Annotated in this window: 79 protein-coding genes and 2 pseudogenes; 36 read left to right on the top strand and 45 right to left on the bottom strand. The window is 68.3% G+C overall.

Annotation, left to right across the window (positions count from 1 at the left end; all coding sequences use genetic code 11):
- From ACJ8AT_RS18045 to ACJ8AT_RS18025, 5 genes and pseudogenes are all read right to left on the bottom strand, one after another.
- Positions 1-248: pseudogene (locus ACJ8AT_RS18045) on the bottom strand (hypothetical protein); the annotation flags it as partial.
- Positions 249-304: 56 nt separating this feature from the next.
- Positions 305-754 carry a hypothetical protein gene (locus ACJ8AT_RS18040; RefSeq protein WP_407738997.1) on the bottom strand — a complete coding sequence of 150 codons (450 nt, stop codon included), beginning with the start codon at positions 752-754 and terminating at the stop codon, positions 305-307.
- Between the two features lie 85 nt (positions 755-839).
- On the bottom strand, positions 840-1907 hold the full coding sequence (locus tag ACJ8AT_RS18035) for a HupE/UreJ family protein (RefSeq protein ID WP_407738996.1): 1068 nt from the start codon (positions 1905-1907) through the stop codon (positions 840-842).
- A 36-nt stretch (positions 1908-1943) separates the two neighbouring features.
- On the bottom strand, positions 1944-2501 hold the full coding sequence (locus tag ACJ8AT_RS18030) for a hypothetical protein (RefSeq protein WP_407738995.1): 558 nt from the start codon (positions 2499-2501) through the stop codon (positions 1944-1946).
- A complete protein-coding gene (locus tag ACJ8AT_RS18025) occupies positions 2498-2659 on the bottom strand; it encodes a lmo0937 family membrane protein (protein WP_407738994.1) in 162 nt (53 codons plus the stop codon). Before ACJ8AT_RS18025 ends, ACJ8AT_RS18030 begins: the two co-directional genes overlap by 4 nt.
- A gap of 297 nt (positions 2660-2956) precedes the next feature.
- On the opposite strand from ACJ8AT_RS18025, the gene ACJ8AT_RS18020 reads away from it, so the two are divergent.
- From ACJ8AT_RS18020 to ACJ8AT_RS17985, 8 genes are all read left to right on the top strand, one after another.
- The gene (locus ACJ8AT_RS18020; RefSeq protein WP_407738993.1) at positions 2957-3694 is read left to right on the top strand and encodes a lytic transglycosylase domain-containing protein; all 738 of its coding nucleotides are present in this window, start codon (positions 2957-2959) and stop codon (positions 3692-3694) included.
- A gap of 233 nt (positions 3695-3927) precedes the next feature.
- Positions 3928-4248 carry an STAS domain-containing protein gene (locus tag ACJ8AT_RS18015; RefSeq protein WP_407738992.1) on the top strand — a complete coding sequence of 107 codons (321 nt, stop codon included), beginning with the start codon at positions 3928-3930 and terminating at the stop codon, positions 4246-4248.
- A 94-nt stretch (positions 4249-4342) separates the two neighbouring features.
- Positions 4343-5323, top strand: coding sequence for an AAA family ATPase (locus tag ACJ8AT_RS18010; RefSeq protein ID WP_407738991.1), 981 nt, complete (start codon positions 4343-4345; stop codon positions 5321-5323).
- Entirely contained in the window at positions 5320-6291 is a 972-nt protein-coding gene (locus tag ACJ8AT_RS18005; RefSeq protein ID WP_407738990.1) for a DUF58 domain-containing protein, read from the top strand. The genes ACJ8AT_RS18010 and ACJ8AT_RS18005 overlap by 4 nt, the downstream gene beginning before the upstream one ends.
- Positions 6288-8282 (top strand): DUF3488 and DUF4129 domain-containing transglutaminase family protein, encoded by a 1995-nt coding sequence (locus tag ACJ8AT_RS18000; protein ID WP_407738989.1) that lies wholly within the window; start codon positions 6288-6290, stop codon positions 8280-8282. The genes ACJ8AT_RS18005 and ACJ8AT_RS18000 overlap by 4 nt, the downstream gene beginning before the upstream one ends.
- Before the next feature lie 373 nt (positions 8283-8655).
- Positions 8656-9546, top strand: coding sequence for an RNA polymerase factor sigma-32 (locus ACJ8AT_RS17995; protein WP_407738988.1), 891 nt, complete (start codon positions 8656-8658; stop codon positions 9544-9546).
- A gap of 120 nt (positions 9547-9666) precedes the next feature.
- A complete protein-coding gene (locus ACJ8AT_RS17990; RefSeq protein WP_407738987.1) occupies positions 9667-11436 on the top strand; it encodes a HEAT repeat domain-containing protein in 1770 nt (589 codons plus the stop codon).
- A 4-nt stretch (positions 11437-11440) separates the two neighbouring features.
- Positions 11441-12760 carry an HD-GYP domain-containing protein gene (locus tag ACJ8AT_RS17985; protein WP_407738986.1) on the top strand — a complete coding sequence of 440 codons (1320 nt, stop codon included), beginning with the start codon at positions 11441-11443 and terminating at the stop codon, positions 12758-12760.
- Between the two features lie 36 nt (positions 12761-12796).
- On the opposite strand, the gene ACJ8AT_RS17980 is transcribed toward ACJ8AT_RS17985, so the two are convergent.
- Together ACJ8AT_RS17980 and ACJ8AT_RS17975 are read right to left on the bottom strand one after the other, a co-directional pair.
- Positions 12797-13513, bottom strand: coding sequence for a hypothetical protein (locus ACJ8AT_RS17980; protein ID WP_407738985.1), 717 nt, complete (start codon positions 13511-13513; stop codon positions 12797-12799).
- An 85-nt stretch (positions 13514-13598) separates the two neighbouring features.
- On the bottom strand, positions 13599-14393 hold the full coding sequence (locus ACJ8AT_RS17975) for a type 1 glutamine amidotransferase domain-containing protein (RefSeq protein ID WP_407738984.1): 795 nt from the start codon (positions 14391-14393) through the stop codon (positions 13599-13601).
- Between the two features lie 84 nt (positions 14394-14477).
- Between ACJ8AT_RS17975 and ACJ8AT_RS17970 the strand changes: the two genes are divergently transcribed.
- Complete coding sequence (locus ACJ8AT_RS17970) at positions 14478-15635, top strand: hypothetical protein (protein WP_407738983.1); 1158 nt, start codon at positions 14478-14480, stop codon at positions 15633-15635.
- 9 nt (positions 15636-15644) lie between these two features.
- Here the strand turns inward: ACJ8AT_RS17970 and ACJ8AT_RS17965 are convergent, their stop codons facing one another.
- The 9 genes from ACJ8AT_RS17965 to ACJ8AT_RS17925 all read right to left on the bottom strand — a co-directional run bounded on the left by ACJ8AT_RS17965 (position 15645) and on the right by ACJ8AT_RS17925 (position 28204).
- Entirely contained in the window at positions 15645-17942 is a 2298-nt protein-coding gene (locus ACJ8AT_RS17965) for a hypothetical protein (RefSeq protein ID WP_407738982.1), read from the bottom strand.
- Positions 17943-18119: 177 nt separating this feature from the next.
- Positions 18120-19058, bottom strand: a complete 939-nt coding sequence (locus tag ACJ8AT_RS17960; RefSeq protein ID WP_407738981.1) for an RluA family pseudouridine synthase — start codon at positions 19056-19058, stop codon at positions 18120-18122.
- Complete coding sequence (locus ACJ8AT_RS17955) at positions 19052-19315, bottom strand: hypothetical protein (protein ID WP_407738980.1); 264 nt, start codon at positions 19313-19315, stop codon at positions 19052-19054. Before ACJ8AT_RS17955 ends, ACJ8AT_RS17960 begins: the two co-directional genes overlap by 7 nt.
- Positions 19316-19393: 78 nt before the next feature.
- Complete coding sequence (locus tag ACJ8AT_RS17950) at positions 19394-20869, bottom strand: helix-turn-helix domain-containing protein (RefSeq protein WP_407738979.1); 1476 nt, start codon at positions 20867-20869, stop codon at positions 19394-19396.
- A complete protein-coding gene (locus tag ACJ8AT_RS17945; protein ID WP_407738978.1) occupies positions 20866-21885 on the bottom strand; it encodes a P-loop NTPase in 1020 nt (339 codons plus the stop codon). The genes ACJ8AT_RS17950 and ACJ8AT_RS17945 overlap by 4 nt, the downstream gene beginning before the upstream one ends.
- A 40-nt stretch (positions 21886-21925) precedes the next feature.
- Positions 21926-23605: a hypothetical protein gene (locus ACJ8AT_RS17940; RefSeq protein ID WP_407738977.1), complete on the bottom strand. Its 1680-nt coding sequence runs from the start codon at positions 23603-23605 to the stop codon at positions 21926-21928.
- A gap of 153 nt (positions 23606-23758) precedes the next feature.
- Positions 23759-24352 carry an HNH endonuclease gene (locus ACJ8AT_RS17935; protein ID WP_407738976.1) on the bottom strand — a complete coding sequence of 198 codons (594 nt, stop codon included), beginning with the start codon at positions 24350-24352 and terminating at the stop codon, positions 23759-23761.
- A complete protein-coding gene (selA, locus tag ACJ8AT_RS17930) occupies positions 24349-25749 on the bottom strand; it encodes an L-seryl-tRNA(Sec) selenium transferase (protein WP_407738975.1) in 1401 nt (466 codons plus the stop codon). Before selA ends, ACJ8AT_RS17935 begins: the two co-directional genes overlap by 4 nt.
- Positions 25750-25795: 46 nt before the next feature.
- Positions 25796-28204, bottom strand: a complete 2409-nt coding sequence (locus ACJ8AT_RS17925; protein ID WP_407738974.1) for a transglycosylase SLT domain-containing protein — start codon at positions 28202-28204, stop codon at positions 25796-25798.
- Positions 28205-28312: 108 nt separating this feature from the next.
- Between ACJ8AT_RS17925 and ACJ8AT_RS17920 the strand changes: the two genes are divergently transcribed.
- The 5 genes from ACJ8AT_RS17920 to ACJ8AT_RS17900 all read left to right on the top strand — a co-directional run bounded on the left by ACJ8AT_RS17920 (position 28313) and on the right by ACJ8AT_RS17900 (position 35538).
- Positions 28313-30550: an ATP-binding protein gene (locus tag ACJ8AT_RS17920; protein WP_407738973.1), complete on the top strand. Its 2238-nt coding sequence runs from the start codon at positions 28313-28315 to the stop codon at positions 30548-30550.
- A 106-nt stretch (positions 30551-30656) separates the two neighbouring features.
- Positions 30657-31694 carry a chemotaxis protein CheB gene (locus ACJ8AT_RS17915; RefSeq protein ID WP_407738972.1) on the top strand — a complete coding sequence of 346 codons (1038 nt, stop codon included), beginning with the start codon at positions 30657-30659 and terminating at the stop codon, positions 31692-31694.
- 79 nt (positions 31695-31773) lie between these two features.
- Positions 31774-32826: a chemotaxis protein CheB gene (locus tag ACJ8AT_RS17910; RefSeq protein ID WP_407738971.1), complete on the top strand. Its 1053-nt coding sequence runs from the start codon at positions 31774-31776 to the stop codon at positions 32824-32826.
- Positions 32827-32989: 163 nt separating this feature from the next.
- Positions 32990-34033: a chemotaxis protein CheB gene (locus tag ACJ8AT_RS17905; RefSeq protein ID WP_407738970.1), complete on the top strand. Its 1044-nt coding sequence runs from the start codon at positions 32990-32992 to the stop codon at positions 34031-34033.
- A 170-nt stretch (positions 34034-34203) separates the two neighbouring features.
- A complete protein-coding gene (locus ACJ8AT_RS17900; RefSeq protein WP_407738969.1) occupies positions 34204-35538 on the top strand; it encodes a serine/threonine protein kinase in 1335 nt (444 codons plus the stop codon).
- Positions 35539-35560: 22 nt separating this feature from the next.
- Here ACJ8AT_RS17900 and ACJ8AT_RS17895 read toward each other — a convergent pair whose 3' ends face one another.
- Both ACJ8AT_RS17895 and ACJ8AT_RS17890 read right to left on the bottom strand, forming a co-directional pair.
- A complete protein-coding gene (locus ACJ8AT_RS17895; protein ID WP_407738968.1) occupies positions 35561-38704 on the bottom strand; it encodes a protein kinase domain-containing protein in 3144 nt (1047 codons plus the stop codon).
- Positions 38705-38827: 123 nt separating this feature from the next.
- The gene (locus tag ACJ8AT_RS17890; protein WP_407738967.1) at positions 38828-40798 is read right to left on the bottom strand and encodes an ABC-F family ATP-binding cassette domain-containing protein; all 1971 of its coding nucleotides are present in this window, start codon (positions 40796-40798) and stop codon (positions 38828-38830) included.
- Between the two features lie 188 nt (positions 40799-40986).
- Between ACJ8AT_RS17890 and ACJ8AT_RS17885 the strand changes: the two genes are divergently transcribed.
- The 6 genes from ACJ8AT_RS17885 (at position 40987) to ACJ8AT_RS17860 (ending at position 47888) form a co-directional block, all read left to right on the top strand.
- On the top strand, positions 40987-42666 hold the full coding sequence (locus tag ACJ8AT_RS17885) for a serine/threonine protein kinase (protein WP_407738966.1): 1680 nt from the start codon (positions 40987-40989) through the stop codon (positions 42664-42666).
- A gap of 168 nt (positions 42667-42834) precedes the next feature.
- On the top strand, positions 42835-43902 hold the full coding sequence (locus tag ACJ8AT_RS17880; protein WP_407738965.1) for a putative zinc-binding metallopeptidase: 1068 nt from the start codon (positions 42835-42837) through the stop codon (positions 43900-43902).
- A gap of 78 nt (positions 43903-43980) precedes the next feature.
- Complete coding sequence (locus ACJ8AT_RS17875; RefSeq protein WP_407738964.1) at positions 43981-45045, top strand: ATP-grasp domain-containing protein; 1065 nt, start codon at positions 43981-43983, stop codon at positions 45043-45045.
- A 174-nt stretch (positions 45046-45219) separates the two neighbouring features.
- Positions 45220-45711 carry a GAF domain-containing protein gene (locus ACJ8AT_RS17870; RefSeq protein ID WP_407738963.1) on the top strand — a complete coding sequence of 164 codons (492 nt, stop codon included), beginning with the start codon at positions 45220-45222 and terminating at the stop codon, positions 45709-45711.
- A gap of 68 nt (positions 45712-45779) precedes the next feature.
- On the top strand, positions 45780-46346 hold the full coding sequence (locus tag ACJ8AT_RS17865) for a TMEM165/GDT1 family protein (RefSeq protein WP_407738962.1): 567 nt from the start codon (positions 45780-45782) through the stop codon (positions 46344-46346).
- 57 nt (positions 46347-46403) lie between these two features.
- A complete protein-coding gene (locus ACJ8AT_RS17860) occupies positions 46404-47888 on the top strand; it encodes a hypothetical protein (RefSeq protein WP_407738961.1) in 1485 nt (494 codons plus the stop codon).
- On the opposite strand, the gene ACJ8AT_RS17855 is transcribed toward ACJ8AT_RS17860, so the two are convergent.
- From ACJ8AT_RS17855 to ACJ8AT_RS17825, 7 genes are all read right to left on the bottom strand, one after another.
- The gene (locus tag ACJ8AT_RS17855) at positions 47860-54174 is read right to left on the bottom strand and encodes a CHAT domain-containing protein (protein ID WP_407738960.1); all 6315 of its coding nucleotides are present in this window, start codon (positions 54172-54174) and stop codon (positions 47860-47862) included. The genes ACJ8AT_RS17860 and ACJ8AT_RS17855 overlap by 29 nt on opposite strands.
- A gap of 629 nt (positions 54175-54803) precedes the next feature.
- Positions 54804-55709: a pseudouridine-5'-phosphate glycosidase gene (locus ACJ8AT_RS17850; protein WP_407738959.1), complete on the bottom strand. Its 906-nt coding sequence runs from the start codon at positions 55707-55709 to the stop codon at positions 54804-54806.
- 166 nt (positions 55710-55875) lie between these two features.
- Positions 55876-56922, bottom strand: coding sequence for an ABC transporter substrate-binding protein (locus tag ACJ8AT_RS17845; protein ID WP_407738958.1), 1047 nt, complete (start codon positions 56920-56922; stop codon positions 55876-55878).
- Positions 56919-58016, bottom strand: coding sequence for a hypothetical protein (locus ACJ8AT_RS17840; RefSeq protein ID WP_407738957.1), 1098 nt, complete (start codon positions 58014-58016; stop codon positions 56919-56921). The genes ACJ8AT_RS17845 and ACJ8AT_RS17840 overlap by 4 nt, the downstream gene beginning before the upstream one ends.
- Positions 58013-60112 (bottom strand): MFS transporter, encoded by a 2100-nt coding sequence (locus tag ACJ8AT_RS17835; RefSeq protein WP_407738956.1) that lies wholly within the window; start codon positions 60110-60112, stop codon positions 58013-58015. The genes ACJ8AT_RS17840 and ACJ8AT_RS17835 overlap by 4 nt, the downstream gene beginning before the upstream one ends.
- Complete coding sequence (locus ACJ8AT_RS17830) at positions 60109-60888, bottom strand: PDC sensor domain-containing protein (protein WP_407738955.1); 780 nt, start codon at positions 60886-60888, stop codon at positions 60109-60111. Before ACJ8AT_RS17830 ends, ACJ8AT_RS17835 begins: the two co-directional genes overlap by 4 nt.
- 17 nt (positions 60889-60905) lie before the next feature.
- Complete coding sequence (locus ACJ8AT_RS17825) at positions 60906-62216, bottom strand: OprO/OprP family phosphate-selective porin (protein ID WP_407738954.1); 1311 nt, start codon at positions 62214-62216, stop codon at positions 60906-60908.
- A gap of 148 nt (positions 62217-62364) precedes the next feature.
- Between ACJ8AT_RS17825 and ACJ8AT_RS17820 the strand changes: the two genes are divergently transcribed.
- The 4 genes from ACJ8AT_RS17820 (at position 62365) to ACJ8AT_RS17805 (ending at position 71403) form a co-directional block, all read left to right on the top strand.
- Entirely contained in the window at positions 62365-64761 is a 2397-nt protein-coding gene (locus ACJ8AT_RS17820; protein ID WP_407738953.1) for an MFS transporter, read from the top strand.
- Positions 64754-65953, top strand: a complete 1200-nt coding sequence (locus ACJ8AT_RS17815) for an ABC transporter substrate-binding protein (RefSeq protein WP_407738952.1) — start codon at positions 64754-64756, stop codon at positions 65951-65953. The genes ACJ8AT_RS17820 and ACJ8AT_RS17815 overlap by 8 nt, the downstream gene beginning before the upstream one ends.
- Positions 65954-65967: 14 nt before the next feature.
- A complete protein-coding gene (locus tag ACJ8AT_RS17810) occupies positions 65968-70692 on the top strand; it encodes a CHAT domain-containing protein (protein WP_407738951.1) in 4725 nt (1574 codons plus the stop codon).
- 216 nt (positions 70693-70908) lie between these two features.
- Positions 70909-71403, top strand: a complete 495-nt coding sequence (locus ACJ8AT_RS17805; RefSeq protein WP_407738950.1) for a glycoside hydrolase family 19 protein — start codon at positions 70909-70911, stop codon at positions 71401-71403.
- Between the two features lie 56 nt (positions 71404-71459).
- On the opposite strand, the gene ACJ8AT_RS17800 is transcribed toward ACJ8AT_RS17805, so the two are convergent.
- Positions 71460-72068: an HNH endonuclease gene (locus ACJ8AT_RS17800; RefSeq protein WP_407738949.1), complete on the bottom strand. Its 609-nt coding sequence runs from the start codon at positions 72066-72068 to the stop codon at positions 71460-71462.
- 280 nt (positions 72069-72348) lie between these two features.
- Here ACJ8AT_RS17800 and ACJ8AT_RS17795 point away from each other — a divergent pair, with 280 nt between their 5' ends.
- Positions 72349-73350 carry a lipase family protein gene (locus tag ACJ8AT_RS17795; RefSeq protein WP_407738948.1) on the top strand — a complete coding sequence of 334 codons (1002 nt, stop codon included), beginning with the start codon at positions 72349-72351 and terminating at the stop codon, positions 73348-73350.
- Positions 73351-73400: 50 nt separating this feature from the next.
- Here ACJ8AT_RS17795 and ACJ8AT_RS17790 read toward each other — a convergent pair whose 3' ends face one another.
- A complete protein-coding gene (locus ACJ8AT_RS17790; protein WP_407738947.1) occupies positions 73401-73847 on the bottom strand; it encodes a hypothetical protein in 447 nt (148 codons plus the stop codon).
- Between the two features lie 109 nt (positions 73848-73956).
- Positions 73957-74268, bottom strand: a complete 312-nt coding sequence (locus tag ACJ8AT_RS17785) for a hypothetical protein (RefSeq protein WP_407738946.1) — start codon at positions 74266-74268, stop codon at positions 73957-73959.
- A gap of 333 nt (positions 74269-74601) precedes the next feature.
- Here ACJ8AT_RS17785 and ACJ8AT_RS17780 point away from each other — a divergent pair, with 333 nt between their 5' ends.
- Positions 74602-76230 carry a hypothetical protein gene (locus ACJ8AT_RS17780; protein ID WP_407738945.1) on the top strand — a complete coding sequence of 543 codons (1629 nt, stop codon included), beginning with the start codon at positions 74602-74604 and terminating at the stop codon, positions 76228-76230.
- A gap of 75 nt (positions 76231-76305) precedes the next feature.
- On the opposite strand, the gene ACJ8AT_RS17775 is transcribed toward ACJ8AT_RS17780, so the two are convergent.
- Both ACJ8AT_RS17775 and ACJ8AT_RS17770 read right to left on the bottom strand, forming a co-directional pair.
- Positions 76306-76677 (bottom strand): hypothetical protein, encoded by a 372-nt coding sequence (locus ACJ8AT_RS17775; protein WP_407738944.1) that lies wholly within the window; start codon positions 76675-76677, stop codon positions 76306-76308.
- Positions 76678-76694: 17 nt separating this feature from the next.
- Positions 76695-77876: a patatin-like phospholipase family protein gene (locus tag ACJ8AT_RS17770; protein WP_407738943.1), complete on the bottom strand. Its 1182-nt coding sequence runs from the start codon at positions 77874-77876 to the stop codon at positions 76695-76697.
- Between the two features lie 240 nt (positions 77877-78116).
- Between ACJ8AT_RS17770 and phbB the strand changes: the two genes are divergently transcribed.
- The 3 genes from phbB to ACJ8AT_RS17755 all read left to right on the top strand — a co-directional run bounded on the left by phbB (position 78117) and on the right by ACJ8AT_RS17755 (position 81613).
- Positions 78117-78830 (top strand): acetoacetyl-CoA reductase, encoded by a 714-nt coding sequence (gene phbB / locus ACJ8AT_RS17765; protein WP_407738942.1) that lies wholly within the window; start codon positions 78117-78119, stop codon positions 78828-78830.
- Between the two features lie 48 nt (positions 78831-78878).
- Complete coding sequence (locus ACJ8AT_RS17760; protein WP_407738941.1) at positions 78879-80642, top strand: PHA/PHB synthase family protein; 1764 nt, start codon at positions 78879-78881, stop codon at positions 80640-80642.
- 86 nt (positions 80643-80728) lie between these two features.
- On the top strand, positions 80729-81613 hold the full coding sequence (locus tag ACJ8AT_RS17755) for a hypothetical protein (protein ID WP_407738940.1): 885 nt from the start codon (positions 80729-80731) through the stop codon (positions 81611-81613).
- 51 nt (positions 81614-81664) lie between these two features.
- Here ACJ8AT_RS17755 and ACJ8AT_RS17750 read toward each other — a convergent pair whose 3' ends face one another.
- Both ACJ8AT_RS17750 and ACJ8AT_RS17745 read right to left on the bottom strand, forming a co-directional pair.
- Positions 81665-82204: an RNA polymerase sigma factor gene (locus tag ACJ8AT_RS17750; protein WP_407738939.1), complete on the bottom strand. Its 540-nt coding sequence runs from the start codon at positions 82202-82204 to the stop codon at positions 81665-81667.
- 224 nt (positions 82205-82428) lie between these two features.
- On the bottom strand, positions 82429-82998 hold the full coding sequence (locus ACJ8AT_RS17745) for a hypothetical protein (protein WP_407738938.1): 570 nt from the start codon (positions 82996-82998) through the stop codon (positions 82429-82431).
- A 202-nt stretch (positions 82999-83200) separates the two neighbouring features.
- On the opposite strand from ACJ8AT_RS17745, the gene ACJ8AT_RS17740 reads away from it, so the two are divergent.
- The 4 genes from ACJ8AT_RS17740 (at position 83201) to ACJ8AT_RS17725 (ending at position 89253) form a co-directional block, all read left to right on the top strand.
- Complete coding sequence (locus ACJ8AT_RS17740; protein WP_407738937.1) at positions 83201-84511, top strand: SET domain-containing histone-lysine N-methyltransferase; 1311 nt, start codon at positions 83201-83203, stop codon at positions 84509-84511.
- A 21-nt stretch (positions 84512-84532) separates the two neighbouring features.
- Positions 84533-85483: an NmrA/HSCARG family protein gene (locus ACJ8AT_RS17735; RefSeq protein ID WP_407738936.1), complete on the top strand. Its 951-nt coding sequence runs from the start codon at positions 84533-84535 to the stop codon at positions 85481-85483.
- 53 nt (positions 85484-85536) lie between these two features.
- A complete protein-coding gene (locus tag ACJ8AT_RS17730) occupies positions 85537-87489 on the top strand; it encodes a protein-arginine deiminase family protein (protein ID WP_407738935.1) in 1953 nt (650 codons plus the stop codon).
- Positions 87490-87591: 102 nt separating this feature from the next.
- Positions 87592-89253, top strand: coding sequence for a di-heme-cytochrome C peroxidase (locus ACJ8AT_RS17725; protein WP_407738934.1), 1662 nt, complete (start codon positions 87592-87594; stop codon positions 89251-89253).
- A 35-nt stretch (positions 89254-89288) separates the two neighbouring features.
- Here the strand turns inward: ACJ8AT_RS17725 and ACJ8AT_RS17720 are convergent, their stop codons facing one another.
- Genes ACJ8AT_RS17720 through ACJ8AT_RS17710 form a run of 3 tightly spaced genes read right to left on the bottom strand, consistent with a single transcriptional unit; the run spans position 89289 to position 92788 of the window.
- On the bottom strand, positions 89289-90989 hold the full coding sequence (locus tag ACJ8AT_RS17720; RefSeq protein ID WP_407738933.1) for a sigma-54-dependent Fis family transcriptional regulator: 1701 nt from the start codon (positions 90987-90989) through the stop codon (positions 89289-89291).
- Between the two features lie 12 nt (positions 90990-91001).
- Positions 91002-92177: a DUF2314 domain-containing protein gene (locus ACJ8AT_RS17715; RefSeq protein ID WP_407738932.1), complete on the bottom strand. Its 1176-nt coding sequence runs from the start codon at positions 92175-92177 to the stop codon at positions 91002-91004.
- Complete coding sequence (locus ACJ8AT_RS17710) at positions 92174-92788, bottom strand: deoxynucleoside kinase (RefSeq protein ID WP_407738931.1); 615 nt, start codon at positions 92786-92788, stop codon at positions 92174-92176. Before ACJ8AT_RS17710 ends, ACJ8AT_RS17715 begins: the two co-directional genes overlap by 4 nt.
- 195 nt (positions 92789-92983) lie before the next feature.
- On the opposite strand from ACJ8AT_RS17710, the gene ACJ8AT_RS17705 reads away from it, so the two are divergent.
- Genes ACJ8AT_RS17705 through ACJ8AT_RS17695 form a run of 3 tightly spaced genes read left to right on the top strand, consistent with a single transcriptional unit; the run spans position 92984 to position 95874 of the window.
- Positions 92984-93778 carry a lysophospholipid acyltransferase family protein gene (locus ACJ8AT_RS17705; RefSeq protein ID WP_407738930.1) on the top strand — a complete coding sequence of 265 codons (795 nt, stop codon included), beginning with the start codon at positions 92984-92986 and terminating at the stop codon, positions 93776-93778.
- Positions 93779-93786: 8 nt separating this feature from the next.
- On the top strand, positions 93787-95169 hold the full coding sequence (locus ACJ8AT_RS17700) for a tetratricopeptide repeat protein (protein ID WP_407738929.1): 1383 nt from the start codon (positions 93787-93789) through the stop codon (positions 95167-95169).
- Between the two features lie 36 nt (positions 95170-95205).
- Positions 95206-95874 carry a hypothetical protein gene (locus ACJ8AT_RS17695; RefSeq protein WP_407738928.1) on the top strand — a complete coding sequence of 223 codons (669 nt, stop codon included), beginning with the start codon at positions 95206-95208 and terminating at the stop codon, positions 95872-95874.
- An 80-nt stretch (positions 95875-95954) separates the two neighbouring features.
- On the opposite strand, the gene rplQ is transcribed toward ACJ8AT_RS17695, so the two are convergent.
- From rplQ to ACJ8AT_RS17645, 10 genes and pseudogenes are all read right to left on the bottom strand, one after another.
- Positions 95955-96362 (bottom strand): 50S ribosomal protein L17, encoded by a 408-nt coding sequence (rplQ, locus tag ACJ8AT_RS17690; protein WP_407738927.1) that lies wholly within the window; start codon positions 96360-96362, stop codon positions 95955-95957.
- A gap of 174 nt (positions 96363-96536) precedes the next feature.
- Positions 96537-97583 (bottom strand): DNA-directed RNA polymerase subunit alpha, encoded by a 1047-nt coding sequence (locus ACJ8AT_RS17685; RefSeq protein ID WP_407738926.1) that lies wholly within the window; start codon positions 97581-97583, stop codon positions 96537-96539.
- Between the two features lie 183 nt (positions 97584-97766).
- Complete coding sequence (gene rpsD, locus ACJ8AT_RS17680; RefSeq protein WP_407738925.1) at positions 97767-98393, bottom strand: 30S ribosomal protein S4; 627 nt, start codon at positions 98391-98393, stop codon at positions 97767-97769.
- A 59-nt stretch (positions 98394-98452) separates the two neighbouring features.
- Positions 98453-98899, bottom strand: a complete 447-nt coding sequence (gene rpsK / locus ACJ8AT_RS17675; RefSeq protein ID WP_407738924.1) for a 30S ribosomal protein S11 — start codon at positions 98897-98899, stop codon at positions 98453-98455.
- Positions 98900-98972: 73 nt separating this feature from the next.
- On the bottom strand, positions 98973-99359 hold the full coding sequence (gene rpsM, locus ACJ8AT_RS17670; protein WP_407738923.1) for a 30S ribosomal protein S13: 387 nt from the start codon (positions 99357-99359) through the stop codon (positions 98973-98975).
- Between the two features lie 47 nt (positions 99360-99406).
- Positions 99407-99523, bottom strand: coding sequence for a 50S ribosomal protein L36 (gene rpmJ / locus ACJ8AT_RS17665; RefSeq protein ID WP_002614755.1), 117 nt, complete (start codon positions 99521-99523; stop codon positions 99407-99409).
- A gap of 71 nt (positions 99524-99594) precedes the next feature.
- The gene (infA, locus tag ACJ8AT_RS17660; RefSeq protein WP_002614803.1) at positions 99595-99813 is read right to left on the bottom strand and encodes a translation initiation factor IF-1; all 219 of its coding nucleotides are present in this window, start codon (positions 99811-99813) and stop codon (positions 99595-99597) included.
- 148 nt (positions 99814-99961) lie between these two features.
- Positions 99962-100720, bottom strand: a complete 759-nt coding sequence (gene map / locus ACJ8AT_RS17655; RefSeq protein WP_407738922.1) for a type I methionyl aminopeptidase — start codon at positions 100718-100720, stop codon at positions 99962-99964.
- 90 nt (positions 100721-100810) lie between these two features.
- Positions 100811-101458, bottom strand: coding sequence for an adenylate kinase (locus ACJ8AT_RS17650; RefSeq protein WP_407738921.1), 648 nt, complete (start codon positions 101456-101458; stop codon positions 100811-100813).
- A gap of 149 nt (positions 101459-101607) precedes the next feature.
- Positions 101608-101809 (bottom strand): annotated as a pseudogene (locus tag ACJ8AT_RS17645) (preprotein translocase subunit SecY); the annotation flags it as partial.

The raw sequence follows: 101809 nt of genomic DNA, 5'->3' as shown, positions 1-101809 counted from the left end.
TTCCTCACCGTGGTGTTGAGCTCGGCCTTCTCCTGATCCTGCTGGGCCTGGAACTCCTGGTAGGCCCCATCCTCCTCGTTCATCTCCTGCTCGAGCGCCGCCAGCTCATCACGCCGCGCCACCAGCGCCTCCTCGGCACGGTAGACACGGTCCATGGTGCGCGGGCAATTGGGCTTGCCCGGCAGCCGGTCTCGCGCCAGGTCTCCCAGCTGAAAGATGAGATCGTCGTAGCTCTCTGCCTTCGCCATGGGCGCATTTCTACGCCCAAGGCGCGTGGCCTGTCAGCAGGAGCGCGTGCGCCGGCCTAGGAATCCGCCGGCGCCGCGGCCGCCGAGTCCCCCAACCCCACCGCCGGCTGGGCCCCTTCGGCCAGCGAGAGCAGCTCCCGGGAGCGGTCCTGCTCCTCGGTGCGGTTGAGCTCGCAGACCCAGGCCGAGGAGAGATCCGCGTGCTGGCGAGCCATCTCCGCGGTGAGCTCGTAGCGCGAGGCGGCGGTGCGAGCGAACGCCCCCTCCCTGCGCAGCTCCAAGGCCAGATCCGAGCCGACCTCGATGTCCTCGGGAGGCACGGGCAGCGGGCCCCGGCCCAGTGCCGCCAGGCGGGCCAGCAGCCGAGAGGCATGGGCTCGGCAGAACGCCGCCAACACCATCAGGCGCGCACGCGCACGCGGATCCGCGATGCGCTCCGCCAGCGCCGTCATGCGCCGAGCCGATACCACCTCGGCCTCCCAGGCAGCGGCCAGCGCGGCCGCCAAGCGAGTATGCCTCGCTCCCATCTCCGACCCCCTTCTCCCTACCTTTGAGTCTTCCGCCGCAAGTTAGGGATGGGGGTTCGGGGATTCAACCGAGGCGCTGCACCAACCACCCCACGCCAGCACAAAGGATGACGGTGGAGAGCACTCGGACCGTCCACAGGTTGACCGTGGGACGGCGCTGGATCAGCCGCACGACAGGCAGCAGGGCCAGGACGAGGGTGGCCTGCCCCAGCTCCACGCCGAGGTTGAAGCCGAACAGTCCGGACGCCACCTGCTCTCCCAGGCCGTAGGCGCTCAGCGCGCTGGCGAAGCCGAAGCCGTGCACCAGCCCGAAGAGGAAGGTGAGGACCGCGCGGTGGCGGTGCTCGCGGCGCACCAGGTTCTCGAGCGCCACATAGATGATGGAGACGGCGATGGCGGCCTCCACCCAGCGAGCGCGCTGTGCGTCCAGGAGGATGAAGCCCAGCGCGGTGGCCCCGAGCGTGAGCGAGTGCGCGAGCGTGAACGAGGTCACCATCCACAGCACCTGCCGGAGCCGGCCTCCCACCAGGAGCAGCGCGATCAGGAACGCCAGGTGATCGATCCCCTCGAAGATGTGCTTCATCCCCAGCTGGATCCACCCGCCGAGCCCCGGGGCGAAGCTCCTCGGGCTCGAGGGGCTCCGCTCGGGGATCTCCAGGCTGGGATGGAGGGCGTCCGCGAAGAGCTGGCCTCCCTCCCCCCCGTAGGTGCCGAGCACCACCCGGTAGTTGGCCGGCAACAGCGAGAGCACCGTGTACGTCTGCCGCAGCGATCCCTGCGGACATATAAAGGTGGCGGTCAGCTCCACGTACGACTCGCGCAGCCGGGCGGCGTGCTCCTGGCGCGTGCAGGGGGCGCCCCCGGCCGTGAGCGGCAGCGCGTCCCACAGCCCCACCTCCAGAGCGGCGCGCCGCGCCTCCAGATCCGCCTGCGACACGGAGCCATCCCCGTCCGCGTCCGCGGGCAGGATCAGACTCAGCGTGCTCGCCGTCATGGTCAGCAGCGCGCGAACCTCGGCGCGGCCCGGCTGGGGGCGGTGCACCTGCGCATAGATGATGTCCGCGTCGTGCGCGCGGGCCACCCCCGCCGCCAGCAGCAGGGCGAGTGACGCCGCGAGTCGAGCCTTCCGCATGCGCCCGACAGCCTGCTCCGTGCGCCCAGGCCGCGTCTACTCCTGGATGAACTCCAGGTGGATCTGCTGCCGGCCGCTCAGGCCCCCGTGGTGGGCCCCGCAGCGCGGGCAGAAGAACGGGCCATCCCAGTCCCAGAGCGCCTTCACCTCATCGGCGCAGCACACCAGGTGGATGGGGCGCAGATCCTCGGGCTCGTCGGGCATGTTCTCCGGCAGCGCGTCCGGCGCCACCGCCACGAAGGTGGGCCGCGGGTTCTGCGCCAGCGTGCGCGAGACGTGCGAGAGCTGCTCGTAGCGCACGTGGTTGGCCAGGCCCCTCGCGAGCGACTCCAGATAGGCCACGTGATCGCGCACCAGCCACTCGTCCGCCTCGGCCTGATGGCCGCAGTAGAAGCACGTCCAGCAGGGCACCGGCTCGTAGCCCTCGTGAGGATTCTCGAAGGGGAACAACGTCAGCAGCCTGCGGTGCAGCACTCGCGCGTCGAAACGGCTTGGCCGCGTCTTGAAGATGCGCAGGCAACTGGGGCACTGCCGGCGCACGAAGCCGGAGGCATCCCGAGGCAGCTCCACCTCCAGACTTTGCGGCGTGCTCATGCCGATAACCGCCGCCGCCGCCCGTGCTGAGCCACCGCCACCGTCAGGCTCACCATCGAGAAGAGCAACAGCAGGTAAACCCAGTGCCCTTCCGTGGAACCGCTGATCATTCCCAGCGACCACAGCACGAAGAGGATGATGCTCATCGTCCAGAACACGCCGCCCGCCTCCTGGCCACCCACGCCCGTCGGATGTCGGCCAAGCTATGGAGCCCCTCCCGCCGCTGCAAGGCCTGGCGAGGGGCACACCAGAGCTTTCAACAGCCCTGTTGTGGGTAAACCCCTTCCACTCTCGGGCATTTCTACCGCCCTGCCCTGCCCTCGCCCGGCTCACCTCGGGCTCTCTCAGTCCCTGGATCTTAATGACAGAGAGACAGCCAGCGGCGGCTGGCACGGCAGGTGCTTGGACAAGCCGCAGGTGTCGCTGGGCGCGAAGTGGGCGCAGGGGGATGGGATATGCGGCGGTGGATGGTGGCGGTGGCGGCGGTGGGGTTGTTGACGGGGGCGGCGGTCCCCAGCTTCCCGTTCCAGCTCCCGGATGGTTCCGTGGTGGAGTCTCCCGAGGTGGCGGATCTGCGCGCGCAGCTGGCCGAGCGTGACGCGCTGCTCAAGGACGCGCAGGCCCGGCTGCAGGAGTACCAGGACGAGGCGAACTACCAGGAGGCGCTGCGCCTGGGGGTGGTGGAGGCGGTGAAGGCCTCGGGCCTGCCGGCGCGGCAGCAGCGGCGCGTGGCGGTGGCGATTGTCCGCGAGGCCCAGCGCAACAACGTGGACCCGCTGCTGGTGATCGCGCTCATCCGCTGCGAGAGCTCGTTCAACGCCTACGCGACATCCGGGGTGGGCGCCATGGGGCTGATGCAGGTGATGCCGGACACTGGCAGCTACCTGGCGGACAAGGCGGGCTACCGGCTGGGGCGCTCCACCAACCTCTTCGACGCGGAGACCAACATCGAGCTGGGCACCGCCTACCTGGCCAACCTGATCGAGCGCTTCGGCTCGCTCGAGCACGCGCTGGTGGCCTACAACGCGGGGCCGGGCATGGCGAAGAAGATCCTCTCCCAGCGGGAGATCCGTAAGAAGTTCATGCAGGGCTATCCCGCCAAGGTGGTACGCGAGTTCCGCAAGCTGAAGGAGAAGCAGGAGCGCGAGCTGACCCTGCGTGCTCAGCAGCAAACGGAAGGCACTCGCGGCTGACCGCTGCGCGACACCCACTTCGATGGGTGGCCGACAGTCCGTGCGGTTTTTTCAGGAGGGGGGCTGCAAAACCACCGGCTTTGCGCGAATTGTTCCCGCCGTGCAGGGCCAACCCCCAGGAAATTCCTGGGGTTTTTACGGTCCTGAGTGGCTTGGGAAATGCAAGGCCCGAGCCCGTGTCCGTCTTCTGGCGGCACACAGACTGAATCGGCATCGATAGGGAGAACACAACCATGGCGGCGCTGCAGATCCATCAGGAAGAGCTCGCGGGGCGCATCACCCTCCGGCTCGAGGGTACGTTGGACTGGCGGACAGCGGTGCACCTGCGTCACTCGCTGGAGGCCCTGGGCTCTCGGGAGGTGCTGCTGGACTTCACCCACCTGCGCGAGTTCAAGGACACGGCGGTGGTGGTGTTGACGAAGGATCTGCCGGCGCACCACAAGGTGCAGTTCCGAGGGCTGGCGCGGCACCATGAGCGGATGTTCCGCTATTTCGGGGTGAGCACAGGCTCCTCGCCGCGCGCGTATTACACCCCCGAGGAAGTGTTGGCCTGAAGTCTCCTCGTCCGGGCAGCGAGCGGGCTTGAAGGCCCCGTTGCCCGGCAAGGCGTCCCGCCAAGGGGACGCCTCGGGTAGACTATGCGGACAGATGAACCAACCTGCCCGCGCTCTCGTCCCCGCACCCACTGTTGCCTCCGCGCGCTCGGTTCTGGAGCGGATCGCCGCACACCTGTCGCGCGTGGTGCAGGGCAAGGAGGCTCAAGCCCGCCTCACCGTCACCAGCCTGATCGCTGGCGGCCACCTGCTGCTGGAGGATGTGCCGGGCGTCGGAAAGACGACGCTGGCCGAGGCGCTGGCGCGCTCGTGTGGGCTGAGCTTCGCGCGCATCCAGTTCACCGCGGACCTGATGCCGGCCGACATCCTCGGCGCGCAGGTGTTCCACGTGGCGAGCGCCACGTTCACCTTCCGGCAGGGCCCCATCTTCCGGCAGCTCGTGCTGGCCGATGAGCTCAACCGCGCCCCGCCTCGCACCCAGTCCGCGCTGCTGGAGGGCATGGCGCAGGGGCAGGTGTCGCTGGACGGGAACACTTATCCGCTGCCGGCGCCCTTCTCGGTGGTGGCCACGCAGAACCCGCTGGATCTCACCGGCACGTATCCCCTGCCGGACTCGCAGCTCGATCGCTTCCTCATGCGGCTGTCGCTGGGGCACCCGTCGCCCGAGGTGGAGGCGCGGCTGCTCATCACTCGCGGCAAGACGCCTCCGGTGGACGAGCTGGAGCCGGTGACGGGGCCCGAGGAGCTGCTCGGCCTGCGCTCGCTCGCCGCAGGGCTGCGGATGGAGGAGGCCGTGGCGGAGTACATCGTCCGGCTGGCGAAGGCGACGCGCGAGCACGGGGACATCGAGCGCGGCGCCTCCACGCGCGCGGTGCTGGCGGTGGGCTCGGCGGCCCGGGCCCATGCGCTGTGGGAAGGGCGCGACTTCGTGACGCCGGGAGATGTGCGGGCGGTGCTGGTGCCGTGCCTGGCGCACCGGCTGCTGCTGCGCAGCAACGTGCAGGGGGCCGCGGCCCGGGAGGAGGCCTCGCACCTGCTCGAGGAGATCTCCCGGAAGGTCGTGGCGCCGCGGTGAGAGCCCGGCTCGCCGCCTTCTGGGCGCGGCTGCGCGTCCTGCTGCGTCCTCCGCGCACCTTGAAGGTGACGCGCACGGGACGCACGTACCTGGTGGTGACGTTCGGCGTGGGCCTGGGCGCGCTCAACACGGGCAACAACCTGCTCTATCTGGTGCTGGGCCTGCTGCTGGCCATGGTGGTGGTGTCCGGGGTGCTCTCCGAGCGCTGCCTGCGCCGCCTGAGCGTGCGCCGCGTGGGCACCGAGTCCGCCTTTGCCGGCGAGCCCTTCGCGTACCGCTGGGCGCTCGTCCGCCGCCAAGGCCACGCCTTCGCCCTCACCCTCTCCGAGGTGGAGGTGCCGCTGCAGGGCGAGGGGCGCGTGGGCTACCTGCGCGCGGGGGCAGAGCACATCGTCCGAGCGGACCTCACCGCGCCCAAGCGCGGCCCGATGAAGCTGAGCGGTGTCCGGGTCACCACCACGTGGCCGTTGGGCCTGTTCGCCAAGACGCGCGTCTTCTACGTGGACGGCACGCTCCTGGTCTACCCGCGGCGCGGCTATGCGTGCCAGCTCCCGGACCAGGCGCGGCTGGGGCCCATCGGAGACGCGAGCACTCCGCGCCGCAATGACGGCACGGGGGACGTGGCCGGACTGCGCGAGCTGGGCCCCACCGAGGATGCCCGCCGCGTGCACTGGCGCAAGAGCGCCGCCGTCGGGAAGCTGATCAAGGTGGAGCGCGAGCGCGAGGAGCGCCGCACCTATGTCCTCACCGTGGAGGCGGGCCTCGCGGGCGATGCGCTGGATCGGCGCTGCGAGGAGGTGGCCGCCCTCTCCCACGAGCTGCTCGAGGCGGGCAACGAGGTGGGCCTGGAGACGCCCGGTGAGCGCCTGCGCCCCGCGTCGGGCAGCGCCCAGGAGCGGCGCATCCTCCGCGCCCTGGCCTGGGTGGGCTTCGAGCAGCTGCGCCAGGACGAGGAGGCAGCGGCATGAGCGCGCCCTCTCGCTTGCGGCTGGTGCTGAGAGATCTGGGCGCCGCGGCGGCCTTTGGCTCCATGGCGGTGTCCGGCCAGTTCCCGATGTGGACGGTCGCGGTGTTCTGTGTGGCGCTGGTGTTCGCGCTGCTCGGCTGGCGCGTGTTCGCCAGGCGCCCCACCCTCACCTCGGTGCTGCTGCTGGGATTGGCCGGCCTGCTGGGCCTCTCCGCGTACACGGGGCAGTTGGATCCCGTCGTCGCCGCGTGCGCCTTCGCGGGCCTGCTCTCCGCCCACCGGCTGCTGTCGGAGCCGAGCGCGCGCACGGATGGGCAGGTGCAGCTGGCCAGCCTGCTGATGGTGGCCGGCGGCGCGGCGCTGTCCGGCGAGCTGGTCTTCGTGGTGTTCCTGCTGGCCTTCTGCGTCTGCGCCAGCCTCTCCATGGGGCTGGCCGTGGTGGAGGCCGCCGTCCCCGAGGGCGAGCCGCTGCCCGTGCGCTCGGTGCTGCGTCCGCTCTCGGTAGGGCTGCTCTTCGCGGTGTGCGGCGCCGTGGCCTTCTTCCTCCTCTTCCCGCGCCTCAACTGGAACATGGCCGCGCGGCGGGCCGCTCCGGGCCTGGGAGCCACCACGGGCCTCTCGGACACGGTGCGCCTGGGCGGCGCCGGGACGCTCAAGAGCAACCCCCGCGTGGTGCTGCGAGCCCACATCACCCCGGATCCCGCCTTGGAGCAGCTCGGGGCGTATTGGGTCGCCCGCACCTATGACACCTTCGATGGGCAGGAGTGGACGAGCGTCGTCGGCCTCAAGCGCTTGCGCAACCGGGTGACGCTGCGGCCCGGCGGCGAGAGCTCGCTGCACCAGCGAATCGAGCTGCTGCCCGCGTACGGCGCTCAGACGCTGGTGGCGCTGGAGACGCCCACGCGCCTGGGCAACGCGGTGGTGCACTCGGCCGCGGGCAGCCGGCGCACCTCGCTGGTGGAGCTGGGCGGCGGAGAGGTCCGCTTCGTGGACTCCGGCCTGGCCTACTCCTACGAGGCCACCAGCATGCCTCCCGAGGAGGACTCCTCCACCAAGCTGACCGAGGCCGAGCACGGCCAGCTCCTCGCGCTGCCGGACCGGCTGGATCCGCGCGTGGCGGAGCTGGCCCGCCAGGTGATCGGCGGGGAGAAGGAGCCGCTGGCCGCCGCGCAGAAGCTCTCGGCGTGGCTGCAGCGCGAGTACACGTACACGCTGGAGCTGGGAGGAGACGTGGAGGATCCGCTCGCGGACTTCCTCTTCGTGCGCAAGGCGGGCCACTGCGAGCACTTCGCCACGGCGCTCACCGTCATGCTGCGCACCCAGGGCTTCTCCGCGCGGCTGGCCTCGGGCTTCTTCGGCGGCGAGCGCTCGGGCGAGGACTACATCCTCCGCGCGGGAGACGCCCACGCCTGGACGCACGTGCTGGTGCCCGGCCGCGGCTTCATCACCGTGGACGCGACGCCCCCCAGCAACCGGGCCAGCCAGTCCATGGCCGCGCTCCAGTTCCTCACCGGCCTGTACGAGGCCCTGGAGGCCCGCTGGCGCTCCTCCGTCGTCGACTTCTCCTTGAAGGATCAGATGGATGTGGCCCAGCGCCTCATCCGTCCACCGAGCAGCCCGAGCCACTCCACGGCGCGCCTGCCGCCAATGCGAGTCTGGGGCCTGGCCCTGCTCGCGGGCCTGCTCACCTACGCCACGTGGCGCATCCTCTCCGCACGCCTGTCCGCGCCCCGGCCGCACTCGGCCACGCAGCTGGTGGACACGGTGGAGCGCTTGCTGCGCGAGGCCGGCGTCCGCTCCCGGGAGGGCGAGACGCTGGAGGAGCTCACCGCGCGGCTCGCCCGTGAGCAGCACTCCCTGGCCGAGCCGCTGACGCCCGTCACCCGGCGCTACCTGGAGGCCCGCTTCGGACAGCGGCCGCTCGAGTCCGGAGAGGCAGAGCGCCTGCTCACGCCCCTGCGCCGCTCCCTGGACGCCCGCCGCACCTCCTGAGCCTCCCCGCTCCCTCTCCGAGGGCTCGTCCCCGGCTGCTCCCCAGACGACACCACTTCACCCCGTTACTGGGTTGGAAAGCAGGGACGCACGCACCATCTCATTGGCCCTGGGGCCCGGAGGTGACTGGCAGACAGTCGCGCAACTTCTACAGAACACGTGGACCGGGGGTTCCGGCGACGGTCTGTAACCCTTTCCACCCGCGGTTCCCTGCCCAGCAGGGGACTTGTCGCAACCCCCCGTCACTCCAGGGGATTTCTCACGCAAGAGGCTGGCACCGCGGTTGCTCCTGGCATGGAGCGTGCGGTCGTCAAGCGGTAGCAACACCCACTTTCACTGGCCTTCCGAGGCCCCAGGTCGGGAGAACCCAATCATGCAGAACACCCACGAGCAGTCGTCCAACTCCGGCTCCCTGGCGATGTACCTCTCGGAGATCAACCACTACGCCCTGCTCTCGGTGGACGAGGAGCAGGCGCTGGCGCGGAAGTTCATCAAGGGCGACATGTCCGCGGGCCACCACCTGGTCACCTCGAACCTGCGCTTCGTGGTGAAAGTGGCCTACGAGTACCGCTCCTACGGCATCAAGATGAGCGACCTCATCCAGGAGGGCAACATCGGCCTGATGAAGGCCGTGCAGAAGTTCGATCCGGACAAGGGCATCCGTCTCATCTCCTACGCGGTCTGGTGGATCCGCGCGTACATCCAAAACTACATCCTCAAGTCCTGGTCATTGGTGAAGCTCGGCACGACCCAGGCCCAGCGCAAGCTGTTCTTCAGCCTCGCCCGCACCCGCCGCGAGCTGGAGAAGTTCGGCGCGGATGACGGCTCGGTGGTGAACGTGGATGACATCGCCAAGAAGCTGCACGTGAAGCCCGGCGAGGTGCGCGAGATGGAGCAGCGCATGGGCGGCCGCGACTTGTCCCTGGACGCGCCCATGGGCGAGGACGGCGGCAACAGCCACGTGGACTTCGTGGTGAGCGCCAGCGCGCCCCAGGATGACGAGTTCGCGGACAAGGAGGAGGCGGGCCTGATCAACAACCGCGTGCGCACCGCGCTGATGCGGCTGGATCCCCGCGAGCGCTTCATCATCGAGCAGCGGGTGATGAACGAGCGCCCCATGACGCTCAAGGAGCTGGGCGAGCACTTCGGCTTCTCGCGCGAGCGCGCCCGCCAGCTGGAGATCCGCGCCAAGGACAAGCTCAAGTCGGAGCTGGCCGCGCTGATGGCCGAGGTGGACCCGGAGTCCTCCGCGGTGGCCTCCTAGCACCGGGTAGGCCCCTGCCCCACATGGCATCCCGAAAGTTCACGGGTTACAGGACTCTCCCGGGGCTCGCGAGAGAGTAGACTGGGGTTCCCCCCCACTCTTTGTTCGCCCCCGGGACGCATGGCCTCGCCTCAGATCGCCCATCCAACGCCTTCGGAACCTTCCGCGGATCCAGTGATACGCGAGAAGGTGGAGATGGCGCGGAACTTCACCTCCCAGCTGCTCAAGGGCATCAAGCAGATTGGGATGTACCGCCACAACGAGGCGAAGTTCCCCGAGTTCCTCGAGCGGGCGCAGGAGGCCATCACCCAGTACACGGAGAAGCACGGCCCGCTGTCGCTCAAGGTGGAGCAGCAGAACTTCCTGCTGCACGGCGAGCCGCTGTTCTCCGAGGACACGCCGCTGCCCTACAAGTTCTTCCGGGACGGCATCCGCCAGCTGATCTTCCGGCCGGGGCTGACGCTGCAGGAGCTGGTCTCCTTCACGTTGATCGCGCTCTCGGAGCCGGAGCGCGGCGCGGAGGACGTGCTCGCCCAGCTATGGAAGGCGAGCCTGGAGCACCTCGAGTACGTGGTGGTCGAGGGCTTCTCCATGGACGGCGCCTCGAACGAGGAGGTGGCCGTCGAGGTGGACAAGGTGGTGGGCTACCTCTACGCCCGCCTGCAGACGAACTCGGACGACTACCTGCGCTTCGCTCGCGTGTCCTCCGAGGATCTGGACGCGCAGCTGGAGGGCGTGGAGCAGATCCGCGGCGTGGTGGTGCAGGGCACGTACGCCACGGACTCGCTGAAGGCGAGGATCCAGAAGGAGATCGACGAGGAGGAGAACGCGCGCCTCTTCCCCAAGCTGGTGAGCGCCATCTTCCAGGTGGTGGAAGGCGGCGTGGACGACGTGTCGCTGCTGGAGGAGATCTTCGTCCAGCTGCTGGACGCCATGCTCATCCAGGACGACTTCGGCACCATCAACCAGATGGTGCTCAAGCTGCGCGCCCTGGCCCAGCACGAGGAGCCGGAGAGCGGCCCCATCTCGCGGCTCAAGTCCTACTTCATCCAGAAGATGGGCGACGAGCAGCGCCTGATCCGGATGGGCGAGGGGCTCAAGTACAGCAAGCCGAAGAACCCGGCGGACATCACCCGCTACCTCCAGGCGCTGGACGAGCACGCCATCATCCCCCTGCTCACGGTGCTGGAGATGCTCGAGCTGCCGGAGAACCGGATCCTCTTGTGCGATGTGCTGGCGGGCTTCGCCAAGGAGCGGCCGGATCCGTTCGTCATCCGGCTGCAGTCGGACCGGCCGCAGACGGTGCGAGACATCGTCTACATCCTGGAGAAGTGCCAGCACCCGGAGCGGCTGAAGATGTTCGGCCAGGTGCTCAAGGGGAAGAACCTGGTGGTGAAGCTGGAGGTGATGAACATCATCGCTCGCGGCAACACGGCGGAGGTGCGCCAGCTGATCGCCGGCCTGCTCCAGGATCCCATCTCCCAGGTGCGGATGCAGGCGGCCAAGCTGCTGCCGGAGCTCGACCGGGACAAGGCGTACATCGATCTGATGCGAATCGTGAAGGACAGCGCCTTCGAGAAGAAGACGCCGGATGAGCGCGCGGCCTTCTACGGGGCGCTGGGCGCCACGGCGGTGCCCAACGCGCTCACGTGGATGACGCAGATGCTGGCGGTGAAGCCCTCGCTGCTGAACAAGAAGAAGGTCACGGACGACAAGCTGCTGGCCATCCAAGGGCTGGCGGCGGCATGCAACGTCCAGTCATACAAGGTGCTGCAGGGCGTGGTGGAGGACAGGTCGCAGCCGACGGAGGTGCTCTCCGCGGCGCGCAAGGCGATGTACCAGACGAAGAAGGCGCTGTTCGGGGACTCGGCGCCCGCAGAGGAGGCATGAAGCCATGGCCGAAAACCTGAAGATCACCCAGGCCCAGACGGAGAGCACCAGCGAGTTCGGCCGCGGCCACTCGGAGAAGCTGCAGGTGCTGGCGCGCGGCATGGTGTCCGGGCTCTACATGCTGGTGCGGTCCGTGAAGATGTACGATCCGGACAACGCCGTCTTCGAGAAGCCGCTCACCCAGCTGCAGGACATCATCAACCAGATCATCTCCAAGGAGGGGCGGCTGGAGCTGGTGGGCGTGAAGGACTCCTTCTACATGAACAACATGCTGGTGAAGGTGGACCTGAACTCCATCGAGAACCAGCGCTACCTGCTGTCGGAGATGCGGGCCAAGGACGTGGGCGGCATCACCGTGACCAAGCCCATCACCCTGCCCGAGCTGAAGAACTTCGTGTGGATCTTCAGCAAGGAGCAGACGTCCCAGGCGGACGAGGAGGGCCTGTCGAACCGGAAGCTGCTGAACATGAAGGTGGCCCGCTTCTCCAAGCTCAAGGAGAAGCTGAACAAGGATGCGGACCGGCTCGACAACCCGGACGACCAGAAGGTGGACCGGAAGAAGTACGCGATGACGGTCTACGCTCGCGCGGTGGTGTTCCTCCAGAAGTACCTGGAGTCGGTGCGAGCCGGAAAGCCGCTGAACTCGTCCAAGGCGCTGCGCATCGTCCAGGATCTGGTGGACATCTCGTACGATCAGAAGACGCACTTCCTGGGGATGACCACGACGAAGCGCGAGGCGGAGTACCTGGTCTTCCATCAGGTGAACGTGTGCCTGACGAGCATCGTGTTCGGCGCAGAGCTGGGGCTGACGAAGCCGCAGCTGCGGGATCTGGGGTACATCGCGCTGTTCCACGACGCGGGAATGACGACGATCCCGGACGAGCTGGCGACGAAGCGCGGGGCGCTGACGCCGGAGGAGAAGACGCAGATCCAGAAGGCGCCGCTGGTCTCGGTGCGCAACATCCTGATGGAGAAGGGCTTCTCGCGCTCGACGCTGCTGCGGGTGGTGACGACGTTCGAGCACAAGGCGGACTTCGGCACGGCGGTGAGGGACTCGCGCGGCAACATCCAGATGATCATCCCGAAGACGAACCTGGGAGTGTTCGCGAAGATCATCGCCATCTGCGACGCGTTCGACGCGCTGACGAGCAAGCGGCCGTACCGGGACGCCTACGGGCCCGAGGTGGCGCTGATGCTGATGTGGACGGAGATGCGCAACAAGTTCGACCCGGACCTGCTCACGGTCTTCATGCGCGTGATGGCGATCCAGCCGGTGAAGGTGCTCTCGAAGCGCCAGCAGAACGTGTCGATCGCTGGTATCTGAGATGCCCTCCTCCCGCGCTGTGCTGGCCATGGCCTCCTAGCTTGTTGCCGGCGGGAGCTTGCTGAAGATGTCCTCGCCCAGATCCGGCGCCACCTTGAACGGGTCCATGTTGCCGGGCGTCAGGATCTCGCCCCAGTGCTTCAGGTGGTTCCAGAAGCCACCTTGCCTCGGGTTGTAGCGATCCATGTCTACGAACGCGCCCTCGGGACCGAAGCCCATCTGCAGCGCGTACTGGGTGCGGTTCTCGCGCACGCCCCAGTCGCTCACTCCCTGGTGGAAGAGCGACAGCGGCTTGTCCTCGGAGAACTTCCCGGCGCGGACTCCGTCCTGCACGCTCGACTTGAAGTGGGCCATCGCCGCCGGATCCGGCTCGAAGAGGAGATCAAACCGGAGGTTGGTGCCTCGGATGCCCTCGGCGCCGCCCTTGAGCCGCAGCCCGGTCAGGTCCACCCCGTTATGCTCGAGCCGCTGGGTGATCAGGAGGAAGACGCCCCGCTGCTTCGGCGTGAGGCCCGGGTACATCTCCCGGCCATTGGGGCCGAGCAACGCCTGCTGCACGGCATCCAGCTCGTCATACGCCTTCAGCCCGTCCGCCGGGCGGGCGCTGGTGGCCGTCACCCCCGCGGGCGCGAAGACGTCGACAGGCCGCTGCTCGGGGGGAGCCGCGTTGCGCGTGGCGGAAGCACTCCCCACCCGCGTATCGGACGACTGCACGGGCCGGAGCGTGGGGCGCGAGGAAACGGGAGAGGTCATGGGGGGCTCGGCTCCTCTGAGGCGGATGCTCCCAAGATGATACGCGCCTTTTCCTTACGAGACGAGAGCCAGAGGCTTCATCTGATCAACGCCCCGCCGCCTTGAGTGAAGGGCTCACCGGCACCGCCTCCACCTTCGCCAGGAGGCGCTGCGCGAAGACCCAGGCGTCCCCCGGAAAGCGCGCCGAGAGGTAGTGGCCATCCTCGACCACGAAGCCGGCCTCGGGGCGGGGAGTTCCGCCGAGCACCAGCGGTCCCCGCTCGAACTGCGACGGATGGCGGAGCAAGGAGCGAACCTCGTCCGCCAGATAGGCGTCATAGGTCCGGTAGTGCCGGCCGTTGCGCAGGAACGTCGTGGCGTATGCGCCGAACTCCATGAGCTTCGTGAGGGCCGTGGTGCGCCGCTCGTACAGGACGCTGCGCCCGTCCGGGCCCTTGGTGCGCGCCAGCGCCAGGACTCCGTGGCAGATGGCTCCCACCGGCCGCCCCGAGGCCCAGAAGGCCGCGAGCTTCGCTTGCAGGACGGGGCTCTCCAGGTACGGGCGCATCCCTGGCGCATGGCCTCCCGCCAGCAGCACCGCATCGTAGGCCTCGGGATCGATATCCTCCCAGCGAAGCGGTCGCTGGAACGCCGCGTCCTGCTCCAGCGCTCGGTAGCGTTCGAGTGCCTCGGGGCTGATGAGCAGTCCTTTCGGAAGCGGTCCTCCCAAGGTCCGCGGATCCGCTCGAGGCGCGCCCTGACCGGACTCGGAGGCGAACACCACGGTATGCCCGGCCTGCGTGAGCACGTGCCACGGGATGGCGATCTCCGTCGGGTCGAAGTCACGGTCCGGTAGCGGCGCGAGGATGCGGCGGGCGGAAGGCAGGGAAGCTCCAGGCATGGACACGATAATCCCGCCAGCGATGCCGCGATGCAATAAACCCGGGCCCTTGCGATCTCGAAGTGTCGGATCGCACCTTGATCGGTGGCGTCTCACTCGAAATCGCCTCCCCGATCGAGAGGCAAGCGAGGTAGCAGCGAGGCGGAGCTCTCCGCTCGGCAGCGCGAGCTGTACGCCCTGCCCCTGGAGGAGTTCACCCGGGCCCGGGATGCGCTCGCCAAGGAGCTCGCAGCCAAGGGCCGGGCCCAGGACGCTCAGGCCATCAAGAAGCTCAAGCGGCCCGTCGTCGCCGCGTGGGTCGTCAATCAACTGGCGCACCAGCACCCGGATCATCTGGAGGAGCTCCTCGCCGCCGCGCGTTCGCTCGAGAAGGCCCAGCGCCGAGCCATGTCCGGACTGGCCTCGGAGCCCCTCAAAGAGGCCAACCGCGCCTTCCAGCGCGCCCTCGATACCTTGATGAAAGACGTCACCACCTCGCTGGCCGCGACGGGGCGTCCCGCCATGGGCGATCTCATCCGTCAGGTCGACGAGACGCTGCGCACCGCCGCGCTCGGCTCGGAGGAGGACCGCTCCACCCTGACCCAAGGCATGTTGACGCGACCGCTCCACAGCTCGGGATTCGGCCCCTTCTCGGGTCTCGAGCTCGTCGGCGCGGCCACGGACAGAGCCCCACGCAGACCCGAGAAACCACCTCCGAGTCCACGACCCGCGAAGCCCGCGGAGCGGCCTGCGCCGAGCGCTCCCCCCACAGGCGGCAAGGTGCTGCACGGCCCCTGGAAGCCTCAGCCAGCGCCTCCGAAGCGGACGGCCCCTCCACCCGCGCCCCGGCGGCCAAGCCGTGCTGAGACCCAAGCCCAGGCCCGGCAACAGCGCGAGGTGGAGCTGCGACAGCTCCGGCGGGAAGCCCGGCAACAAGCGGAGCAGGCCAATCAAGCCGAGCGCAACGCGCGCCAGAGCGTGGTGCGGACGAACGCCGTGCTCAGAACCGCCGAGGCGAAGACACGTCACGCCCGGGGTGCACTCGAAGCCGCGGAGACCAAGGCCCAGAAGGCGCGCGAGGCGCTCGAAGCCGCCGAGGAACAGGCTCGTCGCGCACGAGAAGCGCTCGAGGCCGCGCAGGAAGCGGAGCAGGCCCAGGCCGAGGAAGCCTCCCGAGCGGAGGAGGAAGCCCGGGCCGCGGAACAGGCGCTTACCCAGGCCCGGCGCCACCTGCAACAGACCGAGTCCCGCCTGTCCCGATAGCCCGCTCCCCTACTTCTTCTCGGCCCCGCCGGCGCCCTTGTCTCCCGCCGCGGCGGCACTGCGGCCCCCAGGCCCGAGCAGCCCCTGCATGGAGTCGAAGAGGTTCAGGTTGGAGCCGCTGGGCAGGAACACGACCTTGTCCAGCCCGCCGACCACCGCGGCCTGAGCCTGCGCGGCCACCGCCTTGACGAAGTTCTCTCCACCCCCGAGCGCCTCGACCCGCTGGCGGAACTGATCGGCCTCCACGGCGGTGAGGCGCGCCTGCCGATCCACCTCGAGATCATTCATCCGCTTCTGCCGCTCCAGGGCCACCTCGCTCATCATGCGCTCGCGCTCCAACTCCGCCTCGGTGCGGATGCGAGACGCCCGGGCCTCGGCCTCCGCGCGGGCCAGCGCCTCCTCGCTCTCCACCCGCGCCTTCTCCAGTTCCGCCTCCGCCTCCACCTTGGCGTGGCTCAGCGTGGACAGCTGGTGGTTCTTGTTCTGCAACTCGATGAGCGACTGCCGCTCGGCCTCCGCCTTCCGGTGGCTGGAGATGTCCGCCAGCTGCTTCTCCTCCTCGCTGCGGATGCGCTTGAGCTCGGCGGCGGCCTGCGCCTCCTGCTTGGAGGCATCCAGCTGGATCTGGATGTTGGTGTCGATGGCCTCGCGCAGCTTGAGCGCCGTCTTGTCATCCACCGGCGCGATGTCCTTGATGTCGATGTCGATGATGCGCAGCTGGTTCTCGGAGAACAGGCGATCCTTGCGCGCCTTGCCCGTCTCATCCACGCCGAAGATGGCGCGGCGGATGAGCACGCTGGCGTTCTTGTGGAACGTCTCGAAGTCGTTCTCCGCGGCCACCTGGCGGATGCGTGAGGCGAGGTTCTCGCAGACGTAGCCGACGAAGTCGTTCACCCGGAAGATGGCCTTGTCCTTCTCCGAGTCGCCATCCACGTCGAACTGCCACTTGTACGAGAGCTTGATGCGCAGCCGGGCGTGATCCCGCGTGGCCACCTCGAACAGGTCCGTGGCGAAGTCCGGCCCCAGCCGGAGCATGATCACCTTGTGCAGCCGAGGCCGCTTCGGCGTCCCACCGGACAAGTCCAACACCGTCACGTCCTCGTAAGGACGCAACATCACCTTCGCGGGACCGAACTCCACCCGGGCGTGGTTGGTCTCGAAGTCGTTGATGAGCACCGCGGTGTTGTCCTCGATGCGCAGCACGATGGCGCGGGTGCGATCGATCCGATCCGGGGAGACCATGGCCTGGCGCGGCGCCTTGACATCCTTGCCATCGACAGCCGCCAGCTGAGGGGCTTGCACGGAAGGAGCCAGCCCGAGCAGCGCCTCGGCGTCCGGGGAGAGCCGCTTCTCGTGCAGCTCCTGGTGCGCCTCGGGCATGAACTGGCACGGGCCCTGGACCAGCGACACCTTGCCCGAGCGCAGATCCCTCACGTAGAGGCCCTCGCCCTGGCCGAGCGAGAGCGCGGCGATCTCCTTGAGGATGAGCACCCTCTCGTTGGGCACGTACGTCCGAGGCCCGCGGACGATCCACGTATCACCCGCCTTGCGAGGCCGAGCCTCGCTGCCCTCCTCCGGCTCGGAGAAGTCATCGAGCGCCTGGAGCTTCAGCCCCTGCATCTCGGAGAGGACATGCTTGCGGCGGACATCCCCCTCGAGGACTTCGCCCGGCTCCAGGAAGAAGACATCCGGTCCGGTGAGGACCTTGCGGCGGCCCTCCTGGATCTTCCCGGTGGTGCGGTCCACCGGGTTGAGCACGATGCAGTACTCGGTCTCCTTGAGGACGCGGGCCTTCTCGGCCGAGACGACGACCACCGCCGCGCTCGGCACGTAGCGGCCGGGCCCACGGACCAGCCACTCGTCACCGGCCTCGCGCAGGCGCGGGCCTCCGGGTGCACGCTCGTCCGTGAAGGCGGTGAGCGCACGCAGGCGCAGCGCATCGTAGACGCCGAGCACGTACTCGGGAGTGATCTCTCCCTCCAGCTCCTCGCCCGGATAGAGCGGGAACACCTGGGGGCCGACGCGGACCTCGCGATCACCCACGGCGATGCGGGCCTGGCCGAAGTCATCCAGCGCCACCCGGCCGTCCTCGCGCACCACGGGGTTGCGCACCACGCACCAGCTGCCGGTGCCCAGCTCGATCATCCGGCTCTTGGAGACGAGCGTGAGGTGGGCCTCCAGCGTGAGCACCTTGGGGCCGATCTCCACCAGCACCACACCGCGGTTGGCGTCCTCGATATAGGCGTACTCGCGGTTCTTCAGGGAGATGCGCTGGATGGCTTCGCTGCTGTTGTTCGAGGGGGGCACGGGAGACCTGCTCGGTGAGAGTTCCCTGCCCCTCAATGCGAGCCGCGTGCCTGCACCGATCCAGACGGGAGTCGCTCGAAAAAGGAGGAATTCCCGCCCAGATTGGATCACCCGCTCGCTCCAGAGTGGAGCGGCATGCGCCAGCGTGGAGCGCTCGCAGGGTGCTCGGGCAGGGGTTCAGCGCAAGCGCGCCAGGGCGGCCTGGAAGTCCTCTGGGAGTGGGGCCTCCAGCTTCAGCGCCTTGCCCGTCCTCGGGTGCGTGAACGCCAGCCGCCACGCGTGCAGGGCCTGACGCCCCAGCGCTTCCTGCGCCTCGGCCACCTGTCCCTTCCCCTTCCGCCCGGCGCCGTACAGCGCGTCGCAAAGCAGCGGGTGCCCGGACTCGGCCAAGTGCACGCGGATCTGGTGCGTGCGGCCCGTCAGCAGATCTACCTCGACCAGCGTCGCGCCCTCGAAGTGCTCGCGCGCCCGGTACGCCGTGATGGCCTGCTTGCCCTCCTTCACCTTCCCCGTGAACTTCTGCCGGTTCGTGGGGTGGCGCCCGTACAGCGTCTCGATCCGGCCCTCCAACTTCGTATGGCCGTGCACCAACGCCAGGTACGTCTTCTCCACCGCTCGCGTCTTGAACGCCTTCTGCAGCGCCACCAGCGTCCGCTCGTTCTTGGCCACGACCAGGCACCCCGTCGTGTCCTTGTCCAGGCGGTGGACGATCCCCGGCCGCAGCTCGCCGCCCACCCCGGCCAGATCCTTCACCCGGTGCAGCAGCGCGTTCACCAGCGTCCCGGACGCGTGCCCCGCTCCCGGGTGCACCACCATCCCCGCCGCCTTGTTCACGACGACCAGATCCCGGTCCTCGTGCAGCACCTCCAGCGGCAGCTCCTCGGCCACCGGGACGGCCGCCACGGGCGCGGGGATGTGCAGCACCAGCTGCTCCCCGCCTCGCAGACGCAGCGAGGCCTTCGCGGGCCGACCGTCCGCCAGCACGTGGCCAGCCTCGATCAGCCCCTGAATCCGGGACCGGGTGAGATCAGAAAAGGTGCGCGCGAGGTGCTGATCCAGCCGCTCGCCTCGGGCCTCGGGCGGGGCTCGGTGCTCGCGCGCCTCGGCGGCTACCAAATCTTCGACTTCACGTGCGCCTTCGAGCGCAAGACGATGTCGTTGACGGCCCGCTCGAAGAAGTTCGCCTTGGTGTAGATCTCGACGCTGACTCGGCTCTTGTAGAGCTCGCGCCCCTCGTCGAGCTCGTCCTTGAGGATCTCGAAGAGATTGTCCTGCTCGATGCCCTTGATGATCTTCTGCTCGTTGTAGAGCGAGATATCCGAGGCAATCGCGCGGGCGAGCCGCATCGCCTTGACCTTTTCTTCTTCTGTCATTGCGCTTCTTTCATATGCACCGCAATGCGGGCCGTCAACTTTCCTCGTCGGTCCTACTTTACCCTGCGTGTGGGTGGATTACTTCTTCTTCGGCTCGGCGGCCAGGGCGAGATAGCTCCTGGACACCCGGAGCGGATCCAGCCCCAGCTCACGCGCGATGTTCATGAGGATGCCACGCAGGTACACCGTGGCCGGGAGCGCGGTGTAGCGATCCGCCTCGACGTTCTCCAGGTGCTTGGAGGAGATGCGCGTGCGCTCGGCCAGTTGGGAGAGCGACAGGTTGCGGCTCTCGCGGACCCGGCGAAGCAGCTCGCCGTTGAACTCGGTGTTGGGCGGCAGCTCGATGGGCTTGGGCCGGGGCTCGCGCGCCTTGGCCGCCACCTGGGCGAGCGCCGCCTCGGCGGTGGCGATCGCCGACTCCTGGGCGAGCTGCTGGGCCTCCTCGAGGTTCATGCCTGCCGCGGGCTGCGAGCGGGAACTCCCCTTGCCCGCCTCGCCCGTGGAGCCTCCTGGCTGCACGGTGGGGGTCGATCGGCTGATGCGCCGGCTTCCCGAATTCACCGGCGGCGGAGTGGTGAAGGTCCGGCCAGAACGCCCGGACGGAGAGGTGCTCCCGGGCTTTGAAGCGGCGGCCCGAGCCCCCTCACGCGACGGCGCGGGAGCGGTGGAGCTCGTACTCCGCGCAGAGACCTCGTCCGCACTGGCCGGAGCCGCGGCTTGGGACGGCACCGGCTCGGCGGCAGGTGTCGAGGCCAAGGTGGCAGCGACCTCCGAAGCCGGGGAAGCGGCGGGAGTCGACGGTGCGGTGGCCTTCGCCTCGTGCGCTGCCTCCTGCGTGGGCGGAGGCCCGTCCGTCTGCGCCGCGGCGGAGAATGGAGAGAAGAACGCGGAGCCCGTGGTCAGCGAGGGCGCTGGAACCAGGACCGAAACGTGCGAGATGGCGTAGCTGCGGAACGCCGCGTGGACCTGGCTCGGCGTCACCGCCCCCGGCATCACAAGCTGCCCCGGCGGCACCGGGCCCGGCGCTGGCACAGCGGGAGAAGACTCCGCGGGCGCCTCGCGAGCCGGCACCACCTCGGGCGTGGCCTTCACCTCGGGCGCTGGAGCAGGCGCCGAAGCCGCCGCGGCGACAGGAGCGGAGGCCGCGGGTGGCTCGCTCGAAGCAGGCTTCACCGGGGAGGAAGGAGCAGGAGCCTCGGGCGTCGGGCTCACGGGCCTGGCCTGGGTCGAGGCGGAGGCCTCGGGCTGAACGGACTGGGCCGCGGCCGCCAGCGCGGGAGCCATGGCCACCACGACGCCGGCCTCGGCCCGGTTCACGCCGATCATCCGGTCGTATTCGGCGCGGAGATCCGAATCGGTGAGGATCTCCATCGCCTCGGTGAGCCGGGCGCGCAGCGCGTCGATCTGCCCCGGGTCCACCAGCGTGTACACGGCGACGGAGTCGGGCGAATACGTCTCGATCGCGCGCTCATAGGCGGCGCGGATCTCCGTCTCCGGCGCGGAGGCGGGGATCTCGAGGAGCTCATAATAGGTCTGCTGCTCGAAGGGCTTCATGGTGTGGAGGCGCTGCTGCTGATGTTGCCGTCGAGGGTCAGGATACGGGCCGCGATGCGCTGGAGTCCCTGGGCCGCGGCCGAGTCGGGCCGCTCCAGCAGGACGGGCCGGCGCCTGCGCACCGCCCGCCAGGCCTCGTCGTCGTAACGAATGGCCCCCAGATCATCCATCTCCAGGCCGAAGAACTTCTTCCACGCGGACACCACCGCCCCGCCCACGCTCAGATCCGCGTCCGTGCGGGCCTGGTTCACCACCAGGCGGATCCGGAACGACTGCAGATCCCGCTCCAGCCTCGCCCCCGCGGCGGGATCCTGCTGGCGCACCTGGGCGATGAAGTCATGAGGCGTGCGCAGCGCGCCCTCGCGGGTGGTGAGGGCGCTCTCCACGAGATCCTCGATCCCGTACTGCGCCTCCACCTGCTGCAGCCGGCGGAAGAAGGCCGCCTTCACGAAGCGGTAGGCGTTCTCCACGGCCGTGGGCTCGGGGAGCACCACCAGCACGCCGTGGTCGGCCACCAGGAAGAAGTCCAGGGTGTTGAAGCTGGTGCCCGCTCCCAGATCCAGCAGCAGGTAGTCCACCGGCTGGGCCAGCAGCGAGCGCAGCAGCTTCTGCTTCTGGGCGTACTTGATGTTGGCCGCGTCCAGCACGTCCTGCGCGCCGGCGATCAGCGACAGCTGCGGCACGCCCGTGGGGATGATGATGTTCTCGAGCTGGACCTTGTTGCTGCGGACGAAGTCCGACAGCGTCGCGCTGGGCTGGCCCACGCCGAGACAGGTGTGCAGGTTGGCGCCTCCCAGATCGGCGTCCACCAGCAGCACGCGCATGCCCGCCTGAGCCAGCGCCACGCCCAGGTTGGCCGACACGAGCGTCTTGCCGATGCCTCCCTTGCCGCCGCCCACGGCGATGACTCGCCGCGGACGGGCACGCTTGGACAGCCCCGGAGGTCCGGCGCTCGGAGTAGGAACAGGGGTGATCGACGCGGTAGCGGAAGGAGCGGGCTTCAAAGCACCTCGCATCAAAGCCCGTCCTGCCCTCCGCGTCGACTCCCTGGCCCGACTACAGGATGATCACCTGGCAGACGCAGGGCTCGGTGCCGTTGCAGGCCGTGCCACTGTTCGCTCCCTCGCAGTTCAGCCCCGAGCAGCACGGGCTGGTCTGCGAGCATGCCTGGCCGCTGGCCGAGCAGGTAGCGCCCGGCTGGCACGTGCCGGAGGTGGCCCCGTTGGGCACCTGGCACATCAGACCCTGGCAGCAGTCCGCGCCCGAGGTGCACGCCCCGTTCTGCGGCTGGCACACCGCGGGTGCCTGGCACACGCCGCTGGAGCAGATGCCGGAGCAGCACTGCGAGGGCGAGCTGCACGAGGAGCTGTTGGGCTTGCACGTGGTGCCACCATCCGCGCCACCCGAGCCTCCATCCGTGCCGCCCGTGCCACCGTCGGCGCCGGGGCCCGGAGTGGTGGGCGTACGGCAGGCGAAGTTGACCTCGTCCACCTGGAGGCACTGCGTACCCGCGCAGCACGCCGAGCCACCGTCAGCGCCCTTCGAGCAGGTGGAGCCCAGCGGCGAGCACGTGGGGCGCTGGCACGTCAGCGTCCCGTTGCCAGCCGGCAGGCACAGGCCGCCGTTGCAGCACTGGTCGGAGAACTGGCACGTCTGGTTGTCGTCGATGCAGCACGGCGCCGTGCCGGTGTAGCCCGTTGGGCACCCGGTGATGCCCCCGCCGCCAAAGCAGCGCGGCACTCCAGACGAGTCCACCTTGCACACGGCCTTCTTGCCATCGCAGCAGTTCTGCGAGGCGTTGATGTTCGTGGAGCCACCGTCCGGCAGCGTGCCCGCGCCGCAGATGTTGCCCACCCCGTTGCAGGCGCTGCCGTTGTCGCACCGGCCGCCCGCGCAGTTCACCGAGCCGTTGGGGTTCACCCCTCCACCGCAGCAGTCGTTGGCGCCGGTGCAGTAGTTACCGGTGAGCTTGCAGCCACCCACGGGCTGGCACACCGGGGCGCCGTAGCCCAGATCCACGCAGGTGCGCGAGCAGCACGTGGAGCCATCCGAGCATGGGTTGCCATCCTGCCGGCACCCGCCGCCGCCACCGCCGGTGACGAACTGGCAGCGCCCTGCCCCGCCGTCCGTCGTCGAGCACGAGTTGCCGCAGCACTCCGCGTTGCTCTGGCACTCGTCGCCATAGCCCTTGCACGTATAGGCGCGCGTGCAGATGCCGCCCTGGCAGTTGGTGGAGCAGCACTCCGCGGGCGAGGCGCACGCCTGGCCCAGCACCTTGCACTGCGAAGAGGAGCCGGGGATGTCCGCGCACGTGCCCGCGGTGCACGTCTTGGTGCAGCACTGCTCGGCTCCGGTGCACGCCTGGCCCACGTCACGGCACAGGTTGGTGGCGCACTTGCCGGTGTCGCAGATGTTGGTGCAGCACTCCCCGCCCGTCTGACAGAACTCGCCCGCGCTCTTGCACAGTTGGTTGGGCTCGGGACACAGGCCGTTGTCACCGCACACGCCTGTACAGCACTGATTGCCCGAGGTGCGGCTGCACGCGGTCCCCTCCTGCAAGCACTGCGAGCCCGGCCCGGCGTCCGGCGCGGGGAGCACCCCGCCGTCATCTCCACCCGGGCCCGCGTCCGGAGTCTCCTCGGGAGGCTTCGGATTGCCTCCGCCACAGTCACAACCCACGATGCTGAAGGCCAACGCGATGGCGCCCAGCATCAGCAACGGATTCGCTGATCTCACGTGTCTCCCCTTCCCTGCGGGCCGGCTCGCCATGGGGAGCGAGACCCCGGCCCGGAATCTGACGCACAGCACACACCTGTGCGCCAGGGGGACCCCTTCAGCCAGAAATCGGCCACACCCGGCGTGCCGGGGGCCTTCGCGGAGAGAGCGGAGCTACTCGTCCAGCAGCTCGACGTTCCAGTACGAGGCGTCCTCCACTCGGAGGAACGGCAGCCACTCCCGGTAGGTGACGCGCCGGATGGCGCCACGGAACAGCGGCGTCCACCGGGGACGGAAAGGGTTACGCAGGAGCTTCATGCCGGCCTGCTCCGGGGTGCGCCCGCCCTTCTTGAGGTTGCAGGGCACGCACGAGCAGACGACGTTCTCCCAGGTCGTCTTGCCGCCGTCGCACCGGGGCAGCACGTGGTCCAGGTTCAACTCCGAGCGCGGCAAGGTGCGCCCGCAGTACTGGCAGGTGTCGGCATCGCGCGCGTAGATGTTGAGGCGTGAGAAGCGTACCCGGCCCTTGGGGAGGTACTCGTACGCGGAGAGCACCAGCACCCGAGGCACGCGGATGGAGCGGTTCACCGTGGTGATGCAGTCGTGCGTGGCGCTCAGGGCGGCCCAGTCCTCGAACTCGTAGAGCCGGTACTGGGCGTCAATGGCCTTGGCCACGCCCTGGTACAACAGCGAGAAGGCCCGCTTGACCGAGGTGACGTGGACGGGTTGGTAGTTCCGATTGAGGACCAGGACGGCGCTGTCGATCATGGGCGGCTTTCCTGTCTGGCGGTGCCGACAATGGCCTCGGCAACCTGCCCGAGCTCCTCCTCCGCGAGACAACGAACGTCGAGAACCACCTCGCCGTCCGCGATCCTTCCAATAACCGGCGACTCGGAGCCCCGCAGGCGATCCAGGAATACATCCGGCTCCCCAACTTTGAGGATGCACGCGAAGGAAGGCAACCGGGCCAAGGGCATAGCCCCCCCGCCTACCTGCCCCGACACCGTGGCGACACGGGCCTGGACACCGCGAGCGGCCAGTAACTGGTGAAGGCGTTCGGCCCGAGCGCGAAGCTCCTCTGGCCGCTGGGAGAGCAGGCGCCAGGTGGGCACTGCCTGGGGGCGGCCGTCGCGGTACAGCTCCAGGGTGGCCTCCAGGGCGGCCACCGTCATCTTGTCGATGCGCAGCGCCCGGGTGAGCGGGTGCGACTTGATGCGCGAGAGCAGCGCCTTACGCCCGACGATGATGCCAGCCTGGGGGCCTCCGAGCAGCTTGTCTCCGGAGAAGGCCACCACGTCCGCGCCGGCCTCCACGGCCTGGGGCACGGTGAGCTCGGAGGTGAGGCCCTCGCCCTCCAGCGGCAGCAGCGCGCCCGAGCCGAGATCCTGGAACACCGGCACCCCGCGAGAGCGCCCGAGCGCGGCCAGCTCCGCCACGCCCACCTCCTCCGTGAAGCCCACCAGCGCGAAGTTGGAGCGGTGCACCTTCACCAGCAGGCCCGTCTCCGGAGTCAGGGCGGACGCGTAGTCGGCGAGGCGGGTGCGGTTGGTGGTGCCGACCTCGACCAGGCGGCACCCGGACTGGCGCATCACGTCCGGCACGCGGAAGCCTCCGCCGATCTCCACCAGCTCTCCGCGCGAGACGATGCCCTCGCGCCCCGAGGCCAGCGACGCGAGCACCAGCAGTACCGCGCCCGCGCAGTTGTTGACGACGAGCGCGTCCTCGGCGCCGCTCAGCTGCGTGAGCAGGCCGATGACCGGGGCGTAGCGGCTGCCCCGCTCGCCCTCGTCGAGATCGTACTCGAGGTTGGAGTAGCCCCGAGCCACCGCCGCCACGCGCGCCACGGCCTCGGGGGCCAGGGGCGCGCGGCCCAGGTTGGTGTGCAGCACCACGCCGGTGGCGTTGAGCACGGGGCGCAGGTTCGGCGTGGCGAGCTGGCGCAGGGCCGCGTCCACGTCCGCGTCCTCGAAGGGCCGAGCCTCACCGCGCAGCAGCCGCGCCCGGACCTGCTCCACCGCCAGCCGCAGGGCTGCGACGGCTCGGGCGCGAGGCACTGCCGCCAGCCGTCCCTCCAGCGACGGCCGGTGCAGGAGCTGCTCGATGGACGGCAGAGCGCGAAGGAGCGCGTTCTTTCCGCCGTCCCTGCTGTTCGACGGTGCCTCCACATCCCCGAGTCTAGGAGACGCGGGACGCAAGCGCTAGCGACAGCGGCTAGTGAGCCGCCGGCAACAGGCCGGCGGACTTCACCGCGGGGACCTTGGCGGTGTGGCCGTAGAGCAGCTGGTACGTGTTATACGAGCGCAGCACGCGCTTGATGTAGCCGCGGGTCTCGGCGATCGGCACTTCCTCCACCCACGCATCCAGCGGCATGCCCTTGCGCTCGGCGCGCCACTTGTTGATGGCTCCGGAGCCCGCGTTGTAGCTGCCCACCGCGAAGGGCGCGTTCCCGTCGAACTGCTTGACGAGCTGCCCCAGGTAGTGCGCGCCCAGGCGGATGTTCATCTCCGGCTCCAGCAGGGACTCGACGCGGAAGCGCTTGATCTTGAGCTGCTGGGCCACCGCCTTCGCCGTGAACGGCATCAGCTGCGTGAGCCCCAGCGCTCCGGCCCAGGACAGGGCCTTCGGGTCCAGCGCGCTCTCCTCGCGCATCAGCGCCTGCAGGAGATCCGGCTCCACCCCGGCCTCCTTGGTGTGCTTCTCGATCAGGTTCCGGTACGCGTTCGGATAGGCGATCTCCCACACCGGCCGCGTCTGCGGGGTGATGCGCCCGCTCAAGTCCCTGCGCAGCGACACGCGCGCCACCGCATGCGCGCCCCGCTCGTCCCCGGCCATGGCCAGCAGGTGCACCAGCAGCCGCGAGGGCTCGGCCGCCAGCCCATTGCGATTGACCGCCAGCAGCTCGGCGGACACCGCGTCCAGGAAGCCCAGGCGCAGCAGCTCCACGCCCGCCAGGAAGTGCGGATCCTTCTCCATGAGGGGCCCGGTGTGCATGGGCCACGGGCTGGCGGACTCGGCGGTGAAGACCAGCTGCGGGGTGATCTTCGCCAGCCGATCCTTGTCCACGTCACCTAGCTGGGCGCGCGCCATCAGCCCGTAGTAGGTGGCCGGGTGCTCCACCGCGAGCTTCTCGAAGAGCGCCACCGCGCCCTGCGTGTCGCCGCGCTCCTGCAGCGTCCGAGCGCGCCAGTACAGCGCCCGCTCCAGATCATACGACTCGTCCGCGTCGGCGAAGCGCTTCTCGATCTTGTCGAGGATGGACAGCCCGCCATCCGGCACCTTCGCGCTACGAGCGATCCAGAACGCCTTGAAGAGCGCCTCGCCCACGAAGTCGCCCTGCGAGTAGTTCTTCTCCAGCTCCTCGAGCCGGGCCAGGGCCTGAGCCGGCTGGTCCGTCTTCACGTACAGGTCCGCCGCGTAGAAGAGCGCGTCATCCGCGAACGAATGGCCCGGGAACTCCTTCGCGAGCCGCTCGTACACCTGCGCCCCGCGCTTCATGTCCACGATGGAGGCCGACGAGCCCAGCACGTACATGGCGCGCGGCAGCAGCTCCGCGTCCTGGCACTTGTCCACCACCGGCGTGAGCACGGAGATGGCCTTGGTGTGGTTGCGCTCCTTTCGCTGGCCCTTGCCGTAGGCGAAGTGCGCGCGGCACGCGAGCGGATCCGGCAGCTTCAGCGTGGACAGCAGCGGCTCCAGCACGGTGAGCCCCTGCTTGTTGCGGTGCAGCTCGATCAGCTGCTCGGCGCGCGCCACCAGGGCCTCCACCGGAGGCTTGATGCCCTTGAGGCGCCGATCGGCCTGCTTCGTCAGCGGCGAGAGCGGATAGAGCGACCACAGGCGCCACAGCGCCTCGCGCTCGTGCACCTTGTCCTTCTTCTCCGCGGCGATGTCGGCGACGGCCATGAGCGCCTCGGCGCCCACGTTGCGGCCAAACAACGGCGCGGGCCGGTTCGCCAGCGGCGCGAGCGCGGCCATGGCTCCGTCATAGTCCTTCTTCTTGCGCAGCACGCGCCCGAGCGCCAGGCGCGCATCCACGTACAGCTTCGAGTCCTCGGACACCGCCGAGAACATCTTCGCCGCCGCGTCGAACTTGCCCAGATCCTCCAGCGCCATGCCCGCATGCGTGAGGCAGCGATCCCTCAGCGCCGGGTAGTCCTCGGCCAGCGAGGCCATCTCCACGGCCGCGCGGGCATCATCCCCAGCGCGCACGGCGCTCAGGGCGCGCAGGTAGCGCACCGGCAGCGAGTCTCCCTCGTTGGCCAGCAGCTCGCGGGCCTTCAGGTACAGGCCGCGATCGAAGGCCGCCTTGGCCTCCTTCTTCTTGCCCTCGGCGAAGTACGGCGTCAGCTCGGGCAGCCCGTACGCCTTGCCCTTCGGGACCTCCACCTCCGCCTTCTTGGGAGGCGCCACCTCGGGCATCGGGAAGGCCGGGTTGAAGATCTCCACATACTCCGGCGGCAGCGGAGCCTTCTCCGCCTCCGGAGGCGGAGTGAGCTGCGCCTCGGTGGGAGCGCCGTCGGTGCGGGGTTGGGGCGCGCTCGTGGCCTCGGTGGCCACGGGCTGCGCGGAGGCCAGCGAGGCAAAGGAGACGACGGCAATCAGCGAAAGGGCGGATTTCATGGGGGAGGGCTTGCAGCCCTTTTGGATGCGCTCGGGCACGCCCGAGGACAACGGGAGACAGTCAAAAAATTTCCGGCCGTGGACACAGGTTAGACTGTTCGCTCGAACATGGACATCCGAACCCAGAGCGCGCTCCTCGCGTCACTCGTCGGCCTGGCGCTCGGGCTGTCGATGCTCCTGCGACCAGGCAGGCCGCGGGTGGTGACGCTGTATTCCGTCTTCGCCCTCACGGTGGCGGGGTACTACCTGGCGCTCTTCCTCGCCGGCATCTTCCCCGAGCCCGGCTGGGTGTCCAGAATCGCCGTGGGCGCCACCCTCCTGGTGGCCTCCTTCGTCCCCGGCGCGGCCGTCTCCTTCTTCCTGGAGTTCCTGGGTGTTAGCCAAGGCACCCACATGCTCGGCCGACGGCTGGGCCTGCTGTCGAGCGTGTTTGGTGTGGTGGTGGCCGTCACCCCGCTGGCGCAGACGAGCTGGGCGCGGATGGCCACGGGGGTGTGGGTGCTAGGCACCCTGCTCACCTCGGTGAGCCTGCTGCTGAACCGGGTGCGCACCCAGGAGTCGCGCATTGAACGGTTGCGGCTCATGTACCTGGCCATCGGGGCCGGGGCCTCCATCCTGCTGACGGCGTTGGATCTGGTGGGCCGGCGCTATGACATTCCCCTGCCTCCGCTGGGGCCCATCTTCTCCACGCTCTACCTGTTCTTCCTGGCGCAGACGCTGCTGCGGCTGCGGCTGATGGACCTGCACGAGCTGCTGGGGAAGATCGCCTCGCAGACGGTGCTGGCCTTCATCCTGGCCGCCGTGTTCACCGTGCTCACCGTGTGGGTGAAGACGAACACGGGCCTGTTCGTCTTCAACACGGTGGTGGCCGCCTTCGTCATCATCATCCTCGTGGAGCCGCTGAGGGTGAAGGTGGAGGAGCAGGTGGTGGCCATCTTCTTCCGCGAGCGCTTCGAGCTGCTCCGGGCGCTCGGGGCCCTGCGGGCGCGCATGGCCAACGTCATCGACATCTCCGAGGTGACGCGGATGCTGCTGGACGCACTCCACGAGACGGGCCGCGTCACCCACGCCTCCGTGTACATGCTGGCCGAGGATCGTCCAGGCTACCGGCTGCTGGACTCTCGCGGCCCACCTCCCGAGGGCTTCCTGGACACGGCCGCGGCGCGCGGGTTGCTCCTGGCGGCCGCCTCGGGCCAGAAGGCCGTGCTGCTGGAGAACGTGGAGAACCGGCTCACCGCGCTGCGGGTGCACTCCACCGAGGGCAAGCGCTTCCGCGACGAGATCAAACGCCTGCAGGACACGCGCGCCTCGCTGCTGCAGATGAAGGCCGGCATCAGCGTGCCGCTGGTGGGCAACGATCGGGTGATCGGCTTCCTGAACCTGTGGGACGAGCGCGTGCCGGAGGCCTACGCCTCGGACGAGATCGCCCTCATCCTCTCGGTGGCCGAGCGCGTGGCCACGGTGCTGGAGAACTCGAAGCTGTACGAGAAGATCCGCGAGCGCGATCGCCTGGCGGCGCTGGGTGAGATGGCGGCGGGCCTGGCGCACGAGATCCGCAACCCGCTGGGCGCCATCAAGGGCGCCGCGCAGTGCCTGGATCCCAAGCGGCTCCCCGGCGAGGACGGCGAGTTCCTGGGCGTCATCGTCGAGGAGGTGAACCGGCTCAACGGCGTGGTGACGGCGTTCCTGGACTACGCGCGCCCGCTCAAGCAGAGCTTCGGGCCCACGGATCTCAACGAGGTGGTGACGCGCACCATGCGCCTCGTTCAGAACGACGTGCCCAAGCAGATCGAGCTGGCGGTGCAGCTGGATCTCACGCTGCCGCGCGTGGACGCGGACGCCGAGCAGCTCAAGCAGGTGCTCATCAACCTGGTGCAGAACGCGGTGCAGGCCATCGGCGACACCGCCGGCCGCATCACCGTGGGCACCGTCAAGCCGGACCGCTTCGGGGACTTCCGCGGCAACATGAACGAGTTCGTCGAGGTCCTCGTCTCCGACACGGGGCCTGGCATCCCCTTGGACCAGCAACAGCACATCTTCGTGCCCTTCTTCACCACCAAACAGAAGGGCACGGGGCTGGGGCTGGCCATCTGCCAGCGCATCGTCAAGAATCATGGCGGGAGCATCTCCGTCCACAGCAGGCCCGGCGAGGGGTGCTCCTTCGTCATCCGCCTGCCCGCGCTGCCGGCGGAGTCACAGCCGGTGGAGGCCTCCCCCACGGAAGGTGCGCCCCTGCCCGCGAGCCGGCCCGCGCTTCCCCCCGTAATCGAGGAACCCCGGGACAGCCCTCCTCCCAAAGGCCCTGAGTCCAAGCCCAAGCGGGAAAAGAAGCGCAAGGCGGGCTGAAAGAAGCGCGAAGCAGGCTCATCCGGCTTGATACAGTGCCCACCGTGAGTCGTAGGCGAGCGGCCCACCCCTGGGGTAGAAACGCACCTGGAGTTCGGAGAACCTCATGAGCAAGCCCATCCAAGTCCTCCTCACTGATGATTCACCCACGATGCTACAGGTGCTCACACGGCTGCTGTCTGCCCAGCCGGATGTGACGGTGGTGGGGACCGCTCGGGATGGTGAGGAGGCCGTCGCGCTGGCGCGCTCCCTGAAGCCGGATGTCATCACCCTGGATGTGCAGATGCCGGGCATGGACGGCCTGGGCGCCACCGAGCGCATCATGGCGGAGACGCCCTGCCGCATCCTCATGGTGTCGGGCGCGCCGGACACGGACCTGTCCTTCCGCGCGCTGCAGGCCGGAGCGCTGGAGGTCATCGCCAAGCCGCAGGGCTCGCCCGAGGACGTGGCGCGCTTCGGCGTCCGGCTGCTGTCGGCCATCCGGCTGCTGGCCGAGGTGAAGCTCGTCACCCAGCGCTCCGAGGGCCGCGGCACCGCCCCCGTGCTGCCGCCGAACGCGCGCGTGGCGGGCTTCGCGCTCACCTCTTCCATTGGCGGCCCCACGGCGCTGGCCTCGCTGCTGTGGCTGCTGCCGCGCAGCCTGCCCTACCCGCTCTTCGTCGCCCAGCACATCACCCCGGGCTTCACCGTGGGCCTGCACCGCTGGCTGACCTCGCTGTCGCCGCTGCCGGTGGAGATCGCCCGCGCCTCGGAGCAGCCCCGGGCCGGCACCGTCTACCTGGCCCCGGATGGCCACCACCTGCGGGTGGGCATGCAGGGAGAGCTCGTCATCGAGAAGGCCTCGGGCAGCACCTTCCCCTCGGGGGATCTGCTGCTGGCCTCGCTGTCACGAGCCTATGGCGCCCACGCCGCCGGCGCGGTACTTAGCGGCATGGGCGAGGAAGGCGCAGTGGGGCTGATGGCCATCAAGCGTGCCGGCGGGCTCACCTTCGCGCAGGACCCCGAGACGTGCCTGGTGGCCGGAATGCCGGAGGCGGCGCTGCGCAACAAGGCCACCGAGCACAGCGTGTCCCCCGAGGCCCTGGCCAACATCCTCCGTTCACTCGAAGGCATGCCCCCGCCGGGCTCTCCTCCGGGCATTTGATCCTGCTCTGGGCGGGCGAATCGTCAGGTATGTATGGCACGGTTCCCCGAGCACCCTCGCCCCCCTCTCTGAGGCGCACATGAGCTCCACCATCCGAGTCCTCATCGCAGACGACTCGCCAACCATGCTGAAGATGTACTCGGCGCTGCTGTCCTCGGCGCCGGACATTCAGGTGATTGGCACGGCCAAGGATGGAGAAGAGGCCTTGGAGCTGGCACGCACGCTCCATCCGGATGTCATCACCCTGGATGTGCGCATGCCGCGCATGGACGGGATCGAGGCCAGCTCGCGCATCATGAGCGAGGCCCCCAGCCGCATCCTGGTCATCTCGGGCGCGGTGGACGCGGAGATGTCCTTCAAGGCGCTGCAGGCCGGAGCGCTCGAGGTCATGCCCAAGCCGCGGCCCGGCCTGGAGGGCCTGGCCAACTTCGGCGTGAAGCTGATCCACATCATCCGGACCATGGCCGAGCTGCCGCTGGCCGAGCGCCGGCCGTCACCTCCTCCCGTGCCGGGTCCGGTGCCCACGCCCCCCCAGCCGCAGCAGGCCCGGGTGAATGGCTTCGGGCTGGTGGCCTCCACCGGTGGCCCGCCCGCGCTCTGCCTGCTGCTGTCGCTGCTGCCGCCCAAGCTGCCCTACCCCATCTTCATCGCCCAGCACGTCTCGGACGGCTTCACCGCGGGCCTGTGCCAGTGGCTGGGCGCCGCCTCCACGCTGCAGCTCGAGGTGGCGCAGACGGGCACCCGGCCCCAGCCCGGCTACGTCTACCTGCCGCCGGACGGGCACCAGCTCCAGGTGATGCTGACGGGAGAGCTGCTCGTGGAGCCCATCCCGGTCGCCAAGGCCGCGCTCGGAGACACGCTGCTGTCCTCGATGGCGCTGGCCTACGGCAACCGGGCGGGAGGCGCGGTGCTCACGGGCATGGGCTCGGATGGAGCCTCGGGGCTGCTGGCCATCAAGCGCGCCGGAGGCATCACCTTCGCGCAGACTCCCGAGAGCTGTGTCGTCCCCGGCATGCCCGAGGCGGCGATGCGCAACGGCTCCACCGACACGCTCCTGTCGCTGGAGGCGCTGGCCTCGGCCATGCGCGCCCTCACCGGCACCGTCCCCCCGGCCTTGCCCGTTCGGAACTGAGCGCCTCCGCGCGCCTGGTTCGTCTCGGACGCGACAGTCTACGCGAGCTCCTCGCGACAGCCCATACGACCCAAGGCGTAGGATGGGGCCATTCTGCGAATAGAATGCATGAAGTAGGCTCTGTGTCCTGCTTGCCGTGCGCCCGACGGCCTTCGAGGTGCCCATGAACCCGCCGATTCAGGTCCTCCTTGCGGATGACTCGCCTACCATCCTGCGAATGTTCACTGGATTGCTCGCCTCCGCCCCGGATATCCGGGTCGTCGGTACCGCGAGCGATGGGAAGGAAGCGGTGGAGATGGTGCAGTCGCTCCGCCCGGACGTCGTCACGCTGGATGTGCGGATGCCGCGGATGGACGGCATCGACGCCACCCAGCGCATCATGAGCGAGGCCCCCAGCCGCATCCTGGTCATCTCGGGAGCCATGGACGCGGAGCTGTCCTTCAAGGCGCTGCAGGCGGGGGCGCTCGAGGTGATGCCCAAGCCGACGCCGGGCAAGGACGGCGGCCTCACGAGCTTCGGCCACCAGCTCATCCACACCATCCGGGCCATGGCGGAGATCCCCCTGGCGCCGCGCAAGCTGGTGCTCGGCCACCCGGCTCCGCCGCCGATGCTGCGCGGAGGGCGGGTGAACGGCTTCGGGCTGGTGGCCGCCACGGGAGGCCCGCCCGCGCTGGCCATGTTGCTGTCCCTGCTGCCTCCGAGCCTGCCCTACCCGATCTTCATCGCCCAGCACGTGTCGGTGGGCTTCACCTCGGGGCTGCGCCAGTGGCTGGGGGCGGCCTCGCCGCTGCAGTTGGAGATGGCACGCACGGGCACCCGGCCCCAGCCGGGCCACGTCTACCTGGCGCCGGACGGGCACCTGATGCAGGTGCTCATCACGGGTGAGCTGCTCGTGGAGTCGGTCCAGGGCCGCCACGTGACGGCGGGAGACACGCTGTTGACGTCGCTGGCGCGCGCCCATGGAAACCGGGCCGGGGGCGCGGTGCTGACGGGCATGGGCACGGACGGAGCCATGGGGCTGCAGGCCATCCGTCGCGCGGGGGGCCTGACGCTCGTGCAGAACCCCGAGAGCTGCGTCGTCCCGAACATGCCCGAGGCGGCGCTGCGCATGGGCGCCTCGGACATGTCGCTCACGATCGATGAGCTGGCCTCGGCCATGAGGGCGCTCTCCGGCGCGCTGCCCGCCACGCTGCCCTTACGGAGCTGAGCGCCCTGCCTGGCGAAGCGACTCTCGTTTCTTGAGGGTTGGCACTGCCCTCGGCCCTTCGAGGGATCCGTCAGCCCCCGGGCAGTCGGCCTGTGCTCGCACGGACAGTGCGCGCGGATCCTCGCGCGGGTGGGGTCGCGGACTTTGCCTCCCGGATCGAGCTTGCCGGGATGCAGATCGGCAAATACCGGCTCATCCGCAAGCTCGCGATCGGGGGAATGGCCGAGGTCTGGCTGGCCAAGGTCGCGGGCCCCATGGACTTCGAGAAAGAAGTCGTGGTCAAGCGCATCCTGCCGCACCTGGCGGGGGATGAGGCCTTCGTGGAGATGTTCTTCACCGAGGCCAAGCTGGCCGCGCGGCTCACGCACCCTCACATCGTCCAGATCTTCGACTTCGGGCAGGCCCACGGCACGTACTACCTGGCCATGGAGTACATCAACGGCCTCAACCTGCGCGCGCTCTTGAAGCGGGTGAACGCGCTCGAGATGGCGCTGTCCCCGGTGCTCTGCTCCCGGCTGATCGCGACGGCCTGCGAGGGGCTGGCCTTCGCTCACGAGCTTCAGGATCCGGACACGGGACAGCACCTGGGGCTGATCCACCGGGACGTGAGCCTCGACAACATCCTGCTGTCCCGGCAGGGCGCGGTGAAGATCGTGGACTTCGGCATCGCCAAGGCGGCCAACCAGAGCCACCGCACGTTGACCGGAGTCATCAAGGGCAAGCTCTCGTACATGGCGCCCGAGCAGATCCGCAACAAGGAGTTGGATCGGCGCGTGGACGTGTACGCGCTGGGGATCGTCTTCTACGAGCTGCTCACCGGCCGCAAGCCGTTCAACGCGACCACCGAAGCCAGCATGGCCCAGGCGATCCTCTACGAGCCACCCGTGCCCGCGGTGGAGCGCCGGCCGGATCTGCCCAAGGCGGTATCGAAGATCCTCGATCGTGCGCTCGCCAAGGATCGCGAGCAGCGCTACCCGGACTGCCGGGCGTTCCAGTCGGATCTGGAGGACTTCATCCTCTCCACGGGGAAGAAGGTGGGCGTGCACCGGATCGCGCAGTTCGTGTCGAAGATGATCGACAGCGCGCCCACGGAGGCCCCGGCTCCACCGAGCCACTCACCTCGCACCGAGCCTCCTCCGCCGCCGCGCATCGCTGCCGTGCCGCCGCGCTTCTCACCGCCGCCGCGCTTCTCACCGCCGCCGCCGCCTCCTCCGCGCTCCTCAGTACCGATTCGGCCGGGGCTTGCCATCACGAAGGTGGAGACGCCGCCAAGGCTCCGGCTCGTCCAGCCTCCGCCCGCGAAGCCGAGCCGGCCCTCGGATGAGGCGCCAACCCTGTCAGCACGAGCCCTCTTCCAGCCGCACCAGCGAACCGGGCTGCTGTGGGCGCTCGCCGCCGTGGGGATGATCATGGCGGGAGGAGGACTCGTGGCCTGGCGCCTGGGCAACAAGCAGAAGCCCCCGGATCACGCGAACGCGCCCCGGTTGGAGCTCCGGCAGGACTGATGATCACTGCCGACACAGCACTCTATGGCGAAATCCGCGCCTCTGACGGCAAGAGCATTGACTCCACTTCGTGCGCGACCGCAGCGTACTCCCGCTTCAACAGCGGATTGAGATTGAAGGCCTGTGCCATCGCAGCCTGTGCTTGGTGAACCGCATCGAGGCGCTCCGCTGGTTTGCGGGCGGCTCGTGCCTTTACGAGAAAAAGCCCTCCACGGATGGCGTAAGCGTGCGCCAGAGACGGATTTCGCTGAAGCACCAGTTCCACCTGCGCAAACCCTTCTGTGATAGCCGTCGGCGCCTCTCCCACTGGCTGCGCCTCCGCGAGGCGCCAATAGACCCGCGCCAGTTCCAAGTGGCTCATGCTGCTGTGCCCCTGCTCCACTGCGCGTCGGGCTTTAGCGAGCGCGTCCATGAGAAGCGGTAAGGCCACCTGCCCTCGTTGCCGAACCCAGAGGGCTTCCTCCAGATCCAGCCGCGCGCCCATGAGCTCGCAGCCGATACAATCCGGTTTACGACCGAGGGAGCGCGCCGCGTCCTCACGAATCCGCTCCTCGTCCTCGAAGTAGCCCCGAGCCCGCTCGAATGAGGGCTGCGGGTCACCACCATTGTTGATGAGATACTGGGCTCGTGTCAGCTCGGCACGGGCCATTCTATCCCGCCTCACAGCCCTGGCGGGGGCTCGCTGCCCCACTTCGAGCACTTTCTGGACTTCATCCTCGGGATTGAGTCCGATCGACAGGCGGTATTCAGCCAAGCCAGCGTGAAGATCCATCAGGAAATTGGCCACAGTGCCGAGATTCCACACCAACGAGTCGCCACGAATCACTCTATTGAAGAAACGCTCAGCCTCCGCATACGCATCACTGGGGTCTTGGCCTCGCTCCAGTAAATAATCGCCTCGCGCCAAATAGAGTCGTGCGAACTGGCCGATCGTGCCCATATTGCTGGGCTGTAGTTCGATGGCCCGATTGAGCGAGGTGACCGCCTCATCCCAGACAACGTCCGGATCCTTGCCTTCGTCGGCTAATTGACTGGCACGCCCCTCCAACAAAGAAGCCACTACGTAGTAGGCCTCCGCACTTGCCGGATCTAACTCCACGGCACGAGAAGCGGCGGAGATGGCCGCGGCCTGAATCAGGCTCGACCGGGAGTTCACTTCCTGATTCCAACTCCTCAAGATGCGGGCTCGTTCATTGTACGCTGATGCTCGCAGAGGCGACGCCTGAAGAGCTTTGTCGTTCGCTGCGAGGGCTCGCACCAACGATGGCCATTCTGATCGTGACTGATTACGGTCTATCTGAGACTGAAGAAGCCATACTTCCGCAAGTGCCTCGTAGTTGCGTGGATCACTCCGCGCAATATCTGCCGCTTGCTCGTACAGGCCCACTGCCTTGAGCAAGGCGGTACTCGCCCCATCGAGGCCAGGACGAACGACTTGCGTCCTCCGTTGGTTGAAGGCCACATCGCCTGCGAGTGTCAAAGCCTCATACATCCACGGAGCCTCGACCGCGGCCTGTTCCGCAGCCTGTGCCGCGTTCTTGTAGTCATGCCGCAAGAAGGCAATGAGGCCTTCAAGATAATGGGATGACTCCAGTTCCAATCCTCGACTGCGCTCGAGCGACTGGATGGCGGGTTCGAGGTACTTTTGCTCAAGCTCACGCTGCTGCTTTATCTCGGTGGCCGCCGTCTGGGCACGTAGCGCCTGCTCGGCCCGTTCATACAACTCGCCGAGCGCGCGTCCCCTAGCGTAGTGCAACTCCCGCGAGTCCACTCCCATGTCCATCGCTCGCGTCAATTCCTCGAGTGCCTTGTCGGGCTCATGCAATGCAAGGTAGCCGCGCCCCAGTGCATAGTGTGCCAGCCCTCCGTCCTCGTCGCCCAGTTGCTGCTGTTGGGAGGCGATCCGCGCCATCCGCTCTCGCACCCACTGCTGCTCCCGACTGGTGTCGTGCAGTGGCAGGCCGTACGCGGTCCGCAGGAACAGCTCCATCTCCTTGACCTGCTGCCCCAGCTGCTCGGCCAGCCGCGCTCGCTCCTGTGTGCGTCTCCCCTCCACCCAGGCGCGGAGCCCGAACGCCGCGAGGAGCAGGATGATGACCAAGGCCCCGCCCGAGACACCCACGAGTGCTCGGTGCCTTTGCGCTTGCTTCTTCCATCTGTACACCAAGCTTTGCCGCTGCCCCAGAATCGGCTCGCCGTCGATATAGCGATCCAGATCCTCGGCCAGCTCCCGAGCGGACGCATAACGCTGGTTCGGTTCCTTGCTCAGACACTTGAGAACGATGGTCTGCAAGTCCTTGGCGAGTTGAGGCTCGCGCACACGCAGCGGGGGTGGCTCCTCGTCGAGTACCTTCGCCAGCGTGTCCATGAGCGTGGCTCCAGTGAACGGAGCCACTCCCACCAGCAGTTCATAGAATGTCGCCCCAAGCCCATACACATCCGTGCGACGATCGATGTTCCGCGTGTCCCCCCGCGCTTGCTCTGGGGCCATGTACGACGGCGTCCCCAGCAACGCTCCGGTCACTGTCAGCCCATGTCCCTGGCTGACTTCGTAGGCCAGCCCGAAATCCATGATCACGGGGATGCAGCGTCCATCCTCTCCTCGCTCCACCATAATGTTGCTGGGCTTGAGATCCCGGTGGATGACGCCCAGCCGGTGCGCCTCATGCACTGCTGCGGCCACCTGCTTCATCACCCCCACCTTCTCGGGCAGTGACATCTTGGCGGCGGCCCGATCCAGTTGCTGGCCTGCCACCAGTTGCATGGCGATGTAGGCTTTCCCGGCCACCTCTCCTGCTTCGTACACCTTGCAGACATTCGGGTGATCGATGCGGGACTGCGCGCGAGCCTCCTGAAGAAAGCGCATGACCAGATCCGGATCCGCTCCACGGATGAACTTGAGCGCAACGATGCGCCCCAAGCGCCTATCACGCGCCTTGTAGACCTCTCCCATCCCGCCGTGGCCCAACACCTCCAGGAACTCGTAGCGCTCCCAGTCGGTGACCGGGAAGCTCGGGCTTTCAGGCGAGGCGGGGACACGCTCCACACCGGCGACGGCCTGGCCGCCTTTCTCACCCTCACGGTTCGGCCCGGGGGAAGCAGGATTCCCTGGCGTGAGGGTCAGAGTCGAAGCGAGGGGCTGATTGTCTTTGTCCGGATTTGACATGGGCAATGAGCGGGCGCTGCTTGCGCAAGCCCTCCCTCCTTCAGAGCCAGTGAGGCACCTGGCTTGCGCCAGGGTAGCACAGGGGGTGATCCCATCTGTGCCTTACGCCCGAGGAAGGGAAACTCACCCCAGGGAAGCCGAGGCCGCGGCCAGCTTCTCCTGCGCGGCCTCCCACTCCATGTACAGCGACTCCAGCTCCTCCTTGCCGGCCCGGTGCGTGTCCATCAGCGGCTTGGCCCGAGCGAAGTCGTTGTAGAGCACCGGATCCGCCAGCTGCGCCTCGCGCTCCTTCTGCTCGGCCTCCAGCTTGGAGATCCGCTCTTCGATCCGGGCGATCTCCTTCTTGATGGGCCCCTCCACCACGCTGCGGCGCTGGCGGGCCTCGGCCTCCAGCCGCTTGCGCTCCTTCTCCGTCACCGGGCCCGGGGCGACCTTGTCGTTGCCCTTGCCCTTCTCTCCCGCTGCCGCCGCCTCGGCCGCCAGGCGGAGCTGCTCCTGGTGGTACAGGTACTCGTCCAGATTGCCCGAGTACGGCACCACCTTGCCGTCCACCACGTCCCACACCTGGCTGGCCAGCCGGTTCACGAACGCCCGGTTGTGCGAGACGAACAGCAGCGTCCCGCCGTACCTCGCCAGCGCGTCGATCAGCATCTCCGTCGAGTCCAGATCCAGGTGGTTGGTGGGCTCGTCCATCAGCAGGAAGTTCGAGGGCCTCAACAGCAGCTTCGCCAGCGCCACGCGCGCCCGCTCGCCGCCCGACAGCACCCCGATGGGCTTGTCCACGTCATCGCCCGAGAACAGGAACGCGCCCAGCACTCCGCGCACGTAGCTCTCCGGCCTGTCCGCCGCCAGCGGGCGCACCTCCTCCAGGATGGTGTTGCGCTTGTCCAGCGTGTCCGCGTGGTGCTGCGCGTAGTAGCCCATCACCACGTTGTGCCCCAGCTTCACCTCGCCGCCGTCCGGCGCCAGCTCCCCGGCCAGGATCTTCAGCAGCGTCGTCTTGCCCGCGCCGTTGGCCCCGATCACCGCGATGCGCTGACCTCGCTCCACTCGCGCGTCCAGCCCCGAGTACACCACATGACTGCCGTAGCTCTTGCGTACCCCCTCCATCATCGCCACGTCCCGGCCCGAGCGCTCCACCTCCGGGAAGCGGAAGTGCACCGTGTCGCGCTCCTCCAGCAGGTGCACCTCCTCCAGCTTCTCCAGCATCTTCGCGCGGCTCTGCGCCTGCCGGGCCTTGGTCGCCTTGGCTCCGAACCGATCGATGAAGGACTGCAGCTCGGCGCGGCGGGCCTCTACCTTCGCGGCCCGGGCGCGCAGCAGCTCCATCTCCTCGGCCCGCAGGCGCTTGTAGGCGTCGTAGTTGCCCACGTACGAGCGCAGGCCCTCGATCTCCAGCGCCAGCACCTTCCCCACCTGCCGGTTGAGAAAGTCTCGATCGTGAGAAATAAGGATCAGCGCCTTGTTCGAGCGGCGCAGGAAGTCGTCGAACCACGTGAGCGTGGGCACGTCCAGGTGGTTGGTGGGCTCGTCCAGCAGCAGCAGATCCGGATCCTGCAGCAGCAAGCCCGCCAGCGCCGCGCGCATCCGCCACCCGCCCGACAGCGCCCCCGTGGCCTTGGCCAAGTCCGCGTCCCGGAAGCCCAGGCCCTTGAGGATCCGCTCGGCGTGGTGCCGGCCGTAGTGGTCCTCGAAGTGATCCAGCTCCGTGTGCAGGTCCGCCAGCTCCTGGGACAGCTCCAGCTGGGTGGCCTCGTCCGGGGCCTGGGCGAGCGCCTCCTCGGTGCTCTTCAGGCGGGACTCCAGCTTGTCTCGGCCGGGCACGGTGCTCAGCACCGCCTCCACCACCGTCCCCGAGGGCAGGCCCATGAGCTCCTGCGGCAGGTAGCCCACCCGGGCTCCCCGAGCGAAGGAGACCGTCCCCGAGTCCGCGTGCTGCACCCCGGCGACGATCTTCATCAACGAGCTCTTACCCGTCCCGTTGGCGCCCACCAGGCCTACACGGTCCCGGGGGCCCAGGGTGAAGCTGGCATCTTCGAAGAGGACCTTCTTGCCGTAGGCGAGGCAGATATCCTGGGCGATGAGGAGGCTCATGGCGGCGGGGGATGTAACAGCCCTGAGCGCCTTCGGGAACGGTTTGGTTGCCTGCCTGCTTCCCCTGCGCTCAGCGCATCCCCGTTGGGCCTCACGCCCGGGTTGCCTATACTCCGGCCCCAATGGCCTCCCCCTGTCCCCATTGTGGAAGCACCGACGGACCTGACCACCTCTGCGGCGGAGCCAGCATGGCCTTGCTGGGCCAGGTGCTGGATGGCCGCTACAAGATCGAGAGTGTGCTCGGCCAGGGTGGCATGGGCATGGTCTTCCGCGCCACGCAGACCAGCGTGCAGCGCCCGGTGGCCGTGAAGACGCTGAACCCGGCGCTGGCCGCCGCGCCCACCTTCTTCGAGCGCTTCCGCCGCGAGGCCGAGGTCGCCAGCCGCCTGCGCCACCCGAACGTCATCACCATCTACGACTTCGGCCGCGCCCCGGACAACACCTGCTACTACGTGATGGAGCTCCTGGAGGGCGACAGCCTCAAGGAGCTCGTCAAGCGCGACGGGCCCATGTCCCTGCGGCGCGCCGTCAACGTCCTGGAGCAGGCGGCGCGAGGGCTGGCCCACGCGCACGAGCAGAACGCCGTCCACCGCGACCTCAAGCCGCACAACATCATGGTGCAGCAGCTCGACGGGAAGGACTTCGTCAAGGTGCTGGACTTCGGCCTGGTCAAGGCGCTGGAGCAGGAGGAGGAGGATCAGCTCACCTCCACCGGCCAGGTGCTCGGCACCCCGCAGTACATGCCTCCCGAGCAGGCCGGCGGCGAGGTGGTGGATCAGCGCTCCGATCTCTACTCGCTCACGGGCGTCTTCTACTTCTGCCTCACGGGCACCTCGCCCTACGGCGCCAACACCGTGCGCAAGGCGCTCACCGCCGCGCTGACCCAGACGGTGCCCGCGGTGAACACCAAGCGCCAGGGCGCTCCGGTGCCCGCCTCGGTTGATGCCTTCATGCAGAAGGGCCTCGCACGCGAGAAGGAGGATCGCTTCCAGTCCGCCGAGGAGTTCATCGAGGCGATGCTGGACGCCGTCGCGGACCTCACGCCCGAGCAGCTGGACGCGCGGCCCTCGGGTGGCACCCCGGGACGCGAAGGCCCTGGCAGCGGCAGCAGGCCCAGCGTCTCCGGAGTCGCCGCTCGCAAGGGAGCCGGCAGCGCCAGCAGCGCTCGGCCCTCGAGGCCTTCCGCCGCGTCTCCCGCTCGCGGCTCGCTGCCCTCCAACGTCGTCGTCTCCAAGGGCGCCGCCGGGAGCGCCTCCTCGGGCGCGCGGCTCCGGCCCGCGGGCAGTGGAGCGTCTCAGCGGGCTCACGCGCCGACTCCCGCTCCGCTCCCGCCTGCCGCAGCGCCGGAGCCTGCCGAGGGCATGTCCACCGGCAAGAAGGTGGCGCTGGTCGGCATCCCCTTGTTCCTGCTCGCCGCGGGCGCCGCGGTGATCTTCATCAAGGGCGGAGGAACCCCGACGCCGGTTCAGCAGCCCCAGGTGGTCGAGGTCCCTCGCACCGAGCCGCCCAAGCCGCCCCCGTCCAAGCCTCCCGCCCAGGAGGTGACGAAGCCTCCAGCGCCCACCGTCAACGCGATGGTCACGGTGAACTTCTCCTCTACGCCTCCAGGCGCCGCGATCCTCGACGGCGGTGGCTCGCAGATCGGCACCACGCCCATGAGCCTGCAGCTGTCCCGAGACCAGAAGCACAAGCTCACCTTCCATCTCGCGGGTTACCAGGACGTGGAGCGCCCGCTCGATCTCAGCGCCGTCTCCGGGGACACCATGCCGGTGGACGTGGCGCTGCCGGCCATCTCCCGCCCGCCTCCGGGCAACAAAAAGCCGCCCAAGCCCAACGGCGGCGGCAACGACATGTCCGTCTTCGAGTAGCCGCCCGCCAGCCACCGGGTTGCTCGCCTGCCAGGCCCCAGGACGGCCCCTTCAGGGGTCGTTTGAGGCCATAGAGTCCAGTCGTTCCAGGGGTTTGCACCCAGCAGGAAGCGAGCCAATTTACCCCCCAGGCCCTGCCATTAGACTCCGGGGCCTTCCGGGGACCCGATGCTTTCGCCCTCCCAGATCACCTTCCGAGAGAAGACCCTCGCAGACCCGCATGAGGCGGCGGACTCCCCCCGCCGTCCCGAGCGCGAGGCGCTGCTCCAGGCCCGCATCAAGGATCTCAAGCTCCACCTGAGGGGCACGGCCCTGGAGCGCTTCATCCAGCAGCTCTACAGCGAGCTGGAGGCCAAGGGCATCTCCTTCCTGCCAGAGTGCTACCTGTCGGATCAGTGGGGCTGCCCGTCCGGCGTGCCGGTGATCGGGCTGCCGTTCTACCTGGCGGATCCTCGGCTGCACTCCATCGAGGCGGAGCTGAGCGGCGACGCGGAGACGGAGCGCGAGATCCTCATGTACCTGCGCCACGAGGCCGGGCACGCCTTCAACTACGCCTACCGCCTCTATGACACGGACGAGTGGCGGAAGCTCTTCGGGGACTACTCCAAGCCCTACAACGAGAACTACAAGCCGCGGCCGTTCAGCCGGAAATATGTCGTCCACATCTCCGGCTGGTACGCGCAGAAGCACCCGGACGAGGACTTCGCCGAGACGTTCGCGGTGTGGCTGACGCCGGGGCTGGACTGGACCAAGCGCTACGCGGGCTGGGGCGCGCTCAAGAAGCTCCAGTACATGGACGAGGTGATCAAGCGCGTGGGCCGCACGCCGCCGCTCGTGCAGCTGGCCGAGCGGGACCTCGACGTGGAGGACATGGAGGAGACGGTCCTCGATCACTACCGCCAGCGCCAGCTCGAGGAGCGCGTGGAGCTGAAGCTGCGCGAGCACCTGGATCAGGATCTGCTCGGGCTGTTCGAGCCCCCGGACACCGCGCCGGCCAGCGCGGAGATGCTCATCCGCGCCGAGCGCCAGTCGCTGATCCAGTCCGTGACGCAGTACAGCGGCGTGGGCCGGCCGGTGGTGGTGGCGCTGGTGGACCACCTGCTCGAGCGGGCCATCGCGCTGCGCCTCTCCATCCATCTGGACAAGACGCGCGAGTACCTCACCAAGCTCACCTCGCTGGTCACGGCGCTGGCGATGAACTACCTCTACACGGACCGCTTCTTCGACGTGGACTGAGCGGCGCGGACGAAAAGTGCGCCAGCGCTCGGGAGCCCGGATGCACCGGGCGCGGCGAGGACTTACACTTGAGGGGCCATGCCGGTACCACCTCTCAAGATCGCCATCCTGCATTACCAGCCGGACGGAGAGCCGGTGGATCCCGTCACCACCCAGGTGGGTGAGTCCCTCAAGCAGCTGGGGCATGAGGTCTCCACCATCGCCGTGAGCGATCGCGTCTTCGACATCCTCACGGAGATCGACCGCTCGAAGTGCGACCTGGTGTTCAACCTCTGCGAGACGTTCGCCGAGGACTACCGGATGGAGGTGAACGTCGCGGCGCTGATGGAGATGGCGCGGGTGAAGTTCACCGGCTCGGGGACGGCGGGGCTGCTGCTGGCGCAGGACAAGATCCTCACCAAGCAGCTGCTGGAGTACCACGAGATCCCCACCGCGGACTTCGCCACCTTTGACGGCGTCACCGTGGAGACCAATGGAGATCTCGAGTTCCCGCTGATCGTCAAGCCGTCGCGCAGTGACGCCTCGATTGGCATCGGGAAGAAGTCGCTGGTGCGCACCTGGGAGGAGCTGACGCGGCGGGTGCAGGAGATCCGCAAGGAGCTGCAGGACGAGGCGCTCGCGGAGGAGTTCATCGAGGGCCGCGAGGTGTACGTGGGCGTGATCGGCCCCAAGGAGATGCCGGAGATCCTGCCCATCGTCGAGCTGGACTTCGGCAACTGGGACAAGAACAAGCCGACCATCTCCGACCGGGAGGTGAAGTTCGGCCCGGAGACGGAGGGCTCTCCCAAGCTCGTCATCGCCCGCAACATCACGCCGGAGCTGCGCCAGCGCGTGGAGCGGGCCGCCCTGCTGGCCTACCGCGGGCTCAAGCTGCAGGACTACGCGCGCATCGACCTCCGCATCTCGGAGGCTGGAGATCCGTACGTCCTCGAGGTGAACCCGAACCCCTATCTGGAGGACAAGAGCGAGCTGGCGCTCGGAGCCCGTGAGAAGGGCATGTCCTTTACCCAGCTCGTGGGGCGCATCCTTGAGTCCGCGGCCAAGCGCTACGGGCTGCTGCAGAAGGCGGAGAAGGCGGAGAAGGCTCCAGCAGCCCAGAAGGCCGAGCCCGAGACCGCCTCCCCGGCGAACGCCGCCAGCTGAGGCCCAGCGGGGGCTCTCTTTCAGCGAAAGCCCGGCTTCCCAGGAGAGCGAGCAGCCAGGCTTACGGGGTGAAGCCCCATCGCTGCAGGGCGCCTGCTGGCGTACAGGGATTTTCGGGTAAAAGGGGCGCCCCAGCGGCGCCCCAGCGCCACCGCACCTGTCGAGGTTCCCACCATGGCTGAAGTCACCCTGGATCTGCGCGGCAAGTCGAAGGCGGAGGCGTACGCGGAGCTGAAGCGGCACGTCGAAGCAGTGCTGGAAGGCATCGACGACGACATCGCCGGCATGTCCACCATGAGCTGCCTGCTGCACCATGCCTTCGGGCACCTGTGGACGGGCTTCTACCGGGTGGTGCAGCCGGGCAAGCTGCTGCGGGTGGGCCCGTACCAGGGGACGCTCGGGTGCCTGGAGATCGTCTTCGGCAAGGGCGTGTGTGGCGCCTCGGCGGCCACGCGCGAGACGGTGCTGGTGCCAGACGTGCACGCCTTCCCCGGGCACATCACGTGCGATGGGCGCTCGGCGTCGGAGATCGTCGTGCCGGTGTTCGGTCCCAACCGCGAGCTGATTGCCGTGCTCGACATCGACTCGGAGCACAAGACCGCCTTCGACGAGGTGGACCGCCGCGAGCTCGAGGCCCTCATGGGCTGGTTCTCGCGCAAGCGCTAGGCGCGCCGCATGGGCTCGTGCGCGCGCAAGGCTCCCACGGCACCTCGGCCACAGACAGGAGTGTCGTGATGGAAGCGGTGGTGACTTCGTTCCTCCTCGTGGCCGCCAGTGAGATGGGCGACAAGACTCAGTTGCTCGCGTTCTCGCTGGCCGCCCGGTTCCGCAAGCCGTGGGTGGTGATGGCGGGCATCCTCACCGCCACGCTGTTCAACCACGCGCTGGCCTCCAGCGTGGGCAGTTGGCTGTCCTCGCACGTGCCCCACCGAGTGATGGCGGGCATCCTCGCGGCCACCTTCATCGCCTTCGGGCTGTGGACGCTCAAGCCGGACACGCTCGAGGAGTCCGAGAAGCCTCCGCGCTTCGGAGCGTTCCTGACGACGGTGGTCCTCTTCTTCCTCGCGGAGATGGGAGACAAGACGCAGCTGGCCACGGTGGCCATGGCCGCGCGCTACCAGAGCGTGCTGCAAGTCACCACGGGGACGACGCTGGGGATGATGTTCTCGGATGGGCTGGCGGTGCTGCTCGGGGAAAAGCTCGCGGGCCGGGTGCAGATGAAGTGGCTGCGGTGGGTCGCCGCCTCGCTGTTCTTCATCTTCGGCGCCGTGTCCCTCTGGAGCGCGGTGCGAGGCACGTAGCGAAGAGGCGGAAGGTCGCGCAAGATCCCCTCCCGCCCCTTCCATGAGCCCCAAGGCATGACCGAGTCCCTGCGCCCCGTGTTTCATCCCCAATGGGGGAACGTGTACCCGATCCGGGACAACAAGCAGGCCACCCACGTATGGCAGCACCTCTACAACCCCATCGAACACTGGGATGAGTTGGCACGCGTCGAGATCCGCCCCCTCTTCCTTGCCGCGAAGGAGAAGGGCTGCCCGGATCCTCCACCGACACCGGCCTGGGGCGAGTCGAGAGACTCCCTGCCCCACGTTCCCAAGCCTTGCTATGCGCTGCTGAAAAAACACCATGACCAGTATTACGGCCCGGCCTACCTCCGCGAGCTTGGCAGCCCCAAGACGCTCTGGGGCGCCAAGCCCGAGAGCCTCCTGTGCTGCACCCCCAGGGGTGTTCTCGTTGCCGTGAAGAGGGCAGCGCCCTGCATGGTCCGCACGGCCTTCCGCCCGGATCTTCCCATCCATGACAGCGCCGGTGTCGATGACGACGACTACTACCAGGAAGCGCATCACCGCTGGGAAAAGGACATGACCTCCATGAGTTCCAGCTGGAAGCGAGGGGTGCTTCGCGAACTCACCGAGGCCAGCCGGCAGCCACCGCAGCGCACCTTCGAAGCGTGGAGGCTGGTCCGAGCCATCGGGCATGCACGGCCCCTCGCCGCGAAGGAGCCTGAACTCGCGGCTCCCCTCTTGGCAGCGGAGGCCCTCCTGGCACGCGACGAGTCTGAGATCACACGCCTGCTCCAAGGCCGCCTTCGAACGGATGAGATCCTGGATGGGCTCCGAGCCTCCCTCTCGGCCCACGATGTGGACGAGGCACGGGATCGGCTGCTGGCTGTCGAGGATCTCCTGGTGGTCAACGAGGTGCTTGGCCTCGGCGCCGAGATCGCGCGCATCCAGGAGCGATTGCAAACCATTCTCTCCCCCAGTTCCAGGACGCTGGTCAGCTTCGCCCCTCTGGCTCACGCACGCCTCCCCGTGTCCGGACAGGCCGGACAGGCTCTCTGGAATGCGCTCCTCGCCGGACTGTCGTCAGCCCTGGGTCCCCTGGCCGCAGCCCAGAGATGGCTCACAGCGGCGTTGGCTGGAATCGAGGAGCGGATCTCCCGCGCGGGCCAGGAAGGGGCGAAGGCGCTGGGGGAGCTCATCACGAACGCGACGCTGCAACCTGTCGGGGTCCTCCATGGAAGGGCGGAGCGCGAGTTCGAGGCCCAGGTCGAAGGCCACTGCCGTCCTGACTGGCAGCTCCGATTGTTCGTCGTCGATGCGAAGCACCACATGGGCGAGGAACTGCTCCGGGATGCCGGTTACACTCGGAGCGCGGATCGTTGGCGACTCGAGGAGTGGCGCCTCCACGGCGCGGATGATGACACGCTCGTCATCGCCATCGCGGCACCTTCCCTGCCGACAACGAAGGAGCTGGAACGGCTGCTGGAGGAGACCTCCCAGCTCCCTGAAGCGTGGATCCAGGGGCGATGGCTCATGCCGTCCAGTGAACGAATGCCTTGAGGGACCACGACTGCTCGAACTCGCGCTGAGCAGCTCCCATGGGACCACCCAGGACCGAGCCACGCTCCGGTGCGCGCAGCTGGTGAAGGGCGACGGAGAGATCAGCGTGGGTGGAGAGCGCGCTCAGGACGGCCTCTCCCACCGCCACCGCAGGCCCGGTCCGAACAGGCCACAGGGGAGCCACCACACTCCTGGCTCCGCATGCAAGCAGCGCCCCGGAGAGTCCCGCTGCGCGGTGGAGCCAGTCACCCACGCGTCCGGTCTGGCAGGAGAGCAGGACGACCAGCATCCCCGCCAGGCGCCGCGGATCCTGGGCCATCCGCTCCATGTCCAACGCGGCGATCTTCCCTGACTCGTCGAGCAGCAGCAGCCGGGCCTCGTGTGGGCTGGACACTTCGCCGTGGCATAGGAAGAGGGCGACATCCACCTCCGGCAGCTCGCGCAAGACATCGTCAGGAGAGGCGGGACCGCGCTCCAACCCAGGACACTCGCCTTCCAGCGACTCGCCGAAAGCCCGGCCTTGGCTCATCCGTACACGCACCGGGCCGACCTGTTCCGCGAGACGGGCCAGCCGTACACCTGCGGGGATGGCATCCGGAATTTCCTGGGCCTCGTCGCAGCCAAGCCCGGGATCCGCCACTGCCACGAGCGTCCGCCTGGGACGCGCGGGATGCGCGCGAGTCTCCAGATCGAGCCTCACCGCGCACGTGACGGGTGACGAAGGCCACACGTCCGCGGGAGCCAGCATCCTTAAGACTCCCGTGGGCACCCAGAGAATCTGCGTGGGCGGCTGAGAGAACTGCCGCTGCAGCGGAAGGGTCACGCACTCCTTCGCCCAGCTCAGCAGGGCACCATACGCAGCGCTCCCACCGCTCGCGTCCAGTCCGGCGGCAACACTCGGTTCATCGAGCGGAGGCGCCTCGACTTCGAGGGCAGCGATGTGCACCGTACGTCGCCCACTGTGCTCGAGAATGGCGGCGAGCAAGCCCATCGGCGTCTCCAGAACAGCCACGGCCACGGAGCCGGGACGTGTCTGGAGCCAGTTCCAGGTCTGCGTCAGATCCGGCTCTCCTCGAAGGAATGAGTTCTCGGACTGACGAATCCGGTCCAACACGCGGGCAATGTCCCGGGCATCACCCGCTTGGATCACCGAGAGCCACTCCACCCAGGTCTCGCGTGACACGGTGTCCGGCTGAGCCGTCCGGCCCGCGAGCCGCCGCTGCGCGGCGCCGAGGGTCCGGGCCATCCACTTCAGCACGCGCTCCGCCTTCTCGCCCGAGAGCAGGAACGCGAGCCGTCCGTCCGAGACTCCCACGATGCCCTCTTCGGAGAGTTCGCTGGCAAGGCCGGCCGTGATGTCCGCTCCCCACCGCGCCTCCTCCGCACCTGCCTCCTCGTCGAGGAGCATGTAGGGCCGGGCCTCGTCGAGATCCTTCCAGGCCAACTCCGCTGTCTGCTCGTACTCCTCGCGAGAGGAAGAGGACATGGCGAGCCCAAAGAGCTGAACGGCCACCTGCCTCAGCCGGTCGCCACCATCCAGTCTCCGTGCGGCCTGGCCCGCGCCCTGAAGAGCCGTTAGGCCCCTCTTCCACAGCGTCTGGGGTGAGAAGGAGAAAGGCCAGGGCCTGTCATCGATCCACTGCTCCAGGAGTCCCACCACCGTCCTGCCGATGAGCCAGCACGTCTCCCAATGATGCCGAGCGTTGTGTTCCAGGGTTCGGACCTGAAGCGCCTTCTCGGCGAGGTCCAACCCCTCCTCGAGCTGTGCCGCGGTGGGCGCACGCAGCAGCATGTCCGCCAGGTTATGGACCGTGTATCCCCACTCGTCCGGACGAGAAGCCCGGTCCACCTGAGCCAGACGCTTGCGCCAGATCTCGATCGCCACGCCCCGTCTGCCCGCGCGGCGCGCCAGCTCCGCGAAACAGATGGTCTGGAAGTTCTCGGCGGAGGCCCGCGCCCCAGAGACGAGCTGCGTCCAGTCCAAGTGCTCGTAGAGGCTCTTGGCCTCGGCCAGCATGGCATTCCCCTCGGGTGTTTGCAGGTCCGCGCCCAGCGAGGTCAGGAAATAAGCCAGTGTGGCCTGTGCGTCGACCCTTCGCGCGCCGGAGCCGGTCGCGGCGAGGGCCTCGCGTGCGGCGGAGAGCCCTTCTCGCAAGGGCGACTCCGTGCCTCCTGGGTGGAGTTCCTGCCTCAACTCCGAGAGGTGCACCCGAACACGGGCCGCGACATCCTTCATGCCGACTGACTCGTACTCTCGCGCGGCTTGTTCATAGAGGCGCTCGGCCTCACGCCGATGCGTGCGGGTATCGCCGTCCTTGCGATATCGCGTCGCACGCGCCAGGGAGTGCAACGCATCGCGGGCGAGCGCACTTCCCGGAGGGCAGGCCTCCAGCACCTCCCGGGCGAGCGCGGCAGCGCGCCGGAAATCCCGCACCGGGTGGTTGAAGTGGCTCTCAGGTGCCCACAGCCGGGCCACTTCCAGGAGCAGGTAACACCGGGCCACCGAATCCGGCATGCGCCGAACGTGCTGCTCCGCCTCCTCCGCCAAACGCCGAACTTCCTCGGCGCTGACAACGCCCTGCTCCGTAAGTTGAGCGAGGACAGACGCCCGCCCGACCGCCGCGCCAGGAAGTGCCTCTGGCCCTGCGGCGCTGACGAGCTGGTCTACGTGGGCCCGGAGATCCTGTGGCGAGAGGACGGATTGGTGTTGCTCGCTGTCTTCCCCAAGGTCGGCGGGGAAGTCATCGTCCAAGGCCGCCTCGGCTCCCTCCTGCCCCATGGACAGCCTCCTCGGGAGCAGAGAACGCTTGGCCTCGACAAGAGCCGTAATGGCGGGATGCAAGGCCAGTTCGCTGATGAGCTCGACCATGTCAGGAGGAACCGGGCCCGTCCACCCATGCTTCGCGCGATCAATCGCCTTGGCCAGCTCCGGGAATTGCGAGTGAAGCGCCTCCAGCCGCCGCTGCGCGGCCTCGTCGTGCGGCGACAGGTGGACGAGCCGCCCCAGGTAATAGATCTGGGCTTTGACCAAGTCATGCCGGTGAGGGGCTTCCGCATGGATGACGGCCTCGTCAATCCGCGAGAGCGCCCGGCTCAAGCGAACCTGTTCGTCCCGGTCCAGCTGCGCCATCTCGGCCTCGGCGGCCGCCACCAGCGTCTCGACTCGCAGGTAACCTCCGCGCCGGACCTCGAGGGACTGCTCCAGGAGTATCAGTGCTCGTTTGGCGTCCCCCGGGGCCTTGCGCGCCAGCAGTGCGTTCGCCTGTACCTTCCAGAGCTTCGCGGCCCCTTGCTTGTTGGGAGCGCCAAGCGCTTCCGCCTCCCGGTACAGCGCCAGGGCCTGCTCCAGGTCGGGCGCCCGCCCTATACGGAAGGAGTTGCCCGCGGAGACCAGCAGGGAGAACAGTCTCCCCTCTGGAAGCTGGAGCCCGCGGGCCTCATCGAGCGCCTCACGGAGGTAACGGCGGGCCGACTCCGCCAGCTCTTGCCGCTTTTCGTCGGGGCGCCTGTGGCGCTGCAGGGCATTCATGCGCTCGATGCCCTTCAAGAAGCGCGCCTCGACGCGCTCCTCGGGGGTCCGAGCGACCGCGATCAGCTCATCCGCGGAGCGAGCGTAGGGAGTCCCATCCCCCCAGTTGAGCGACTGGCTGTGCAAGAGCACCCGCAGTCGGAGCATGGGAAAAGAGCCCTTGCGAGTCGTGATCTCCTCCACGGTCTGGAGCAGATCCGGCGTCATCCTCCCGCGGGGCGCCATTGCCGCGATATTGGCGATGAGATCCTGCCCTTCAGAATCTCCCAGGGCGTCCTGCTCGAGGACCCACTCGAGCAACGCGTCCGCGCGGTCGGGCCGCGCGGTGAGCACCTGGAAGATCGTCTCGTGGTCCTCCGCGCTGAATGCGCGGTCGAGCTTCGAACCGCGCCCCTGGAGCAGCGCAAGGGCCCAGGCGGGAGCCTCATCGAACGGTCCCTGAACCGAAGGGGCCTGAGGAGACTCCCCTTCTGGAGGAACCTGATCCGTCGCCTGCTCTTGGAGCTTGGACTGGATCCACTGGAGTCTCTGCTTGAGCCTCCGGGCTTCCTCGCTCTCGGGAACACGATCGAGCAGCCGGCCCGCCACCTCCAAGGCCTGGGGATGAGCCAGCGGACCTGGGTGCAGCAAGATCATCGCGGCGTGCTCACGACGGGCGGCGAGTTCCTTGGCGGGAAGCTTCAGCCCCCTTTCGAGCCACTCCGCCAGCTCGATCACCGCCGACGTCGACTGCATGGCACTGCGCGCAAGCTGGTCGGCGCGGATGTTCGCTCGCACGCGAGTATTGATCTCAAGGGCCTTGGCATCATGCTGGAACTGCTTCGCCGCCATGTCCGCGTGGCGCCGGGCCCGCGCGAGCAACCCCTGATCATTCCTGGCGCACAACCTCAACCCCTCGGCGAGATCATTGCGAGCGGCCGCATACTCCTCGCTATCTCCGATGAGGTCCTCCACCAGCTCACACGCCTGGAGGCGTTCTTCATGAGCTTCCTCGGGAAGAAGCACGATGAGGGTGGCTGCCGCGTTCAACTGAACCCGCGGATCGCCGCCCTCGGCCAGGACCTGGCGTAGCAGGGACAGGGCTTCCTCCGTGTGTCCCTTGGAGTCGAGGAGCTTCGCGCGGATGACCGGATCCCCGCTGACCCGCGCGTCATCCATCAGGAAGCGGCCCTGGAGATCCGCCGGGAACTCATCCGCATGGTTGGCGACGATCTGCGCAAGCATCTCATCCGCCTCGGCGCTTCTGGGCAGCTTGCCTTCGAGGTAGCGTCGCATCAGCGCGAGGAGTTCCTCGGATAGCGCTGCGCCATAATGGCGAGGGCGGAGCCTCTCCAGCGCCAGGAGGGGCTGCCGAAACGTGCCCGCGACGATCCGCTCCGCATCCTGAAGCCGGATGTCCGCCATATCATCGTTGCCTTCCTCCCGATCGAGGCCAGAGATCAGCTGGACCGCATCGTAGAGCCCGGCGTGATCGTCCACGGCACGGGCCTCCTCCTCGGCCCGCTCGAGCTGATGGCGAGCGTCAGCTCGCTGGTTCTGAGCAAGGTACGCCCTGCCGAGGGAGATCCGCGTCAGGATGCGCGCCGGGGCCACCGCCTGGCGTATTTGCAACGACAAGGCTTGCTCGAGATGCCCGATAGCATCTGCCACTGCTCCGCTCTTGAAGAGAGCCGTGCCCAGCACGGCATGGGGCATGGAGGCATGCATCTCCCCTGCGTCGGCAGGAAGCTCCTGGAGGGCCTGCCGAGCCAGCCGTATGGCCTCGGCTCTGTCCTCCTCCTTCCCATACAGGAGCAGGAGCTCCGCAAGTCTGGCCTTGTTGCTAGTGGCGTGGCGAGGGTTGGAATCTCCCGCGACCGCAGCCTGCCGTGCGTAGCGGAGAGCCCGGTCTCCCGCGCTCGCGGTCCCGTGCTCGGCGCGCTGGGACTCGATCTCCGCGAGCACCTCATACAGGGGGAGCGCCGTCCTCTCGCCTGGCACGCGAGCAAGAAGCGAGGTCAAACGGTTCGCGGCCTGTTCGAGCAGCCAGTTCTTCTGATCCGCCGCCCCGTGGACGCCGAGCGCCTCGGCATGGGCCCGTGCGCACGCCGCCCGGACTTCCTCCTCCACATTTCCATTCCTCTGGCTCAGCGCTTCAGCCTCCCTGAGATCCTGAAGCCCGAGTTCGTGCTGGGCCGCATCACTGCCCGCGAGCATCACGCGCGTGTTGGCGCGCCAGAGGAGCAAGTCCACCCGGGAGATGGCGGGGAGATTCTTGTCGATCAACGCATCGAGGAGACGCAGGCGGACCGGGAAGAACTCCACACGGCCCAGGTCATAGAGGGTCCGTACGGCTGCGTAGGCGAAGATCCCCCACCAAGGCACCTCGAACTCCGAGCCCTCGATCCACCGGAGCACCAAGGCGCACGCCACCCATCGTGACAACAGATCCAGCTCGCTGATGCGGGCTGCCACCATCACGAGGAGGTCGCGGCTGAGCACAGGCGCAGACTCACCGGAGAGCGCCATCTCGATCGCCGCGGGCGTTGCGCTGCGGTGCCCCCCCACGCGCCGGGTGATGTCCAACACGCGATCGCACAGCAGCTTCCAGGTCGTTACTCCCGCTGGCTCCACGAACGGTGTCTCCTCTTCAACCCGGGCATGCTTGAGGATCGCCACGACAAGGTTGGAGAGCGCTTTGCTGATGAGCACAGCTCCCAACTGATCCAACCGCTCGATCAAAGGGCGTGGGTTCTCGATCTCGCCTGCCTCGGTCATGGGCAATCCGAACGGGACGGGCAGTGTGCGAAGGGCAGGCATCTCCAGCTGGGCCCAGATGATGCTAGCCGCGCGGCGAACCCACCCTGAGCGCGCCAGCTCGGGATCGGCACGCAGCGGATCTACGTACATCCGAGCCACTCGGATGAGGCCCGGCTCGTAGCCCTCGGTCCCCACGGTATCAAGGACGGCCCAGCCCTCCTCAGGCCGACCGAACGCGATGCTGGCAATCGCAGCAGCCCTCACCAGCCACCCCGCGAGGCGTGGCGCACGGTGAGACACCGCCACGGCACGCATCCCCGAGAGGACAGCGAAAATGTCCTGGGCTTCGTCCCGCAAGGCATCGGGCGCCAAGAGGAGGCTTACGACGTCCGCCTTGCCAGCCCTGCCCTCCCGCAGACGCCTCATTGCCGCCTGGGGATCTGGAAGCGCTGTGCCTGGAGCCCCCGCCTCCCAGCGAATCACCAACCAGAACCGGCATGGACGCTTGGAAGACAGCGCCTGCACCACATCCTCATGCGTCAGCCGCTGCTGAGAGCGTTCATAGAGTTGGAGGCGCTCGGCATGCGACGCCGAATCCAGCTGGGTGAGCAAGTCGGTCATGACGGGCAGACTCCCTGAGGGACGACTCAGCCGCGGGCCAGGGCCACGGCCAGCTCGCCCGCGAAGTGGGCGTTGTTCGTGAGCAGCGCCAGGTTGACCTTGAGGCTCTTGCCCCCTGTGCGCTTCGCCATGTCCGCGAGCAGGAAGGGCGTCACGGCCTTGCCTCGAATGCCTTGGCGCTCGGCGTCGGCGAGCGCGGCGGCGATGTGCAGCTCCACCTCCTCACGAGGCAGCGCCATCTCCTCGGGAGGGGGCAGCGTGAACACGAGGCCCCCCTGCCCCAGCTCGCTCCGGGCGCGGACGATGCGAGCCGCCGTCGCGGCGTCATCGACTCGGTGCTCCAGCGGCAGGCCGGAGCTGCGGCTGTAGAAGGACGGCAGCTCGTTCGTGCCGATGCCAATGACGGGCACACCCGCCGTCTCCAGGGCCTCCATCGTCTTGGGCAGATCCAGCACGGACTTGGCCCCCGCGCACACCACGGCCACGGGGTAGCGGGCGAGCGCGCCAATGTCCTGGGAGATGTCCCAGTGCTCGCTGACGCTCCGGTGCACGCCGCCCAGGCCGCCGGTGGCGAAGACTCGGATGCCCGCGGCGGCGGCCAGCTCACAGGTGGCGCTCACGGTGGTGCCACCCGAGGCCTTCAACGCCAGCGCCACGGCCAGATCCCGCGAGCCGAGCTTCATCAGCCGCTCCTTGCTCTCGGCGAGCCGGATCATCGAGGACTCTTCGAGCCCGATCCACACCTCGCCATCCACCACGGCGATGGGAGCCGGCACGGCGCCCGCGCGGCGGACGGCCTCCTCGCAGGCCCTGGCGGCAATGAGGTTGTCCGGGTACGGCAGGCCCTGGGCCACCACGCTCGTCTCGAGCGCCACCAGCGGCGCCTCTGCATCCAGCGCGCGCCGCACCTCGTCGGAGTAACGGAAGCTCATCCGAGGCATCTACGCTGTGGGAGTGGCCATGGACAAGCGAGATGGTGCACGAAGCGTCTCCGGTGTACACGAGCCCCGCGCCGCTGGGCCGCGGGAGAACGGGACAGGGAGCACTTGCAGGCGGCGCCTCTATGCCTTGGCAGCACGCCTGCCCGGTGGAAGCAGGCTACCGCTCGCGCATGCGCGCGTATCTCAGGATGTGCATGGGCGGGTATATGCCAAGCGCGTGAGCAGTCGGCATGTTCACCTCGAAGGAGAAGCGCGACAGGGTTTCGATGGGGATCTCCGCGGGCGGCCTGCGATCCCGAAGGATCTGCACGGCCTTGTAACCCGCGAGGCTGCCTACGTTGTAGAAGGGCGCCACCAGCCCCATCAATCCGCCAGCCTCCAGTTGGACCTCGATGGCGCAGAAGGTCGGCAGGCCGCGCCGGAGCGCCTCGTCCATCAACAGCTTGCTGTGCGGCGCGAAGAAGTTCACCGGGGGCAGGTACACCAGATCCGGCTTCCGGGCCGCCAGCTCCTCCATCATGGCGGGGAGCCGCTCCGGATCCGGTTTCCCATCCGGGCCGAGCGGATCGACCGCCACCAGCTCGATGCCGGCCTGCGTGGCGAGCGCCGAGAGACGTTCATACATGATTCGCTGCGGCTGCTCAGACGGGTTGTAGGCGAGCCCCAACCGTTTCAACGGCATGAAGGACTGCATGGCCTTGAGCTGAACCGGCAGGGAGGCCACGTGGACGGCGCCTGTCAGGTTACGGCCGGAGCTCTCCAGTGCCGTCGTCAGTCCCGTGCCGATCGGATCGGAGACCAGGGCGAAGACCACGGGGATGTCCGTGATGTGCCGGGTGGGATCCACCGCCCCCAGCTGGCCGACGATGCCCTGGGTCACAATCGAGCTCTGGGCATAGATGAGATCCGGGCGCTGGGCGCGGATCTCCTGCACGATCGCCGGCAGCCGTTTGTCGTCTCCCTCGATGTTCCGGACGGTGAACTCCACCTCCAGGCCAGAGCTGAGCAGGTAGTCCTTGAACCCCTGATCGGCCTCCGCGCCGGCCCGGTGCAACACCATGAAGACGCGGTACGGCGGCGCCGCGACGGCGGGAGCACCGCCCAGGAGGACGGCCGCCCCCAGCGCCAGGACTGCCGGCCAGGCCCTCCCACGCTGATGCCGCACACCGTGGCCCCCTTCGGTGGAGAGCCTGGAGCGCTTCATGGCGCCCCCCCTTCCCACTGCTCCTGGGCATGCGGAGGCTGGGGCTGCTGGGTGCTCCCTCCCGCCATGGAGGTCCACGACCGGAGCTGCCGGTCCAGGCTGTGACGCACGATGTGCTCCACCACCTCCGCCTGCTGGAAGCCGGCCTGGCGCGCGGTGAACATCACCGCGGCATGGCTGCCCAGGTTGCAGCCGATGTTGAACTCCAGCAGGAAGATCTCTCCGGTGTCCCGGTGCCGGCGGAAGTCGACGCGCAGGTAGTCGAACTCCTTCACCGCGGCGCACAGCCTCCGGGTGTAGTCCTGGACCTGATCGGTGACCGGCCCCGGCGGCAACAGCAGGCGCTCGCGCCCACCCTCCAGCAAGCGCTTCTGCCGGTGGGTGACGATCCCCTCGGGCAGAGCGGAGATCTCCTCCGCCACGCCCAGGAGGATCGGCTCCTGTCCCCCGAGCACGCACACCGTGAGATCCACTCCCGGAATGAAGGTCTCGACCATGCACGCCTTGCCCTCCTCCTGGAAGGTCCGCAGGCGCGCGTGGAGCCCAGCCTCCTCCTCCTGGATGCAGTCTGGTGAGATGTCCACGGACGCGGCACCGAACCGCTGCTTGACGAACCAAGGCCCTGGGAAGCTGGGCGTGGCTGGCAGCGGCCCCTCGGCCAGGCAGGTGATCCACGGCGCCGTCGGGATGCCCAGCGACCGCGCCATGAGCTTGGTGAGGTGCTTGTCCTCCGCGAGCGCGCGAACGTTGGGCGGGGCCCCGAGGTACGGCACTCCCAGCCACTCACAGGCGGCCGAGATGAAGATCTCCGAGTTCCGAAACGGCGCGCGGTTCAGCAGGGTGAACACGTAGTTGTGGCGGCTCGCGCTCCGGACGAACTCCTCCACATCGCGGCAGGGCGTACACCGCAGCCCCAGCCCGGCCAGGGTGTGGAAGAGCTCATGGTTGTAGCGCGGGAGCACTCCATGCACCGGGTGCATCTCGGGCACGGGCGATCCAGGCTCCGGCGCGTACTGCGCCAGGAACAGGACGTCGAGGCGCTCGCGCTGAGCCTCCGTCAGCTTCAACAGGTTTCGAGCAGGGTACGGGGTCATGGAGTTCTCGCTGACGGGTAGGACGTTGGAGAGGAACGGAAGAAGAAGTAGGCAGCCAGTCCGACGGTGAGCACGAGCCCGCCAATGCCGATGGCGTTGGTGCTCGCCGTGAACCCACTGACACCCAGCAGGGCCGCGGCGACCAGGGGACCGACGAGGCTGCCCACGCGCTCGATGATGCGGAACACGGACAGCATCGCGTCGAGCCCGAAGCGGGCACACTCCTCGGCGAAGAGCGGGGGCACCGAGGCCAACAGCGGCGTGCTCGCCAGGGACTGGCCAAGACCCACCAGCACCACGGCGGTGAGCAACAGCCAGGTGCCCGTGCTCGCGGAGAACAGCAGCACGCCCAGCCCGGAGACCAGCCCGCCCACCACCATCAGCGCCCGATGCCAGCCGTACCGATCCGCCAGCAAGGACGCCACCGGCGTGGCGACCACCGTGGAGATGAAGTAGCCCATCATGATCCGTCCGATGGGAGCCTCACCAAACCCCAGCTCGTGCAGGCGCAGCGGCGTCAGGTAGAAGAGGAAGCCCGCCAGCACCAGGCGCACGGGCATGGCCGCCAGCAGAATGAAGAGCAGGACGCGGCCTCGCAGGAAGATGCCGAGGTAGGCGAGCCCCGAGAGCTTCGGAGCCTCTTCCGCCGTTCGCGGCCTCGTGTCCGGCGTCACCAGCCACACCAACGCCATGGCGAGACAGACCAACCCCGCCGCCACCAGGAAGGTCTCCCCGTAGCCAATGCGATCCGCGAGGATGCCGCCAATGGCCGTGCCGCAGACGCTGGCGGCCGTCGAGGCCCCCACGAAGACGCCCATGCTCCGGGCGCTGTGTCCCTCCTTCGCGGTCCGCGCCACATGGATGAGCGCGGTCGTGGTCACCACGCCGTAGCCGCTGGCGGTGACGATGCGCCAGAAGAAGAGCTCGAGCAGGCTCGAGGACAGCCCCGTCATCCCCAGGCCGATGAAGCTCGGCACCATTCCCACCAGCATGGCCGTGCGGCTGCCCTGTTTGCGCAGGAGCCGTCCGGCGAGCGGCGTGGCCAGCACCATGGCGGTGACCCACAGCGACATGGGCAGCGCCACGATGAAGCTCTCGGAGAGGAAAGGGATGGGCTGGTAGAGCCGCTTGACGTAGAGCGGCCAGAACGAGCGCGACAGCTCGGCGCCGAACAGATAGACGAAGAGCGGGAGCCGCAGATCGCCCGTCTCGGGCTCCTCCAGCCCCACGGGCGCATCCGGCTTGCCGAAGTGGAACCGCTGCCCGAGCGCCGTGAGCGCCTCGTCCGCGGCCTGGCCGAGCTTGCCGGTGAGCCGGTGCTGCTCAACGCGCTCGAGCAATGCGGCATGACGGAAGTTCAGGGCCCGCACCAGCCGCCCCGCCGCGGCCAGTGCCCGTGTGGCCTCGTCGTGCAGCCGCGTCCGGACCTGCCGGGTGAAGTCTCCAGCGCTCCCCAGCGCGAACAGCCGGTAGAGCAGCCTCAGCGGCCGGCCGACGAGCAGCCCCATCAGCGCCATCAGCACCTCGATGGTGACCAGCGCCGTGACGAACAGGGTGATGACGATGTCCGTGTGGATCTCCTGGAGGCGCTGCTCGACGTACGTGGCGTCGATCCCCACGTAGAGCTGGCCGATGAGGCGCCCCTCGGACAGGACAGGGACGGCGAGGTCCAGTACGCCCTCGACGCGCGCCAGGCCCCGCTCCTGCTCCGCCGAGTGGGCCACCCGCAGCCGCTCGAAGAAGTCCGGAGGCTGCTGCTTCAACCCGCTGGAGGCGAACAGCAGGCGGCCCTCCGGCGACGCGAAGCCGATGTAGCGGATCTCCTCGTGACCGGCCGCCGTGTCATCGAGGAAGGCATCCACCTCGCGCAGCTTGGACAGGGGGATGCCCAGCTCCGCGGTCCGGCGGAACTGCAGGGCCACGGTCTCCGCCAGCGTCTCCGCCTTGGCTCGCAGATCGGGGCGGAGCTCCACATCGAAGAGGCGCGAGGACTGGAACGAGGCGATGATCAGCGTCGCCACCACGAGCAAGGACGCGAGCAAGCTCACCTGCCAGATGCGGCCTCGTGCCAGAGGACTGCCGCTGGGCGCGCTCACGAGCCCTCCAGAGACTGTTCGGCCTGGACCAGCGCCTGGGAGGCCTCGTGGTAACGCAGCTGGAACACGTGCAGCCCCTCGTCCTCCACGGCCCCGTGCGGTGCCTGCGCCCCCTCGGGCCCGGTGGGCTCCCCGGTGCGCCGCAGCGCCACCTCCAGCTCCTGAAGCCGGCGGCCGATGGGCTTGAGCAGCACCAGCATCAGCGCGCAGACGAGCGCGAAGCCGCCGATGAACGGCCACATGGCCTGCCGAGCGAAGTCGTGCAGGAACTCGCGAGCCCGGGCATCGAGCGCATGGCGATCGTAGGCGATCAAGACGAGCCCCACGGGCTGGCTGAACGGGTTGAGGATGGGCGCGCCCACCACCAGGGCCTTGGAGTCCGTCCGGCTCCAGGCGCCCCCACGGGCCCGCGCCGCCTCTTCGAACCACGCCGCCCGCCCGCGCGCCGAGCCTGGGAGATGGGTGGTGGCATGCAGCCCGCTCTGGAACAGCACGATGCCTTGGCGATCGAGGATGACGACGCCCCGGATGTCCGGATCCATGTCCGAGACCCTGGCGATGATCCGCTGGGCATCCCGGACGGACGGCAGGGCGAGGCCGAGGTCGATGGCAGCCTCGGTGGAAGCCTTTGCATCCAGCGCGAGCACGCGCAGCCGGGACTGCTGCAGCTCGATGAGCGTCCTTTCGAACTTGGCGAAGTTGAGGAGGACCACCAGCGCGATGGAGAAGCACAGGATGGCGGCGACGGCGAAGGCCAGCTTGAAGAAGAGACTCATCCGTAGGTCCTCCGACCTCAGAAGGTCCACTGAATCCGCATCAGGAACTCGTGGAAGGACGGCTGGCTGTCGCAGAAGGAGTAGCGGCTGAAGTTGAACATCCACCGCGTAGAGGGATTGAGGTACCAGTTGAGGCCGGCCGTCAGCTCGTGGATCCGCTGCTCCGCCGACGCGTCCTGCTCCGCATTGACGGACAGCCCTTCGAACCGAAGTTGGGCAATCCCATACCGCAGCCCGAGCTCCCAGGCGCCCGGCCCGAAATGATCCGCCAGGGGATCGAAGGGCCGCTCGGGCTCCACGCCCTTGGACGTCCGCTTCTCGCCGGTCAACACCACCGTCCCCGAGGCGTATATGGCCTGGGAGCGGAGCCCTGGCAGGTGGACGCGCTTGTCCTCCCGGCCAATGTCCGCGCCCCGAAGCCAGCCCTCCTGCGTGGGGGAGTAGAACCGCGCATACTCCACCTTCAGCGAGGTGGGCCCCAGGTAGGAGGTAGCATCGGCGCCCAGGCGCCAGCGCGGCGGGACGACCAGCAGGCCCGAGGTGCCATCCGCGTACTTGATCGTGTACTTGGGATCCGTCAGGAAGCCATAGCCGGTGGGCAGCTTCCGCCGGACATCCTCGGGCAGGTTGTAACCGAGCCCATGGGTGCCGCTCACCGCGACCGAGATCCCCTCCACCGGAGACAGCGAGAAGCGGCCGGCCACCATCTTGCCGCGGTCTTCGTCCTGGATCTTACTGCTGGCCTCGTTGAAGACGCCCAGCCAATACTCCACGGACCGGCCCCCGAGCGCTCCGTGGAGGGCCAACCCCTGGTCGTACCGGGGCAGCAGCAGTGTGTACACGAGCGACTGCTCGACGAAGTCCAGGTAGCTGGAGGATGTCTCGAGCCACTCGTAGCCAAAGGGCACCTTGAGCCGCCCGGCCCGGAGCCGGAGCCAGGAGGCGGCGCGCAGATCGATCCACGCGTCCTGGAAGAGCGGCGTGTTGGTCTGGCCGAAGTCAGCGATGAGCCGCGTTTCGGCGAACGGGGCCAGCGTTCCGGTGAGCCCGAGCCGGGCGCGGCGGATCAGGAACGTGCTCGTCAATCCCGAGAAGGGCTTGGGAATGCGCAGATCCGCTTGAAGGCTCATGGCCAACTTCAAGGCGGCCTGAGCGTCGCGGCCCTGGACGGCGGAGGCACCACCCGGGGCCTGGGCCTTGGGAGCGGATGCGGGCTGCGGGGAGGACTCGGGCGAAGAGGATGCATCCGCCCAGGCCGGCCGCGCCATGAGCAGCGCGGCAGCACAGAGCAGCATGGGGGCGAGGAACAGCTTGCGTGGATCGTTCATGCCTGGACGACGGGCTTGCCCGAACGGTTGTGAAGACCGGCCAGGAGGAAGGCTTCACATGGAGGGCGGCCTGAGCGTCCTCGGAAGCAGAGGCACGGCGCATTCGTGAGGCTCTTCCTCTCATGGCGCCGCTCCCTCGAGAGGATTCATGCCTGCTCATCCACTCCGGCGCGGACTCTGGCTGCGCTGGATCCGTCTCGGCTCCTTGATGCTGGTGCTGACCGCCGCGCTGGGGGGACTCGCCTACGTGGGGCTTGGCGAGGCCTACCGGGGCTATGCGCGCCTCCAGTTCGAGCGGCTCGCGGCTCAGGGGGCTATCATCAAGGGGCCGGTGGAGATGCTGCTCCGAGTGGGAGTCTCCCTGGAGCAGTTCACCGGCTTCCCGAACCTGGCCCGCGCGATGCGAGACGCGGATCCCTCCCTGGAGGAGATCCGCATCATCGATGCGCGAGGCCACCTCCTCTTCTCCGAGCCTGTTGCTCGGCTGTCCCAGGAGGCAGGCGGCGCGCCCGCTTCTCGTGCCCGTTTCGCCTCGCCCAACAGGCGCTTCGATGTCCTGGATGATGGGCGCTCGTTCCGCGTGTCGATTCCTCTAGAGGATCGATTCCACGTGGTGGGCCATCTGGAGCTGGTGAGCCCCAGGGCGGCCGTCTTCCAGCGCGTGACCCAGCGCTTCCAGCCGATCTTCACGGCCCTGGGCGCCTGCATCCTGCTCCTGGCGATCGTCTTGTTCGCCACCCAGCGGATCTGGATGAGGAGGGCCCGGCTGTGGCTCGGCCTCTGCTGTGGCGCCGGCTTCCTGGGCATGACGCTGGTCATGCTGCTGGCGCTGGTGGACATCTACTCCGAGGGCCTCCAGCAGGGGACCAGCGGCCTGGCCCACTCCCTGGCGCGGCGCCTGAACGAGGCGGCGCGGATTGGCCTGACACGCTCCGATCTGCGGGGGCTCGACACGCTCCTCGAGGACTACCAGCGCTCCAATGCCGACCTGGGCTCGCTCTCGCTTATCGCGGACGAGCGCGTCCTCATCCAGACCGGAGCGAGCGCGGCCAGCCCGCTCCAGGAACCTACGCAGGCTCGCTTCGAGTACGCCATCGACCTGGAGCTCACGGATGGCCCGTGGAACACCCCCGTTCGCCTGGAGGTCGACGCCGCGACGGGAGCCCTCCGCGGCCGTCTCTGGAGAAGCTGCCGCAACTTCCTCCTCCTCTTCATCGCCTCGGGCCTGCTGGGCGCGCTCCTGCTGAACGCGCTCGCGCTGCTGCCCCGGCCGGGCGTGCGGCAGCAAGGCTTCGAGCGCCGCGCGGTGGATCGGCTCCGTCCCCTCGCCTTCTTCGGCTGCTTCATCGAGGGGCTCCCCCTCGCCTTCCTCCCCGGGTACATCGGGGCGCTCGGCGCACAGCAAGGCCACTCCTCCGGAGGCCCTCCCCTGCTCGCCATCGCCTTCTGCCTCTCGTATGCGTTCGCGCTGTGGCCGTGCGAGCTCTACGCCCGGCGCATGGGCCTCAAGCGCCTGCTGGGAGCCGCCCTGCTGCTCTCGGCCATCCCTGTCTTCTCGATGGCGCTGACGGAGGATCTCCGGCTGCTGCTGCTGCTGCGCTGCCTGTCCGGGCTTGGACAAGGGGCACTTGCCGGCGGGCTACAGGCGTACCTCCTGGCTGTCTTCCGCCCGGAGCATCCGCCGCGAGGGACCTCCCTGCTGACCTCGGCCCATCACGGGGGCCTGTTCAGCGGCGCCGCGCTCGGCGCGCTGCTGGGGGCGTACCTGGGCCCGCGCCAGGTGTTCCTGCTGAGCGGCCTCGCGGGCCTGCTTGCGCTGGCGTACGCGCTGGTGCTTCTGCCTCCTCTCCCGCCTCGGAGCAGACCCACTCCCCCCGTGCTTCGCCGCTCCCGTCCTCCTTCGTCCCTCTCCGGGTTGGCACGGGCGTGGAAGGCTCCAGGGTTCCACGGAGCGACCCTGCTCGTGGGAATACCCACCCTGCTCATCCGCAGCGGACTCCTCTCCTTCGCGTTGCCTCTGGTGCTGACGCGCAGGGGCTATGACCTGGATCGGATCGGTCAGCTGCTCGCGATCTATGCGCTGGGCGTGATGCTGTCCCATCACCTGCTCACCGTGCTCCCCAGCGGGCCCGGCCGGCCGCGGAGGCTGCTCCAAGCTGGCATGGCGGGGACTGGGCTGGGGTTGCTCGCGCTCGGGTTCGTGGACTCCCTGCCCGCACTCGGGAGTTGGCTGAGCGAAGAGGCGCTGTGCGCCCTGGCGCTGGGGCTGCTGGGGCTGTCTCACGGACTCATCCACGCGCCCCTCGAGCGCCATCTCACCCGCTCTCAGGAAGGGGGCGGAGAGGAGCGGACGTCCCTGGCCCTCCATCGCTTCATCAGCAGACTCGGGCAGTGCCTGGGGCCCATGCTCGTCAGCGCCCTGCTGCTCATCTACCCGAACCGGTTCCAGGCCTTTGGGTGGCTTGGCGTCATGGCGCTCCTGCTCGGCGCCGGGTTCACCTGGGCGAGCCGGCGCCTGCACGGACACGAGGTGCATCATGCGTGAATGCTCCCCTGCGCGAAGCTGGAGGCTGCTGGGGCTGCTCCTGGCACTGGCGGCTTCCGGTCCCGTCCAGGCCCAGCCCGAGGATCTCTCGCACTGGCTCACCCTGCCCGGCGAAGCGAGCAAGGGTTGGAAGCTGGAGGCGTCCCGGGGACGGATCCGCATCTCGCCCGAGTCCTCTCCCGATCCTCACACGCCAGCGCGCGAGGTGCTCGTCCTCTTCACCGTGGCCCAGAGCAGCCTCAACTGGATCCTCGAGGGGATGTTGCCCGTCTTCCGGGACAAGGGCGTCCCGGTGGAGCTCACGCTGTACAAGCTCGACAGCAGCCGGGACGAGTACGAGCGGATGCTGGCGCTGGCGGACTCCGGGCAGTTCGACCTGATCATCGCCATGGGCTCGGACGCGGCGCGGTTCTTCTACAACCGCTTCGGCAACCAGCCCACGCCGGTGGTGGCGCTCTGCAAGGATCCGGAGCTGTGGCTTGGCTTCGAGGAGCGAGCCTCCCAGCGGACCCGGCCGTCCAACATGGCCTTCGTCTCGCTGAGCATCCCCCCGGAGGCGCAGCTCCACTACCTGCAGGAGCTGATGGGGCCTCTCAAGGTGATGACGGTGCTCTACGATCGGCGCAACCAGAGCGCCGTCGAGGTCGAAGCGGAGGGGATGCGCCGCATGGCGGCCCGCGACGGATTCCAGCTCCTGGAGCTGGCCGTGAATGGCAAGGCCACCGCGAGCACACTCCTCTCGGAGCAGCTCCCAAAAATGGCTCGCGCGATGCGCCAGATCGACCCGGGGGCCCGGCACAGCCTGTTCTGGATCACCACCTCCTCGACCGTGTACGACGAGCTGGAGAGGATTGACCGCCTCTCCGCCGGCATCCCCGTGCTCGGCTCCGTGCGGGAGGTGGTGCGCGAGGGGGATGCCAGTGCGGTGATGTCCATCGGCGTGCCCTTCAAGAGCGCCGGGCAGCTGGGCGCGCTCTATGTGCAGAGCATCCTGGACAGCAGGCTGCCGGCGTCGCGGCTCCCCGTGGGCATCATCTCGCCGCCGGATCTCGCCATCCACTTCCGCAAGGCCCGCCGGCTCGACATGAAGATCCCCTTCCGCTTCCTGGAGCTGGCCAGCTCCATCTACGACCCGGATGGCAGGCTGGTGCGCCAGGAAGGCCAGACCGTCCAGCCGAAGTCGCTCCGGTGAACATGTCCTCCCCGGTGATCAGAAAGGCCGCCCCGCTCGAGCTGCTCCTGGAGCTGGTGCGCGGCCAGGATGCGGGAGATCCCTTCCACTTCCGGCTCGAGCCCCAGGAGTACCTGCTGCGCCGGGCGCATGGGAGCTATGCGCGAGCGGCGCTCTCCTGGGAGCCCCCGCTGCTGGCGGACCTGGCGGAGCTGGAGCGGCTCCAGCCAGACCGAAGCGTGGTGCAGCGCCTGGGGGACCGGCTCCGGACCTTTCTGGAGGGGGTGGGCTGGAATGCCCACGCACGCGACATCCTCGCCGCGGTGGAGCAAGGGCGCCCCGTGCACCTCACCTTCCGCTTCGCCGCGGCCGAGCTTTACGCGCTGCCCTGGGAGCTGCTGACGCTGGGGACCTCCGGGCAAGCGCTGGCCGAGCTCCCCGGTGTCCTCATCCGTTACGAGTGGCCCGACACGCACGCCGCGCCTCTGGCCGGGACACCGCGGGGCGGGCGCATCCTCTACGCCTGGTCCGCCGCGGGAGGCCATGTCCCGGACAAGCCCCACCTGCGCGCACTGAGCCAGGCTTGCGAGGAGGGCGATCATCCGTTTGATCCCGCCCGCGACGTCCTGCCGAACGTCTCGCTCGCGGCGCTCGGGGAGGCGCTGGCCCGTCCTGGAGAACCCATCTCCATCCTCCACCTGCTGTGTCACGGCAGCCGGCGGGGCCAGACCTATGGCCTGCTCTGGGATGCCTCGTGGGAGGGGGGCGAGCCCGAGCTCATCGACGGCGCCACCCTGCGCCACCTGCTGGCGCCCCATGCGGGGACGCTGCGGCTGGTGGTGCTCGCCGCGTGCCAGAGCGGCGCGGGCCTGGCGGGCAACCACCTGGGCAGCGTGGCCCAGGCGCTCCACCGCGCGGGCATCCAGGCGGTGGTGGCCTCCCGTCTGCCCCTGTCCATCGCGGGCTCTTCAGTGCTCACCGCGAGCCTCTACCGCTCTCTGCTGGCGCAGCCCTGCTCGCTCGAGGAGGCCATGGGACAGGCCCGGCGCGAGCTCGCACGCGACAGCTCGTCGTTGGATTACGCCTCCGTGCAGCTCTACGCCCGAGCGGAGGATGGGAGTGATACACGCCCGGTGGCAATCCGGCCCTACCGCGGCCTGCTGCCCTTCCAGAAAACCGATCGCCGGTTCTTCTTCGGGCGCGAGCGGCTCCTACAGGAGCTCCTCCAGCGCATCCAGGAGTCACTGGACGGGCGGCGGCCGCGCTTCCAGGTGCTGGCGGGAGCCTCGGGCAGCGGCAAGTCCTCGCTCGCCCTCGCCGGACTGCTCCATGCGCTCCCGGCCTCCGACTGGGAGGTCCGGGTGCTTCGCCCGGGGCAAGGGCCCACCGAGACGCTCCAGCAGCTTCGCCAGTCCTCCTGTCCGCGCCAGCTGCTGCTCGTGGATCCATTCGAGGAGCTCTTCACCCAGCTGACGGAGCCCGAGGCACGCCGAGCCCTGGCCGCCACGCTCTGGGAGCTGTCGCGAGATCCAGAGCGGCAGGTGATCGTGCTCGCCACGCTCCGGGTGGACTATCTCGGGCGCTGCGGAGAGCTGGTGGTGGATGAGGCCGGGACGCGGCTGGACGCGGTGGTGTATTCCGACGCTCACCGCCTCTTCGTCACGGAGCTTCAAGGCGAGGAGCTCCGCGCCGCCATCGTGGGCCCGGCGCACAAGGTGGGGCTGACGTTCGAGCCGGGGCTGGTGGATCGGCTCCTCCAGGACGTGGGACAGGAGCCCGGCTCGCTGCCGTTGCTGCAATACGCGCTGGATCAGCTGTGGGAGGGGCGTGACGGCGGCCAGCTCACCCACCGCGCCTATGCAGCCATTGGTGGGGTAGCCGGGGCGCTGACGCGGGCAGCGGATCGCCTCTACGCGGCGCTGTCCCCCGCCGAGCAGCGCCAGGCGCGCAGGCTCCTGGTGGAGCTGGTGGACTTCCAGCACGGCGCCTCCCCGGGCACGCGCAGGCGGGCGATGCTCGAGCACGTACGCCCCACGGCGCAGGAGGCGCGCGACGCGTTCGAGCAGGTCCTCGAGGCGCTGCTCACCGCCCGGCTCCTCATCCGCGAGGAGGGCCAGGCGGGCGAAGAGTGGTTGCAGCTCTCCCACGAGTCGCTGATCCGCACCTGGCCTGCCCTCGTGGAGTGGGCGTTGGCGGACCGCGAGCGCCTCCAGCACTTCCGAGAGCTCCAAGCCTGGGCTCGCTCGTGGCTGGCGCACCGGGAAGACGCGGATGGAGGAGCCCCCTATCTGCTCTCTGGCAGCCGGCTCGGGTATTCCCAGCGTGTCCTGGAGCGGTACGACGAGGATCCTGGCGCGGACGTGCTCCAGCTCATCGACGCCAGTGTGGCCAGCGCCGAATCCCGGCAGCAGGCCGCCCGCCGCCGCCTGCTGGGGCTGCTCGCCGCGGCGATAGGGGTTGCCGCGGCGATGGCGGGGCTGGCCTGGAACGCCAGGCGGCACGAGGCCCAGGAGCAGCGGGAGCGGCAGGAGGCGCAGCGGTACGCCCTGCGCGCCAGGGATCTCATCCGGCTGGGCGTGGCCCGGACGATGCTGCACGAGAACCCCACGCTGGCCCTGCTCACGCTGCGCGAGATCCAGGAGCCGTCGCAGCTCCAGGGCTGGGACAGGGATGTCTCGGAGGTCCTCCAACAACCTCTGAGCCGCGCCGTGCTGCGAGGCCACCAGGAGGCCGTGGTCTACGTCGAGGTCAGCCCGGACGGGCAGCGTGTGGTGACGGCGTCGCGAGATGGTACGGCGCGGATCTGGCGGACCGATGGCGAGGGGGATCCCCTCGTGCTGGCGGGCCACGAGGGGCCGGTCTACCACGCCACCTTCAGCCCTCCAGACGGGGCGCTGGTCCTCACCTCCTCGCACGATGGGACGGCGCGCCTGTGGCGGACCTCGGATGGACACCTCCTGCGAGAGTTCAGACACCGCGGCGTGGTCCAGTGGGGCGCCTTCAGTCCGGATGGACGGCAGATCGCCACCGCCTCGCGCGATGGAATGGCGCGGGTGTGGTCGCTCGAGACCGTGGCCGAGCCGCTCGTCCTGCGTCATCAGGGCCCCGTCTCCACCGTGGCCTTCAGCCCGGATGGGAAGAGGCTGGTCACCGCCTCGCAGGATGGCAAGGCGCGCATCCTGTCCTTCGATGCGCCAGCCAGTCCCCGCGAACTGCCTCATGCCGCCACCGTCACCTCCGCCCTGTTCGATCCGGAGGGGACCCGCGTGCTGACGGTCGCGCGGGATGGCATCGCCCGCATCTGGCCTGTCAGCGGCTTGGGAGGACCCGTGCTGTTGAAGGGGCACCAGGGGGAGCTCACCACCGCGCGCTTCAGCCCGGATGGGCAGTGGGTGGTGACGGCCTCCGTGGACAACACCGCCCGGCTCTGGAGGGCGGACGGGAGCGGCGAGCCCCGGGTGCTGCGCGGACACCAGGGTGCCGTCCGCATGGCCACCTTCAGCGGCCCGCTGGGAGACCGGATCCTCACCGTCTCCTCGGACACCACCGCGCGGCTCTGGTCCGTCCACGACTCCGAGCCCCCGCGGATCCTGCGAGGGCACCGCTCCACCCTCCTGTGGGGTGCCTTCGGTCCGGATGGGAAGCAGATGGTGACGGGCTCCGTCGACGCCACCGCGAGGGTCTGGAGAATGGACGAGCCGAGGGACTCGCGCCCACTGCCCGGGCAGGGCAGCTTCGTCTGGTCCGTTGCCTTCAGCCCTGACGGAGCGCGGGTGGCCACGGCCTCGCAGGATGGCGCGGTGCGCCTCTGGTCGGATGACGGCCGGCACATGCGCGTGCTGCAGGGGCACACCCAGGATGTGCTCTCGGTGGCCTTCAGCCAGGATGGGAAGTGGCTGCTGACAGCCTCCCGGGACGGAACGGCGCGCATCTGGCCCTCGGATGGGCACGCGGCGGGCCGCATCCTGGTGTCCCAGCAGGAGCCCCTCTTCGGCGCCGCGTTCAGCCCCGACGGACAGTGGGTGGCGCTCGCCTCGGGCGCCAGCACCACCCGGATCGTCCGTGTGGACGACCCGCGGCGTGCCATCCTGCTCGAGGGACATGGCGCCCAGGTCCGCTCCGTGTCCTTCAGCGCGGATGGCCGCCGGGTGCTCACCGCCTCCCAGGATGGCACGGCACGCATCTGGAGCACGGAGGGGAACCTGCTCGCCACGCTCTACGGGCACGACGACTGGGTCCTCTCGGCGGCCTTCCATCCCCAGGATCCGACGCGGGTGCTCACCGCCTCACAGGATGGCACGGCACGCATCTGGCGCGTGGAGGGGGGCAAGGTCCACGGGGTCCAATTCGTCGCCCGGCACGAAGCCCCGGTGCTCTGGGCCGCCTGGAGCCCGGATGGAAGCCGGTTCGTCACCGCCTGCGCGGATGCGCGCGTCCGCCTCTGGCTCGCCAGCGATACCCGGGAGCCCCACCTCGTCCTCTCCTCGCACGAGGGCCAGGTGACATCGGCCGCGTTCAGCCCCCAAGGGGAAGACGTGCAGCTCCTCACCGGCTCCACGGATGGGAGCGCCCGCCTCTGGCGCCCGCGCGAGCCCCTCCCCATGGACTCACTCCAGGAGCGGCTCCAGGCGGCCAGCTCGGCCTGTCTGACGGCCTGGGAGCGCCAGAATTATCTAGGCGATCTCCCAGCTCCGGCGCGGCAGGCGTCCGCCTCGTGCGAACAGACGCATGATCGGACTCCGCCCGCCCCGCGGCCTTGAGGCAGAGTGCTCCAGGCCCCGTCCGCCAGTCACAAGCGCTCTGGTCCAGGCGTCTTCCAGGCATCCATCAGGTCCACCTTCTGCTGTGGCCGCCAAGCCCGAGAGCTCCCCATGTCATCCTCCGGTTCCTCCCCCTCCCCCGACACGCCTATCCCCCCCGCAGCACCCGCGACGAGCACTTCGCAAGGAGTGACGCTGGAGCAGCTCCGCGCCCTCATGCGCAAGCTGCCCGAGGCGCACGCCATCGCGCTGCTGCCCCACCTGAATGCGGCCATGGCCGAGGGAGGGATCGACACCCCTCGCCGGCGGGCGGCGTTCCTGGCGCAGCTCGCTCACGAGAGCGGAGAGCTCCGCTACTTCGAGGAGCTGGCCTCGGGGAAGGCCTACGAGGGGCGGCGGGATCTGGGCAACGTCCAACCGGGCGACGGCGTGCGCTACAAGGGCCGCGGTCCGATCCAGATCACCGGCCGCGCCAACTACCGCGCCGCGGGGGCCGCACTGGACATCGATCTGGAGAACAACCCCAACCGCGCCGCCGAGCCCGAGGTGGGGTTCCGCACGGCCGTCTGGTTTTGGACCAGCCATCACCTCAACAAGTACGCGGACGAGGGCAACCTCGACGCAATCACCTACCGCATCAACGGCGGCTACAATGGCAAGTCGTCTCGTGATGCGTACTACCAGCAGGCGCTGAAGCTGCTGAGCCGCTGAAGCACCGGCTGGCCCTCCTCCATCGCGGCGAGGAGGGCCACCCGCCCCTGCGCCCCTTACGGAACGGGCTTGGACTTACCGGGCTGCAAGTGGAGCTTGGCCTCGGCCTCGAGCTGGTGGGCCAGCAGCTCCACATCCTTCGCCAGATGAAAGTCGAACAGGAAGTGCGCGTCATTGAGCGCCTTCTGGCCCGCCAGGCTGATGCGAGCCATTCGCGCGGCCGCCTGGGATCTCGGGCTGAGGTTGGGGTCGGCCAGCACGTGCTGCAGGCCCGTCAGGTCCATGTGGAGGAACTGCTGCGCCGCGACCCGCTCCATGTCCAGCCAGGCCTGCCTCACCACCTGGACCTGGCTCAGCCGCGTCCCGTGCTCCTCGAGCCGCACGGTCTCCATGATCCAGTCATAGAGCGTACTCGGCTCGAGATCCTTGCTGGCGTGGCAGCCCTTGCACAGGAACGTCAGGTTGGACGTGTCGTTGTGCATGTTCACCAGATCCTGCGGCCCGAGCGCCTTCCCGGCGTAGGTGTCGTAATGGATGATGCTCTCGATCGTCAGCGCGGCGACCGGGAACTGGACCAGGCACGCTACACAGCGGCCCAGGGGCACCCGGTAGATGGGGCCCTCGGTGAAGCCCACCCCCTGACGCTCCTGGATGAGGCTGGCCATGCCAGCGGCCCCTTTGAACCAGGCGGCGGGATTGCCACCCCTGGGTACGAGGCTCTTCCAAGTGTTGTCTGGGTTGTAGTCGTGAGGGTATTCGGGCTTGGTCGACAATGGCATCCGCGGCTTCTCCAGCGCAAAGGCCCCCTTCAATGGGTGGCTGTGCTGAAGGACGTGCGGCCGGCTCCCGCAGTGAAGCGGCTCGCTCTTTCACGAGGTGCATTCCCGCGGCGTCTTCCCCTGCGATTGGGCTCCCCCCAATCTCAACCCCAAACAGGAAGCGCTCATGCCCGCACCCACCCTCGAAGGCCAGATGCTCTGTGCCAGTGTCTACAGCTATGCCGTCCAATCCAATGGCTCGTTCTCCTCCTCCTATCCTCCCTATGACAGCGCCTCCGGACTCATCGCCCCTGTCGCCATCGTCGGAGGCGCCGGGAAGCCCCACGTCGACGCGTGCCTGGTGGGCCGCAGCAGCGCGCTCAACGCCGTGGTCGTCGCGTTCCGCGGCACCCTGCCTCCCACGGAGCGAGGCATGGCCCCCGCGCTCGACTGGATGAACGACTTCCACGCCGAGCTCATCTCCGTGCCTGGCATCCCCGGGGCGCTGCACGCGGGGTTCTGGGGCTCGCTCGATGCGCTCTGGTCCCGGCTCCTGCCGCAGGTCCGGGCGCTGCGCCAGGCTGGGGACAAGACGCTCCCCCTCTACCTCACGGGCCACAACAAGGGCGGGGCCATGGCCACGCTCGCGGCCATGCGGTTCGCCCGCCTCGAGGGCATCGAGCCCGCGGGCATCTTCACCTTCGCCGCCCCCAAGTGTGGTGACGTGGGGTTCGCCAAGGCCTACCCGTTCCACAACATCCACCAGCGCTTCGAGTTCCAGGACGACGCCGTCCCGCACCTGCCCCCCTCGACATCGCTCCTCGAGCTGCTCCGCCAGGTGCCTGACATCGGCAAGCGCTTCCAGGCCTTGATGCACTGGAACTACACGCCGGTTGGCACGCTGCGCTTCATCCACTGGGATCATCAGGTGCGCGGCGAGTCGCCCGAGCTCGAGGTCGAGCGGACCCACCACCTGCTCCGGCTGATGGCGGAGCTGCAGTTCGGCACGATCCTGAAGGCTCACGGCGCGGACTGCGGGGATGGGTACATGACGGCGATCAACCCCACCGGTGTCTGCGCGGTGTCCAAGCCCGTGGATGTCGCGGGGCTGATGGCCGCGCGGGGGCACCAGGTCTCGGACGCGGTGAAGGACGCCTTCGAGAAGCGCAAGCTCTTCCAGGCGAAGTGACGGCACGGAGCCCGCGGCCAGCCTCCGCCGCGGGCTCCCTCTGCTGGGTGCTACTTGGAGCGCTTTCCCGCCGGCGGAGGAGCGGGCTCGGCGGCCTCGGGCTGGCTGGGCGGATCCTCGGCCGGAGCGGTCGAGCCCTCTGACAGCGGCGGCGTCGAAGACACCAGGAGCTTGCCGCCAGGCCGGAACAGCATGCGGACGGTGAGCTTGCTGGAGTCCTTCTCCGAGAAGTCGTGCGTGCGTGCGCGCGAGGCCGGCTCCTTCTTGCCGCCGAAGAGCGAGAACCAGCGCTTGGGCTGCGGCTTGTCGTCCGGAATGTCGTTGTCCTGCTCCGTCATCTCGAAGTCGAAGCTGGCGGAGACCTCCAGCTCCGCGACAGAGAAGGAATAGTGCTTGCGGGCCGTATCCTCAGCGATGTCCAACGAGGACTGAACGGCAAGGATGAGATCGTGGATGAGAACCTGGGCGTGATCGGTGGTCTGGTTAGGCTTTGCCATGGGAGATCCAATGAGGGGTAGCTGGCGTGCCAGCACCGCCGGCGCTCCCAGAGGGAACACCGGCGGTGCTGATTGTCAGATCTGGGTTGTCAGGGAGAGGCGTGCCCTATCAGGACGCCGCGCCGCCGCCGCCACCGCTGGCCTGGGCGGCGAGCACGGCCGAGGGCTTGATGGTGCACTTCACGGTGATGCCCATGTGCTCCTTGTAGTCGAGCGTCAGCTTCTCCTTGATGCTCATGCGCCAGATGTTGAGGGTGACGTCCGTCTCGCTCTTCAGCTCGAAGTCCGAGGTGATGTTCACCTCGAAGTAGTACTCGGCGATCGTCATCGGATCCATGCCCGAGGACATGAGCTTCTGAGCGGTGCGCGCGGCGCCCGCGAACGCGATGATGTAATGAGAGAGTTGGGCTGCGGATGACATGACTTCCTCCTAGGGGTTGAGTTGCCGGCATGTGCCGGGTGCTACGCTCCCAGGACGCCAAACAGCGCCACGGTGTGAATGCGATCACACACAAAGCCTGGCGGTGACCGCGGCTGCCCACCATGAGGGCAGCGAGCGGAGTTCACCATCACCCGGGCTCGCGCGTCTCACCCATGTCTCCTCCAATGACTCACACGGCCAGGGCCTGCCGCGTCCTCCTGGCAAGCGCCCACCTCTTGGGCGCTCCTTGCCGGAGGACACGCATTGAGCACGGAGAACCTGGAGCTGTTACTTGTCCACGCTGATTCCCACGAACCCGTAACCCCCCAAGGGGTGCCAGCGGCAGCCGCCGCGCAGGCCCCTCCCAGCGAGTCCCAGGAGGCCCGGGAGGAGAGCCACCTCTGGGATGATGGCGAGGATCCCAACTCACTGCCCGCGCAGCGCTGGGGCCTCGTCGCTCCCGAGGGGCCCGAAGGCGACCGGCTGCTCGCCCTCATCGAGCCCCTGCGCCGGCGGCGGCAGGAGGATCAGGGCGGTCACCCTGTCCGCATCTACCGGGTGAAGCCAGGGCTGGCCGCGGAGGCCCGGAGCCTGGAGCACTTCTCCCGCTGGGTGCGCACCGTGCTCGATGACGAGTCGGTGCCGGTGGCGGATCGGCCGCGCTACCTGTTGTTCCTCGGGGACTTCGACCAGGTGCCCTTCGAGCTGCAGCAGTGCGCGGCCAGCAGTGCTTTCGTCGGGCGGCTGGCCTTCCGGCGCGAGCAGGACTACGAGTCCTACGTGGCGAAGGTGCTCCGCTGGGAGCGCGAGCCCTCCACCGAGGAGCAGGCACGCGCGCTCTTCTTCACGGTCCATGACGGCACCGCGGCGACCTCCACGGGCTACCAGGCGCTGGTGGCGCCAGGCCTCGTCGCCGCCCAGCAGGCCCGTGAGCTGGGCAGATTCCCCATGCGGGAGCTGCTAGAGCTCGGGGGGCCCGGAAAGGGCGGTGTGACCGAGCTGCTCGAGCAGGCATCACAGCCACGGCCTGGGATCCTCTTCAGCATGAGCCACGGGCTCGGCAGCCCGCGCGCCGGCTGGCGCAGCACGGACGAGAAGCTCGCGCTCCAGGGCGCGATGAACCTGGGGGAAGGACTACACCTGGACGGCGCCTCCCTGGCCAGCCGGCCCTTCCTGCCGGGCGGCATCTGGTTCCTCTTCGCCTGCTTCGGCGCGGGCACTCCGTCGCGGAGCGCGTTCCAGCATTGGCTGCGGCAGCTCCAGGCAGGGGGGCAGTTCAGCGGGAGGCTCGACTCCATCACCTCCTCGCTCCCGCAGCCCGGAGAGCGGCCCTTCGTCGCCGCGCTGCCCCAGGCCGCGCTGGCCAACCCGAACGGGCCGCTGGCGGTCTTCGGCCACGTGGACCTGGCCTGGACGTATGGCTTCCAGGATCGCGACAGCCGCCGCGGCAAGACCTCCCGCTTCCTGGAGCCGCTGCAACAGTTCGCGCGGGGACGCCGCGCCGGAGTGGGCCTGGGGTGGCTGCTGCGGGGGGGCCACCAGGCCAACCTCGAGCTGACCACGCTGTATGATCAGGAAGAGGAGGCCCGGGGCGCCGGGCGGCCCTCACCAGTGGATCCGCTGCAGCGGGCCCACCTGTGGATGCTCCGCCAGGATCTGGGCGGCTACATCCTCCTTGGGGATCCCGCGGTGCGGCTGCCGCTGGCACAGCCGGCGCCGGCCAGCACCCTCCCGTCCACCTTGGGGCTGCTCTCCCTGACGGCGCCGCCACCGGCCCCTACTCCTCCGAGCAAGCCCCAGGGCCACGAGGAGCTCGAGCGTGCGGTGCTGGAGCTGGCCGCGCGCCGGCTGGAGTCCGCTCAAAAGCTGGGGGTGACTCCCACGCAACTCCTGCAATGGGAGCAGCTCTATCTGGCAGGAGGCCGCGAGGCGTTGGCCCGCGCGGGCGCGAAGCAGAGCTGAGCGAGTCCATCCCTCGAAAGACGATGCCCCGGGCGAAGGGAGACTCGCCCGGGGCATGATGATGGAATGCGAGGCTCAGGTGGACTTGGAGCTGTTCCGCTCCTCGTTGTACCTCAGGAAGCCATGCAGGCTCTCCTCGCACAGATCGAGCAGCGCGGCCTGCGCCTTCAGCGCCTGCTGGCGCACCGGCTGCTCGATCGCGAAGAAGGGGTCCATGGCCTCCAGCATCTTGCGCAGCAGCCCCTCCTGGTACGCGCGCAGCGAGCGCTCGTCGCCATCGCCCTCCGTGAACTGCCGGTAGAACTCGAGCGCGGTTCGCTGAGCGGTGGCGGCCTGCAGCAGGGACGCCCGCCCCAGGTCAAACAGAGCGCTGTACGTGGCCTCGCCTTCCTTCGGGGGCGGGAAGAACGCCTTCATCCACTCGGGTCTCTTGGTCTTCTCGGTCATGGGTCTTCTCTCCAGGGTTACGGCATGTGAACCTTGCTCTGGACCTTCCCGCCGTTGACGCGATGGACGACCGCGCCCTCGCCCGAGCGGTCCGTTTCCGAATCGCTGAACGCCTGCGGCATCCCCTCGGGGCTGGCCTGCATCCACGGGGCAGCCGCCAGGGCCTGCTTCATGTCGCGGTAACCGTCGGCCCGGCGCTCCTGGATGGAGGCCCGTGAGAACTCGCCAACGCTGGCCGCGATCTGATCTCGGCCCCGCTGGTAGCTGATGTGGATGATGTCCAGCCGCGGCGCGGGCTCCGCGGCGGGCGCGTCGCTGAAGGAGACAGGAGAAGACGCCGACGCCTGCCTCGCCGCCTGGGTCGCCGCGCGACGCAGGTTCCACACGGTGGCGAACTGGTCGACATGGTGGGCGGTCCTACCCGCGAACTGAATGGACCTCATGCGCCAATGCGCCTCATCCTGGGTGCGCGGCAGCTCTGCCGCGGCGTCGAACAGATCGACCATGAAGATGATCGTGCGCCGCCGAGGAGGATCATCGAGGATGGCGTTGAGCGGCATGTTGGTGACGCAGCCGCCGTCCCAGTAGAGCTCGCCGTCGATGCGGCTCGGCGGGAAGGCCGGAGGGAGCGCTCCGCTGGCGAGCACATGCTCCGGGCCAATGGCCTCGCGGGTGTTGTCGAAGAACACCATCTGCCCATCACTCAGCCGGGTGGCCCCGAGGCTCAGCCGCGTCGCACGGGAGTTGATGTAGTCGAAGTCCACCAACCGCTGCAGCGTCGTGCGCATGGGCCGCGTGCTGCAGAAGCTCAGCGCCTCGAGCGAGCCTGGGAGGGCCATCGAGGGAGGAACCACCCGAGGGACGAAGAAGCCCGGCTGGCCGAACAGGAGACTCGTCATGTGGCTGCCGAGGTTGAACAACTGGCGGTAGGGCCCCTTCAGCGCGGCTCCCCACTCGGTGCCAGGCCAGGAGATCTCCCGCCAGAACTCCTCCAACCGCTCCAGCCGCTTCTCCGGGCGGTTGCCGGCGATGAGCGCGGCGGTGAAGGCCCCAATGGAGATGCCTGAGATCCAATCCGGGTGGAGCCCGGCTTCCTCCAGGGCGTGGTAGGCCCCGACGTGGTAGGCCCCAAGGGCCCCTCCTCCCTGGAAGACGGCGATGATCTGCGGTTGAGGTTGACCTGTGGATTGCTGCGTCATGTGCATCCTCTGACGGGTGAGCGCGGTGCGCGTGTCGTGCCGCCCCGCGGAGAGGGGGATGGCATCTCCCAACCACTACCCTCCAAGGACTCCTCTCCACGGGACAGCAAGCAGAGGGACGGCTGGATCCACCTGGCTGTGAATCGGTGGAGGCGCGCACCGGCGGATTCACAAACCGGCGGGCTGCTCCGTCTTCAGGCGCGGATCTCCCAGCAACGAGGAAAGATGATGAGCGGGCGCATGGCATTGGTCACGGGTGGCACGCGCGGCATTGGCGCCGCGAGCGCCGAGGCGCTGAAGCAGCAGGGCTACCGCGTGGCCGTCACCTACAAGTCCAACGAGCAGTCGGCGAAAGAGTTCTCCGAGCGCACGGGCATCCCCGCGTTCCAGTTCGACGTGTCCAACCTGGAGCACTGCGCACAGGAGGTGAAGAAGATCGCCGAGGCTTGCGGCCCCATCGAGGTGCTCGTGAACAACGCCGGCATCACTCGGGACGCCATGCTGCACCGCATGACCGCCGCGCACTGGCACGACGTCCTGCAGACCAACCTCACCTCGTGCTTCAACATGTGCTGGTCGGTCCTCCCCGCGATGCGCGAGCGCGGCTTCGGGCGCATCATCAACATCGGCTCCATCAATGGGCAGACGGGCCAGCTCGGGCAGACGAGCTACGCGGCGGCCAAGGCGGGCATGCATGGCTTCACCCTGGCCCTGGCGCGCGAGGGCGCGGCCCGCGGCATCACCGTGAACATGATCGCCCCCGGCTACATCGAGACGGACATGGTGCGCGCCGTTGCCCCAGAGGTCCTGGCGCAGATCCGCTCCCGGATCCCGGTGGGGAGGCTTGGCCGGGCCGAGGAGATCGGCCGGGCCGTGGTGTTCCTCGCGTCCGACGAGGCCAGCTTCATCACCGGCTCCACGCTCACCATCAATGGTGGGCAGCACATGTTCTGAGGGCGGACGCGCACCTTGCGCGGCTTTGCCAGGAAGGAGCGGCCTCGGATGGATGCCGACGATGGAGATGCACAGCGGCTGGAGCAGGTCCGAGCCATGGCCCGGGCCTGCGGGGTGCTGGCGCGTTGGCTCGAGCACAGGGCCAGTGAGGCGGCGGAGGACGCTTCCCTGAGGCACATGCGGCGGGCCTTCCTGGAGGTGCTCCTCCGGACGGCGATGAACCCCGAGCAGCTGCTGACGGCGGGGAGTGATCTGTGTGAGCGCTCCGCGAGCCTCTGTCAGACCCTGGCGCGCCCTGGCGAGACCGCGCCGCCGCCGCGAGAGGACCGCCGCTTCCGCGATCCCGCGTGGACGGAGAACCCCTTCTTCGACTTCGCCCGCCGCTCGTACCTGCTGGGCGCGGACTGGCTGCAGCAGGTGGTGGCCAACGCCCAGGGGGTGGACAGGCCCACGGCGCTCAAGGCCCGCTTCTACACCCGCCAGCTCACCGAGGCCCTGGCCCCTTCGAACCTCCCTGTCCTCAACCCGGAGGTGCTCCGCGCCGCGCGGGAGTCTGGCGGCCGCACCCTGCGGTCCGGACTGGAGGCGCTGCTCACGGATCTCGAGCGCGGCCAGGGCCGGCTCGCACCTCGCATGACGGACACCCGCACCTTCAAGCTGGGAGAGAACCTGGCCGTCACACCGGGCGAGGTCATCTACGAGGACACCCTGTTCCAGCTGCTCCAGTACCGGCCCACCACGGCCACCGTATACCGGCGCCCGTTGCTGGTGATCCCTCCGTGGATCAACAAGTACTACATCCTGGATCTTCGTCCGGAGAACTCCTTCGTCCGCTGGGCGGTGGAGCGCGGCTATACGGTGTTCCTCGTCTCCTGGGTGAACCCGGACGCGAGCCACGCCCACGTGGACCTGGAGCACTACCTGCTCCGTGGGCTGCTGCCCGCGCTCGAGGCCACCACCCGGGCCACCGGGGAGCAGCAGGTGTCCGCGCTGGGCTACTGCATCGGTGGCACCTTGCTGGCAACGGGGCTGGCCTACCTGGCCGCCCAGGCAGACGAGCGCATCCAGAGCGCCACCCTGCTCACCACGCAGGTGGACTTCAGCGAGCCCGGCGATCTGGGCGCGTTCATCGACGGGCCCCAGCTCGAGCACCTGGAGGCGAGCATGCGCCAGCGGGGATACCTCGACGGGGTCGACATGATGACCACCTTCAACCTGCTCCGGGCCAAGGAGCTGTTCTGGCCTTTCGTGGTGAACAACTACCTGCTCGGCCGGGAGCCAGCCCCGAGCGACTTCCTGTACTGGAGCTCCGACCCGACGCACCTGCCAGCGCGAGCGCACGCCACCTACTTGCGAGAGCTGTACTTGCACAACCGGCTGGTGCAGCCGGGAGCCCTCTGCTTCGGGGAGACGCCGCTCGACCTGGGCCGGGTACGCATCCCCCTCTACGTGCAGGCCTGCCGGGAGGACCACATCGCTCCCTTCCGCTCCGTGTACCGGGGCCTGCGGCACTTCTCCGGCCCTAAACGGTTCGTCCTTGCGGGCTCCGGTCACGTCGCCGGCGTCATCAACCCGCCAGCGGCGAACAAGTACCGTCACTGGGTGGCCGAGCCAGAGCCACTGGCGCCGGATGCGGACGCATGGCTCACCGGCGCTGTGGAGCGGCCGGGCTCCTGGTGGACCGACTGGGACGCCTGGCTGTCTGAACGTTCGGGACCGCGTGTCCCGGCCCGATCGCCAGGGGATGGAGCGTTGCACCCCATCGAAGCAGCTCCGGGCCGCTATGTGCGGACGCGCATCCTCCCGGAGTAGGGGCCCGGCCCGGGGCGAGCGTTCACAGCCTCGAGGCTTGCGACGTTTCTTCAGAGCCTTTCATCTCTCGTCCTAGAAGGTCCCATATGAGCGAGCAGTTCCAGGTGCTCCCTATGGACGGCGCCTCGTCTCTGGCCCCGCCCTCCCCCCTCCCCGAGCCTGAAGCGCCGCCAGACGAGCCGCCCTTGCCTCCCGGAGACTCGGATCTGAACGCGCGGCTCCGCCAGCGCCTCGCCGAGCCCCTCGACTCACGTATCCAGGAGGAGCTGGCGCTGCTGCTCTACCTGCGCGAGCAGGCGGCGTCCACGCTCGGGCCCGCCGCGGTCGACTGCCTCGAGTTGGGGATCATCGCGCTGCTGGGAGAAAAGCCCAACCTGCGGTTTGCCCGGGACATGCGCAAGCGGCTCGCGTCCCAGTTGGCGGATGCGTTGCACCCCTTGCGCCTGGCGGCCGTGCTGAAGACGGACTCCCCTTCCGTCCAGGTGATGCTCGGCCTGGGAGGCTCACTCACCGTCGTCCTGGTGCTGGCGGTGCTGGGCCAGCAATGGATCATGGCCTCGGGGGAAACGTTCTTCGGCATCCCCCTCCATCTGCTGCTGCTGGCCGTGGTGGGCGGCGCCGTGGGGAGCGTGACGAGCATCCTGGTACGCATCCAGGACTTCAAAGAGCTGCAAGGCACCACGCCGGCCTCGATGGTGATGGCCGGCTTCTCCAAGCCGGTGGTGGGGGCCTGCTTCGCGATCTTCTCCATCGCGTTGCTGAACTCCGGGCTGATCCCCCTCGAGCGGCCAGCTCCCGGCCCCAAAGAGTCCTTCTTCTTCCTCGCGCTGTGCTTCGTGTCCGGCTTCAGCGAGCGGCTGGCCCAGGATCTGGTCGCGCGAATGGAGGCGGGGCTCGAGTCGAGGCCTGGGCCCAGCGAGGTGAAGCCGGAGCCACGGCCGGAGGACCCGGCCGGTGATCCGCGCCCCTGAGCCTCACGAACGGCGGTGGCGCCTCGCCTCATGGCGGGCGCCAGCCTGGGCTCAGCGCGCGAGGAGCACCTCCGCCAGCGTGACGCGGAGGATGCCGTAGGCAAGCTGGATGCGCTTCCTCACGTTGCAGTTGGTCAGCTGCAGGTGCAGGGCAATGTCCGCATAGGACATGTCCTGCAGGAAGCGCATCGTGAAGGGCTTGCGCAGGTTGAGGGGCAGCGCCTCGATGCAGCCGTGGATCTCCTCGGCCCGCTCGCGCTGGAGCAGCACCTCATCCGGTGAGTCCTCCAGAGGCGCGCCCCACGAGATCTCCGCCTCCTCGAGCAGCTCCTCCGGGTCGACCCGGCGCCGGCGCTCGCGGTGAAGGTCCATGCAGACGTTGTAGAGGATCCGGCTCAGCCAGGCCTTCTCGTTGTGGATCTCTCCACTCGAGGAAGAGAACCGCTGCAAGGCGCGAAGCATGGCGGTGTTCAGCGCGTCGTCCGCATCGGGCTCACTCCCTCCCATCAGACGAAGGCTCTGTTGATGCAAATGGTCTTTGTGCTGCAACCAGACCTGCCAAAAAGAAGAGGGGCTCGAGGGAGATTTCACGGGTCCTGTGCCGGAAAGTGCCCCCTGGAGACGGACCAGCCCTTTGTTTGTGAAAAGCCTTTAAACTCAAACGAAATATTCACAACCTGGCACACTCAAACGTCTGAAGACATTTCAATCCCTATCAGCCCTCGCCACCCGCGGAGCGCCCGCACGGGTGAGAGGCTTTTCGTCTCGAACTGGAGCGGCAACGCGGCGGCGTCACCCGATGTGATGGACTGCCGCTAGGCCCTGTCTGAGGGGAGCGCCACCGCCAGGAGGGTCTGGCGCAGGGCGCTCAGCGAGCGCTGACAGCGAATGCACTGCCACTCGGGCCGGGGGCTTTCCAGGGAGGTGGTGGCCCGCGCTCCTTCCTCGCCACCAGACGCACCCATGAGGCGGCCGGACAGGCCCGCCGAGGCGCCCTGCCGGGTGGCTCGAGCAGCGGCCCCCGCCTGTTCACTCCCGAACTCCTGAGGCTTCGTTGCATGTTCTCGCCCGGCGGAGAGCGGTATGAGGGTGTGCTTCGTGTTCTCCGTCGGAGAGACCACATTGCCGAGAGTCGGCGGCTCCTGCGTAGAGGGATGCGTCACTTTCTGCAGCGCCCTCCGCCGCTGCCGGTAGCTGGCCTGACGGGCCGCGTGCTTGAAGCGGCCCCTGCGGCTGCGCTGGTAGCGCTGCCCCGCGGCCCTCAGGCTCACCCGCCGGGCCCTCTGCGCGCAGCTCCGCGAGCAGTACAGGTTGCCCCGGTTGCAGCGCGCGCAGAGGAAGAAGACACGCCGGCAGTGCCTCCAGGCACAGGTGCGCACTCGCATGGAATGCAGAAGGCTCTCATCCTTCAGGGATGTGAGCTCCAGGAGAGCGGACGAGGGCTCTGGCTGACAGGCGGGTGAGCGCACTCCTCCTGGCTCGCTGCTCTGGAGCTTCACCACGGACCTGCCTCGCTGAGCCTTGGAAATCACAACCACCTCCGCTGCCACGTCTTTCCTGGCGCACCCACGCCGCACGGCGGAGCCAATGAGCACCGACTTTCAGGCAGACCCAAGTACCCCAAAGGACAGTCATCCGGCGCACGAGCCCTTCTCGCTGGAATGGCTTGAACAGGCAGGAGCCTCCTTCCCCAAACTGCGAATCGACTACTTGGAGGGCGGCGAGCGCGGCGTCTTTGCCCGGGCCGATATTGCTCCGGGCGAGGAGGTGCTCCGAGTGCCACGGGGGTGCCTGTTGACGTTCGACGTCGCCAGCGCCTCCGACATCGGCCGCCGTATCGCGGCTCATGCCCCTTCCGCGAGCGAGGAGTCGTGCCTGGCCGCCTTCCTCCTCCAGGAACGCTCGCGAGAGAACTCCTGCTGGAAGCCTTATCTCGATCCCTTGCCGGCCGCCTTCCCTCACCTGCCCCTCTTCTTCGACGAGCACGACCTCTCTTTCTTGAAGGGCTCCGCCATGCTGGGGGAGGTCGCGAGATGGAGGGCGCTGCTGCTGGGCGAGTATGCCTTCCTGTGCGAGCGTGTTCCTGGATTCTCGCGCTTCACTCCTGACGCGTTCCTCTGGGCGCAGCTCGTGCTCGTCAGCCGCACCTTCGGCATGAAGCTGGGCGGAAAGCTCGTCCGGTGCTTCGTGCCGCTGGCGGACATGCTCAACCACCGGCAGTCTCCCCATGGCCTGTGGGGACCCTCCGCGGACGAGACGGCCTTCGTGTTGGTGGCGCGAGAGGCCGTGTCCGCAGGCGAGGAATTCCACATCAGCTACGGAGTCAAGTCCAACTTCCGCTTCCTGCTCAACTACGGCTTCGTGCCCGAGGACAACCCTCAGGATGAGCTGTTGCTCCATCTGGGCATTCCCGAAAGTGATCCCTTGGCGCTCGTCAAGCGGGAGCTCCTGGGGCTGTCCAGCCCCACCGCGCTGCGCCGCTTCGAGGTGCCCCTCTATTACGATCACGCAACGACCGCGGCGATGTTCTCCTTCCTCCGTGTGGCCCATGCGAACGAGGAGGAACTCGCCAGCATCACCTCCGCTGCCAACGCCAGCGGGGGCCTGGGCGTCATTGAGCCCTTGAGCGTGGACAACGAGGAGCGGGTCCTCCGTACGCTCGGTGAGCTCTGCGAGGCGCGGCTCGCGGGCTTCGAGACGACGCTGGAGGAGGACGAGCAGCTCCTCCGGGATGCGGAGCTCTCGCGCAACGCGCGCACCTGCCTCCTGCTGCGGCGCGGAGAGAAGCGGCTGCTCCACGCGTTCGCCGGCCTGGCGCGGACTTTCCTTCCCACGCTGCGCAGCGCCTCTCCTGGCCCCGAAGACACGAGCGCGCAGAGCGATCAACGAGTTGGCTGACAACGAGATGCGGAGACAATCATGAACAAGAAGATCATCGCGGTGGTGGGAGCAACGGGAGATCAGGGGGGAGGCCTTGCGCGTGCCATCCTCGCGGACCCCAGCGGCGAGTTCGCGGTGCGCGCCCTCACGCGCAAGTCAAACTCCGAGCTGGCACACAAGCTGGCGAAGCTCGGCGCGGAGGTCGTCACGGCCGATGTGAACGATCTGGGCAGCATGCGCGCGGCGTTCGCGGGCGCCTACGGGGCCTTCTGCCTCACGAACTTCTGGGAGAACTCCGCTCCCGAGAAGGAGCTCGCCCAGGCCAGGACAATGGCTCAGGCCGCCAAGGATGCGGGCCTGCAGCACGTCATCTGGTCGACGCTGGAGGACACGCGCCGCCTGATGCCGCTCGAGGATGAGCGGATGCCGACGTTGAAGGGGAAGTACAAGGTCCCCCAGTTCGACGTGAAGGGCGAGAGCGACCGCCACTTCACGGAGCTGGGCGTGCCGACCACGTTCCTCCTCACGACATTCTCCTGGGACAACCTGCTGCGCTTCGGGATGGGCTCGAAGAAGGGTCCCGACGGCAAGCTCGTCTTCGTCCTGCCCATGGCGGACAAGAAGCTCGCGGGCATCGCCAGCGAGGACATCGGCGACTGTGCCTACGGCATCTTCAAGCGGGGCCGCGAGCTGATCGGCAAGACGGTGGGCCTGGCCGGCGAGCACCTGACGGGTGAGCAGATCGCCGCGACGCTGAGACAGGCGCTCGGCCAGGAGGTCATCTACGGCTACATGCCGCCGGAGGTGTACCGGACGTTCAACTTCCCCGGCGCCAAGGACCTGGCGAACATGTTCCAGTTCATGCGCGACTTCGAGAAGGAGTACTGCGCTGTCCGCGACCCTGCCTTCGCGCGCGAGCTGAACCCGGGGCTGCAGACGTTCTCCGAGTGGCTCGCGCGCAACAAGGCACGCCTGCTGGGGGCGGCGTAACCCTGGCACGCGCGTGCGCACCTTCGTCCAGGCCGACAAGCTCGAGGAGACCCATGGATACGGATGTCTATTTCTTCAGTCAGGGGCGCTGGTTCAAAACCAAGGTACATCTCCCCGACGCGGAGCTGACGGGGGAGGCCCTGGCCGATCATCTCCAGAGCGCCTGCGGCCTGGACCCGAAGTTTCTCTTCAAGGTGCACCACACCGTCATCGAGCAGAGGCTCACCAGCGGCCAGGAGCCCATCCACGCCACGGATCTCACTCCTGCCAACCTCGTGTTGAGCGACGCGACGCGCGGCACCCTGAAGCTCCAGCCGGGCAGTCTCCAAGGAGAGGCCTTCGCCGGCTTCCTGCCCACCGCGTGGGGCAGCACGCTCCTGGGCCCCTGGCTCGCCCTCCCCGGCTGGGCCCACTGCGAGAGGCTCTTCGCGTACTACGATCCTGCTGAGAATCACCCGTTCGTCTACGATCTCTCGCTGGCCTGCCATCAAATCTGGCCTGAATCCCTGCAGTCCCCCGCTGATGCGTCTCAGGCGCTCGCGCACGGCACCAGCGCGCTCGTGCACGGCAACGGCGCTCATGGACTGTATCTCTTCAACACGCTCAAGGATGGCTTCAAAGACAACGCGCGGGTCCAGGATCAGTTCCAAGCAGGCTATTGCTGCGACTTCGACAAGCATACCCAGACGGCCGTGGCCCTGCACTTCCCGAGGCTGCCCAAGGGCTCGCTCAGCGAGCTTGTCCTGTCCACGCTGCCGGGCCTGCTGCCCGTCTGCAACGACGTCTTCTTCGCCGAGAAGGGAGCCAGAGAGTCCCACCAGAGCTATGGGGGCAACGTACTCGTCAGCCCCCCCGTGCCGAGCAAGACCGCGCCGCTCGCGGCAGACGAGTCCGGTCCCGCCGTCACCGAGCACCCGCCCGCGCCGCTCGGCAAGCTGGTCGTCGGGGACAGCGAGCAGGGCCGCATGGAACCGCGGCTGCGCCAGTGGTTGACGTCGCAGCGGCTCCAGCCCCTGCTCCCGATCGACACCTCCTGGCTTGCCGTCGGGCACGTCAGTGAGCTGGTGGCCTTCCTCCAGCCCGAAGAGGGCTCCTCCCGAGTGCTCATCGCGGATCCCGGACTGATGATCCGGCTCTATGAGCTCCTCGAGCCAAAGGAGCAGAATCAGCTCACGGCTCGCTACCCCTCGCTCTCGGTGGGGACGTTCCGCGAGACAAACACCACGCTGCAGCGCGAGAAGTTCGCTCATCTCCGGGAGCGGCTGAAGGCCGGGCTCGCGCTGGATGACGAGAGCTTCATCCCGATCCCCGTGGCGTTCGACACCTCTGTTCCCGGACAGGGCACCGCCCATACGGCCGGCCTGGTCAACCTGCAAGTCATCAACGGCCACGCCCTGGTGCCGAAGCCCTTCGGGCCCCGCGTGGAGCGTCACCGGGCGTCGAAGCTCCTGGAGGAGCTGGGCCTCCAGCCGCCCTGGCCCGGCGATCAGGCGGACGGAGCCTGGGGCAAGAAGGAGGCCTTGGTGGAGGAGAAGCTGAAGAGCGAGCTCATGAAGCAGCTGCAAGAGCTGGGCGACTCCGGCATCCAACAGATGAAGATCGAGACAAAGGAGTGGGTGGGTTACTGGACCTGGGCCCGGAAAGGCACCCAGGTGAACCAGCTCGCCCAGGAGCACGGCTGCTCTCCGGAAGAGCTGCACAAACATGAGAACAACGCGCAGAAGTTCTCCGAGCATGGCGAGCTGCACACCGGCCCCACCGAAGTCAATCGGGTCTGGATCCCGAGCAACGCCGTGGACGTGCTGGAGTGCTACATGCAAGCGTTGCTGACGCCTCTCGGCTACACCGTCCATTTCATCGACACCACGGCCTACCATGGCCTCCACGGCGAGCTGCTCAGTGGCTCGAACGCGCAGCGCACGCTCCCGGCGAGCTGGACCCTGGAGAAGTGCCAGCAGTTGTGGAACGAGCTGCGCCTCCACGATCTCTCGTACCGGGTCGGCTGAGCCTTGGATTCACAGACAGAGGGCGTGAGCAGTCCTTGAAGAGCCCCCGAGACCTCCCGTGAGGGGGGATGTCTGATCTTCGGAGTCTGGAAAGGATTGTTCATGAAGACATGTTTGCCCAGGGCCGCCGCCATGGCGTGCCTCATGCTGGTTCTCGAGAGCTGTGCCACCTCCCACTCCGTCTCCAAGGATGAGGCGCCCCGGGGGGGCCCTATCAAAGTGGTCAACCTGAGCCAGGGCTGGAACAAGGCGGAGCGAGAGTGGTTCTGGTTCACCACCCAGGGCTCCCAGATCCTCCCCTACGAGTGGTTCCTGAACCTGGAGCAGGCCTCGAACACCCACCTGTTCCGCTCTACCGCGAACTTCGAGCGCTTCCGGTACCTCACGGCCGACCCGAGCCCGTTGAACCCGGACGGTCTGCCCGTGGGCTTCGTGAAGGACGTCGACAAGCATGGCCAGAGCTGGATCGGGCTGACCTGCGCCGCGTGCCATACCGGCCAGGTCAACTTCAACGGGGTGGGGCTCCGCATTGACGGGGCCCCCACGCTCGCGGACTTCACGACCTTCTTCGACGAGCTGGCCGCCGCGCTGGCCGCCACCAGCAAGGATGCCGCGAAGTTCGAGCGCTTCGCGCGGGCCATCCTCCGCGACGCCTATGACCTGGACAGTGCCAATGAGCTGCGCCAGGCCCTGTTCGAGACGACCGCGCAGTTGGAAGCTCGCCGGCACCTCAATGCCTCTCCGGTGGCGTACGGCTACGCCCGGCTGGATGCCTTCGGGGACATCCTGAACATGGTGTTGGCTCACGACCTTGGCATTCCCGAGAACCGGACCAACGCGGACGCCCCGGTCTCCTACCCGTTCCTCTGGGATACTCCCCAGCACGACGTGGTGCAGTGGAACGGCTCGGCCTCGAACACTCCGCCGGGGCCGCTGCTCCGCAACACCGGCGAGCTGCTGGGAGTCTTCGCGTCGGTCACGCTCTCCCCGTCCGGGCTCATGCCTGGATATGAGAACTCCATCGACTTCGAGAACATTGGCAAGCTGGAGAAGTCGCTGGAGAAGCTCTGGTCCCCCCAGTGGCCCACGGAAGTCCTGCCAGCCATTGATCCCCTCAAGGCCGCCAGGGGCAAGGCACACTATGAGAAGTATTGCGTGAGGTGCCACGCGTTCATCGACCGGACCAGCCCGGCCCGGCGAGTCTCCGCGGTCCTGACGCCACTCGCGGAGGTGGGGACGGATCCAAAGATGGCCACCAACTTCTCGACCCGCGTGGCGAAGACGGGCCCGCTCGAGGGCGCCAGGGAATACGTCCTCGTCGGGGAGCCGTTCGGCCCCACGGCGGGCGGCTGGGACATCCTTCTGCACGCCGTGGTGGGCTCCATCCTCTCTCAGCCCATTGAGTCGACGACGGCGGCGATCGGCGAGTTCCTCAAGGTGCCCAGATCGCACGGCAAGGACTTGAATGTGTACAAGACTCGGCCGCTCAATGGGATCTGGGCCACGGCGCCCTATCTCCACAACGGCTCGGTACCGAACCTCTGGCAGGTGCTGGTCCCTCCGGAGCAGCGGGTCAAGCAGTTCTACGTCGGTAGCCGGGACTTCGATCCCAAGAACGTGGGCTTCGACACTCAGCCCTGGGACGGAGGCTTCCGGTTCGACACCACCCTCCCAGGCAACTCGAACGCGGGCCATGCGTACGGCACTCGGGAGTTGAGTGAAGACCAGAAGTGGGAGCTGATCGAGTTCCTCAAGTCCCTCTGAGGAGCCGGCCGTGGCGGGAGTGGAAGCCGCGGCTTTCAGCTCCGCCGCGAGCGCTCCACACGGATGGCGTACTCCTCGATCTTCTTGTCCAGCGTGGGGCGGCTGATGCCCAGCCGCTCCGCCGCGCGGCTCTTCCTCCCGCCCGCGGCCTGGAGTGCCTCGATGATCGCCTCCCGCTCCAGGCGCTCCACAAGCCGCGGCAAGCTGCTCGGCTCAGACACCACCCCGCCCTCCTGGATCTCCGGGGGCAGCCGCAGCGCGTACACCTCGCCGCCCGCGTACACGCGCGCGAGCCGCTCGCTCACCAGCTTCAGCTCGCGGACGTTCTGCGGCCAGGTGTAGTCCGCCAGCAGGCGCCGGGCCCCCGGGCTCAGCACAGGCGCAGGCTTTCGGGTCTCTCCCGCGCTCCGCTGGGAGAAGTGCTCGAAGAGCGCGAGCACGTCGGCCCGGCGCTCGCGCAGTGGAGGCGCTTCGATCTCCAGCCCGGACAGCGCCATCGCCAGGGTCATGTCCATCGCCCCCTGGGCCGCCAGGAGCTGAGCGGGCGCGCTCGCCGTTGCGATGAGGCGCAGATCCACGGGCTCCTCACCGCCCTGCCTCGCCGGAGCCACCTTGCTCGTGAGCAGCCGCGTGAGCCGCTCGACGACAGCGCCCGAGAGCCCCTCCACATGCTGGAGCAGCAACGTGCCCCCATCCGCGCGCAGGAGCGCCGAAGAGCGCGGCGGCAGCCCAGGAGCACTGGCTCCACCGAAGAGCTGCTCCTCCACGGCCGGCTGCCGGCAGTCCACCGCCACCAGCGGCCCGAGCCCTCGCGGGGAGTGCAGGTGGATGTACCGGGCCAGCAGGCTCTTCCCCGTCCCGGGCTCTCCGGAGATGACCACGGGCGCCGTGCTGGCCGCCGCGCGCCGGGCCTGCTCCACCATGCGGCGGAACGGCCGGGAGGTGCCCACCACCTCCACCTGGGCCTGCTCCTCCCGCGCACGCGAGCGCAGGGCCGTATACGCCTCCCCGCCCATACGCCCGAGCGCCGCCACCTGCTGAACCTCCAGCGCGGAGAACCGCGGCTCGTTGCACTCCGCATACAGCACCCCAAAGGGCATTCCCCCCGAGGCCACCAGCGGAGCGCACAGCGCGGTGCCCGTGGAGGCCACCTCCTTCATCTCCAGCGCCAGGCTCGACATGAAGCGGGGAACCTCCACGGAGGCCGCGCCGGACACCGCCGCGGTGAGCAGCTCCTCCGGCCCGCCGAGCAGCGCCGCGGCCCGGTCCGCGTTGAGCGCGTGAAGGGCCTCTACCACCAGCCGCCGCAGCACCATGGCCTCACTGGTAGCCCCCAGCAGCGCCACCGCCGCCGAGAACAGCCCCGCCTCGGGCCCCACGTGGGGCAGCACCTCCGCGATGGGCACATGGCTGGCGTCCAGCGGCTGCGTCTCCGCGAGGACTGGCTCGGGGAGCGGCTCGTAGGTGGCGGTGGTCTCCCCCACCTGGAAGCGATCGCCCGGCAGCAGACGAGCCTCGCCCTTCACCCGCCGGCCGTTGACGAGCGTGCCGTTGATCGAGCCCAGATCGCTCAGCCACACCTGGCCCTCGCGCAGGAAGATCCGCGCGTGCCGCCGCGACACCTTGTCGTCGTCGATCTGGAGCTCGCACGAGGGGCTGCGGCCGATCGTCACCTCCGAGACCACCTCGAACCGGCGGCCGGCGGAAGGGCCGGTGAGCAGCAACAGGGCGGGCATGGGGCGCGCAGCCTACATGGGCCGTTCGGCGATCAGCAGGGCGCGCATCTCCTCTTCATCCAGCGTGCGCCCCTCGCGGCTGATGGCCAGCGCGTTGATGTGCTCCTCGTCCACCTCGACGTGGGCTCCCTTGCGCCACTCCGTGGTGTGGACGGCGCCATCCACCAGCTTGCCCACCACGGTGCCCTCCTCCCAGCCCACCACCTCCAGCCAGAGGTTCTCCTCCACCTCCTGGCCCTCGGGGTGCGTCTCGAAGGGGGCGCGCACCAGGAAGGTGAGCGGCTCCATCAACCCCTTGCGCTGAAAGCGCGCCTTGAAGGCGGGCAGCAGCGCCTGGGACTCGAACCGCAGCGACTCGGTGCGCTCCTCGGGCTCGGGGACGAAGCGCTCGCGGTAGGGGCGCAGCAGCTCCGCGGTGTTGTGCCGCCCCAGCGGCGACACCACGCTGAGGAACAGGGACTCGTGGCCCTCGAAGGTGTCCAGCGGCACGCCGAGCAGGTTCACCCGCGCCTCCTCGGAGGGCACCAGCATGAAGGACTGGCCCTCGCTGGTGTGGACCTCCTTGCGCAGCTCCGGCCCCTGCCCGAAGGCCATGTCCGTGCACAGCTCGTGGAGGAACATCTCCGCGGCCAGCAGATCCTCCTCGCCCAGGTGGAAGATCTCCAGGTCTCGCGTGCCGAACTTCTCCATCCCGTGCGAGTGCACCCACAGCGGCGTGTCACCCTCGATGGCCGCCACCGCGTGCAGGTTCACGTGATCGCGGATGTCGAAGTCCAGCTCGGTGATCTCCACCACGTCCGCCACGTCGTGCAGCTTGTACGCGGTGAGATCCAGCAGCACCCCCTGGGTGTGCTCCATCAGCGTGCGCGCGCACCACAGCGCCTCGAACACGGGCACGGTGGGCTGCGGCCCCGAGCCCGGCTCCACGGAGAGGCGATAGAACCCCTTGGCGGACCGGAAGGCCTGCTGAGCCTCCTCGCTCCCCGTCAGCAGGCGCGGCTCCCAGGACGCGGAAGGCCCGTCGATGCCGAAGCGCACCTCCACCCGCGTCCCCTCCGCGTGGACGGCGAACCCCTCCCCCGGCTCGAGCGGGGAGAAGCGCACGTCATCCGTCTCGAACGTCTGGCGCAGCTCGGCCAGCGGCACCGGAGCGGACGACTCGATGGCGAGGACGTAGACCTCGTTCACAGGTGCTTCTCGATCTGGCGGAACAGATCCACGCGATCCACCAGGTTGGTCAGGTAGTCCAGCTTGTCCGTCGGGAGAACCAGCACAGGGGACATCTTGTAGTTACTGAACCATTCCTCATACAGGGCGTTGAGGCGCTTGAGGTAGAGCGTGGGGATGTCCTTCTCCATGGAGCGGCCGCGCAGGCGGATGCGCTCCTTGAGCGTCTGCACCGGGCAGCGCAGGTAGATCATCAGGTCCGGTGGGGTCAGCACCTGCGAGATCGTCTCGTACAGCTCCCGGTACATCTGCCAGTCCCGCCGGTCGATGAAGCGCTGGCGGTGCAGGTTCTTGGCGAAGATCTCCGCGTCCTCGTAGATGGTGCGGTCCTGCAGCACCGTGCCGGCCTGGCGCTCCATCTCCCGGTGCAGCCGGAACTTGTGGGTCAGGAAGAAGATCTGTGAGCGGAAGGCCCACTTCTTCATGTCCTTGTAGAAGTCGGCCAGGTAGGGGTTCTGATCATTCGGCTCGAAGTACGGCGTCAGCCCGTACTTGCGGCAGAGGAACGAAGTGAGCTCTGTCTTGCCGGCGCCGATGTTACCCGCGACGGCGATGAACTTTTTCCTGGCCACGCCACCCCTGCTTGTAGCCCCACCGGGCGGCGCATACCAGCACCAAAGGCGGGGGCCACCCATGCTAGAACCCGCCGAATGCCTCTGCTCGCCCGGGAGCCCTCCGGGGCGCCAAGGAGGCTTCGTGAGCGCACCTCGATCAACGAGCCCACGCGCACGCTCCGGGTATGGCAGGCTCTCACTTCAAGATCTCCCATGGGACGTAAGCTCTTCTGCATGTTCATAGCGGGGGCGTGGACCGCGGTCCTCTTCCCGTTCACCATCCTGACTTCACTCGTGCTCGGCGGGGACTCCACGCTGTGGATCTGCCGTCACCTGTGGTCGCCCGTGCTGCTGTGGGCCGGCGGCGCCCAGATGGTGGTGGAGGGCCTGGAGCACGTGGACCCGAAGCGGCCCACCATCTACGTGGCCAACCACCAGTCCACCCTGGACATCCCCGCGCTCTTCGTCGCCGTGCCGGCCAACTTCCGCTACGTGGCCAAGAGCCAGCTCAAGTGGGTGCCGTTCATCGGCTGGTACCTCTGGATCGCCGGGCACATCTTCGTCAACCGCTCCAACCGGCAGAAGGCCATCAGCTCGCTGCAGGCGGCGGGGCGGAAGATCCGCGGCGGCACCAGCATCTTCCTCTACCCGGAGGGCACCCGCTCGCCGGACGGGCGCATCCTCCCCTTCAAGAAGGGGCCGTTCGCGCTGGCCCTCGAGGCCCGCGTGCCCATCTGCCCCGTCACCATCGAGGGCACTCGGAAGATCATGCCCAAGAACTCCTGGAACATCGTCCCCGGCCCCGTGCACGTGAAGATCGGCAAGCCCATCGACACCTCGGGCTTCGCCGCGAATGACCGCGAGGGGCTCGCTCGCGCCATCCGCGCGCAGATCATCCAGCAGAACGTGGAGCTCGGCGGCCTGGGCGGAGACGTTGAAGACGCCGTCGCCGCCGCGGGTTACGAAGGCATCGGCCAACCGTCCCCTCCCGCCCGGAAGTCCTCCTGACCTTGAACGTGAAGCTCCCGACCCTCCGCGTCTCCCTGCTCCGCCGGCAAGCCCTGGCCGCCGTGCTCGGCTGGAGCCTCCTCACCGGCTGCAGCCATGGCTCCTCGATGGAGCGAGTGCTCAGCCCTCGCGAGCAGGCCCACGTCTATCTGGAAGAGAACCAGCCCGCCAAAGCCCTGCCGTTGCTGCAGGAGCTGCACGCGAAGAGCCCGGAGGATCTCGACATCGCCCGGGCGCTCACCGAGGCCCAGGTGAAGGCGGGCCACACGGATGCGTGGATCGCGGAGCTCCAGCGCCGCAACGCCCAGTCCGAGCGAGCGGTGAACCACTACATGCTCGGGCTGGCCTACTTCTCCCGGTCCTCGGACGCCGGAGCGCCCGCGGTGGCCGCCTTCGAGCGCGCCATCGCCATGGCCCCCAGCGAGGCCGAGTTCCACTACCGCCTCGGCATCGCCTACCTGGAGTCCGAGCAGTACGCCGCCGCGCTGGGCCCGCTGCGCCGCGCCGCCGAGCTGACTCCGGATCGCGCCGCCATCCGGCTCCCGCTGGCCAAGGCGCTGCACCGCACCGGGGACAGCGCGGGCGCCGTGGCCGCGCTGAGCGCCGTCGTCCGAGCCTCTCCCACTCCCGCTGAAGTCACGACGGCCCGGGCGCTGATGAACCAGATCGCCGACCCGTTCGCCGGCTTCCCGAAGGCGGCCCAGGGCAAGCTCGAGGAGGGCATGCGCTTCCTCCAGGAGATGGATGTTCCGCAGCAGGCCATCCTCGCCTTCGAGGAGATCCTCCACGACTACCCGGACCTGGCCGTGGTGCACGCGCTGCTGGGGCTGGCCTACGAGCGGCTGGATGACGCGGGCCGGGCCGTGGACGAGTTCAAGCAGGCCATCGAGCTGGCGCCCCGGGACGGCAAGAACCAGTTCTATCTGGGCGAGCTGTACCTCTCGCGCCAGCGCGCGGACGCGGCCCGCGAGGCCTTCACCAAGGCCGTGGCCTTCAACCCGCTGCTGGACGACGCCTGGTCCCGGCTCGGAGACCTGAGCCTGGATCGACGGGACATCCCCGCCGCCCGCGAGGCCTTCCGCGTCCTCACCTCGCTGCAGCCGGAGGCGGCCCCGCCTCGGGGCAAGCTGGCCATGGTGTACCAGTTGGAGGGTGACTTCCCGGCGGCCGAGCGCGAGCTGCGGCGTGTGGTCGAAAAAGACCCGGAGAACATGGAGTTCGCCCTGCGCCTGGGGCTGCTCTTCACCGAGGAGACGCTGAAGGCCCGCAAGCCGGAGGAGCGCAAGGCGTCGCGCCAGGAGGCGGAGAAGTGGCTCCTCAAGGTCCTGGAGGAGCAGCCGGACAACGCCCTGGCCTCGCGGGCGCTGCAACAGATCAAGGCTCAGGAGTAGCCACCGGGCGCTCCTCGCCTCTACACTCGGTGTCCGATGAGCGAAGGTCGCAAGGTGCCTGAACAGAGCGCTCCGCCGACGGAGGGCCCCGAGTCCTCCGGGGCTCCTCCGCGCACGGTCTCCAGCCCCGGCATCCCCCGCACGGTGACGAACCCAGGCGGCATGCGGGCGATCAGCGCCGCGCGCGCGGCCCCGGTCGAGAAGAAGCCCGACGGCAAGGTGAGCAAGCGCCTCGCCTCCGAGGCCTCCAACCAGTTCCTCAACGCCCTCTCCATCGTCAAGGAGCTGGCCCAGGACTTCCGCGGCTCGGACTGGTTCGTCAAGGCCAAGGCGGGGATCGTCGGCGGTTGGATCTTCATCTCCCTGGTGAGCATCATCATCGCGTGCCCGGGCCGGGGCGTGAAGACAGCGGATCTCGGCGCGCGCGTCACGGTGCTGCCCAACGCGGATCGCCCCAAGGCCGCGCCCAGCCTGACCGTCACCAACACCACCAACGATCCCTGGGAGGACGTCGTCTTCGTGGTGAATGGCTCGTACCGCGCGACGGTGGAGAAGATCGACGCCGGCAGCATCTTCACCCTCACGCCCAAGAGCCTGCTGAGCTCCAAAGGGTCCATGCCCGCCGATCAGCGCTTCACCAGCGCGGAGATGCGCACCAAGCACGGCAACGCGGAGTTGGTGAAGGACGGCCAGCCGCTGGAGTAGCGCTCCAGGCCCCCAAAGCACGAGAGCGCCCTCCCCGGCTGGGAAGGACGCTCCGTGAGCACTTCACTTCAGAGCGCGGACTACTCGCTCTTCTCCTCGGCCTCGCCACCCTCGGCGGCCGCGGCCTTCGCCGGGCGATCCACCAGCTCCAGCAGGGCCATCTCGGCCGCGTCACCACGGCGGAAGCCGAGCTTGATGATCCGGGTGTAGCCACCGTTGCGGGTGGCGTAGCGGTCCTTGTACTGGCTGAACACCTTCTGGAGGACGTTCTTGTCCTTCACGATGCGAGCCGCGAGCCGGACATTGGCCAGACCGCCGCGCTTGCCGAGGGTGATGATCCGCTCCGCCATCTTCCGGGCCTCCTTGGCCTTGGGGACGGTGGTGCGGATGGCCTCGTGCTCCAGCAGCGAGGTGACCATGTTGTTGAGCATCGCGAGCCGGTGGCTCGTGGTGCGGTGGAGCTTCCTCTGTCCAATCTTGTGACGCATGTCCGCGACTCCGGAGCCTTTCGGGCTCCACCACTCCGGCCGTATCAGGTACCGGGTGGGAAGAGCGGGCCTGACACGAGGCTCGCCATTGCCAATGGGCCCTTTTTGGGGGCCCCCTCTGCCCGCGCCGCGTGAGGCCGTGTCACGGCGCGGATCGAGGCACTACGGGAAGGCCTAGGCCTTGGGCGCCGCGCTGGCGGCGGGAGCGGCCGGAGCCGCCACCGGAGCCTGCTTCGGGGGCCAGTTCTCCAGCTTCATGCCGAGCGACAGGCCCATCTCCGCGAGGATCTCCTTGATCTCCTTCAGAGACTTGCGGCCGAAGTTCTTCGTCTTGAGCATCTCGGCCTCGGTGCGCTGCACCAGATCGCCGATGGTCTTGATGTTGGCCTGCTGCAGGCAGTTGGCCGAGCGCACCGAGAGCTCCAGCTCATCCACCGAGCGGAAGAGGTTCTCGTTGAGCTTGGCCTCCTCCTTCGGGGCCTCCGCGACCACGGGCTCCTCGGTCTCGTCGAAGTTCACGAAGACCGTGAGCTGCTCCTTGATGATCTTCGCCGCGTACGCCACCGCGTCCTGCGGAGTCACGGAGCCGTCCGTCCAGACCTCCAGCGCCAGCTTGTCGAAGTCAGTGACCTGGCCGACGCGGGCGTTGGTGACCTGGTAGTTCACCTTGCGGATGGGCGAGAACAGCGAGTCGATGGGGATGGTGCCGATGGGCGCGCCAGCCACCTTGTTGACGGTGGCGGCCACGTAGCCACGGCCGCGGCGGCACGACAGCTCCATGCGCACCTTGCCGCCCTCGGACACCGTGCAGATGTGGTGGCCGGGGTTGAGGATCTCCACATCCTGGTCGGCGATGATGTCACCGGCCTTGATCTCCTTGGGGCCCTCCGCCTCGATGCGCAGGGTCTTCGTCTCGTTCGTGTGCATCCGAAGGAGGACTTCCTTCAGGTTGAGCACGATGTCCGTGACGTCCTCGGCCACCTCGGGGATGGTGGTGAACTCGTGGTCCACGCCCTCGATCTTCACCGAGGTGATGGCCGAGCCCTGCAGCGAGGACAGCAGCACGCGGCGCAGCGAGTTGCCCAGCGTGGTGCCAAAGCCGCGCTCGAGCGGCTCGGCGACGAACTTGCCGTAAGTGGTGGTGAGCGAGTCCTGATCGACTTCCAGCCGGCGAGGCTTGATGAGGTCGCGCCAGTTCTTCGCGATGAACGTATCAGCCATGGTGTTGCTCCTCGGAGCGTGCGCCACCACCGACTTACCCGCCAGGGTGGCAGGAGGATGGACACGCGGGGGTACGACAAATAGCCAGGGCCGGACATGCCGGCCAGAAAGAAGCACGACGCCCCGGCGGTGGCCGCCAGGGCGCCTGAAGCAAGCCATCAGGCCCACGAGGGGCCTCACGCCTTACTTGGAGTAGAGCTCGACGATGAGCTGCTCCTGGATCGGCATGGTCAGGTCTTCACGGTTCGGGGCGGTCTTCACCGTGCCCTTGAAGCCCTTCTTGTCCAGGTCGATCCACTGCGGCACGCCGCGGCGGTCCACCGTCTCCAGCGCCTCGGAGATGCGGAGCACCTTGCGGCTCTTCTCCGCCACCTCGACGGAGCTGCCCGGCTTCACGCCGAACGACGGGATGTTCACCCGCTTGCCGTTCACCGTGAAGTGGCCATGGCGCACCAGCTGGCGAGCCTCGGCGCGCGTGTCCGCGAAGCCCATGCGGAACACCACGTTGTCCAGGCGGAGCTCGAGCTGCTGCAGCAGGTTCTCACCCGTCTTGCCCTTGGCCGCGGACGCGCGGTGGTAGTACCCGCGGAACTGGCTCTCGAGCAGGCCGTACATGCGCTTGACCTTCTGCTTCTCGCGCAGCTGCACGCCGTAGCCGGAGAACTTCACGCGGCCCTGGCCGTGCTGACCGGGGGGATAGGGGCGGCGCTCGATGGCACACTTGTCCGTGTAGCAGCGGTCGCCCTTCAGGTACATCTTCAGGTTCTCGCGCCGGCAGATGCGGCAGGCGCTGGCGGTGTAACGAGCCAAGGACTTCTCCTTCGAGAGGTGGTCTGGGGCCGCGCCTTGCGGAGCGGCCCGGGGGAGGATTAGACGCGGCGGCGCTTGGGCTGACGGCAGCCGTTGTGCGGGATGGGCGTCACGTCGCGGATGAGGTTGATCTTCAGGCCCGCGGCGGCCAGGGCGCGCAGCGCGGACTCACGGCCAGCGCCGGGGCCCTTCACCAGCACCGTCACGTTCTTCAGCCCGTGCTCCATGGCCTTGGCGGCGGCGTCACCGGCGGCAACCTGCGCGGCGAACGGCGTCGACTTGCGGCTGCCCTTGAAGCCACGGGCGCCAGCGGAGGACCAGGAGATCACGTTCCCGGACACGTCCGTGATCGTGATGATGGTGTTGTTGAACGTGGACTGGATGTGGACCACGCCGTTGAGGATGTTCTTCTTGCCCTTGCGCTTGGCCTTCTTCGCCGCGGCGGTCTCACCACCAGCCTCGGGGGCGGCCGGAGCGGCGGCGGGGGTGTTGACTTCTTCAGCCATGAGAGTCGGTGCTCCTCAGAAGTAGGTAATCGACGCCGGCACAGTGAAGGACCGGCGCAGGTGGGGGAACGGGTTAGCGGCCCGCCGGAGCAGCCGGCTTGGCGCGCACAATGCCGCGCTTGGGGCCCTTGCGGGTGCGGGCGTTGGTGTGGGTGCGCTGGCCGCGGACGGGCAGGCCCTTGCGGTGACGCAGGCCCCGGTAGCAGCCCAGGTCCATCAGGCGCTTGATGTTCATCGTCACTTCGCGCCGCAGATCGCCTTCGACCTTGAGGTTCGCCTCGATGTACTCGCGGATCTTGCGGGCCTGCTCATCGGTCAGGTCCTTGGTCCGCGTGGCGAGTTCGATCCCCGCGTGGGCGCAGATGTCATGGGCGGTCTTGTTACCGATCCCGTAGATGTACTGAAGCGAGATCACCGCGCGCTTGGCAGGCGGGAGATCGACACCGGCGATACGAGCCATCGTTCGTTCCTTCTAGTTGAGTTGGTCTGGAGCCAACGGGGTGGCCGTTAGCCCTGGCGCTGCTTGTGCCGAGGGTTGGAGGCGCAGATCACGCGCACGATGCCCTTACGGCGGATAACCTTGCACTTGTCGCAGATCTTCTTGACGGACGCCCGCACCTTCATGGCGCTACTTCCTTCCTTCGTGAATAGAAAAGCCTGCTAGGGCTCCCCCGCCTGGCGCGAGGGCAACCCGACTACTTCGCCCGATACGTGATCCGTCCACGGGTCAAATCATAGGGCGACAGCTCGACCTTGACCTTGTCCCCCGGAAGAATGCGGATGAAGTGCATCCGCATCTTGCCGGAGATGTGCGCGAGCACCTTGTGGCCATTGTCCAGCACCACACGGAACATCGCGTTGGGCAGGGGCTCCATCACGGTCCCCTCAACTTCGATCGAATCATCCTTCGGCAATCGAAAACCCTCTTCCGGACCACAGAACTCTTGGAAGCGCGGCGGGATAGCACTTTGGTCCCGAAGTGGCAAGTACCGTGTCGCGCTTACTCCGAACTTCTATCAACCCCGCATGATAACAACGTATTTCACTCCGCGTCAGGCCCTATCAGGACCTGCGCGTGAGCACCTCGGGGCCATGGGCGGTGATCAGCACCGTATGCTCGAAGTGCGCGGAAAGCTTGTGATCGAGCGTCACCGCCGTCCAGTCGTCCTCCAGTAGCGCTACCTCAGAGGTCCCCATGTTCACCATGGGTTCAATGGCCAGCACCATGCCGGGGCGCAGCTTCATGCCGGAGCCGGGCTCGCCGACGTTGGGCACATCGGGCTGCTCGTGGAGCTTGCGGCCAATCCCGTGGCCGGTGAAGCCCTCGGCCACCGAGTAGCCGCGGGCCTCCACGTAGCTCTGCACCGCGTGGCCAATGTCCCCAATCCGGTTGCCCGCCACCGAGGCGGCGATGCCCTTCTGGAGCGACTCCCGGGTCGCGTCAATCAGGGCCTGGGCCTCCTGGCCCACCTTCCCCACCGGCACCGTGCGCGCCGAGTCCCCAAAGAAGCCCCGGTACACCACCCCAAAGTCGAGCTTCATCAGGTCGCCCTCGACCAGCTTCCGCTTCTTCGAGGGGATACCATGTACGACTTCATCATTGATGGACGCACACAGGCAGCACGGGAAGCCGAGGTAGCCCTTGAACGCCGGCTTGGCCCCCTTCTCGTAGATGAGCTTCTCGGCCAGGGCGTCCAGCTCCCACGTGGTGACGCCGGGGGCCACGGCCTTCTCGAGCTCGTCGAGGATCTCACACACGATCCGGCCGGCCTCTCGCATGAGGGCGATCTCGTCCGGGCTTTTGATCTCGACGGAGCTCATGGGCTTCTACACAGGCGTGTTCGAGGAAGAACCCGCAGGCCAGGGGGCGCCACTCCCAGCGCGGCCCCTCATTGCCCGCCCGCTCTCCACTCAGGCCTTTCCGATGGCCGCCCGGATCTCGGCGTAGATGCCGTCCGGAGTGCCCACGCCGTCGATGCTCTTCAGCAGGCCCTTCTTGGCGTAGTAGGCCTTCAGGGGCGACGTCTCCGCGTCATACTTCTGGAGCCGCTTCTCGATGACCTCGGGGTGGTCATCCTCGCGCTGGACGAGCCCCGCGCCGCACTTGTCGCAGTACCCCGCCCGCTTCGGGGGGTTCTGGTAGACGTGGTAAACGCTGCCGTCCACCGGGCACGAGCGCCGCCCCGAGCCGCGCTCGATGAGCTTGGCGTGCGGCACCTCGAGCGAGACGACGGCGTCGATCTTCTTGCCGTTCTTCGCCAGCATCCGCTCCAGCGCATCGGCCTGGGGGGTGGTGCGAGGGAAGCCATCCAGCACGAAGCCGTTGGCGCAGTCCGGCTGCTTGAGGCGCTCCTCGACGATGCCGATGACGATGTCGTCGGGGACGTAGGCGCCGGAGGCCATCAGCGGCCCGGCGATCTTGCCCAGCTCCGTCCCCTCCTTCACGGCCTTGCGGAGGATGTCCCCAGTGGAGATCTGCGGGATCTGATAGTCCCGGAACAGGTTCTTCGCCTGGGTGCCCTTCCCCGCGTTTGGCGGGCCCAACAGGATCAGGTTCATGTGCTCCTCTCAGCTCCTCCGAAGGAACGCACGGGAAGCCCGCAGCGCCAACCCTCGAACTCGCTCCCCGTGCACGTCTGACTACCCCTGAACGACAAGGCGCCCCTCCCCGGCCATCCGGAGAGAGGCGCCCTGGTAAAACCTACTGGCTAGGCCGCCACCCGGACCCGGCCGCGGATGCGCGGACCGCGAGGCCCGGCGAAGCCCTCGTAGTTGCGGCTGATGAGGTGGCCTTCGATCTGCTGCACCGTGTCCAGCGCCACGCCCACGACGATGAGGAGCGCGGTGCCACCGAACTGGAAGCGCACCCCCATGATGTTGCTGACCACGGACGGGATGACGCAGACGGCG

Source organism: Hyalangium sp. (assembly GCF_045802625.1).
In the GTDB taxonomy this organism is placed as follows: Bacteria; Myxococcota; Myxococcia; order Myxococcales; family Myxococcaceae; genus Hyalangium.
Note: the sequence above shows the minus strand (reverse complement) of the source record. Positions and strands in the feature narration are given on the sequence as shown.

Bases quoted from the DNA above. Each gene is read 5' to 3' on its own strand.
- ACJ8AT_RS17830 (WP_407738955.1), bottom strand. From the start codon at position 60,888: ATGAGTCTCTTCTTCAAGCTGGCCTTCGCCGTCGCCGCCATCCTGTGC.
- ACJ8AT_RS17895 (WP_407738968.1), bottom strand. From the start codon at position 38,704: ATGTCAAATCCGGACAAAGACAATCAGCCCCTCGCTTCGACTCTGACC.
- ACJ8AT_RS17685 (WP_407738926.1), bottom strand. From the start codon at position 97,583: ATGGCTGATACGTTCATCGCGAAGAACTGGCGCGACCTCATCAAGCCT.
- ACJ8AT_RS17695 (WP_407738928.1), top strand. From the start codon at position 95,206: ATGAGCGAAGGTCGCAAGGTGCCTGAACAGAGCGCTCCGCCGACGGAG.
- ACJ8AT_RS17885 (WP_407738966.1), top strand. From the start codon at position 40,987: ATGGCCTTGCTGGGCCAGGTGCTGGATGGCCGCTACAAGATCGAGAGT.
- ACJ8AT_RS17995 (WP_407738988.1), top strand. From the start codon at position 8,656: ATGCAGAACACCCACGAGCAGTCGTCCAACTCCGGCTCCCTGGCGATG.
- ACJ8AT_RS18015 (WP_407738992.1), top strand. From the start codon at position 3,928: ATGGCGGCGCTGCAGATCCATCAGGAAGAGCTCGCGGGGCGCATCACC.
- ACJ8AT_RS17800 (WP_407738949.1), bottom strand. From the start codon at position 72,068: ATGGCCAGCCTCATCCAGGAGCGTCAGGGGGTGGGCTTCACCGAGGGC.
- ACJ8AT_RS17725 (WP_407738934.1), top strand. From the start codon at position 87,592: ATGAAGACATGTTTGCCCAGGGCCGCCGCCATGGCGTGCCTCATGCTG.
- ACJ8AT_RS17945 (WP_407738978.1), bottom strand. From the start codon at position 21,885: ATGCGAGGTGCTTTGAAGCCCGCTCCTTCCGCTACCGCGTCGATCACC.
- ACJ8AT_RS17865 (WP_407738962.1), top strand. From the start codon at position 45,780: ATGGAAGCGGTGGTGACTTCGTTCCTCCTCGTGGCCGCCAGTGAGATG.
- ACJ8AT_RS17795 (WP_407738948.1), top strand. From the start codon at position 72,349: ATGCCCGCACCCACCCTCGAAGGCCAGATGCTCTGTGCCAGTGTCTAC.
- ACJ8AT_RS17815 (WP_407738952.1), top strand. From the start codon at position 64,754: ATGCGTGAATGCTCCCCTGCGCGAAGCTGGAGGCTGCTGGGGCTGCTC.
- ACJ8AT_RS17855 (WP_407738960.1), bottom strand. From the start codon at position 54,174: ATGACCGAGGCAGGCGAGATCGAGAACCCACGCCCTTTGATCGAGCGG.
- ACJ8AT_RS17735 (WP_407738936.1), top strand. From the start codon at position 84,533: ATGAACAAGAAGATCATCGCGGTGGTGGGAGCAACGGGAGATCAGGGG.
- ACJ8AT_RS17840 (WP_407738957.1), bottom strand. From the start codon at position 58,016: ATGACCCCGTACCCTGCTCGAAACCTGTTGAAGCTGACGGAGGCTCAG.
- ACJ8AT_RS18000 (WP_407738989.1), top strand. From the start codon at position 6,288: ATGAGCGCGCCCTCTCGCTTGCGGCTGGTGCTGAGAGATCTGGGCGCC.
- ACJ8AT_RS17650 (WP_407738921.1), bottom strand. From the start codon at position 101,458: ATGAACCTGATCCTGTTGGGCCCGCCAAACGCGGGGAAGGGCACCCAG.
- map (WP_407738922.1), bottom strand. From the start codon at position 100,720: ATGAGCTCCGTCGAGATCAAAAGCCCGGACGAGATCGCCCTCATGCGA.
- ACJ8AT_RS17860 (WP_407738961.1), top strand. From the start codon at position 46,404: ATGACCGAGTCCCTGCGCCCCGTGTTTCATCCCCAATGGGGGAACGTG.
- ACJ8AT_RS17770 (WP_407738943.1), bottom strand. From the start codon at position 77,876: ATGACGCAGCAATCCACAGGTCAACCTCAACCGCAGATCATCGCCGTC.
- ACJ8AT_RS17825 (WP_407738954.1), bottom strand. From the start codon at position 62,216: ATGAACGATCCACGCAAGCTGTTCCTCGCCCCCATGCTGCTCTGTGCT.
- ACJ8AT_RS17745 (WP_407738938.1), bottom strand. From the start codon at position 82,998: ATGCGAGTGCGCACCTGTGCCTGGAGGCACTGCCGGCGTGTCTTCTTC.
- ACJ8AT_RS17875 (WP_407738964.1), top strand. From the start codon at position 43,981: ATGCCGGTACCACCTCTCAAGATCGCCATCCTGCATTACCAGCCGGAC.
- ACJ8AT_RS17775 (WP_407738944.1), bottom strand. From the start codon at position 76,677: ATGACCGAGAAGACCAAGAGACCCGAGTGGATGAAGGCGTTCTTCCCG.
- phbB (WP_407738942.1), top strand. From the start codon at position 78,117: ATGGCATTGGTCACGGGTGGCACGCGCGGCATTGGCGCCGCGAGCGCC.
- ACJ8AT_RS17760 (WP_407738941.1), top strand. From the start codon at position 78,879: ATGGATGCCGACGATGGAGATGCACAGCGGCTGGAGCAGGTCCGAGCC.
- ACJ8AT_RS17905 (WP_407738970.1), top strand. From the start codon at position 32,990: ATGAACCCGCCGATTCAGGTCCTCCTTGCGGATGACTCGCCTACCATC.
- ACJ8AT_RS17730 (WP_407738935.1), top strand. From the start codon at position 85,537: ATGGATACGGATGTCTATTTCTTCAGTCAGGGGCGCTGGTTCAAAACC.
- ACJ8AT_RS17820 (WP_407738953.1), top strand. From the start codon at position 62,365: ATGCCTGCTCATCCACTCCGGCGCGGACTCTGGCTGCGCTGGATCCGT.
- ACJ8AT_RS17720 (WP_407738933.1), bottom strand. From the start codon at position 90,989: ATGCCCGCCCTGTTGCTGCTCACCGGCCCTTCCGCCGGCCGCCGGTTC.
- rpsM (WP_407738923.1), bottom strand. From the start codon at position 99,359: ATGGCTCGTATCGCCGGTGTCGATCTCCCGCCTGCCAAGCGCGCGGTG.
- ACJ8AT_RS17925 (WP_407738974.1), bottom strand. From the start codon at position 28,204: ATGAAATCCGCCCTTTCGCTGATTGCCGTCGTCTCCTTTGCCTCGCTG.
- ACJ8AT_RS18010 (WP_407738991.1), top strand. From the start codon at position 4,343: ATGAACCAACCTGCCCGCGCTCTCGTCCCCGCACCCACTGTTGCCTCC.
- ACJ8AT_RS18020 (WP_407738993.1), top strand. From the start codon at position 2,957: ATGCGGCGGTGGATGGTGGCGGTGGCGGCGGTGGGGTTGTTGACGGGG.
- rplQ (WP_407738927.1), bottom strand. From the start codon at position 96,362: ATGCGTCACAAGATTGGACAGAGGAAGCTCCACCGCACCACGAGCCAC.
- ACJ8AT_RS17805 (WP_407738950.1), top strand. From the start codon at position 70,909: ATGCGCAAGCTGCCCGAGGCGCACGCCATCGCGCTGCTGCCCCACCTG.
- ACJ8AT_RS17915 (WP_407738972.1), top strand. From the start codon at position 30,657: ATGAGCAAGCCCATCCAAGTCCTCCTCACTGATGATTCACCCACGATG.
- ACJ8AT_RS18035 (WP_407738996.1), bottom strand. From the start codon at position 1,907: ATGCGGAAGGCTCGACTCGCGGCGTCACTCGCCCTGCTGCTGGCGGCG.
- ACJ8AT_RS17990 (WP_407738987.1), top strand. From the start codon at position 9,667: ATGGCCTCGCCTCAGATCGCCCATCCAACGCCTTCGGAACCTTCCGCG.
- ACJ8AT_RS17870 (WP_407738963.1), top strand. From the start codon at position 45,220: ATGGCTGAAGTCACCCTGGATCTGCGCGGCAAGTCGAAGGCGGAGGCG.
- ACJ8AT_RS17790 (WP_407738947.1), bottom strand. From the start codon at position 73,847: ATGGCAAAGCCTAACCAGACCACCGATCACGCCCAGGTTCTCATCCAC.
- rpmJ (WP_002614755.1), bottom strand. From the start codon at position 99,523: ATGAAGGTGCGGGCGTCCGTCAAGAAGATCTGCGACAAGTGCAAGGTT.
- ACJ8AT_RS17985 (WP_407738986.1), top strand. From the start codon at position 11,441: ATGGCCGAAAACCTGAAGATCACCCAGGCCCAGACGGAGAGCACCAGC.
- ACJ8AT_RS17900 (WP_407738969.1), top strand. From the start codon at position 34,204: ATGCAGATCGGCAAATACCGGCTCATCCGCAAGCTCGCGATCGGGGGA.
- ACJ8AT_RS17740 (WP_407738937.1), top strand. From the start codon at position 83,201: ATGAGCACCGACTTTCAGGCAGACCCAAGTACCCCAAAGGACAGTCAT.
- ACJ8AT_RS17920 (WP_407738973.1), top strand. From the start codon at position 28,313: ATGGACATCCGAACCCAGAGCGCGCTCCTCGCGTCACTCGTCGGCCTG.
- ACJ8AT_RS17755 (WP_407738940.1), top strand. From the start codon at position 80,729: ATGAGCGAGCAGTTCCAGGTGCTCCCTATGGACGGCGCCTCGTCTCTG.
- ACJ8AT_RS17850 (WP_407738959.1), bottom strand. From the start codon at position 55,709: ATGAGCTTCCGTTACTCCGACGAGGTGCGGCGCGCGCTGGATGCAGAG.
- ACJ8AT_RS17705 (WP_407738930.1), top strand. From the start codon at position 92,984: ATGGGACGTAAGCTCTTCTGCATGTTCATAGCGGGGGCGTGGACCGCG.
- ACJ8AT_RS18030 (WP_407738995.1), bottom strand. From the start codon at position 2,501: ATGAGCACGCCGCAAAGTCTGGAGGTGGAGCTGCCTCGGGATGCCTCC.
- ACJ8AT_RS17935 (WP_407738976.1), bottom strand. From the start codon at position 24,352: ATGATCGACAGCGCCGTCCTGGTCCTCAATCGGAACTACCAACCCGTC.
- ACJ8AT_RS17950 (WP_407738979.1), bottom strand. From the start codon at position 20,869: ATGAAGCCCTTCGAGCAGCAGACCTATTATGAGCTCCTCGAGATCCCC.
- ACJ8AT_RS17910 (WP_407738971.1), top strand. From the start codon at position 31,774: ATGAGCTCCACCATCCGAGTCCTCATCGCAGACGACTCGCCAACCATG.
- rpsK (WP_407738924.1), bottom strand. From the start codon at position 98,899: ATGGCTGAAGAAGTCAACACCCCCGCCGCCGCTCCGGCCGCCCCCGAG.
- ACJ8AT_RS17890 (WP_407738967.1), bottom strand. From the start codon at position 40,798: ATGAGCCTCCTCATCGCCCAGGATATCTGCCTCGCCTACGGCAAGAAG.
- ACJ8AT_RS17845 (WP_407738958.1), bottom strand. From the start codon at position 56,922: ATGAAGCGCTCCAGGCTCTCCACCGAAGGGGGCCACGGTGTGCGGCAT.
- ACJ8AT_RS17785 (WP_407738946.1), bottom strand. From the start codon at position 74,268: ATGTCATCCGCAGCCCAACTCTCTCATTACATCATCGCGTTCGCGGGC.
- ACJ8AT_RS17975 (WP_407738984.1), bottom strand. From the start codon at position 14,393: ATGCCTGGAGCTTCCCTGCCTTCCGCCCGCCGCATCCTCGCGCCGCTA.
- ACJ8AT_RS17955 (WP_407738980.1), bottom strand. From the start codon at position 19,315: ATGACAGAAGAAGAAAAGGTCAAGGCGATGCGGCTCGCCCGCGCGATT.
- ACJ8AT_RS17880 (WP_407738965.1), top strand. From the start codon at position 42,835: ATGCTTTCGCCCTCCCAGATCACCTTCCGAGAGAAGACCCTCGCAGAC.
- ACJ8AT_RS17980 (WP_407738985.1), bottom strand. From the start codon at position 13,513: ATGACCTCTCCCGTTTCCTCGCGCCCCACGCTCCGGCCCGTGCAGTCG.